General features: G+C 41.1%; 107 protein-coding genes, 1 tRNA gene and 1 pseudogene (2 of these 109 cut by a window edge). 63 read left to right on the top strand and 46 right to left on the bottom strand.

Annotated elements, in window-relative coordinates; translation table 11 throughout:
• The 3 genes in view from CDG62_RS15055 to CDG62_RS15045 are tightly spaced (at most 14 nt apart) and all read left to right on the top strand, a layout consistent with a single transcriptional unit that may run on beyond the window.
• A protein-coding gene (locus CDG62_RS15055; protein WP_087527931.1) for an alkaline phosphatase crosses the window boundary here: on the top strand, positions 1-1,043 show its 3' portion. It extends 574 nt beyond the left edge of the window; only the last 1,043 of its 1,617 coding nucleotides appear in the window; its start codon lies off the left edge, out of view; it ends in the stop codon at positions 1,041-1,043.
• Between the two features lie 14 nt (positions 1,044-1,057).
• Complete coding sequence (locus CDG62_RS15050) at positions 1,058-2,569, top strand: alkaline phosphatase (RefSeq protein WP_087527932.1); 1,512 nt, start codon at positions 1,058-1,060, stop codon at positions 2,567-2,569.
• Complete coding sequence (locus tag CDG62_RS15045) at positions 2,569-3,294, top strand: hypothetical protein (RefSeq protein ID WP_087527933.1); 726 nt, start codon at positions 2,569-2,571, stop codon at positions 3,292-3,294. The genes CDG62_RS15050 and CDG62_RS15045 overlap by 1 nt, the downstream gene beginning before the upstream one ends.
• Before the next feature lie 74 nt (positions 3,295-3,368).
• Here the strand turns inward: CDG62_RS15045 and CDG62_RS15040 are convergent, their stop codons facing one another.
• Positions 3,369-4,370, bottom strand: a complete 1,002-nt coding sequence (locus CDG62_RS15040) for a helix-turn-helix transcriptional regulator (protein WP_087527934.1) — start codon at positions 4,368-4,370, stop codon at positions 3,369-3,371.
• Entirely contained in the window at positions 4,367-5,293 is a 927-nt protein-coding gene (locus tag CDG62_RS15035) for a diguanylate cyclase domain-containing protein (protein WP_087527935.1), read from the bottom strand. The genes CDG62_RS15040 and CDG62_RS15035 overlap by 4 nt, the downstream gene beginning before the upstream one ends.
• Positions 5,294-5,617: 324 nt before the next feature.
• Between CDG62_RS15035 and CDG62_RS15030 the strand changes: the two genes are divergently transcribed.
• The 8 genes from CDG62_RS15030 (at position 5,618) to CDG62_RS14995 (ending at position 18,596) form a co-directional block, all read left to right on the top strand.
• A complete protein-coding gene (locus CDG62_RS15030) occupies positions 5,618-8,104 on the top strand; it encodes a TonB-dependent receptor (protein WP_087527936.1) in 2,487 nt (828 codons plus the stop codon).
• A 76-nt stretch (positions 8,105-8,180) separates the two neighbouring features.
• On the top strand, positions 8,181-10,160 hold the full coding sequence (locus CDG62_RS15025; protein WP_087527937.1) for a phytase: 1,980 nt from the start codon (positions 8,181-8,183) through the stop codon (positions 10,158-10,160).
• A gap of 104 nt (positions 10,161-10,264) precedes the next feature.
• The gene (gene tolQ, locus CDG62_RS15020; protein WP_087527938.1) at positions 10,265-10,963 is read left to right on the top strand and encodes a protein TolQ; all 699 of its coding nucleotides are present in this window, start codon (positions 10,265-10,267) and stop codon (positions 10,961-10,963) included.
• 12 nt (positions 10,964-10,975) lie between these two features.
• On the top strand, positions 10,976-11,422 hold the full coding sequence (locus CDG62_RS15015; protein WP_087527939.1) for an ExbD/TolR family protein: 447 nt from the start codon (positions 10,976-10,978) through the stop codon (positions 11,420-11,422).
• Positions 11,419-12,180: an energy transducer TonB gene (locus CDG62_RS15010; protein WP_171405718.1), complete on the top strand. Its 762-nt coding sequence runs from the start codon at positions 11,419-11,421 to the stop codon at positions 12,178-12,180. Before CDG62_RS15015 ends, CDG62_RS15010 begins: the two co-directional genes overlap by 4 nt.
• Before the next feature lie 491 nt (positions 12,181-12,671).
• On the top strand, positions 12,672-15,884 hold the full coding sequence (locus tag CDG62_RS15005) for a TonB-dependent receptor domain-containing protein (protein ID WP_087527940.1): 3,213 nt from the start codon (positions 12,672-12,674) through the stop codon (positions 15,882-15,884).
• Positions 15,885-16,213: 329 nt separating this feature from the next.
• Entirely contained in the window at positions 16,214-17,032 is an 819-nt protein-coding gene (locus tag CDG62_RS15000) for a Slam-dependent surface lipoprotein (protein ID WP_087527941.1), read from the top strand.
• 70 nt (positions 17,033-17,102) lie between these two features.
• The gene (locus tag CDG62_RS14995; protein WP_087527942.1) at positions 17,103-18,596 is read left to right on the top strand and encodes a porin family protein; all 1,494 of its coding nucleotides are present in this window, start codon (positions 17,103-17,105) and stop codon (positions 18,594-18,596) included.
• A 1-nt stretch (position 18,597) separates the two neighbouring features.
• Here CDG62_RS14995 and CDG62_RS14990 read toward each other — a convergent pair whose 3' ends face one another.
• The gene (locus CDG62_RS14990) at positions 18,598-19,596 is read right to left on the bottom strand and encodes a FecR family protein (protein WP_162904039.1); all 999 of its coding nucleotides are present in this window, start codon (positions 19,594-19,596) and stop codon (positions 18,598-18,600) included.
• On the bottom strand, positions 19,593-20,138 hold the full coding sequence (locus CDG62_RS14985) for an RNA polymerase sigma factor (RefSeq protein WP_086208621.1): 546 nt from the start codon (positions 20,136-20,138) through the stop codon (positions 19,593-19,595). The genes CDG62_RS14990 and CDG62_RS14985 overlap by 4 nt, the downstream gene beginning before the upstream one ends.
• A gap of 280 nt (positions 20,139-20,418) precedes the next feature.
• Between CDG62_RS14985 and CDG62_RS19425 the strand changes: the two genes are divergently transcribed.
• Both CDG62_RS19425 and CDG62_RS19420 read left to right on the top strand, forming a co-directional pair.
• Positions 20,419-21,015, top strand: a complete 597-nt coding sequence (locus CDG62_RS19425) for a biliverdin-producing heme oxygenase (protein WP_404814602.1) — start codon at positions 20,419-20,421, stop codon at positions 21,013-21,015.
• Between the two features lie 9 nt (positions 21,016-21,024).
• Entirely contained in the window at positions 21,025-21,447 is a 423-nt protein-coding gene (locus tag CDG62_RS19420) for a YbaN family protein (RefSeq protein ID WP_087527944.1), read from the top strand.
• 167 nt (positions 21,448-21,614) lie between these two features.
• On the opposite strand, the gene CDG62_RS14975 is transcribed toward CDG62_RS19420, so the two are convergent.
• A complete protein-coding gene (locus tag CDG62_RS14975; RefSeq protein ID WP_004694700.1) occupies positions 21,615-21,809 on the bottom strand; it encodes a hypothetical protein in 195 nt (64 codons plus the stop codon).
• A 452-nt stretch (positions 21,810-22,261) separates the two neighbouring features.
• Between CDG62_RS14975 and sbmA the strand changes: the two genes are divergently transcribed.
• The 4 genes from sbmA to CDG62_RS14955 all read left to right on the top strand — a co-directional run bounded on the left by sbmA (position 22,262) and on the right by CDG62_RS14955 (position 26,201).
• Positions 22,262-23,455 carry a peptide antibiotic transporter SbmA gene (gene sbmA / locus CDG62_RS14970; protein WP_087527945.1) on the top strand — a complete coding sequence of 398 codons (1,194 nt, stop codon included), beginning with the start codon at positions 22,262-22,264 and terminating at the stop codon, positions 23,453-23,455.
• Positions 23,456-23,695: 240 nt separating this feature from the next.
• Positions 23,696-24,646, top strand: a complete 951-nt coding sequence (locus CDG62_RS14965) for a hypothetical protein (protein ID WP_087527950.1) — start codon at positions 23,696-23,698, stop codon at positions 24,644-24,646.
• Between the two features lie 59 nt (positions 24,647-24,705).
• A complete protein-coding gene (locus tag CDG62_RS14960) occupies positions 24,706-25,569 on the top strand; it encodes a hypothetical protein (RefSeq protein ID WP_087527946.1) in 864 nt (287 codons plus the stop codon).
• A 113-nt stretch (positions 25,570-25,682) separates the two neighbouring features.
• Positions 25,683-26,201, top strand: coding sequence for a hypothetical protein (locus tag CDG62_RS14955; protein WP_087527951.1), 519 nt, complete (start codon positions 25,683-25,685; stop codon positions 26,199-26,201).
• A gap of 182 nt (positions 26,202-26,383) precedes the next feature.
• Here CDG62_RS14955 and CDG62_RS14950 read toward each other — a convergent pair whose 3' ends face one another.
• Positions 26,384-26,962 (bottom strand): DJ-1/PfpI family protein, encoded by a 579-nt coding sequence (locus tag CDG62_RS14950; protein ID WP_087527947.1) that lies wholly within the window; start codon positions 26,960-26,962, stop codon positions 26,384-26,386.
• Between the two features lie 149 nt (positions 26,963-27,111).
• Here CDG62_RS14950 and CDG62_RS14945 point away from each other — a divergent pair.
• The 4 genes and pseudogenes from CDG62_RS14945 to CDG62_RS14930 form a co-directional block, all read left to right on the top strand.
• A pseudogene (locus CDG62_RS14945) lies at positions 27,112-27,366 on the top strand (hypothetical protein); the annotation flags it as partial.
• 301 nt (positions 27,367-27,667) lie between these two features.
• Entirely contained in the window at positions 27,668-28,615 is a 948-nt protein-coding gene (locus tag CDG62_RS14940; protein ID WP_119496091.1) for an IS30 family transposase, read from the top strand.
• Between the two features lie 95 nt (positions 28,616-28,710).
• Complete coding sequence (locus CDG62_RS14935) at positions 28,711-29,124, top strand: TIR domain-containing protein (protein ID WP_087527713.1); 414 nt, start codon at positions 28,711-28,713, stop codon at positions 29,122-29,124.
• Positions 29,121-30,074, top strand: a complete 954-nt coding sequence (locus CDG62_RS14930; protein ID WP_087527714.1) for a DUF4231 domain-containing protein — start codon at positions 29,121-29,123, stop codon at positions 30,072-30,074. Before CDG62_RS14935 ends, CDG62_RS14930 begins: the two co-directional genes overlap by 4 nt.
• Positions 30,075-30,121: 47 nt before the next feature.
• On the opposite strand, the gene gatB is transcribed toward CDG62_RS14930, so the two are convergent.
• Genes gatB through gatC form a run of 3 tightly spaced genes read right to left on the bottom strand, consistent with a single transcriptional unit; the run spans position 30,122 to position 33,455 of the window.
• Positions 30,122-31,609 (bottom strand): Asp-tRNA(Asn)/Glu-tRNA(Gln) amidotransferase subunit GatB, encoded by a 1,488-nt coding sequence (gatB, locus tag CDG62_RS14925; protein WP_087527715.1) that lies wholly within the window; start codon positions 31,607-31,609, stop codon positions 30,122-30,124.
• Entirely contained in the window at positions 31,609-33,087 is a 1,479-nt protein-coding gene (gene gatA, locus CDG62_RS14920; protein WP_087527716.1) for an Asp-tRNA(Asn)/Glu-tRNA(Gln) amidotransferase subunit GatA, read from the bottom strand. Before gatA ends, gatB begins: the two co-directional genes overlap by 1 nt.
• A gap of 53 nt (positions 33,088-33,140) precedes the next feature.
• Positions 33,141-33,455 (bottom strand): Asp-tRNA(Asn)/Glu-tRNA(Gln) amidotransferase subunit GatC, encoded by a 315-nt coding sequence (gatC, locus tag CDG62_RS14915; protein WP_004694671.1) that lies wholly within the window; start codon positions 33,453-33,455, stop codon positions 33,141-33,143.
• A gap of 133 nt (positions 33,456-33,588) precedes the next feature.
• Here gatC and CDG62_RS14910 point away from each other — a divergent pair, with 133 nt between their 5' ends.
• The 6 genes from CDG62_RS14910 (at position 33,589) to CDG62_RS19385 (ending at position 38,338) form a co-directional block, all read left to right on the top strand.
• Positions 33,589-34,635, top strand: coding sequence for a rod shape-determining protein (locus CDG62_RS14910; RefSeq protein ID WP_087527717.1), 1,047 nt, complete (start codon positions 33,589-33,591; stop codon positions 34,633-34,635).
• A gap of 15 nt (positions 34,636-34,650) precedes the next feature.
• Entirely contained in the window at positions 34,651-35,508 is an 858-nt protein-coding gene (gene mreC, locus CDG62_RS14905; protein WP_004694667.1) for a rod shape-determining protein MreC, read from the top strand.
• Positions 35,495-35,986, top strand: coding sequence for a rod shape-determining protein MreD (mreD, locus tag CDG62_RS14900; protein ID WP_087527718.1), 492 nt, complete (start codon positions 35,495-35,497; stop codon positions 35,984-35,986). The genes mreC and mreD overlap by 14 nt, the downstream gene beginning before the upstream one ends.
• Positions 35,974-36,540, top strand: coding sequence for a Maf family nucleotide pyrophosphatase (locus tag CDG62_RS14895; RefSeq protein WP_087527719.1), 567 nt, complete (start codon positions 35,974-35,976; stop codon positions 36,538-36,540). The genes mreD and CDG62_RS14895 overlap by 13 nt, the downstream gene beginning before the upstream one ends.
• A gap of 38 nt (positions 36,541-36,578) precedes the next feature.
• A complete protein-coding gene (rng, locus tag CDG62_RS14890; protein ID WP_004981336.1) occupies positions 36,579-38,033 on the top strand; it encodes a ribonuclease G in 1,455 nt (484 codons plus the stop codon).
• A 131-nt stretch (positions 38,034-38,164) separates the two neighbouring features.
• Entirely contained in the window at positions 38,165-38,338 is a 174-nt protein-coding gene (locus tag CDG62_RS19385) for a PA1571 family protein (RefSeq protein ID WP_004981331.1), read from the top strand.
• Positions 38,339-38,401: 63 nt separating this feature from the next.
• On the opposite strand, the gene CDG62_RS14885 is transcribed toward CDG62_RS19385, so the two are convergent.
• Complete coding sequence (locus CDG62_RS14885) at positions 38,402-39,781, bottom strand: WS/DGAT/MGAT family O-acyltransferase (protein ID WP_087527720.1); 1,380 nt, start codon at positions 39,779-39,781, stop codon at positions 38,402-38,404.
• A 161-nt stretch (positions 39,782-39,942) separates the two neighbouring features.
• A complete protein-coding gene (locus tag CDG62_RS14880; RefSeq protein ID WP_087527721.1) occupies positions 39,943-40,677 on the bottom strand; it encodes a phosphoadenylyl-sulfate reductase in 735 nt (244 codons plus the stop codon).
• Positions 40,678-40,880: 203 nt separating this feature from the next.
• Here CDG62_RS14880 and thrH point away from each other — a divergent pair, with 203 nt between their 5' ends.
• The gene (gene thrH, locus CDG62_RS14875) at positions 40,881-41,498 is read left to right on the top strand and encodes a bifunctional phosphoserine phosphatase/homoserine phosphotransferase ThrH (RefSeq protein WP_078426022.1); all 618 of its coding nucleotides are present in this window, start codon (positions 40,881-40,883) and stop codon (positions 41,496-41,498) included.
• A 78-nt stretch (positions 41,499-41,576) separates the two neighbouring features.
• Here thrH and CDG62_RS14870 read toward each other — a convergent pair whose 3' ends face one another.
• Together CDG62_RS14870 and CDG62_RS14865 are read right to left on the bottom strand one after the other, a co-directional pair.
• Positions 41,577-42,737, bottom strand: a complete 1,161-nt coding sequence (locus tag CDG62_RS14870; RefSeq protein WP_087527722.1) for an OmpP1/FadL family transporter — start codon at positions 42,735-42,737, stop codon at positions 41,577-41,579.
• A gap of 331 nt (positions 42,738-43,068) precedes the next feature.
• The gene (locus CDG62_RS14865) at positions 43,069-44,301 is read right to left on the bottom strand and encodes an OmpP1/FadL family transporter (protein WP_087527723.1); all 1,233 of its coding nucleotides are present in this window, start codon (positions 44,299-44,301) and stop codon (positions 43,069-43,071) included.
• A 730-nt stretch (positions 44,302-45,031) separates the two neighbouring features.
• Here CDG62_RS14865 and CDG62_RS14860 point away from each other — a divergent pair.
• Complete coding sequence (locus CDG62_RS14860; protein WP_228254401.1) at positions 45,032-45,553, top strand: hypothetical protein; 522 nt, start codon at positions 45,032-45,034, stop codon at positions 45,551-45,553.
• A complete protein-coding gene (locus CDG62_RS19685) occupies positions 45,522-45,830 on the top strand; it encodes a hypothetical protein (protein ID WP_228254400.1) in 309 nt (102 codons plus the stop codon). The genes CDG62_RS14860 and CDG62_RS19685 overlap by 32 nt, the downstream gene beginning before the upstream one ends.
• A gap of 99 nt (positions 45,831-45,929) precedes the next feature.
• Here the strand turns inward: CDG62_RS19685 and CDG62_RS14855 are convergent, their stop codons facing one another.
• Positions 45,930-46,949 carry an AraC family transcriptional regulator gene (locus CDG62_RS14855; protein WP_087527724.1) on the bottom strand — a complete coding sequence of 340 codons (1,020 nt, stop codon included), beginning with the start codon at positions 46,947-46,949 and terminating at the stop codon, positions 45,930-45,932.
• A gap of 153 nt (positions 46,950-47,102) precedes the next feature.
• Here CDG62_RS14855 and CDG62_RS14850 point away from each other — a divergent pair, with 153 nt between their 5' ends.
• The 8 genes from CDG62_RS14850 to CDG62_RS14810 all read left to right on the top strand — a co-directional run bounded on the left by CDG62_RS14850 (position 47,103) and on the right by CDG62_RS14810 (position 55,059).
• On the top strand, positions 47,103-48,548 hold the full coding sequence (locus CDG62_RS14850) for a coniferyl aldehyde dehydrogenase (RefSeq protein WP_087527725.1): 1,446 nt from the start codon (positions 47,103-47,105) through the stop codon (positions 48,546-48,548).
• Positions 48,549-48,661: 113 nt separating this feature from the next.
• Positions 48,662-50,380, top strand: coding sequence for a GMC oxidoreductase (locus CDG62_RS14845; protein ID WP_087527726.1), 1,719 nt, complete (start codon positions 48,662-48,664; stop codon positions 50,378-50,380).
• A 475-nt stretch (positions 50,381-50,855) separates the two neighbouring features.
• Positions 50,856-51,290: an arsenate reductase (glutaredoxin) gene (gene arsC, locus CDG62_RS14835; RefSeq protein ID WP_087527727.1), complete on the top strand. Its 435-nt coding sequence runs from the start codon at positions 50,856-50,858 to the stop codon at positions 51,288-51,290.
• A gap of 57 nt (positions 51,291-51,347) precedes the next feature.
• Complete coding sequence (locus CDG62_RS14830) at positions 51,348-51,668, top strand: metalloregulator ArsR/SmtB family transcription factor (RefSeq protein WP_087527728.1); 321 nt, start codon at positions 51,348-51,350, stop codon at positions 51,666-51,668.
• 6 nt (positions 51,669-51,674) lie between these two features.
• On the top strand, positions 51,675-52,148 hold the full coding sequence (locus CDG62_RS14825) for an arsenate reductase ArsC (RefSeq protein WP_087527729.1): 474 nt from the start codon (positions 51,675-51,677) through the stop codon (positions 52,146-52,148).
• A 7-nt stretch (positions 52,149-52,155) separates the two neighbouring features.
• Positions 52,156-53,199, top strand: coding sequence for an ACR3 family arsenite efflux transporter (gene arsB / locus CDG62_RS14820; RefSeq protein WP_087527730.1), 1,044 nt, complete (start codon positions 52,156-52,158; stop codon positions 53,197-53,199).
• 5 nt (positions 53,200-53,204) lie between these two features.
• The gene (gene arsH, locus CDG62_RS14815; protein WP_087527731.1) at positions 53,205-53,909 is read left to right on the top strand and encodes an arsenical resistance protein ArsH; all 705 of its coding nucleotides are present in this window, start codon (positions 53,205-53,207) and stop codon (positions 53,907-53,909) included.
• An 82-nt stretch (positions 53,910-53,991) separates the two neighbouring features.
• Entirely contained in the window at positions 53,992-55,059 is a 1,068-nt protein-coding gene (locus CDG62_RS14810) for an ArsO family NAD(P)H-dependent flavin-containing monooxygenase (protein ID WP_087527732.1), read from the top strand.
• Between the two features lie 266 nt (positions 55,060-55,325).
• On the opposite strand, the gene CDG62_RS14805 is transcribed toward CDG62_RS14810, so the two are convergent.
• Genes CDG62_RS14805 through fahA form a run of 3 tightly spaced genes read right to left on the bottom strand, consistent with a single transcriptional unit; the run spans position 55,326 to position 57,866 of the window.
• A complete protein-coding gene (locus CDG62_RS14805) occupies positions 55,326-55,901 on the bottom strand; it encodes a VOC family protein (protein ID WP_087527733.1) in 576 nt (191 codons plus the stop codon).
• A gap of 21 nt (positions 55,902-55,922) precedes the next feature.
• A complete protein-coding gene (maiA, locus tag CDG62_RS14800; protein ID WP_087527734.1) occupies positions 55,923-56,561 on the bottom strand; it encodes a maleylacetoacetate isomerase in 639 nt (212 codons plus the stop codon).
• Positions 56,562-56,582: 21 nt separating this feature from the next.
• On the bottom strand, positions 56,583-57,866 hold the full coding sequence (gene fahA / locus CDG62_RS14795) for a fumarylacetoacetase (protein WP_087527735.1): 1,284 nt from the start codon (positions 57,864-57,866) through the stop codon (positions 56,583-56,585).
• 185 nt (positions 57,867-58,051) lie between these two features.
• Between fahA and CDG62_RS14790 the strand changes: the two genes are divergently transcribed.
• Complete coding sequence (locus CDG62_RS14790) at positions 58,052-58,873, top strand: IclR family transcriptional regulator (RefSeq protein ID WP_087527736.1); 822 nt, start codon at positions 58,052-58,054, stop codon at positions 58,871-58,873.
• 254 nt (positions 58,874-59,127) lie between these two features.
• On the opposite strand, the gene CDG62_RS14785 is transcribed toward CDG62_RS14790, so the two are convergent.
• The 5 genes from CDG62_RS14785 to CDG62_RS14765 form a co-directional block, all read right to left on the bottom strand.
• Complete coding sequence (locus CDG62_RS14785) at positions 59,128-60,354, bottom strand: aromatic amino acid transaminase (RefSeq protein ID WP_087527737.1); 1,227 nt, start codon at positions 60,352-60,354, stop codon at positions 59,128-59,130.
• Between the two features lie 29 nt (positions 60,355-60,383).
• A complete protein-coding gene (locus CDG62_RS14780) occupies positions 60,384-61,784 on the bottom strand; it encodes an amino acid permease (RefSeq protein ID WP_087527738.1) in 1,401 nt (466 codons plus the stop codon).
• 166 nt (positions 61,785-61,950) lie between these two features.
• Positions 61,951-63,012: a 4-hydroxyphenylpyruvate dioxygenase gene (gene hppD / locus CDG62_RS14775; protein ID WP_087527739.1), complete on the bottom strand. Its 1,062-nt coding sequence runs from the start codon at positions 63,010-63,012 to the stop codon at positions 61,951-61,953.
• Between the two features lie 672 nt (positions 63,013-63,684).
• Positions 63,685-63,760 (bottom strand) — tRNA-Arg (locus tag CDG62_RS14770).
• Positions 63,761-63,839: 79 nt separating this feature from the next.
• On the bottom strand, positions 63,840-65,192 hold the full coding sequence (locus CDG62_RS14765) for an amino acid permease (protein ID WP_087527740.1): 1,353 nt from the start codon (positions 65,190-65,192) through the stop codon (positions 63,840-63,842).
• A gap of 342 nt (positions 65,193-65,534) precedes the next feature.
• Between CDG62_RS14765 and prpF the strand changes: the two genes are divergently transcribed.
• Together prpF and CDG62_RS14755 are read left to right on the top strand one after the other, a co-directional pair.
• Entirely contained in the window at positions 65,535-66,725 is a 1,191-nt protein-coding gene (prpF, locus tag CDG62_RS14760) for a 2-methylaconitate cis-trans isomerase PrpF (protein ID WP_087527741.1), read from the top strand.
• Between the two features lie 316 nt (positions 66,726-67,041).
• Positions 67,042-67,953 carry a polyprenyl synthetase family protein gene (locus tag CDG62_RS14755; RefSeq protein ID WP_087527768.1) on the top strand — a complete coding sequence of 304 codons (912 nt, stop codon included), beginning with the start codon at positions 67,042-67,044 and terminating at the stop codon, positions 67,951-67,953.
• A 138-nt stretch (positions 67,954-68,091) separates the two neighbouring features.
• Here CDG62_RS14755 and CDG62_RS14750 read toward each other — a convergent pair whose 3' ends face one another.
• From CDG62_RS14750 to CDG62_RS14735, 4 genes are all read right to left on the bottom strand, one after another.
• A complete protein-coding gene (locus CDG62_RS14750) occupies positions 68,092-68,949 on the bottom strand; it encodes an SPFH domain-containing protein (RefSeq protein ID WP_087527742.1) in 858 nt (285 codons plus the stop codon).
• Positions 68,950-68,963: 14 nt separating this feature from the next.
• The gene (locus CDG62_RS14745) at positions 68,964-69,437 is read right to left on the bottom strand and encodes an NfeD family protein (protein ID WP_087527743.1); all 474 of its coding nucleotides are present in this window, start codon (positions 69,435-69,437) and stop codon (positions 68,964-68,966) included.
• A 97-nt stretch (positions 69,438-69,534) separates the two neighbouring features.
• Positions 69,535-70,452, bottom strand: a complete 918-nt coding sequence (locus CDG62_RS14740; RefSeq protein WP_087527744.1) for a patatin-like phospholipase family protein — start codon at positions 70,450-70,452, stop codon at positions 69,535-69,537.
• Between the two features lie 65 nt (positions 70,453-70,517).
• On the bottom strand, positions 70,518-71,147 hold the full coding sequence (locus CDG62_RS14735; protein WP_087527745.1) for a 1-acyl-sn-glycerol-3-phosphate acyltransferase: 630 nt from the start codon (positions 71,145-71,147) through the stop codon (positions 70,518-70,520).
• A 134-nt stretch (positions 71,148-71,281) separates the two neighbouring features.
• Between CDG62_RS14735 and CDG62_RS14730 the strand changes: the two genes are divergently transcribed.
• From CDG62_RS14730 to CDG62_RS14710, 5 genes are all read left to right on the top strand, one after another.
• Positions 71,282-72,538 (top strand): MFS transporter, encoded by a 1,257-nt coding sequence (locus tag CDG62_RS14730; protein WP_087527746.1) that lies wholly within the window; start codon positions 71,282-71,284, stop codon positions 72,536-72,538.
• A gap of 141 nt (positions 72,539-72,679) precedes the next feature.
• The gene (locus CDG62_RS14725; protein WP_087527747.1) at positions 72,680-73,804 is read left to right on the top strand and encodes a porin; all 1,125 of its coding nucleotides are present in this window, start codon (positions 72,680-72,682) and stop codon (positions 73,802-73,804) included.
• A gap of 421 nt (positions 73,805-74,225) precedes the next feature.
• Positions 74,226-75,884, top strand: a complete 1,659-nt coding sequence (locus tag CDG62_RS14720; protein ID WP_087527748.1) for a phosphoethanolamine transferase — start codon at positions 74,226-74,228, stop codon at positions 75,882-75,884.
• A gap of 3 nt (positions 75,885-75,887) precedes the next feature.
• Positions 75,888-76,568: a response regulator transcription factor gene (locus CDG62_RS14715; RefSeq protein WP_087527749.1), complete on the top strand. Its 681-nt coding sequence runs from the start codon at positions 75,888-75,890 to the stop codon at positions 76,566-76,568.
• 2 nt (positions 76,569-76,570) lie between these two features.
• Positions 76,571-77,887: an ATP-binding protein gene (locus CDG62_RS14710; RefSeq protein WP_087527750.1), complete on the top strand. Its 1,317-nt coding sequence runs from the start codon at positions 76,571-76,573 to the stop codon at positions 77,885-77,887.
• On the opposite strand, the gene CDG62_RS14705 is transcribed toward CDG62_RS14710, so the two are convergent.
• Complete coding sequence (locus CDG62_RS14705) at positions 77,877-78,587, bottom strand: phosphatase PAP2 family protein (RefSeq protein ID WP_087527751.1); 711 nt, start codon at positions 78,585-78,587, stop codon at positions 77,877-77,879. The two genes, CDG62_RS14710 and CDG62_RS14705, sit on opposite strands and share 11 nt — an antisense overlap.
• A gap of 164 nt (positions 78,588-78,751) precedes the next feature.
• Between CDG62_RS14705 and CDG62_RS14700 the strand changes: the two genes are divergently transcribed.
• Complete coding sequence (locus CDG62_RS14700; protein ID WP_087527752.1) at positions 78,752-79,444, top strand: HAD family hydrolase; 693 nt, start codon at positions 78,752-78,754, stop codon at positions 79,442-79,444.
• Positions 79,445-79,514: 70 nt separating this feature from the next.
• Here CDG62_RS14700 and CDG62_RS14695 read toward each other — a convergent pair whose 3' ends face one another.
• Positions 79,515-80,702, bottom strand: a complete 1,188-nt coding sequence (locus tag CDG62_RS14695) for an ammonium transporter (RefSeq protein WP_087527753.1) — start codon at positions 80,700-80,702, stop codon at positions 79,515-79,517.
• 724 nt (positions 80,703-81,426) lie between these two features.
• On the opposite strand from CDG62_RS14695, the gene CDG62_RS14690 reads away from it, so the two are divergent.
• On the top strand, positions 81,427-82,149 hold the full coding sequence (locus CDG62_RS14690; protein WP_087527754.1) for a carbonic anhydrase: 723 nt from the start codon (positions 81,427-81,429) through the stop codon (positions 82,147-82,149).
• 66 nt (positions 82,150-82,215) lie between these two features.
• Here CDG62_RS14690 and CDG62_RS14685 read toward each other — a convergent pair whose 3' ends face one another.
• The 5 genes from CDG62_RS14685 to CDG62_RS14665 form a co-directional block, all read right to left on the bottom strand.
• A complete protein-coding gene (locus tag CDG62_RS14685) occupies positions 82,216-82,941 on the bottom strand; it encodes an amino acid ABC transporter ATP-binding protein (protein ID WP_171264431.1) in 726 nt (241 codons plus the stop codon).
• Positions 82,942-82,955: 14 nt separating this feature from the next.
• A complete protein-coding gene (locus CDG62_RS14680; protein ID WP_086208545.1) occupies positions 82,956-83,639 on the bottom strand; it encodes an ABC transporter permease subunit in 684 nt (227 codons plus the stop codon).
• Positions 83,639-84,382: an amino acid ABC transporter permease gene (locus tag CDG62_RS14675; protein WP_087527755.1), complete on the bottom strand. Its 744-nt coding sequence runs from the start codon at positions 84,380-84,382 to the stop codon at positions 83,639-83,641. The genes CDG62_RS14680 and CDG62_RS14675 overlap by 1 nt, the downstream gene beginning before the upstream one ends.
• Before the next feature lie 68 nt (positions 84,383-84,450).
• Complete coding sequence (locus tag CDG62_RS14670) at positions 84,451-85,395, bottom strand: transporter substrate-binding domain-containing protein (RefSeq protein ID WP_087527756.1); 945 nt, start codon at positions 85,393-85,395, stop codon at positions 84,451-84,453.
• Between the two features lie 567 nt (positions 85,396-85,962).
• Positions 85,963-86,385 (bottom strand): hypothetical protein, encoded by a 423-nt coding sequence (locus CDG62_RS14665; RefSeq protein ID WP_087527757.1) that lies wholly within the window; start codon positions 86,383-86,385, stop codon positions 85,963-85,965.
• 287 nt (positions 86,386-86,672) lie between these two features.
• On the opposite strand from CDG62_RS14665, the gene CDG62_RS14660 reads away from it, so the two are divergent.
• The 4 genes from CDG62_RS14660 (at position 86,673) to CDG62_RS19380 (ending at position 89,395) form a co-directional block, all read left to right on the top strand.
• Positions 86,673-86,951, top strand: coding sequence for a hypothetical protein (locus CDG62_RS14660; RefSeq protein ID WP_058952166.1), 279 nt, complete (start codon positions 86,673-86,675; stop codon positions 86,949-86,951).
• A 164-nt stretch (positions 86,952-87,115) separates the two neighbouring features.
• Positions 87,116-88,822 carry a mechanosensitive ion channel gene (locus CDG62_RS14655; protein ID WP_087527758.1) on the top strand — a complete coding sequence of 569 codons (1,707 nt, stop codon included), beginning with the start codon at positions 87,116-87,118 and terminating at the stop codon, positions 88,820-88,822.
• A gap of 60 nt (positions 88,823-88,882) precedes the next feature.
• On the top strand, positions 88,883-89,065 hold the full coding sequence (locus tag CDG62_RS14650; RefSeq protein WP_087527759.1) for a hypothetical protein: 183 nt from the start codon (positions 88,883-88,885) through the stop codon (positions 89,063-89,065).
• A gap of 177 nt (positions 89,066-89,242) precedes the next feature.
• The gene (locus CDG62_RS19380; protein WP_162904038.1) at positions 89,243-89,395 is read left to right on the top strand and encodes a hypothetical protein; all 153 of its coding nucleotides are present in this window, start codon (positions 89,243-89,245) and stop codon (positions 89,393-89,395) included.
• A gap of 20 nt (positions 89,396-89,415) precedes the next feature.
• Here CDG62_RS19380 and CDG62_RS14645 read toward each other — a convergent pair whose 3' ends face one another.
• The 5 genes from CDG62_RS14645 to CDG62_RS14625 form a co-directional block, all read right to left on the bottom strand.
• The gene (locus CDG62_RS14645) at positions 89,416-90,615 is read right to left on the bottom strand and encodes an NAD(P)/FAD-dependent oxidoreductase (protein ID WP_087527760.1); all 1,200 of its coding nucleotides are present in this window, start codon (positions 90,613-90,615) and stop codon (positions 89,416-89,418) included.
• 64 nt (positions 90,616-90,679) lie between these two features.
• Positions 90,680-91,549, bottom strand: a complete 870-nt coding sequence (locus CDG62_RS14640; protein ID WP_087527761.1) for a 1-aminocyclopropane-1-carboxylate deaminase/D-cysteine desulfhydrase — start codon at positions 91,547-91,549, stop codon at positions 90,680-90,682.
• A 63-nt stretch (positions 91,550-91,612) separates the two neighbouring features.
• Positions 91,613-92,686: an HlyD family secretion protein gene (locus tag CDG62_RS14635; RefSeq protein WP_228254450.1), complete on the bottom strand. Its 1,074-nt coding sequence runs from the start codon at positions 92,684-92,686 to the stop codon at positions 91,613-91,615.
• Between the two features lie 129 nt (positions 92,687-92,815).
• Positions 92,816-94,465 carry an MFS transporter gene (locus tag CDG62_RS14630; protein ID WP_087527763.1) on the bottom strand — a complete coding sequence of 550 codons (1,650 nt, stop codon included), beginning with the start codon at positions 94,463-94,465 and terminating at the stop codon, positions 92,816-92,818.
• A gap of 12 nt (positions 94,466-94,477) precedes the next feature.
• Entirely contained in the window at positions 94,478-95,026 is a 549-nt protein-coding gene (locus tag CDG62_RS14625) for a TetR/AcrR family transcriptional regulator (protein WP_087527764.1), read from the bottom strand.
• 544 nt (positions 95,027-95,570) lie between these two features.
• Here CDG62_RS14625 and CDG62_RS14620 point away from each other — a divergent pair.
• Positions 95,571-95,774: an NF038215 family lipoprotein gene (locus CDG62_RS14620; RefSeq protein ID WP_087527765.1), complete on the top strand. Its 204-nt coding sequence runs from the start codon at positions 95,571-95,573 to the stop codon at positions 95,772-95,774.
• A gap of 206 nt (positions 95,775-95,980) precedes the next feature.
• Here CDG62_RS14620 and CDG62_RS14615 read toward each other — a convergent pair whose 3' ends face one another.
• Both CDG62_RS14615 and CDG62_RS14610 read right to left on the bottom strand, forming a co-directional pair.
• Positions 95,981-96,436 carry a DIP1984 family protein gene (locus CDG62_RS14615; protein ID WP_086208533.1) on the bottom strand — a complete coding sequence of 152 codons (456 nt, stop codon included), beginning with the start codon at positions 96,434-96,436 and terminating at the stop codon, positions 95,981-95,983.
• A gap of 147 nt (positions 96,437-96,583) precedes the next feature.
• Positions 96,584-98,203, bottom strand: coding sequence for an oleate hydratase (locus tag CDG62_RS14610; protein WP_087527766.1), 1,620 nt, complete (start codon positions 98,201-98,203; stop codon positions 96,584-96,586).
• Positions 98,204-98,643: 440 nt separating this feature from the next.
• Here CDG62_RS14610 and CDG62_RS14605 point away from each other — a divergent pair, with 440 nt between their 5' ends.
• The gene (locus CDG62_RS14605) at positions 98,644-99,267 is read left to right on the top strand and encodes a LysE family translocator (RefSeq protein ID WP_086208531.1); all 624 of its coding nucleotides are present in this window, start codon (positions 98,644-98,646) and stop codon (positions 99,265-99,267) included.
• 55 nt (positions 99,268-99,322) lie between these two features.
• Here the strand turns inward: CDG62_RS14605 and CDG62_RS14600 are convergent, their stop codons facing one another.
• Positions 99,323-100,300, bottom strand: coding sequence for an MBL fold metallo-hydrolase (locus tag CDG62_RS14600; RefSeq protein WP_087527767.1), 978 nt, complete (start codon positions 100,298-100,300; stop codon positions 99,323-99,325).
• A 234-nt stretch (positions 100,301-100,534) separates the two neighbouring features.
• On the opposite strand from CDG62_RS14600, the gene CDG62_RS14595 reads away from it, so the two are divergent.
• Positions 100,535-101,467: an IS5 family transposase gene (locus tag CDG62_RS14595; protein WP_087528927.1), complete on the top strand. Its 933-nt coding sequence runs from the start codon at positions 100,535-100,537 to the stop codon at positions 101,465-101,467.
• 461 nt (positions 101,468-101,928) lie between these two features.
• Here CDG62_RS14595 and metG read toward each other — a convergent pair whose 3' ends face one another.
• Entirely contained in the window at positions 101,929-103,998 is a 2,070-nt protein-coding gene (metG, locus tag CDG62_RS14585) for a methionine--tRNA ligase (protein WP_087528487.1), read from the bottom strand.
• Between the two features lie 350 nt (positions 103,999-104,348).
• Here metG and CDG62_RS14580 point away from each other — a divergent pair, with 350 nt between their 5' ends.
• Entirely contained in the window at positions 104,349-105,149 is an 801-nt protein-coding gene (locus CDG62_RS14580) for a hypothetical protein (protein ID WP_087528489.1), read from the top strand.
• Positions 105,150-105,299: 150 nt separating this feature from the next.
• The gene (locus CDG62_RS14575; protein ID WP_087528490.1) at positions 105,300-105,764 is read left to right on the top strand and encodes a hypothetical protein; all 465 of its coding nucleotides are present in this window, start codon (positions 105,300-105,302) and stop codon (positions 105,762-105,764) included.
• A gap of 45 nt (positions 105,765-105,809) precedes the next feature.
• On the opposite strand, the gene CDG62_RS14570 is transcribed toward CDG62_RS14575, so the two are convergent.
• A complete protein-coding gene (locus CDG62_RS14570; RefSeq protein WP_087528492.1) occupies positions 105,810-106,139 on the bottom strand; it encodes a hypothetical protein in 330 nt (109 codons plus the stop codon).
• A gap of 315 nt (positions 106,140-106,454) precedes the next feature.
• Here CDG62_RS14570 and apbC point away from each other — a divergent pair, with 315 nt between their 5' ends.
• Positions 106,455-107,729 carry an iron-sulfur cluster carrier protein ApbC gene (apbC, locus tag CDG62_RS14565; protein WP_087528493.1) on the top strand — a complete coding sequence of 425 codons (1,275 nt, stop codon included), beginning with the start codon at positions 106,455-106,457 and terminating at the stop codon, positions 107,727-107,729.
• A gap of 53 nt (positions 107,730-107,782) precedes the next feature.
• Here the strand turns inward: apbC and CDG62_RS14560 are convergent, their stop codons facing one another.
• From CDG62_RS14560 to CDG62_RS14550, 3 genes are read right to left on the bottom strand one after another with little or no spacing between them, the layout of a single operon-like run.
• Complete coding sequence (locus CDG62_RS14560) at positions 107,783-109,795, bottom strand: TRAP transporter permease (RefSeq protein ID WP_087528495.1); 2,013 nt, start codon at positions 109,793-109,795, stop codon at positions 107,783-107,785.
• A complete protein-coding gene (locus CDG62_RS14555; RefSeq protein ID WP_087528497.1) occupies positions 109,792-110,265 on the bottom strand; it encodes a DUF1850 domain-containing protein in 474 nt (157 codons plus the stop codon). The genes CDG62_RS14560 and CDG62_RS14555 overlap by 4 nt, the downstream gene beginning before the upstream one ends.
• The gene (locus tag CDG62_RS14550; RefSeq protein ID WP_087528499.1) at positions 110,262-111,272 is read right to left on the bottom strand and encodes a TAXI family TRAP transporter solute-binding subunit; all 1,011 of its coding nucleotides are present in this window, start codon (positions 111,270-111,272) and stop codon (positions 110,262-110,264) included. Before CDG62_RS14550 ends, CDG62_RS14555 begins: the two co-directional genes overlap by 4 nt.
• 362 nt (positions 111,273-111,634) lie before the next feature.
• Here CDG62_RS14550 and CDG62_RS14545 point away from each other — a divergent pair, with 362 nt between their 5' ends.
• The 5 genes from CDG62_RS14545 to CDG62_RS14525 form a co-directional block, all read left to right on the top strand.
• Complete coding sequence (locus CDG62_RS14545) at positions 111,635-112,228, top strand: LysE family translocator (protein ID WP_087528500.1); 594 nt, start codon at positions 111,635-111,637, stop codon at positions 112,226-112,228.
• A gap of 113 nt (positions 112,229-112,341) precedes the next feature.
• On the top strand, positions 112,342-112,911 hold the full coding sequence (dcd, locus tag CDG62_RS14540; RefSeq protein WP_004694514.1) for a dCTP deaminase: 570 nt from the start codon (positions 112,342-112,344) through the stop codon (positions 112,909-112,911).
• A 237-nt stretch (positions 112,912-113,148) separates the two neighbouring features.
• Positions 113,149-114,591 carry a hypothetical protein gene (locus CDG62_RS14535; RefSeq protein ID WP_087528502.1) on the top strand — a complete coding sequence of 481 codons (1,443 nt, stop codon included), beginning with the start codon at positions 113,149-113,151 and terminating at the stop codon, positions 114,589-114,591.
• Between the two features lie 9 nt (positions 114,592-114,600).
• Positions 114,601-115,284 (top strand): hypothetical protein, encoded by a 684-nt coding sequence (locus tag CDG62_RS14530; RefSeq protein WP_087528503.1) that lies wholly within the window; start codon positions 114,601-114,603, stop codon positions 115,282-115,284.
• Positions 115,285-115,310: 26 nt separating this feature from the next.
• Positions 115,311-115,343: the start of a DUF6160 family protein gene (locus CDG62_RS14525; protein ID WP_087528504.1), read on the top strand. Its footprint extends 2,253 nt past the window's final position; only the first 33 of its 2,286 coding nucleotides appear in the window; its start codon is at positions 115,311-115,313; its stop codon lies beyond the right edge, outside the window.

Raw genomic sequence — 115,343 nt, 5'->3', positions numbered from 1 at the left:
GTGATGCTGAAAATGATATTGCATCACAGTTAGTCCCGAGTTCAAAAGGTGATGATTATCAACGCTATAACATCAAACTGAAAGATGGGGTCGATGTGGTTTTAGGTGGAGGTAAGCGTCAATTTTTGCCTAAAGATGCAGGTGGAGAGCGTACTGATGGGCGCAATCTAATTACCGAGATGCAAAAGGCAGGCTACAGGGTGGTTTTTGATGAAAACCAACTCTCCCAAGTGCAACTGGCGAAAAATGAAAAATTATTGGGTTTATTTAATCCCAGCCATTTAAATTACGACTTGGATCGCACCAAGAAAAACTTGGCAGAGCTGAGTCTCAAGCAAATGACGCTGTCTGCTTTAGACATCCTGACGCAAAATAAAAAAGGTTTTTTCCTGATGGTGGAGGGCGGGCGTATAGATCATGCGCTGCATGACACCAATGCCAAACGTGCTTTACAAGACACGATTGCCTTAAATGATGCTTTAGAAGCAACCATTCAAAAGCTTAAACAAAGTGATCCTGAACTTAAAAATACACTGATTGTAATCACGGCCGACCATGATCACACCTTGGTTTTAAATGGTTATGCCAAGCGCACAGGAAAATATGTCAAAGGTAAGGAAACCAGTGTGCTTGGATTGGTAAAAAACTATGATCAAGCGGGCTTTGCTCAAGATATTCATGGTCAACCTTATCCGATTATCGGTTTTGGTACGGGCAAAAAACGCCCCACTCAAAACCGTATGGATGACTTGGTACTGAACTTAAAAGACACTGATGTCTGTCATCCAGTACAAGGGCCAAAGGCACCGCAAGGTGAAAAATATAGTTTCACCTATCCTTTGGCTGAAACGGGTTGGTGTACGGGCACTGCTGCGGATGATTTCCAACAAGAAGCTGTGATTCAAACGGGCTATAAAGATAAAGAAACGCATGGCGGTGCAGATGTGTTTTTAGGTGCAATTGGTCAGGGAGCCGATCAGTTCTCAGGTAGCCTTGAAAATATTGAGGTCAATCACCTCATTCGTAAGATCACAGGCTTATAGCAGAGGGATATCACATGAAACATACTTTAAAAACCATCCCGTACATGATGCTTCTGCTTACAGCGTCGATTTCTTCAAGTGCTTTGTATGCTGCTGACACCACACTTACACCGACGAAAAGCGTTATATTCTTTTTAGGCGATGGCATGGGACCAACCACAGTGACGGCAAGTCGTATTTATGCTGTGGGGGAAAATGGCAAACTTGCCATGGACAGCATGAAGCACGCAGCACGGATTAAAACCTATTCTGAGGATGGTCAAACCACAGATAGCGCTCCCTCTATGGGTGCCTATATGACTGGGCAGAAAAATAAAAATGAAGTGATTTCCATGACAACAGGAACGGTTGCAGTCGAACCTGAAGATGGAAAATTGCCGAATGGCAAAAGCTTAGCGAAAGCCATCAATCGTTGTCCAGAACAGGGCAGTAGTATGGTCGCAGGGATGCCTGCGTTTAGTATTTTAGAACTGGCAAAAAAGAAGGGAAAAGCGGTTGGCGTAGTGACGACGACCGAACTCACCCATGCCACACCTGCAGCAACCTATGCACATATTTGTCATCGTGATGCACAATACGATATTGCGCTTCAAGCTGTTCCAAAAGGTAAAGCTTATAATCCAAACTTATTGGATGGCATTAATGTCCTTATGGGAGGCGGCTTAAATCACTGGACGCCTTATGATGCAGTCACTAACCCCAAAGGGCGCTTGGATGGTCGTGATTTATTGGCAGAATTTGAACAGCAGGGTTATCAAACCGTTTTAAGCCAAAGTGATTTGGCACAGACGGTCAATACTCAGAAAATTTTCGGCGTATTCTCCACACAGTCGCATTTAAATTTTGATTTGGACCGACTCAAGAAGAATATAAAGACTGAACCGAGTCTGGCAGTGATGACCAGTAAAGCGATTGATGCACTGCAAGCACAGAGTAATGGACAAGGCTATTTCTTGATGGTTGAGGGTGGGCGTATTGACCATGCGCTACATGCCAATAATGCCAAACGGGCATTGCAGGAAACCAAGGCATTTAATGATGCAATTCAAACTGCACTGGATAAAGTGGATTTGAGCAATACCTTGGTTATAGTGACGGCAGACCATGACCATGTGATGACGTTTAATGGTTATGCCGCACGAACGGGTCAAACGACGGAAACTAATCCAGGTATTTTGGGGCTGAGCTATGACTATAATATTGCAAAAGAGCAAAATGCTTACAGCAAAGTGCTGGCTGATGGCCAAGTACATAATCCATACCGCGATGTAAATGGGGCAACAGGAACGACGCTCGTTTTTGGAAATGGTACGGGTAAGCGTTTAGATATTCGTGACAGTATTAGTAATGAGCAAGCCTTTGCCGACGACTATAAACAAGAAGTCGGGGTACAACTGCCGAAAAGCGAAACACATGGCGGCGGAGATGTGATGCTGTTTGCTGAAGGAAAGAATTCAAATCTCTTCAAAGGCACACAAGAAAATACATGGGTATTTGAGCAATTGAAAAAGGCGTTTGGATTTTAATGGATACAAGATTAATACCGCCGTTCAAATTCAAAATGAAGTTCTTCGCATTGTCTTTCAGTTTGCTCAGTCCGTGGGTCTGGTCGGCAGATGAATATCGTATTGATTATCAGATTGAACGGTTGGATACCAATGGGGTCACGACCATTCAAAAATACAGTGAGAAAATAATTCGAGATGCGAAAAATATTTGGATTGAACGTTTAAACACTCAAATGCATGCTGACGAAGTCCATACATCTAGCAACGCTCATGTGTCTGCCAAAACAGAAACCCATGAGCATGCGAGTTTTGACAGTGCAATTCAGTGGATGCAGCGCAAAGATGCAGTCGGGCAAGCAAACGTAGCGAGTCCGTTTCAGCGTTTTTATATTTTGCCAGATGAAAAAATGCGGGTGCAATTGCAGGATGTCGATCAAGAAATGCTAGGGATGAAAAACTGTTGGCGCTGTGAATATAGTTTGATTCATCCTGACATTTTAAAGCGAGCACAATTGATTCAACGTGATCCGAAGTTAGTGCATTATCAAATACGCAGTGCTGAGCAAACATTGAATATTATATGGAATGAACAGGATCAACTGGTTCAAAAATATGAATTGCTCAAACCGACCGCAGGCTATGCCAAAACCTTTACCGTGCGCAAAATTGGCCAACATGTTGCTACACCTTGGACGCAAACAGAAAAATACAGCGAACGTGACTATGCTGACTTTAGTGATTAGCCGATGAGTTTTTGACTTTTAATTTCGGCGTTACAACAGCAATATTCGTGATTTTTTTTCGGAAAAATAATCGGTTAGGACTGTGCCGCTTGTACCGTTAAACCACTCCAACGTTTAAATGCACGTCGAAAATTAGTGGCATCGTTAATTTGTAAATACTGAGAAATCTGTTCAGTTTTAAAACCATGTACACGATATAAAATGATGGCAGTATGCAAACGACTTTGATCGAGTTGTGCCTGAAAATGGGTCTGATGCTTTTTCAGTTTACGTTTTAAGGTGGCAGAACTCATTTGAAAATAGTCAGCGGTTTGTTCGAGTTGAATATTATTTTGAATATTTTGCATGAAGTATTGATGCAAACTGAGCAAAAAACTCTGTTGAATATTTTGAGCTGTCATCTCTTTCAGCGCATGTTGATAACTGATTGCAGCTAAGGTCGAAGAGGCATTTGGGAGTTTTTCATGGACCAAGTCACGCGGCAAACTAATCATATTAATGGGGCGGTTAAACTCCAAATCACTGCCTAAGTGCGTCCAATATTGTTCAATATAATCCGGTTCAGAAAAATTAAATTCGAATTTCCATGCTAACTTGGTTTGATACAGTTGACGGCTAAATGCTTGTATTGCACTCATTGCGCTTTCGATTAAAAAGCGATTTTCAAGCTTGTTTTCATCTAACCAATAAATATGAATATGGCTTTGGCTGTACATGAGTCGAGGGCATAACCACGGTGAAACAGATGCGGAAAATGTTAAATAACGGCTAAGCGCCTCATCGAAGGTCGATGCATACAGCATGGATTTAATGGCGTCATTAAAGGGGGTGGTTAGGCTGCGTTGACCGAATAAAAAACTGATGTCCTGATTGCGAAAACACTGCTCAGCATTTGTTAAAACCTGTTGTAACTGTTGCTGGCTAATCAGCTTTTGCCCTGAAAAGATATCGTCCAAGAAAATACCACTACCACTGAGTAGGACGTGATGTTCGACCTCATGGCTGACTGCTAAATCAATTAAAATAGACAATTGATGATGCGCAGGAATGTAGCTGTAGTCGCATTCAAAGCTCATACCGTGACTCGCTTCGGTGAGTAGTATTGCTTCACATGAAGCAATTGCTGATTCAAGGCACTCAAAAGTTGCTGAGCAGTTTGGTATTGCCCGACTGAACAGCAGGTCGTGAGTGCTTTTAAAGGAATGTGCACGGACAGATCACGTTGATAATAAGCACTGACCATAAGCATGCGCTCAAGTTGAGCTGCCATTTTTTCAGCCTGTTGTAGCTTCGTCTCTGGTAACAGCATAATAAAACGATCTCCTGCGAAGCGGCAGAGCAGGTCTTGTGGTCGTAAGTTTAAGCTAATCAATTGTGAAACATGCTGCAAAATAGATGTGCCTTCATCAAAACCATGTATTTGATTAATCTGATTAAAATTATGCATATCTAACAATATGACGGACATGTCGCTGGGTTCATGCAAGTTTTGCTCAATTGCAGCTTTGAGCTGTGTTTTAAAGTAATGAGCATCGGCCAAAGGGGTGAGTGCATCGAATAAACGATGATCCCGATAAATACGTTCTCGTTTTTGCATGTGTTTAGAAATCGCCAGTTCTTCTTGATGCCAAAAATAAATCCCGATGGTAAATAGGCACAGTCCAATTGGAAAAGGAATGGACTCAAGCCATGCATCCCACATGATTTCTTTAGGTAGGCGAATAAACTCATCTAAGCTGTCCATCCACATATGGAAAAAAATAAAACACAGTCCATAAAATATATAGTTGGTTACACGGCCCAAAGGACGGCTTTTAATAATAAAGAAAATCCAAATACCAATAAAAACAGTTGCTCCCCCTTCACCTAAAATATCGACCCAGTTCCATTCAGCAAACGACTTGCTCTGTCCAAGTAAGATAAACAACCAGAGAGATAAGCTACAGGCAGTCGCTACACATAACAAAGGCCAGCGGTAGTAAGCAAAGTATTTAGGCATAGCATTTTTTGAAATGATTTATTTTCGCCCAAGCTAAACAGATTTAGATGACAGTTTGATGGCAAAGGCTAGAGTCAAAATAGATCAGGGTATTTTTGCTTTTTGAGAATAAAAATGCTGAAAAACCCTATCTTTGTGGTGAATATGCATCATTCTGTATGCTCAGAATTTTCTCTATACAGATCAAATTAGCTCACTTTTTGCTGAAAATGGCCAAAAACAAATAAAAAGGGCAGGTGGTAAAAGGCACTGTCACATCATGTTCACATTCAATTTCTATTGTGCGTTCAAACCATGCCACTTTGGCTTGAGGGGAAGAACATAATGCAAAATAATCAGAGCCGTTTCATGAAACATAAGCGTGCGGGTTTTCAGCTCAGTACACTGGTCCTGTCAATGCTGAGCATGACGCATCTACATGCCGAAGATAACACGGTGGAATATGTACAGGTCATTGGCCAAGCTGCAAGTATGGATAAAGCACTCAAAGAACAAAAACGTGCCGACCAAATCAGCAGTGTGGTACATGCCGATGGCATTGGGCAATTACCCGATGATAATGCCGCAGAAGCTTTGCAACGGATACCGGGTGTATCTACAGAGCGTGACCAAGGTGAAGGACGTTTTGTTTCGGTTCGTGGTTTAGGTGCTGACTTAAATGCAGTGACCATCAATGGTACTTTGGTTCCCGCGCCTGAAAGCGATCGCCGTGGCGTGGCATTGGATGTCTTACCATCAGAGCTGGTGCAGTCTTTGGCTGTGGTGAAAACGTTGACACCAGATATGGATGCCAACTCATTAGGCGGTACGGTGCAAGTCGAAAGTTTATCAGCCTTTGACCATGACGGTTTGTTTTATACGGGAACGGTTGAAGGTGGTTATGATGAAAAACGGGAAAAATATAGCCCTAAAGCATCGGGTGCCATCAGTAACCGTTTCAGTGTTGGTGAGGGGCAAGACAACCTTGGGGTGGCGCTGGCACTGAGTTATCAAAACCGAAAATTTGGCTCGGACAATGTTGAAACGGGTGGAGCTTGGGATGGCGATGCACTTGAAGAAACTGCAATGCGCCAATATGACATCGAGCGGGAGCGCATTGGTGCGGGGCTGAATTTTGATTACCGCCCCAATGACACAGGCGAATACTATTTAAGAACTTTATATAGTCGCTTTAAAGACACTGAATCACGTCAGGAAGTGGCGGCTGAATTTTCTGATCCACAACTTGCAGGCCAGCGAGGTGATGCGGAAGTGACTCGTTCACTGAAGAGTCGTGAAGAAACACAAGAAATACAGTCTTTTGTTTTAGGCGGCAAGCAAGGTTTTGGGACTTGGATAGTGGAAGGTCAGCTCGGTTATAGCGAAGCATCGGAGGAAAATCCGGGTGGTATTTCGGGGGCGAAATATAAAGCTGAGTTTAGCAATGTTGGCTTTAGCAGTACCCAAAAGCCAGTTGTAACAGCAGATCAAGATTTTTATGATGCTGCCAACTATGAGCTAGATTCGGTGTCGTGGGAAAAGTCTAAAACCACCGATAAAGAATACAACGGTAAATTAGACTTTTTAAAAGACTATATGTTGGGGAATTATGCTGCTGCATTGAAGTTCGGGGGCAAAATCAGTCAACGTGAGAAAACCAATAATACCGATGAGTGGAAATATAAAAACCTCAGCACGTCAAGTTCAGATTTCAATTCAAACAGTCACTATGAACTGGGACAGTTTGGTCCAAGCATCAATGAAAATGCCATTCAGGACAAAATAAATGGGCTAAACGCTGCTGACTATGTGGTTGCGGATGGCTCCATCATTAATGACTTTAAGTCAAATGAAGACATACAAGCGGCTTATATCATGAATACGATTGATTTGGATCAATTGCGTGTGATTGCTGGCTTACGTTATGAAAATACCAACTTTGAAGCACGTGGTTTTGAGTTTAATGATGATGTGATCACTGCGACCAAATATGAAAATGACTATGATCATTGGTTGCCAAGCTTACATTTGCGTTATCAATTGGCGGACAATACCTACCTGCGTGCGGCATGGACCAATAGTGTCGTGCGTCCGAACTTTGCGCAAAGTGCACCAGGTGTTTACATAGATGGTGATGAAGCTGAGTTTGGTAACCCAATGTTGAAGCCTTTGGAGTCTTCTAACTTTGATTTGGGTGTAGAAAAGTATTTTGGCAAAGCCAGTATGGTGAGTTTTTATAGTTTTTATAAAGATATCGACAATTTTATCTATAACACCAATATTGCAGGGACAGGTCAGTGGGCTGACTTTGATGAAGCTGTAACTTATAAAAATGGTCAAAGTGCCAAACTCTATGGAATGGAGTTTGCCTATTCACAAAAATTTGACCACTTAGGAGCACCATGGAACGGGTTCTTGTTGGGTTTAAATACCACCTTTAGTAAGTCAGAAGCGGATATTGATTCGATGAAAGATGGTGAACTTCTGAGTCGTCGTATTCATTTGCCAAATCAGTCGGATGTGGTGGCGAATGCGATGCTTGGCTGGGAAAATGAACGTTTTGGTGTACGACTTTCAGCAAATTATAAATCGAGTTATCTGTATGAACTCGGTGACATTGATACGCCTGAAAAAGATATTTATACCGATGACCAAATCTTCCTTGATTTTAGTAGTCATGTGAACTTATCTAAAAACTTACAGCTCAAGTTTGATGTACAAAACATCACCGATGAGCATTATTACAACTATGCAGGTTCTAAGGCTTATAACGCGCAATATGAAGAGTATGGCCCAGCTTACAAACTGGCACTGACCTATACCCATTTTTAAGTCGAATTAAATTTAGTACTCAGGTTTGCTCAACAGAAGCAGACCTGAGGTTCCTTGCCCAATTTTGAGTATCTCTATGAAATTTTCATCTTTTAAATGGTCTGCTTTAAGCAGTTGCTTGCTGTTATTGAGCGCATGCAGTCAGCACAGCGTGCCCCAAGCTCCGCAAAATAGCCAGTCGTTAAGCTCGGTTGAAATACCAATAGATCAGCCTATGGCAGCGAAGTTGCAATTACGTGAAGTCGACATGAATGGGGCGAAAACTGAGGATGTGCAATGGTTAACCTTGAGTGCATGGCCTGAAGTTGCCGCACTGTTGAGCAGTAAAAATAAAGGGCTACAAATTTTAGATGATCAACAAAATGTACTACATCAAATTCAAGGTCAGTTTGGGCGTTTTGATTATCGGATTGGTTCGGAGCGTTTATTGATTGCTGCGTCGAATTTGCAACAACAGCAAATTCAACTGATGAGCATGAACTTAAAAAATAAAGCATGGGACAAGCCTAGTTTTATTCCAAAGCGTTCATTTAAGTCTGAAGATGTTTGCCTATATACCGATGCTCAAGGGCTGAGTTTTGCTTTTTTAGTAGGTGAAGAGGGGCTTGGTGAACAATGGTTGGTGGCTCAGCATGAGAAGGCTTTAGTTCAACCACAGTTGGTACGCCGTCTCAGTTTTCCACCTGCTAGTAGTGTATGCAAAGTGAATGATGCCACAGCAGAGTTGTTTATTAATGAAGAGAATGTTGGCATTTGGGCATATCCAGCTCATTCTGAAGCAGACATGGTGCGTCAGGCGGTGGATCTCGTGCAACCCTTTGGTTCGATTCAAGGTTCACCCTCTGCAATTGCGATTGTAGATGATCATGTCGCTGTACTCGATGCAGAAAAACCTTTGCTTTATCGTTATCAAAAGCAAGATAAGCAATGGAAAGCACAGCCGCCTTTACAACTAGACACGGTGAAAGAAGCAGAGACTTTGAGTGTTCAAGGTAATTTAACTGATAAATCCTTGCTGATTTTAGATGATAAAACCGTGAAAGTGACAGATGTGGAATGGGAAACGCAGACCCAGACCAAAGCCCAAAATATCATCACTATTCCAGCAGAAGTGCAGACGGAGGGCGTGCCAAGTACAGGTGATGCGGCTGATGATCCTGCAATTTGGCATAACGCTGCACAGCCGAGTCAGTCCCGTATTTTAGCGACAGATAAACAAGGTGGTCTACAGGTTAACGACTTACAGGGCAAAACTGTGCAGTACTTGCCAGTAGGGCGATTGAATAATGTCGATGTACGCCACGGTTTTAAATGGGGCAATCAGACAGTCGATTTGGCGGTGGCATCGAACCGAGATCATAACAGCCTGCATCTCTTTGCGATTCAACCCAAAACGGGCAAGGTTTCTGTGCTTGGCGAGTTAACAACCACATTGGATGATATTTATGGCATTTGCATGTACCGCGACGCTCAAGGGGAAATTTATGCCATTCCCAACGATAAAAACGGGACTTTTGTTCAATACCACATCACGGCTGCACAGCAAAAATTAAGAGCTGAAGAAGTACAACGTTTTTCAGTTAAAACCCAACCTGAAGGCTGTGTCGTAGACGATGCCACAGGGCGTATTTTCTTGGGTGAAGAAGATGTCGCGGTGTGGGTAAAAGATCTCAACCCAAAAACTCAGCTTCCTATGCAGCAGGTGATAGGTGTAGGAGAGGTGATGCATGATGACATTGAGGGGATGGGACTTTATCACGGCAAAAACCAACGTTATTTGGTGGTTTCAAGCCAAGGCAATGACAGCTTTGTGGTGCTTGATGCTGCTGCACCTTACACGGTTCGTGGCGCATTTCGTATCGGCATCAATACCGATAAAGGCATTGACGCTGTGTCTGAAACAGATGGACTAGATGTGAGTTCCCTAAATTTTGGTGGCAAATGGAAGCGAGGTATGTTGGTGGTGCAAGACGGACGTAAACGTATGCCTGAAACCAATCAGAACTTTAAATATGTGCCTTGGGAAAAAATCGCCCAAGCGCTGCATTTGGACTAAATAGCGCTTTAGTACCTGAGTGAGTACATGGGCTGCTAAAGAATCACAGCCCATTTTAAAAATATATATGTACTGCACCATGCAGTAAAAAATTGGAGTGCGTTATGCAAGCAACGATGGATCAAATGTCAGTTTGGATGTTGATTAGCCATGCCAGTGTGTTGGTAAAAGTAGTGATGTTGATTTTGGTTTTATCCTCAGTCGTAAGTTGGTATTTAATCGTGCGTCACGGCATGTTACTTCGTGGACAAGAGCAGCTTTGGAACCGCTTTTTAAAGAATTTTAGACAGCAAAAAGATCTCAATCTTTTACAGCAAGATTACCAACAGCCTGAACAACAAAAAGGCGTAGTCAGCATTTTTCAACATGGGGTGGATGAATACCATCAATTGATCAAAGATGAGCAACTCACCACAAGTGATGTGATTGATGGGGTAGAACGTCGTTTACTCAGTAGCATCAGTGAAGAAGAAGAAAAGCTTCAGCAGAATCTGACCTTTCTCGCAACAGTTGGTTCAGTCAGCCCGTATATAGGCTTATTTGGAACGGTCTGGGGCATTATGAATGCGTTTATTGGACTGTCTGCCGTTGAACAGGCAACCCTTAATACAGTTGCACCAGGGATTGCAGAAGCGCTGATTGCGACAGCTATTGGTTTATTTGCCGCTATTCCTGCGGTCGTGGCGTATAACCGCTTTTCGGCACGTGCTGACAAGCTTTCCAGTCGTTATTACGGTTTTGCCAATGAGTTGCAAACGCGTATTTATCGTTTGTTGGGGCACACTGAGCGCACTTTGCGTTAAGGAGCAAGAACCATGATTAAGCGTCCTCAAAAATTAAAACCCAATGCTGAAATGAATGTGGTTCCTTATATTGATGTCATGTTGGTGTTGTTGGTAATTTTTATGGTGACTGCACCAATGTTGACGCAAGGCATTCAAATTGATTTGCCTAAAGTGGATGCCAATGTCATGCCCGCGTCACAACAGCAGCGTATTGTAACCTTATCTATTCAAGCCAATGGCCAGTATTACTGGAATATTGGATCAGAAGTGAATACCGAGAAAGTTACGGATCAGGCCATTGATTTAGCCACTATGCAACAAAAGCTCGTTCCGATTATTCAAAAAGATAAAAGCTTACAGTTTTATGTACGTGCCGATCAGGATGCTGATTATCAACTGGTTGCACAGGCCATAGCATCCTTGCAAAAAAGTGGGGTAATGAACTTGGGGCTAGTGACAGAGGAACCACAATCATGATGGCAACCGTTTCCAAAATTAGGTTTCGTGATCAAGGCCTAGCTCTGTCGGTCACGGCTGGATTGCATATTGCGCTAATTGCATGGTTATGTACGGTTGAGATGCATGAAACATTGGCGGAACCCAAGCCGAAAACCATTCAATTACAATTTGTGCAAATACCCCCTCCAATCAAACAACAACCTGAACCTAAAAAGCCTGAGCCGATAGTCGAAGAAAAACCCTTACATGAGCCTGTCAAAAAACAGCTTGAGAAACCTACTGAAGTCCAACCGAAAACCACGAAGAAGTTTGTAGAGTCACAGAGCAATAAAATTGTACCTACAGCGGCTAAACCGACACAGCAAGTCGTGACGGAAAAGCAAACGGCAGTAGCGGAATCTCAGAAAACAGTAGATACGCAGTCTCAAGCGGATATACCAACTCAGACGAAGACCCAGAAATCAGTAGAACCTAAAGCACAAACTCATCTTGAATCATTTGATGTTAAAAATTATCAACCTGTTGCAAAAATAGCACCAGCTTACCCTGAACAAGCTTTGGATCGTAAGCTGGAGGGGGATTGTACGGTGGTGTATAGCGTGAACGAAAAAGGGCGGGTAGAAAATCCAAAGGCACAAGGCGACTGCCATCCGATGTTTGTACGACCTTCGATTCAGGCTGCACTCACTTTTAAATATCAGCCTCGTCTCGTCGATGGCAAACCGACCAGTGTGTCGAATGTTAAAAATACCTTCCAATATCGCATCTCAAGTTAAACCGATTGTTTTGGGACTTATATTTTGTGAGAAATATCGCCATACATTTCTTTTCAGAATGGGCTGGGAGCATTGTACAGCATATATTTGATACGCCATGATGCTAAGAAGCTTGAGACAAAGCTTCTTTTTTTGATGGCATACTTGACCAATCAAAATGCCTTGTTTCCCATACATGACTATTTATACATCGTGAAATGAAGACGAAAACTACAAATGCCCAAACTAGAGCGTTTGCATTCTACATTTCATGCTGTTTCCAGATATAGAACATGAGACTTAAGACCTCATTTTCTATCACAATCTTGTTATTTTATTTTTACTAGGAGTGAAAGAAACCGTTATTTTTTATGCTTATTTCCTTTGGGGCAAAATTAAATTAATTTTTTTTGCATGTTTTTTATCCGTCACTCGTCTCTAGATATACAAACAAGGGATTTATATACGCTTGCTTGGTTAATGATTATCATTTACTTATTTTGGGTCGGGGCATGGGGCATTCATCAAAACAATTTAAACAGCAGGTGACATATTTAAGTCTCTGTATATCACTAGCCATTTCATCGACATTGGCTATGCAGTCTGTTTCAGCGGCATCACAAGTTGCTGAAATGAATTACCACATTCCACAGGGTAATTTGACCAGTGCGTTGAATTTGGTTGCGCAGAAAGCCAATGTGACTTTGTTACTCGACCCGAAAAAAACCAATCTGTTCCAAGCACCTGCTTTAAACGGAAAATACACAGCCGACGAAGCTTTCCAGCATTTATTAAAAGATACGCCTTTTAGTTTGCAAAAAAATGCGACAGGTTATTTGTTAAAAGAAGCTCCGACTACATCAAAGTCAGATACAGTACAAAATAAGGTCATTGCACAAGCATTGCCTGAGTCGCAAAGTACACAGGCTCTTGACGTGGAAAACCCAAACTCTGTTCATGTACAGCTCGAAGCCCTCAGTTTTAGTGGCGAAAAAGAACGAGATGAGCAAGGCTATGATGATGTCTATGATAAAAATATTTCGACCGTCTATGCAGGCAAAGAAGCGATTGAGCGTTTTAAAGGGACGACGCCTTCAGATTTACTGAAAGGAATGTCGAATGTGTATAGTGGCGATGCTCGTAATAGTGGGGCTTTAGATCCGAATATCCGTGGTATGCAAGGGCAGGGACGTGTACCTGTCACGATTGATGGAACAGAACAGTCGATGACGGTCTGGCGTGGCTACAACGGTGCCAATAGTCGCAGTTATATTGATCCGAATTTGCTCAGCTCGATTCAAGTAGTGAAAGGTTCAGTTTTAGATCGTGATGTGAAAACGGGCATTGCTGGTGGGGTATCGGTTAAGACTTTAGAAGCGGATGATGTTGTACGTGAAGGACAGCGCTATGGTGCTGAAATTAAAGTAGAAGGCGCGACGAATACCACCAAAGCCCAAAAAATGCATTCTTATCATGGGCAAGATTATCGGGATGTCGCAGAATCTAAAGGTTGGGATAAGCTCGGTAGCTATAATGGTGAAGACCCATTGGGTCAAGTGACTCCAAAAACCAGCAGTGACAATAAACTTACACATTTAGAAGATCAGGCACTGCGTATTGCGGTGGCGACCAAACAAGATCAATTTGATTTGCTTGCAGCTTATGCCTATCGAGACCGTGGCAACTACTTTGCAGGAAAGCATAATAGTGACTTTTTTAAGCAGGGCGATCGTAGCAACATTGATTACAATACAGGGCTGGTACCTTATATGGCAACGGTCTGGCAACCGGGCAATGAGGTCACCAATACTTCTAATCGTATGGAATCTTGGCTGTTAAAGGGGAACTGGCGACCAAACGATGATCATGCGCTACAACTGACCTATCGAGATACCAACACCATTTATGGCGAAATTATGCCTTCGCGAATTATGTGGCAGACGCAGGACAATGTTCCACAGTGGCCTGTCAGCGAAGTAAGTACGAAAGCTTATAGTTTAAAATATAGATTTAACCCTGAAAATAGCCGTTGGCTTGATTTCAGTGCAAACTTATTTCAGACCGATACAGAATCACAAACCTATTCAGCAGGTGGTTTCGTGAACTGGATTTCAAAACGGGACTATGTTTGGGAAGCCAATGTTGACCGTGATGGAGATGGTGTTCGAGATAGAAGTCCAGGTGATGGTTTTACCATTCTTGACACCGCATTTACCGATGCCAAAACCACTCATAAGGGCGTGAGTCTCAGTAACAAGTTTAACTTTATGGATGCCTTAAGTTTAATTGTTGGAGCGGATTTAACGCGTGAAAAACTGACCACCAAAGATGAATATATCAATGATAGTCAGGGCACCTCTGCTTTTCGTATGTTGCCACGAGCAGGACATCGTTCAGAAAATCAATATTGGTTTAACTTTGATTGGCAGGCGACGTCATGGCTGAACTTAACGGCAGGTGCCCGCTCGGTTTCGTATAGTTCTTTTGATGACTTTTTAAATGGCAATAAAGACAGCATTGCGGGTTTATCGGAAACCACACGGACCATTGGGCAGAAACTGTCTTATACGGAAAACGTCGATGTCTATACCCAAGAAATGTTTGATGAAATGGATCAAAATGGAGCTTTTGCTTATGATTGGGGGGGCGTTAATCTTGCGCTACGCAACCGCGCCAAACGTGCCATTGGAAAAGCCTATCAATTTAAAGGGGTACATTACTGGTATGCCGACGCAGATGGCAAGTTTCATGCAGAGAACAATCCATTCTTAAATGGAACAGTCGACTTAAGTCAAAAAGACTTGGCGCTCAATACCAATGGTCAGCCTGATGTCAGTTCTTCTGAAGTCACAGAGACTAACTCAACTGTGGTGAAAAAGAAAAAAGACCATAAAAATTGGGCACCTGCTGTTTCGGCAGCCATTACATTGAATCCGAACAACCGTTTTTATATTAACTATACTGAAGCCTATCGCATGCCGAGCATGTTTGAAACGACTTTAGGGTTTTCGGCATCACAGTCAGGTTATGATCTAAAACCCGAGCATGCCCACAATTTTGAACTGGCTTATGTATATAACATGAAGGATTTGTTTAACTTACAAAAAGGGCATGCAGACATCAAACTGGCATATTTTCATAATAAAACAGAAGATGTAATTGAACGTAATAACCAACTGAAATTTAGCAATATTGATAAACAGACAGTCGAAGGTTATGAGTTTTCAGGGCGTTTTGACAATGGTAAATACTTTACCGATTTATCCTTGGTTTATAACTCAAAAAATGAAGTCTGCGATGAAAGTTCAGGTCTGCTTGCCAGTCTAGACGCCATGACTATGTCGGGTGTAGCAAAAACCTGTATCAATTATGGTTTCCCAACAGGTTATTTGGTCAATATGGCCTTACCAGAATACCAAGCGAACCTAACCCTCGGCACACGGTTATTGGATAACAAATTAGAGCTAGGCACACGTCTGAATTATTTTGAAGGCTATGACCATCCTTATATTGGAACTGAATTGGTGGCTTGGTTTAACGCACCTCTGCAATGGGATGACACGCTAACCGTTGATGCCTATGCACACTACCAACACAGTGAGCATTTAGGTCTGGATCTAATTGGTACCAACTTAACCAATCAATACTACTTGGATCCTTTAACCCGTTCTGCGGTTGCGGCTCCAGGTCGTGCCTTTAAATTAGCATTGAGCTATAAGTTTTAACTTGAAATAGAAGGTTATTACCTTGATTAATATATGAATATTCTAAAGCTAAATGTTTTGAAATATTCAAAGTAATACCGAAGGTTGGGCACTCTATATAGGCTGAACCTTCAGTAGCAAGTCCATGTATTCACATGTGGATATATGGAAAATAACAAAACTGTATTCGTACAGTTTAATTGACAATTTACATAGCCCGATCTTTTTTATGCTTTACATCTAGAGAATTGAATCAAGCATAAATACAATCCAAATATGTAAATAATAATCATTAAGATTATCATTTAATTATTGATGATCTTAAATTCTAAATAAAAGGAAATGAACAAATGAAAGTTAAGCAACTTACACTGGCAATGATTGCTTCATTGGGCGTAATGGGTTCTGCACAAGCAGCCTTGGTTTATGGTCAATCGGACACGACCAATTTGTTATTGGGCTCAGCGTATAACCTTTCTGGCACAGCAGCAGGTGGAGTACAAGGTCAGTTATTGAACTTAAAAGCATCATTTGAAGATCATCTGGTTAGCTTTATTAATAATCCAAATTATGGCGGTACTTATGATCCTGCAACAGGCATCTATGGGTTGGCTGCAGGGATTGATTTGGCCAGTATTCCATTTCCACATACAGGTCTCGGTGTTTGGAAGTTCAAGAATGTAAGCCCCGCTGCAAGCAATGATGTTTGGTTTGGCGAATGGGCCAAAGAGGTGAAAGACAGTGCTGGAAACTATACAGGTGCTGCTGATGCAGCAACCCGTACAGTTTTCTATATTGGCAACAATACTGGCGCATCAGTACCGAATGCAGGTACTGCAACTTATAGCGTGAGTGGCATTAACAATGGAAACAACTTGACTGCCACAGGTGCCAATACCTTTACAGCAAACTTCAATAATGCAACTTTGACGGGCCAATTAACAGGTACAGGAACGGTAAGCAGCCTACAAGTGAATGCTGATATTGATGCAAGCTCAGCAAGCTTCTATGGAACTGCGACTGCAAACGGTTCAATCGCAGGTGATGCATCGGGTCACTTCTTTGGTAACCAAGCGACCAATACTGGTTCTTTAGCGGGTATTGCCCAGTTTGATGACCGTAATTTAGATACAGCCTTTGGTGGTGTTCAGACTTCATATACTCCCTAATTGAAAGGCGTGAAAGACTTACTTCGGTAGGTCTTTCATATTTCTATGTTTTATCTTTTGAGTGTGAGTAATGAAAAAAAAATGGTTAATTGGCATATTCTTTTTAAGTCAACAACATATATATGCAGCAGATGACGACACTCAGTTGCGTTTAAACCAAGAATTACAACAACAGCAATTACAAATAGAACAACAGTTCAAACAGCAACAAAACATAGATGCTCATCCATTACCGACGATGGTGATTGATGGGGAGGCCGTCCAAGTTCAGCCAAATGTGGAGGAGGTTGGACGTGCTTTATACATTGCAGTCATGCAAAAACAGTGGCAGGCTGCTCAGATTTACTTAAATCGCTATTTAAATTTTAAAGATCATGACCTGTCTTTGGCTTATTTTGCGCAAGCCTCACTGGCAAGAGTACAAGGTCAGGCGCAACAAGCTGAGCACCTATTTCAGCAGGCCTTAGAATTGCAGCCTGAAAATATGATGATTCGTTTGGAATTGGCAAGATTATGGACAGAACAACAAAAAAATAAAGAAGCCAAACAGTTGTTTGAACAAGTGAAACAGCATTTAGCGGGGGCAAATGATCAAATCAGTCACAATATTAATCACAGCATCGACGCATATTTAAAAACTTTAGATCAACGTGATACATGGCAAGGCAATGTAGCTTTGGGGATACGTCATGCAACCAATATTAATAATTCTTCCGAGCGCTATACACTGGTACCCACCATTGTCGGGGTGGATGCAAATGGTGAATATATTATTCGTGACTTAAAGCAAGGTACTCCAGATCCGATTGATGCAAGTGCATTCGACTATGAAACAGTCATCAGTAAACGCTGGTCACTTGTAGGGCAGCATGGATTTGCATTCAAGGCGTTGGGTTATGGAAAAAGTTATCAAAAGCAAAGTGACTATAATGAAGCTACCCTCAATTTTAATGCAGGCTATAGTTTTCAAAACCCACGTAATCAAATTTTAGTTGCACCTGTGTTTGAACATCGACGCTATGCCAATGATACTTTGTCAAATGCTTATGGTATGCGGGCAGAATGGATGCGTTTTATTGGGCAGGATAAAGCCTTAAAACTGGAAGCAGAAATTGAAGATGTCGATCATATCTTATATGAAAAACAGAGTGGCATTGAAAAGTCGATATTTGTGACCTTTTGGAAAGTTCTACCACAGCAGTGGACGTTGTTTTCAGGATTAGACTATGTCGATCACAATACCGAGGAACAGTATTTTGCAGCCTATGAACAACAAGGTGTTCGCTTTGGGTTGAGTAAACCGATCCTAGATGGAATCAACTTGACTGTGTTTAGCTCTTTACGTTGGAGACAGTACGATCAATATGTCAATGGTTTTGGCTTTGATACCCGACGTCATGATTTTGAACAGAATTATACAGCGGTACTGCAAATGCCCAAATTCACACTATACGGTCTGACCCCCAATTTAACCTACAACTATAACCAAAATAAAAGCAATGTAGACTGGCTATATAGCAATGATAAGCAAAGTTTAAGCTTAAAGTTTGAGTACAAATTTTAAATTAAGAGGCTTTCATTTTGACGTAGGTCACATAGTTTCCGATTTGAAAAAACTCAAGCTGAGGGTACTGTAACTGGATCAATTGCAGTGTTCCAAGCAAGTCTTGTTGAGGGTTAATAATCCCCGTCACTTTAATTTGGCTGAGTTCTTTTTCATTAAAAATCATGTAGCCACTATGGTAAGCATTTAAGCGATTGAGAAGATCAGGTAAAGCCAGTTGATTGGCCTGAATTTGTTGCATTTGCCATGAAGTTTTGAACATTTGTGTATCAAAGACTTCGATTTTTCCAAGGCCATGAGCGTCAACTTGTATCCGTTGACCTTCTGAAACAATTAAAGGCTTAGCCTGAGCAGTCAGATTAGCACGGGCTTGAACACGTGAATGCAACATATTCAGTGCACTTGTATCGGTATATTGGTTGACAATAAAACGTGTTCCAAGTGCTTGATAGTCAGCTTGTTTTGTATGGACGATAAAAGGGCGAGCAGGGTTCTTAGCGACATCAACATAGATATCACCTTGGATTAATTCGATTCTTCTTTGCCCAGTGGTGTAATCCACTTTTATCGCTGATTTAGGCGCGAGGGTCAGCATTGAGCCATCATCGAGTACAATATTCTTCACTTCACTGGTTGCAGTTTTATAGTCTGCAAAATAATAAGAAAAGGGAATATAAGTAAAACTCAAATAACCAAGACAACTGATGGCCATCAGTGAGAAAACAGCCTGATTAAACAATGAGATAACTTTTTGCTGTTCATGCTCAATGGCTTGAAAGGTTTGTTCGACAGTTTCACCATGTAGGTTTTGCTGGCGTGATAGGTTCTGCATTTCAAGATCAAAGTCTCGGAATTCTTCAAAATAGGGCAGATATTGCGGATGATTTCTTTGCCAAGCCTGAAACTCTTGCTGAACTTGTGCACGCTCAGTTGGGTTGTCACAGTTGAGTCGAATCACCCAAAGGGCAATTTCTTTACGAATATGCCGAGCGTCTTTCATTCTTCGCATTCTGCATGCATTTTATGGCGTAGCTCATAACAGAGACTGAGTCCATCGGCTAAATAGCCTTGTATGCTACGTAGTGATTTTCCTGTTAATTCAGCAATCTCGGTTTGGCTATAGCCTTCAATATAATAAAGAATAAAGGACTGGCGCACTTTAGCGGTGGTTTTACCTAAGGCAACCGATAGAAAATCCAGAATTTGTATGGTGTCTTCAATAGTGTTGTCTTGAATTAGCTCTTGTCCTAATTGAGCTTCATCGTAGAGATTTTTTAAGTAATTGGTTTCAATTACATTTCTACGATGCTGATCAATCAAAACGTGTTTTGCAATATTGATGAGATAGGCTTTGGGTTCTTGGATCGAAGCCAACTTATGTTTGGCTTGGATTAAACGCACAAAAGTATCTTGCACAATATCGGCAGCATTAAAGGGATGCCGAATCCGATATCTCAGCCACTGAATTAACCAGTCATGATGCTGAAGATAAAGTTCACCAATTAACTGTTGCTGTGCTTTGGAAGAGGTGGAAGGAGACATAATACTTCCCCAAGGGTTTAAATGATATTGATTATCATTTATGATGTGTCCAAATGCAATAGTGCGTAAAGTAAAAAAGACGATTTTTCAGTACAGAGAAGAAAGTTAAATTATTTTTGCGTATTTTGAACTTTTTGTTCGTCTATATGTATAAGTCCAGTTTTACAGTTTAGAAAAATCATCAATCTCAAGAGATCCGAAAGCGTGATTCGAGTTGTTGGGAAATTCTGAAAAGAACAAACGTGGAAATCAGTACAAACAGGAACCATAGGATTTAAACGTGACCACCAGTATGAACCAGCAGCTAGAAACAAGTTTATCTCAGCGTCTAAAAACGGAAACTTCGACAGAACATGATCGAATGGAACAGTTAATGGCACAAGCAAAAGTCTTTGAAAACCAAAGTAACTATGCGCGCTTTACTTTATCTCAATATTATTTCCAGAAAGATGTTGAACACTTATATGCACACCCTGAAGTGGTACGTATTATCCCAGACTTAGATGTGCGTGGTCGTTCAGATGCTGCGCTGTTGGACTTAAAAGATCTAGGGTTAGCACCTCAATCCAGTAGCATTGCAACAGATCATGTTAGCTTTCCTCAAGCTTTGGGCTGGATCTATGTGTCTGAAGGTTCGACTTTAGGTGCAGCATTTTTATTTAAAGCAGCACAGAGCCAGTTTGGTTTTAGCGCTGACTTTGCTGCGCGTAATTTAGCTGCTTATCCAGAGGGGCGTGCTGTGGTCTGGAAACGTTTTAAGCAGGCTATGGATGATGCCAACTTCAGTCAAGAGCAGCAAGATCAGGTTATTGAGGGCGCGATGCAAGGCTTTTCTCGCTTTGGTCAATTGTTAGCAGACTTAGAACAATTGAAGTAAGAGGCAGACATGCAAAATACCGAGTTAAGTTCAATATCCAAACATAAGGATGACTCAGATTCGAATCTTGCAAAATCAATTTGGGTACGTTGGGTGTGTATTGGGCTTGCTTGGGTCTGTTTGGCTATAGGCACATTAGGAATCATTATTCCTGGTTTACCTACTTTTGATTTTTATTTTTTAGCCACTATTTTTGCTGCTAAAGGTTCGGCGCGTTTACATCGTTGGATTGTACAGAATCGGGTTATTGGTCCCCTTTTACAACAATGGAAAGAACATAAAACCTTACCGACAAAAGCGAAAATACTTTCTTTGTTGAGTATGAGCCTTGCTGCTGGACTTATGCTTTGGAAAGTACCACATCCTTATTTTGTCGGTATTGCAATTATTATTATGATCACTGTGCAAATTTGGATTTGGTGGAAAAAATAATCATAAAATCAATAAGTGTAGAAAACTCTCAGCACGGCTTCGTTTGCTGATTCGGTATAAAAAACTCAATTTTAATAAAAACAATCAGTTTTAAATCAATAAAAAAAGATAGATTTTTATTTTTATCTTATTGAATAGACTATTCTTTTATTAAAGTGTGCTACAAATTACAGCTTCTGCCATACTTGATTTTCATCATCAAAAGACACCGTAAAATTAAAACGAGAGTCCGCTGTGACCAAGTAACCAGTAGGTGTTTTCATTAGAACTTTGAGCACAGTGCCTTCTTCAAAGTTAATAGGTGGAAAATCTTCTTTTGTTAGGGTGAGTGGTTTGATCAGTTCAAGTACTAGGGTTTCCATGTTATAGATCCAATAGTTTTTAATGAAAAGATAGTAGCATGAAGTTATTTTAAAATATGCAAGTTTCATTCTTTTATACATAAAATCAACAAGTAATCGTATACTCGCTTTGGCGAAATTCCATCTGTGTATTCGCTTTAAATCCTCAATAATTTTTCAGTTTTGAAATCTAAAAATTGTAAGCAATAAAATATTATTATAAATCTGAGCTAAAGTCCGTTTTTGTTTTCATAAGTTGTTGAAATGGTTTATTTTGATTGTGATGTGACTGATCAAGTCGGAAAATAATATCTTGAGCTCTTGTGAAGGGGTATACAAATCAAATAACGTATAACCCAATAAGGATAAGTAAAGTGTACAAACTTGCTGTAATGCGATTGTACTAAATTAAGAAATAAGGATTAGTATGCACGGATTGCATACCTGAAATATAAAAGGGATATAGATCGTTCATGTTTAAGTCATTTTTCCCAAACCCTAGATGGTTTTTCATTTCGGTATTACTTTGGTCGGTGATCAATGTCGGACTGTGGTATTCAGGGGGGAATACATGGGGAAGCGCCATAGGTTGGCCGCAAGGATATGCAACGGCTGAACTGCCTATTGGGGTCAGCCGTTTTTGGTCTCCATCTTTTCTGTGGTTTTATCTCTGGTTTTTTATAGCAACAACTCTTTTTGGCTTATTTTGGCGTTTTGTCTCAGACAATAAATGGCAAAGATGGTCGATTTGGGGCTCCGCATTTATTCTGTTTAACATCTGGTTTGGTGTACAGGTTAGTGTTGCGATCAATGCTTGGTATGGTCCTTTTTGGGACATGATCCAGAGCATGCTTGGCAAAGGGGGCAACATTAAAGATTTGTATATGGGAACTTTAACCTTCTTGTATATTGCGATGGTTGCGGTCACTTTTGCTGTGATCAATGCTTTTTTTACCAGTCACTATGTGTTCCGTTGGCGTACAGCTATGAATGAATATTACACAGAGCATTGGGAAAAATTACGTCATATTGAAGGGGCAGCTCAACGTGTGCAGGAAGATACCATGCGTTTTGCTACGATCATGGAAGATTTAGGTGTCGAGTTGATTAATTCGGTTATGCTTTTAGTTGCATTTTTACCGATCTTATTTGAATTGTCCAAACATGTGCCTGAGTTGCCTGTCGTGGGGGAAATAAAGCACTCCTTGGTTTGGGCAGCTATTATTTGGGCTGTTTTTGGCACGGTCTTGTTAATGGTGGTGGGAAGTAAATTACCAGGTTTAGAGTTTAACAATCAGAAGGTTGAAGCAGCTTACCGTAAAGAGTTGGTGTATGGCGAAGACCATGCAGACCGCGCTCAACCTGCTACGTTGACTGAACTATTTAGTCGAGTGCGTAAAAATTATTTCCGACTGTATTTTCACTATGCTTATTTCAATTTAGTGGCAACATGGTATCGACAGTTAGACATTTTATATAATTTGGTGGTGTTATTCCCTGCAATTGCTTCAGGGAAAATGACCCTCGGTTTAATCAACCAAATTGGTAATGTTTTTGGCAAAGTTCGTGAATCATTTCAGTATTTAATTATGTCGTGGAAAACCATTATCGAACTTTTGTCAATCTATAAGCGTTTGAAGGCTTTCGAATCAGTTTTAGATAAATAAATGATTATTTTAAACCTGCCTTTCATGGCAGGTTTTTTATGTGCTCAACCATCATTTTGTCTGTAACTTTTGTTGTATGGTTCAAACTAAATTAATGAAACATTGTTAAGGTTATCAAAAAAAGAAGAAGAATGATGTGTGCATCAAACTTAAATAAATAATAAAAACAGTTGTTTAAGTTTGTTATTTTATGAGCTTTCCGCTAATGTTTTTATGCGGGTGTTTAAGAGTAAAGTCGTAGTGAATTATAAAATTTTATGTGTATTTGGGGTTTTGGGGAGTGTGTTACAGGGCTGTACTAGTCTGGGAAATATAGCACAAGCACCTTTTACAAATATTGCATCGCCAGAAGAACTAATCGTAGAACGAAAAATTAATGAGACAGATAAAACCAGTAAAGAATACGTGTATCACACGGTAGGTGTAAAAAATGAAAAAGATATTGAGGTGTTATATCCACGCAGCATGTTCAGTCAGTATTGCCAAGCCCATGGTGGACGTTTTACTCAGACACAAAAAAGTAGTTTTAGCTTAGTGAAAGATCCGTGGGCGAAAAAGTTACTTCGCACCTATAACAGTTTAAAACAGGGCACGGGTACTTTTCGTTGCCAGCTCAATAATGGTGAACAGTGGTGGGTGAGTATTGAGGCATTGTCTGAACGCAAACTGCCCAATTCAAATGATATTCGTGTGGTGAGTCTACAAACCAAAGTATTGGCTGAGCCAACACCACGCAGTATGACAGCTATTACACCAAGCAAAAAAGCGGTGACGAAGGCATCTGCGACCAAGGCAGAAGTGAAGAAAGAGGAAGAAAGCAAAAAAGAAGTAGAGCCTAAAAAAGAAAACAAAGTTGAAGCGCCACCTAAATCCGCCAAAGCTGCAGAAACGCCACAGCAGCAGCAGGCCAAACTATATGTGGCTGCACGTCGTGACATTAACAGTGGACGTAACCAAGTCGCTGCCTGTAACAGCGCACAACGCGCATACAACTATGGTCGTTTGCCAGGGTCGGATGCTTCAAATGTTTATACCGAATCGGGCATATTAGTTGCACGTTGTTTAACGGGTATTCCAAGTTATAGCAGTCGTTTTTCCAACCCTAAAGGGCAGGCAAAATATGTTTTGCAGAATTTAGCCAAAAACCATAACCACACAGGTGCTAAAAATATGCTCAAGCAAATGAAGTAAGGCTTTCGGCTGTTTACGGCAGAACTTCATGTGAGCACCTCAACCAAAGGAATAACATCATGAGTAATGTCCAAACACCAACCACCTATTTTACTGCGCCTTTGCTGGATCAGACCGTGCAAGAAATAGACGTTGATATTTCAGCTCAGCCTTATTTTTATAACAATGCTGGAACGCCTGAGTATTTAGCCGATGTGCCAGATGGTATTGAACTCATTACTGCATCATCGACCAATGCCAGTATGAGTATGGGGCATGTATATGCTGTGCCTGAAAAGATTGAAACGATCCAAACCCATTGGGGAGAGCAGACTCAGTTAGCGTTCGCAGGAAACTCTTTTGAGTTTATGGCTTTAAAAGCCACGCCAGAAACGGCTGCAGCATTTGGTATGACTTTGGTGAAAGCTGGACAGGCGATAGAGGTGCAGGCTACACGGAAAAAGTTGTCTCAAATTAAATATCAGTATGGCATGTTAGCGGGTCATTTTTTCCCTTATGATCCAACTCAAATCAATCTAGCAGCGAAAACATTATATCCTTTTGTCGTCACAGACCTAGAGCATCACGACTTTCCACATGTATTTGCTTCGACCGATCCAAATAAACTACCTTTAGTGATTTCAGCAGGACGTTATTTTCCGAAAGACCGAAAAATTTACTTGGCTGACTTGTGGGTGGAACATGGCGATGCACTTTATATTCCCGAAATGCCGAAGCAAGTTGCTCCTGAATTTATCGATTTACATAATAACCGTAATGCGGCTTTAGCGTGTTGGAAGGGCGAAAGTAGTCAGTCTACGATTCATATGCATACATTGCTTGATCCAGAAGGTTATTTTTATTGGTTTTGGAATGCATGTCCGACCATACACCCACAGCTTACTGCACTTGAAACTGCTGAGTTGGATAGGGAAATCGCTTGAATGAAGCGGCTTTACTTTTTGCTTCAATTACATGGTAATTTTACAGTTCCATAACAGGCTGATTGACGGGCTTTATGATACAAAGAATGCAATTGTTGATTGGAGTTGAGTTTATGTCACAGCCTGTTTTAAGCATTTTACGTGGTCGGTCTTCTGCTATTTTTCGTCATGCTGTTTTGGCAGTAGCATTGTGTGGTTCAGTCCAAGTTGCAACGGCCAGTACTACAGTCGATCAACTGAGTAATTGTTTGGTGAAGTCAACGACAGCAACAGATAAAACCACTGTGTTACAGTGGACGTTTGCGGCACTGGCTGCACATCCAGATCTGAAGGTGTATAGCAATGTTACCGATGCACAGCGTACACAGCTAGATAAAAACCTCGCGCAGGTTTTACAGCGCATTTTGGTAGAGCAATGTTCAGTGCAGACCAAAGCCGTGATTCAAGCTGAAGGCTTACAAGCGGTTGGAGACAGTTTTCAGGAACTTGGGCAGATTACGGGTGAGGAAATTTTAAAGAACCCAGAAGTGAAAGGGCAGTTACAAGGTGTGCTGCGCTATGTGGATCTGAATAAATTGGTGACGGCTTTTTTAACCCCAGAAATTTGGAATAAGTTGGGTGTGACAAGGTAGTTAAGCCGTTTAAAATATTTGAAAATTATGAATAGTAAGAGCTGTTTATAAACTGAATCGAAAGCATTAATGTTGTAAGAGTTTCCATTAAAAAAGCTCCTTGAATCGAAGGAGCTTTTTTATTTTTGAATCTAAAAAGATGATAGGGCATATCATAAAATATTCATTTAGGAACAAGGCAATTAAATCGTCACAGTCGCCCCTAAAGCTTGAATAAATTGCGCCATCCAAGCAGGGTGTGCAGGCCAACCAGGTGCTGTGATCAAGTGCCCATCGGTTACAGCTTCTGTCACTTCAATGTCCGCATAAGTCCCGCCTGCTAGTTTCACCTCGGCTGCGCACGCAGGGTAAGCTGAACACGTACGACCTTTGAGTACATCGGCTGCCGCAAGAATTTGAGCACCATGACAAACCGCTGCAATTGGCTTTTTCGCAGTATCAAACTCACGTACGATTTCAAGGATACGTTCATTCATACGTAAGTATTCGGGTGCACGACCACCGGGAATCACTAAACCGACATAGTCCGCAGTGTGTACCGCTTCAAAGTTGTAATTAATGGCAAAGTTATGACCGCGTTTTTCACTATAGGTCTGCTCACCTTCAAAGTCATGAATAGCTGTAGCGATGCTTTCGCCTTCATTTTTATCGGGGCAGACCGCGTGTACGGTATAACCGAGACCTGTTAAAAACTGAAAAGGTACCATGGTTTCATAGTCTTCAGCATAGTCACCCACGAGCATTAAAATTTGTTTTGACATGCTATTTTCCTCGGTCTTTTTATGTTTTGATGATTTAAAATTAACTTAGCATAGTCAGATGACAGGGTTAAGTGATGGTTTGTTGTCTTTAGTCGTAAATTTTTTTGTTTGAAATGGAATACTGGAAAATGCGACTAGGTATTAGATAAAACGTGGCGCAAGTGTTGCAGCGCATTTTAGTTGAGCAATGTTCGGCACAGACCAAAGCGGTGATTCAGGCAGATGGTATTCAAGCGGTAGGTGAAAGTTTTCAGCAGTTGGGACGCATTACAGGCGAAGAAATTGTGAAGAATACCGAAGTGAAGCAGCAGTTGAATGGTTTGTTACGTTATGTGGATTTAAATAAAATGGTGACGACGTTTTTGACGCCTGAGATTTGGAATAAGTTGGGTGTGGTGAGGTAGTTATCCTCTACCTTTCCTATTGGATGAGGGAACTTCGTATATCAAATTAATCACATGACAAAGTCTCCCTTTTTTAAAGGTGAGAAGCGAAGTTTCGCAAGGAGAGATTCAGAAATCACGTATAAAAACGGACGTTGAAAGTTGGGAGTGTATGAAGTCTTTAAGTTTGGCGATAGAGGATACTTTTTTGATGTTCATGTTTCTTAGATTCTCAAATGAAGTGCAACAGAGATTAAATTATTGGAAAGAAGCAAGATGAGCTAGCATTTTGCTTCCGACCGACCAAAGTCAAAGTTGCATCATGAACTATACTCATCTTACCCAAGAAGAACGATATCAGATTTATACATTGTTACGTGAAGGTTTTTCTAAACGTTATATCGCTTGGAGACTGAATCGTTCACCTTCAACCATTTCTAGAGAAATCAAACGTAATCGAGCTAGAAATGGCTATTTCGCTAAACATGCCAATAAAGTAGCTCGAAGACGACATTGTCCTAATCCTAAAAGAATCCCTTGTGAAATGTGGGCACATGTCATCTCTTATCTTGATCTTCAATGGAGTCCTGAACAGATTGCTTCTCATGTTCCAGTCAGTTTGCATTCAATTTATCGCTTTATACGACAGGATAAAAACAATGGCGGTACACTCTTTCATCACCTACGTTTCAGAAATCAAAGAAAGAGGAAATACGGCTCTCCTGAAACCCGTGGTCAGCTGAGTAATCGTAAAAGCATTCATGACAGACCTATCGAGATTGAGCGGCGGAATCGCTTTGGTGATCTGGAAATAGATACGATTGTTGGTAAGAACCATCAGCAATCATTGGTCTCTATTGTGGATCGGAAGACAGGTTATTTATGGCTGAAAAAGTGTAGCTCACGCAAGGCAGAGGAAATTTGCCAAACAACCATCAGCCTTCTTAAGCCAATCAAAGATCAGCTAAAGACTATTACCGCAGATAATGGTAAGGAGTTCAGTCTGCATAAGTATGTTGCTCAAGAATTAGAACTAGACTGGTATTTTGCTGATCCTTATAGCGCTTGGCAACGAGGCACGAATGAAAATACAAATGGTTTAATCAGACAATACATTAAAAAAGGCAGTAATTTAAATGCCTATACGGATGAATATATCTCAGAAATCACTCAACGTTTAAATCATCGCCCAAGAAAAAGACTCAGCTTTAAAAGTCCGAGTCAGGTATTATGGCAACAACATGGTGTTGCACTTCAAATGCTAATCTAAGTTTTTAAAATATTAAGTTACAAGGTGGGTTGTTGAAATACAAAAAATAATCACAATTTAGTATTTGTACAACAAAATTATAGGACTTTATAACAATGTCACACCGTTTATTCATAAGCCACTCTTGGAAATATAGTGAAAAATACTGCCGAGCTGTAAAATTTTTAGATGATACTCCTAATTTTGAGTGGTCTAATAGCTCTGTTCCTGAAGATGATGCATTTGAAGATATGAGTATTGATGACCTAAAAAAGCAACTTACTCGACAAATTTCTTATGCTCAGTGTGTTGTCATTTTGGCAGGTATGTATACTAATCACAGCTTCTGGATTCAGTATGAAATTGACGAAGCCATTCGGATGGGTAAACCTATAGTTGCTCTTGTTCCATGGGGAGCTGAAAGAACACCAGTTAAAGTGATTCTAGCAGCAGATAAAGTTGTTGGTTGGAATGGTAAAAGTGTTACATCAGCAATTAATGAATTGATTGAACAAAGGAAGTCTGCGTGAAGGTTTTCTTTGCTAAGTTTTTCTGTCGTAAGCAGTCTTCGGATGAGCCAGAGAATTTCAAGTTAAAATTTCCTGGCTTATACGAATGTGCAAGTGATGTTTCAGAAAAAGAACAAAAAATATATCTGCGTATGATAAAAGCAGAATATTTATTGTTGTTTATTACTTCAGTTACTGCTTTATTAAAGTTTGAAACTAAATTTCTTATAGCTACAGTGGTCTTGGTATTTGGTTTACTTGCTTGCCAATTATTCCGAAGTTTTAAAAAACCAGAGCAAACTTGGTATCGTGCAAGAGCTTTGGCTGAGTCTGTTAAAACCATTACATGGCGGTATGTAATGGGGTCTGCACCGTTTAATGATATTTCGATTAAAAACGATGAAAAGATATCCACAAGAGAGTTCTTACAAAGGCTGGAAGAGATCAAAAAGGTGAATGATTTTGACTCGATCGCACCTATAGCGAATTCTAATTTGGTTCATTCAGATGCCATAACAGATTCAATGAAAATTGTCCGTACTTATTCATTAGATGAAAAGAAAAAGTTTTATAGAGAACATCGTATTCAAAATCAGAGGATATGGTATGCAACAAAAGCTGAAAGTAATAAAAAGGCAAATCGTAATTGGTTGGTATGTATTGTAGTGCTAATAGTAGTGTATTTGATTGCTATGTTTTTAGTGGCATCAAACCATATACAAAAAGATGATTGGTTTAGTAATGTTGAACCTATATTGATTGTAATAACAGCTTTAATAGGTTGGGTGCAAATTAAAAAACATGGTGAGCTAGCGAGTTCATATATTTTAACAGCACATGAAATACAAAAGTTGATACAAGAACTTTCATTACTCGGGGATAATCCTGAAGAGTTTGAGCAGTTTGTGGATTCAGCAGAACAAGCATTTTCTAGAGAACATACACAATGGGTTGCTCGGAAAAAATTTTAAAATAAAAACCCGCTCTAAAGCGGGTTTTCTTTTGAAACTAGATCAAATCAACCAATCAACTTCTTCATTAATTCATTTACTTGTGCAGGGTTAGCTTTGCCTTTTGCAGCTTTCATCACTTGACCCACAAGACCGTTAAAGGCTTTCTCTTTACCAGACTTGTACTCTTCAACCATCTTCTCGTTGGCTGCAAGCACATCTTTAATAATCGCTTCAATCGCACCAGTGTCAGTTTCTTGCTTCAAGCCTTTTTCAGCAATAATGGCATCGGCAGTTTTGCCTTCTTCCCACATAAAGCCAAACACTTGCTTCGCAATCTTACCGTTAATGGTGTTGTCCACAATACGTGCAATCATGCCACCCAACTGTTCAGCCGAAACAGGGGAATCTGCCAACTCTAAGCCTGCTTTATTTAAAGCACCTGAGAATTCACCCATGACCCAGTTTGCAGACACTTTACCTTGTGCAGCACCGCCAGCAGCTTGAACTACGGCTTCATAAAACTCAGACATTTCACGGGTCAGTGTTAACACGTGCGCATCGTACTCAGTTATGCCAAAGTCCGCCACAAAACGCTCACGACGTGCCGCAGGTAACTCAGGCAATGCCGCACGCGCTGCTTCAATTTGCGCATCTGGAATAATCACAGGCAACAAGTCAGGGTCTGGGAAGTAGCGGTAATCGTTCGCTTCTTCTTTCGAACGCATTGAACGCGTTTCCATTTTCACAGGGTCGAACAAACGAGTTTCTTGGTCGACCGTGCCATCCCATTCCAAAATTTCCATTTGGCGTTCAATTTCAACATTGATCGCTTGCTCAATGAAACGGAATGAGTTGAGGTTTTTCAATTCACAACGCGTACCAAACGGCTGACCCGGACGACGTAAAGACACGTTACAGTCGGCACGGAACGAACCTTCTGCCATGTTACCGTCAGAAATACCCAACCAGCGCACCAAGGTATGAATCGCTTTAATGTAGGCAACCGCTTCTTCTACCGAACGCATGTCTGGCTCAGACACGATTTCTAATAAAGGTGTACCTGCACGGTTCAAGTCGATGCCCGACATACCATCAAACTGGTCATGAATGGATTTACCCGCATCTTCTTCAAGATGGGCACGGGTCACACCAATGCGTTTCACTGTACCGTCATCCAGTTGAATGTCGATATGACCCAAGCCCACAATCGGGTTGTCCATCTGGCTAATTTGGTAGCCTTTTGGTGAGTCTGGGTAGAAGTAATTTTTACGTGCAAATACAGACGCTTGGTCGATGTAGGCATCAATGCCTAAACCGAAACGAATCGCTAAATCCACCACTTGTTTATTTAACACAGGCAGAACACCCGGCATGGCTAAATCAACCAAGCTGGCTTGTGTGTTCGGGTCTTGACCAAATTCAGTCGAAGAACCTGAGAAAATTTTAGAATTGGTCGCAAGTTGAGTGTGAATCTCAATCCCGATGACCACTTCCCAACCATCAATCAAGTTTGATTTTGCTGATTTTGGGGATTGTTTTTGAGCTTGTGCCATTATGCATTCTCCTCAGCAATCGCCGCACGTTGGGTGTGGAAGTCAGTGTTTTGTTGGTATTGATGCACAATCGATAACAATTGTGATTCAGACCAGTAGTTGCCAATCAACTGTAAACCAACTGGCAAGTTGTCTTGGTCAAAACCAACAGGAGCATTAATTGCAGGTAAACCTGCCAAGTTCACTGCGATGGTATAAATGTCACCCAAGTACATTTCAACTGGAGACAGGTTCGCGCCAATTTTATAAGCCGTGGTTGGTGCAGCAGGCGCAGCAATCACATCCACCGATTCAAAAGCTTTTAAGAAGTCTTGTTGAATCAGACGACGGACTTTTTGTGCTTTCACATAGTACGCATCGTAATAACCCGCAGACAACGCATACGTACCAATCAAGATACGACGCTGTACTTCTGCACCAAAACCTTCAGAGCGTGAACGTTTGTATAAGTCCATCAGGTCAACTGGGTTCTCAGCACGGTAGCCATAGCGTACGCCATCATAACGAGACAAGTTCGATGACGCTTCAGCAGGTGCAATCAAGTAATAGGTCGGCACATAAGCTTCGGTCATGTTGAGATCAATCTCAACCAAGATCGCGCCCATCTCTTCCAATTTTTTCAATGATTCTTCAACACGTGCTTTCACGTCTGCATCTAAACCAGCGACATTGAAGTATTGCTTTGGAATACCAATACGTAAGCCTTTAACCGCAGTGCCGTTTAGGTTCGCCACATAATCATCAACGTCTTTTTCTACAGAAGTTGAATCTTTAGCATCGTGACCTGCCATGACATTCATCAGGTAAGCACAGTCTTCTGCCGAACGCGCCATTGGACCGCCTTGATCCAGTGATGATGCATAAGCAATCATCCCGAAACGCGATACGCGACCATACGTTGGTTTTAAACCAGTTAAACCACAGAACGATGCAGGTTGGCGAATTGAACCACCTGTATCTGTACCTGTGGCAAATGGAGCAAGATCTGCTGCAACCGCTGCCGCAGAACCGCCTGAAGAACCACCTGGTACATGACCTAAGTTCCAAGGGTTAGCTGTAGCGCCATAGAATGAGTTCTCAGAGGTTGAACCCATGGCAAATTCGTCCATGTTCACTTTACCTAAAGTGACCAGACCAGCAGCTTTGCCTTTCGCTACAACAGTGGCGTCGTAAGGAGAGATAAAGTTATCCAACATTTTTGAACCGGCAGTGGTTTTAATGCCTTGGGTACAAAAAATGTCTTTGTGTGCAATGGGCACACCTGTCAATGCGGTTGCTGTGCCTGCTTTAATTGCGGCATCGGCAGCATCGGCTTGTGCAAGCGCTTGTTCTGCAGTCACGGTTACATAAGATTTAACTTGTGTATCTAGCTTTGCAATGCGCTTTAAATAATGTTCAGTCAGTTCGCGAGATGAAAATTTAGCCCCAGCTAAACCCTCAGAGAGTTCACGAATCGATAAGCGATGTAAATCTGTCATGAGAAATGTCTTTACGTTAATTTTTACAAAATAATGGTTTAACTGAATAGAAATTATTCAATCACGCGAGGAACAAGGTACAAACCGTCTTGCACTTGCGGTGCAATGGCTTGATATTCATCACGATGATTGGTTTCTGAAACCACATCTTCACGTAAGGGTTGTGGATGATCAAATGGGCTTTTAAGCGGCTCAACACCATCGGTGTCGATGCCTTTTAAGGTTTCCATCATGCCTAAAATTTTATTTAGACTTTGAGCATATTCAGCAGATTGCGTATCATCTAGCGACAATCGAGCAAGATTGGCGATTGCTGAAACTGTTTGTGCATTTAAATCTGCAGAATGCTGTGCATCCGATGTAGACATAACATCACCTGAGTCAGTATTAAAAAATTTCAAAATATCGTGCGTTATAATAAGCGATTGACTTGTTCAAATCATCACATTTAGTTAAAGTTGCCACCTTGCGTCCACATAAAGTTTAATCGAGAACGTCTCCGTGATTCTAAAAAGACTAATTGGCTTGTTTTCGCCCGATCTAGCCATTGATTTAGGTACAGCAAATACACTTATTTATGCACCAGGACGAGGCATTATATTAAATGAACCGACAGTTGTGGCAATTCGTCACAGTGGTTCACAAAAAATCGTTGCCGCAGTAGGTCTTGATGCAAAGCAAATGCTAGGCCGTACCCCTGCGAATATCTCTGCCATTCGTCCGATGAAGGATGGTGTGATTGCCGATTTTGAAGTGACTGAAACCATGCTGAACCAATTTATTGGTAAAGTACATGAAAAACGTCTGTTCCCACCCGCACCGCGTGTTGTGGTGTGTGTGCCTTGCAAATCAACTTTGGTTGAACGTCGTGCGATTCGTGAAGCTGTATTTAATGCAGGCGCACGTGATGTTCGTTTGATTGAAGAACCAATGGCAGCTGCAATTGGTGCGGGTATGCCCGTTGAACAAGCATGCGGTTCAATGGTGGTGGATGTTGGTGGTGGTACAACTGAAATTGCGATTATTTCGCTGCAAGGTTGTGTCTATGCTGACTCACTACGTATTGGTGGTGATGTATTTGATGAGCAAATCATTAACTACGTACGTAAAGCACATGGTTGCGTGATTGGTGAAACCACTGCTGAAATTATCAAGAAAGAAGTGGGTATGGCTTTACCAGAACCTGATTCTAAAACACTTGAAATTGAAGTTCGCGGTCGTAACCTTGCTGAAGGTGTGCCACGTGCGATCACTGTGACTTCGGACGAAATCACGCAAGCGATTTCTGATCCATTACAAAGTATTGTTTCAGCTGTGAAATCCGCACTTGAGCAAACGCCTCCTGAGCTGTCTTCAGACATCGCGGAGCGCGGTATCGTATTGACAGGTGGTGGGGCATTACTGCGTAACCTCGATAAACTTCTTGCACAAGAAACAGGCTTACCTGTGGTGGTTGCAGAAGATCCTCTAACTTGTGTCACTCGTGGTGGCGGTAAAGTTTTAGAATTCTTCGATAATCCAAATCACGACATGTTATTTGTAGGCTAATAAAGGAATCGGCGGGTGCAAACAAATCTGTTTTCCAGACAACCGCCATCTTTTCGCTCATTTATCATTGCAGTGATCACATGCTTGGTCGTGCTGTTTTTTAACTGGCGCATGCCGCATGTGATTCAACCTGCAAGAGATGTCTTGTACGCCGCTTATAATCCAATTTATGCCGTAGCAAGTTATCCCGTGTTATCGCGAGAGTGGCTGAATCAACAAACCAAGTCTGAAGCTCAATTGCGTCGCGAAAATACCGCGATGCAAGCCGAGTTATTGCAGGCGCAGGTGCGTTTACAAAAATTATCTGAGTTATCTGCGGAAAATACGCGTTTACGCGGTCTGTTAGATACCCCGTTGATCATTGATGGTCGTATGGAAATTGCAGAAGTCATTGGGACAGATGCCGATCCACTGCGCCATATTATTGTGGTCAACCGTGGTGCCAATAGTCAGCTAAAAGTCGGGCAAACCGTGCTCGATGACAAAGGGATTATGGGACAGATTATCAATGTCTATCCGCATAGTAGTCGTGTCATGTTACTTTCAGATAAAGAACATTCTCTTTCGGTTCGCTTAGAGCGATCTGGAATGCGTGCCATTGTTTCAGGGACCGGAGATTTGGGTCACTTGAAAATGGAATACGTGCCGACCAGTGCCGAAATCAAAGTAGGTGAAAAAGTGTATAGCTCTGGTTTAGGTGAGCATTTTCCAGCAGGTTATCTGGTGGGCACCATTTCAAAAATCAGTCGTCATAATTCAGGTGAGTTCGCTCAAATCGATGTTGTTCCTGCTGCGCAGTTAGCGGGTGGGCATCATGTCGTTGTTTTATTTTCCGATTCTTTAGCGATGGAGCAACCACATGCCGATCGCTAAACTTCGAGCTGCTAAACAGCGTGATCCTTTATTTCCGATCATATTTTCGGTGATCATTGCTTCAGTATTGATGGTCTATCCCTTGTCTTACGCGCTTTCTGGTTGGCGTCCATTATTTATGATGATGGTGATGCTGTTTTGGGTGCTGTGCCAGCCGACATGGAGTGGGATTTGGTTTGCCTTTGCAGTCGGTATTTTCACCGATTTACTACTCGATACACCTTTGGGCTTAAACGCGCTTAGTTTTGTTTTGATTACTTTTGTGTCCCGTTTTTTAACGCGTGAACGTCGCATTATGACCTTTGCCAATATTTGGGTCATCACGACCTTGGCTGTGGTCGCGCATTTGTTTATTACGTGGATCGCGCAAATTATGATTGGGGCACAGTTTTCCCTTGCGCGTCATTGGCAACCACTGTTGAGTAGTGTGCTGACTTTCCCGATTGTCTATTTCATCTTGAAAAAATGGCGCGTTTAATTTTAGCGTCTAGTTCGCCCCGTCGTCGCGAGCTGCTTGAGCAGCTCGGTCTTGTCTTTGATATTTATAGTCCAGATATTGATGAATCTGTACAAGTAGGCGAGCCAGTAGCTCATTATGTGGAGCGATTGGCATGCGCAAAAGCAGAGGCTGTACAGCATCAATATCCTGATGCAATTGTGATAGCTGCCGATACCAGTTTAGGGGTGGATCAAGAAATTTTAGGTAAACCTGAATCTAAGCAGCATGCATTTGAAATGTGGGAAAAAATTTCGGGACGTAAGCATGATGTTTATACAGGTGTTTGTGTTCGTACAAATGCACAAATTTCAAGTATAGTAGTTCGTACTGAAGTTGAATTTCAGCACTTAAGCCCTGAAGATATGGAAGCATATTGGGCTACATCTGAACCCATTGGTAAGGCGGGAGCCTACGCCATACAAGGCATTGCAGCACGTTATATTCCACGCATAGAGGGAAGCTATAGCAATGTCGTGGGGCTACCGTTGCATGAAACGGTACAGTTATTACAGGCAGTTAAGGCACTAAATTAACTGTCTCAAAAGATTTTTTATAATGTTTTGAGTTTGTTATGTCTGACGAGTTATTAATTAACGTCACGCCTATGGAATGTCGCGTCGCGTTAATTGAAAACGGCACGGTCAATGAATTATTTATTGAGCGTACGGTGAAACGTGGTTTAGTGGGCAATATTTATAAAGGTAAAGTTGTGCGTGTTCTTCCAGGAATGCAGGCTGCGTTTGTTGATATTGGACTGTCACGAACTGCTTTTTTACATATTAACGATATGGTTTGGTCACGTAATCAACCCACTCCGAATGTTTTTGAGCTCTTACAGCCGGGACAAATTCTTACTGTTCAAGTCATGAAAGACATGCTGGGCACCAAAGGGGCTCGGCTTTCAACAGATCTTTCCATTCCTTCGCGCTACTTAGTAATGATGCCTTATGGCAATCATACGGGTGTTTCTCAACGCATTGAATCTGAAGCTGAACGTGATCGTTTACGTTCTATGATTGAGCGAATTCAAGCAGAACATAAGCTTCCAGGTTCTGTGATTGTTCGTACCGCCGCTGATGGGATTGCGGAAGCTGCTATTGCACAAGACATGGCTTATTTAGCGAAACTTTGGGAATTCATTCAGCGCAAGCAGATCAGTATTGCAGTGCCATCGTTAATTTTTGAAGAGCTTCCTTTACCCCAACGCATTATTCGCGATCTTGCGAGTGAAAAGACCGCTAAAATTTCAGTCGACTCACGTGAAATTCATGGCAAGCTCCAAGAGTTCGTAGAAGAATTTGTCCCGAATATTAAAGAACGCCTCATTCATTATCCGGGTGAGCGCCCAATTTTTGACTTGTATAATGTCGAAGAAGACATTCAAAGAGCGCTGCAGACGCGTGTTGCGCTGAAGTCTGGTGGTTATTTGATGATTGATCAGACTGAAGCTATGACCACGATTGATGTCAATACAGGGTCATATGTGGGGGGGCGCTCTTTAGAAGACACTGTGTTTAAAACCAATATGGAAGCGACACAGGTCATTGCACGTCAGCTGAGACTACGCAATTTAGGTGGTATTATTATTATCGACTTTATTGATATGCAAGAGCAGGAGCATCGAACTGAGGTTATGACTCAGTTTGAACGGATGCTTGAGCAAGACCATGCAAAAACCAAAATTACCCAAGTTTCTGAGCTTGGTTTGGTCGAAATGACACGTAAACGTACGCGTGAATCATTAGAACACTTATTATGTGAATCTTGCCCGACCTGTCAGGGGCGTGGTTATGTGAAAACAGCAGAGTCGGTATGTTACGAAATCTTTCGAGAAATCATGCGTTATACACGCGCCTATCAGTCTCAGACTGGCTTTACTGTCGTTGCGCATCCATCAGTGATTGACCGTTTGTTAACTGCAGAAGCCCCAGCAGTCGCGGATTTAGAGCATTTCATTGGTCGTGTGATTAAATTTCAGGTGGAAAATTTATATACGCAAGAGCAATACGATATCATTCTGAGCTGAAATTGTAACAATATATGGTTAAATAGTTGTTACAACTGAAATTTTACTTTCGACCTTAGATTTTTAATACTAGAAACACGGAAATAGCCAAAGCTTATTCTCCCAAATAGGTTTAGCAAATGAGGTGTGATATGGGTGTTAGAGAAGCAATTATTCAACCTAGTTTGAAACATTTATTAGATACGAAAGTAACGCATAATGCGTATATCGTGGATGATCAGGGTAAAGAAGTTCAAATTACAACTGCCATGATTCGTACTGCGTGTCATCAATTATTAAAACAATGTCGTAGCATTAAAAACTAAGGGGCTTATCGAAGCCCCTTAGTTTTATTGATTATTCTTGTATTTTTGATTCGTTTTGCGGCATCAACTAACCGCTTGCAACTTTGGGTCTTCGACCCCCACAATTGCTTCAAAGCGTTGAATCTCTTCCTCTAAGTGTGTGAGTAGATTTTGCATCTTCGGAAGTGCATTGCGACAAGCTGTCAAACCAACTTCAAGTTTATCTAAATAACTGGTCATGGTGATGTTGAGTGCTTGACCATCCAAAATGATTGAGGCAGGGTATAGTGCATCGAGTCGTGCCCCATTCCAATACAATGGTTCACGTGGGCCAGGGACATTTGAAATCACCAGATTAAACGCTTGGCGCTTAGGCATTAAGCCTGAGGCAATGTTGAGTCCAGCAGCACTATAAACGAACGCACTATAGTTTAGGATTTGGTTTGAGTTCATGCGTTTGAACTTTTCTTTGGCATTTTGCACACTACGACGAACAATTGCGAGGCGCTCTAAAGGATCTTCTTTATGCGTGCCTAAATTTGCCAAAATCATAGTGATACGATTCGACATAGACGAATCATCATCGCGAACAGAGGCAGGCACCATGGCTATTAAAGGCTTTTTAGGAAGTGCGTCTTGCGACAATAAATATTCACGCAAGGCACCTGAACAAATTGCCAGTACGATGTCATTAATCGTAACACCCAAACTTTTAGAAATATGACGTAAACGGTCAAACTCAAAAGACTGTGCTGCAAAACGACGAGAGGAGCTAACTCTCTGGTTAAGAATAGAGCTAGGTGCTTGGAAGCTCGAAACATAATCAGGATTACGTCCCATATCTTTCATGATGGTTTGAGACAGTTCATACATGACACGTGGGGTAGATTCAAGCTGTCCAACCACACCATTCATAATCTTTTTAAATCGACTAGCTTTATCCTCTTTCAAGCGTTTAGCGCGTGGTCCTTCAACACACCAAGGCGGTACGATGCTTTTGATGTTTGGATCATGTGATAAGGATTTCTCAACCAACCGCATACCTGCAATTCCATCCACCATTGCATGGTGAATTTTGAAATACATGGCAAAACGGTTACCCTCAATTCCTTCAATGATATGGCAGGTCCATAATGGTTTTGCACGGTCGATCAAACTGCTGTGTTCTTGCGAAATATAAGTCAGGAGTTCGCGGATACGACCAGGTTTGGGAAGTGCGATATGACGAAAATGGTGATCAAGATCAAACTCTTCATCTTCATCCCAAAACAAACCATTGAGTTTGTTGTTAAATGGAGGAATAGGAATAGATTTTGAATTGCGAATATCTGCAACTAAATTTTGAATGAAGCTGGCAGGTGCATTTTCAGGGATTTGGAATAAGAATAATCCACCGACATGCATGGGCTGTTGGCGTTTTTCAAGCGATAAAAAAATAAAGTCAATCGGATGTAATGGACGCATAGTCTGGATTGCCTCACTGCAATATCTGACCGCTCCTATGTGAGCAATCTTGTTAGAATTATAGAACTTAAAGCTAGTATATCGATTTTTTTTAACAATGGGAGCGCTTTGTGTGTATCCATTGGTTGCGAAAAACCACTGCGAAGCAGTGGTTTTGGTCTTTACTTTTTCAAATTACCTACATGCAGGCCACATTCTTTGTGTGTCGCTTCTTCCCACCACCAACGTCCTTCACGTTCATGTTGGTTGGGTAACACTGGACGTGTACATGGTTCACAGCCGATAGAAATAAAACCGCGTTCATGTAATGGGTTATAAGGCACTTCCATCATGCGGATGTAGCTCCACACATCGGCACTGGACCAGTTGGCAAGGGGATTGTATTTAATCAACTGTTTGCCTTCACCTGAAAAGCCCGCATCTGCTTGAACAACTGGAATCTCAGTTCGTGTGCCAGGACTTTGGTCTTTACGTTGACCCGTAATCCAACCATCTAAAGTCGCTAATTTTTTACGTAAAGGCTGAACTTTACGGATACCACAACACTCTTTATGATCATCTTGATAAAAGCTGAATAAACCTTTTTCATTGACTAGTTGTTGAACGGCATCTGCTTCTGGGAAACAGATTTCGATATTAATGTTGTAGTGTTTACGCACAGTTTCAATAAACTGATAGGTTTCTGCGTGTAAACGTCCTGTATCTAAACTAAAGACACGGAAAGGTTTACCTAAGTTAGCAGCCATATCAATAAGTACGACATCTTCTGCACCTGAAAACGAGATGGCAATTTCGCCCGTTTGATTTAGTGCAAGTGCTAAAATTTCACTTGGCGCTTTGTCCGCATATTCAGCCGCAAGAGCATCAACAAGATCAATAGTTGGAATGGTTGTCATGAGTATCCTGGCAATAGGCTTGGAATCTAACAAGACCTATATTACGTTATTTGCTGCGTATTTTAATAGAGTTGAAATAAGCTACTTATCACTAAAAAATAAATGCTTATGAAAAAAATAGATTTAAAAAACAGCAGTGCATTAGACAAATATTAAGCTATGATAGTTCAAAATTTTTCCACGTAAATAAAAAGGGAGTATTCATGGAAGTTGTTTGCCTTGATCTAGAAGGGGTGTTAGTTCCAGAGATTTGGATTAACTTTGCTAAAAAAACAGGCATTAAAGCGCTTGAAGCAACCACACGTGATATTCCTGATTATGATGTGCTCATGACACAGCGTTTGAATATATTAAAAGAACATGGTTTAGGTTTAAATGATATTCAAGAAGTGATTGCTGAAATGGGCCCATTTCCTGGAGCAAAAGAATTTGTTGAATGGTTACGTACACACTTTCAGTTGATTATTTTATCAGACACTTTTTATGAGTTTGCGCATCCTTTAATGAAGCAACTGGGCTGGCCAACGATTTTTTGCCATAAGTTAGAAACTGATGAAAAGGGTATGATTACAGCCTATAAGCTGCGCCAACCTGACCAAAAACGTGAAGCAGTTAAAGGATTGCATGGACTAAATTACCGTGTGATTGCCGCAGGTGATTCTTATAATGACACCACTATGCTGGGTGAGGCGGATAAAGGCTTTTTGTTTGATGCACCAGAAAATGTGATTAAAGAATTCCCACAATTCCCTGCAATTCATGGTTATGAAGCTTTAAAAGAGGCAATTCGTAATGCTTCAGTTCGTGATATTCCGGCTTAAAACAAACAAGCCATATTTTCGAAAATAAAAAGGCGCATCTCAATAGATGCGCCTTTTTATTGGATCTGATGCTACGGTTTAGAATTTATAACCAAATTTTAAACCATAAGCGATAGCATCATTATCGCTAAAGTCGCCAGCAACTGTACCGCCAGTTTGAGCTTTTGCATCACCTAACCAGAAGTATTTTACACCTGCTTGTACGAAGTAGTTTTCGGCTGGGCTGTATTGACCGCCTAAACCTACGCTCCAGAAGCCTTCAACAGGGCCTAAAGTGGTTACAGGGTTACCTGCGCCAGAATCCCAACCTACAGATGCAGAACCAGACCATTTGCTAGTAAATTTATGACCTACACCAACTGTTGCAGAAATTTGATCATCTGAGTAGTCAATTAAATTTTGAGCTTTACCTTTAGCGAGTTTACTAGCACTTGCTAAAGCTGCTGGGCTTACGGCAAACTGATCCCAATGTACCCAACGTACATTAGCAAAAGCTAAAGTATCTTTTGCAATACCTGTTTGGAAATCAAGGTTCACAGATTGTGGTGTAACCACTTCTGTTTGGCTTGTCACAGAGCGTAGATCAATACCGTATGATGGAATATAGATATTTGATGTTTCAGTTGTATCTAATTCATGTTTAATTTCAGAACGGTAAGTAACAGCAGCTTTTAGTGCAATTTCAGGGATTTGGTAAGCTGCACCAGCTAACCAACCAAATGCATTGTCTTCTTTTAGGTCAATGTTGTAGCCAGAAAGTAAAGAGTAGGCTGTACCGCGTAAAGATACATTACCTTTAACTGTTTGGTAAACAGGACCTGCGTAGATGTTCCAGCTTTCGGTTGGTTGGTAACCTACAATTAATGAAAGATTATTGGTGCGTACTTTTACACTTGTTCCTTCAGTACCATCACCAAAAGCGCCTAGATCTGATGAATATTGTGAGTCAGCACCATAAGGTTGGTCATAAAGTAAACCGAAAGAAAAATGGTCGGTTGCTTGAACTTTAAGTGCAGCAGATGGGAAATAATAGTCATCCGCCATGTCAGTAACAGTTGAGCCGTTATTGCTTTTGCCACTTACACTTGGGTCGAGCACACTAATCGATGCTTCTGCATAATTTCCAGATTGTAGAAATGGCAGAATAGATTGACCTGAGCGATCAAGACCTGCAGCAAATACTGAAGTTGTTGGGATTAAGCTGAGCAAAATAGCCGAGCGAAGAGCTGTAAGCTTCATAGGGAACATTCCTTGTTGTAGCTTTATGTAAGTGATTGGCACGAAAAGTAACATAAATACAAAAAGAGTAAATGCTCAACTATGGTTGTAAAATGAACTGAAAAGTTAAAAATTGTACTTGTGTAGAGTAAAAACACTAAAAAAAAATATTAATTTTATGATTTATAAAGATTTATTTTTTGTATTAAATGATTGATTAAATTTTATGTGAAATATTTAAGTGTTGCTTTGTTGGCCAAATGAATCACAGTTGTATAGCAATAACAAAAGATTCCATTTTAAGAAAAGAAAAAAAACCATCTGTGCAGATGGTTTTTTTCAGTATTAATAATTAGAACTTGTAACCGATTTTTAAGCCATAAGCTAAAGCATCATTGTCATTAAATTCCGCAACGTAGTTTGCAGTATCGAATTGAGCACCAGACTGAGCTTTAGCATCGCCTAACCAGAAGTATTTTACACCACCAGCGATAAAGGTTGCAGGTGTTGGGCTATATTGAACGCCTAGACCAACGTTCCAGTAACCTTCAGTTGGGCCTAGTGTAGTTACAGGGTTACCTGCACCGGAGTCCCATCCCACAGAAACGTTACCAGCCCATTGTTCATTTAATTTACGACCTACACCTACATTTGCTGACCATTGGTCATCTGTGTATGCAACAAGGTCAAAACCATCTGGTTTGCCAACTGCAGGTCCTGCGAGCTTAGATGCTACACCGAATGCATAAGGGCGGATTGAGAAATCTTTCCAATTCACCCAACGTACATTAGCAAATGCTACAGTATTTGCCATGATCCCTGTTTGAAAGTCTAAATTTACAGATTGGGGTGTTGTAATATCAGTTGAACCAAGACCTGCATTTGCATTAATAATTCCTGGAATCGGTGCTTGAGGAACATTAAGACCATTTGATGATTCATCAACAATTGTTGAGTGCTCGATTTCTGAACGATAAGTAATTGCTGCTTTTAAAGCAATCTCTGGGATTTGATATGCAAAACCTGCCAACCAGCCCGCAGCGCTATCTTCTTTGATCTTGGCTTTATAGCCGGCAAAGCCTGTTGTTGGTAAAGGAGAACCACTGTATGCACGTCCCTGAAGTTCTACGTCACCTTTAATTGTTTGATACACGCCACCTGCGTAAAAATTCCAGTTATCAGTTGGTTGAAAACCAAAAATCATAGATAAGTTTTGCGTATCTACTTCTACGTTTGTATCACCATTTGGACTTGTGAAGGCTGCCGAAGATGTATATTCAGCATCGGCACCAAAAGGTTGGTCATAAATTAAACCAAAAGAAAAATGATCAGTCAGTTGTAATTTTAGAGCAGCACTTGGGAAATAGTAATCACCAGCCATATCGCCAGTTTTTTCCCCACCATATGTTGTGTTTGTTTTACCAGACACATCTGGATCTAATACAGAAATACCTGCTTCAAAATAGTTACCAGGTTGCAAGAATGCAGAGATTGACTGACCTGAACGATCTAGAGCAGCGGCAAATGCCCCCGTCATTGGTACAGTTGCTAAAATCATTGCTGTCGTTAATGTCTTTAATTTCATTCTACGTCTTTCCTTGAGGTGCAAATGCAAATGTTTGTTGCTCATTTTGTGTTTATGTTTTTTGGCTTTTGGAGAAGTCGGTTAACCGAAATCATTTGTTACTCCGTGTCACAAAAATAGCACAATTAAAATAAGAGTAAATGCTCTATAGATAACTAATCAGTTCAAAAAGTAATCATAATAGAGTTTTTATACTAAAAAAACACACATTTAAAACTTAAGTTTATGAAAAATATAAATATATAATTTGAAATATAAAATTTATTTTTTGGTTAAAAAACGCTCAATTGAGTGTAATAATAAATCCTTTTTGTGATTTTTATCACTATTTTTCTTTGCTGTTTTATAATACAAAACCATATTTTGTAGATCATTTATCGATTTTTTTCTTTAGAAGACCAAGTTATTGTTTTTTTAAATGATTAATATTGTCTACTGCAATAATGATAATTGTTGTGGTTATATTGTGTTGTGTTATAAAAAACATATAAATTTGAATCAAATGTTAAGAACAAAAATCTTTAGTTTTAGATATAGATGAATGAAGGCAGATGGTCATTAAGCGGTGTAATCAGTGCTCAATCTTGACTTAAATTAAGTTGTATTCTTGTTATACCGTTAAAAGCATAATTTATTAAAAAGTTAGAGTTTTAGTTCGCTATCGCTCTACTGTAAACCATAAATGATGATAAGCATGCAATGAATATATGAATAATTTTAGTCTCAAACATTGACCAATAAAAAGCTTACTTTTTCTGAACATTTTGGGTTTTTAAGTATATCTCAGGCTTATGCAGATGATGGCGCTGATTTGGCTCAACAGTTATCCAATCCTGTCGCGAACTTGGTCAGTGTGCCATTTCAATTAAATGATGATGAAAACATTGGTGCGGCTGAAAGTATAGAACGTTATCAACTCAATATTCAGCCTATCCCGATTGAATTAAATGAAAATTGGAATCTGATCTCTCGTACTGTATTACCCGGAAATTATCAAATTTATAATGATGGTGGACGTGATGACGATTGGGGCGTGGGTGATATTGTACAAAGCTTATTCTTTTCTCCCTTAAAAACATCGGACAGTGGTATTGCATGGGGCGTAGTTCCTGCCTTTCTATTTCCAATCGCTTCTGAAAAGGTCTTGGGTGCGGATCAATACGGTGCTGGCCCAACTTTTGTCGTTTTGAAGCAAAGTCAGGGGTGGACATTTGGGGGTATTGGCAAACCATATTTGGGGAGTAGAACATGAAGATGATGCTGAGGCGATAAGTAGTACCTTTGTGCAACCTTTTATTAGTTGCACTTATCCAGATAGTACGACGGTGGCATTGAATACAGAAACGACATATGACTGGAATGCAGAAAAAGCCATAGTTCCTGTCAACTGGACTGTGACTAAAGTGATTCGCCTAAATGGTCAGGCGATTAGTGTGGGTGGTTGTGCTCAATATTGGATTGATGATACTGACGGCAGCCCGAAAGGTTGGGGAGCACGCTTGGTTGCATCTTTTGTTTTCCCGAAATAATCAATTGAGTATGTATTAAATAGAGCGAAATTCAATGGATTTAAACTATATGCTTGATTCCGTTGGTACTTTTTATTTAAAAAGTAGCAAAACCAGAAGTCAGACAATATGGCTTCTACTTTTGTCTTTTAACTCGGTTGGGGGAACGCCAAACCAACTTTTAAAGTTGCGACTAAAAATAGATAACTCTGCATAGCCCAACTGTAAAGCTATATCCGTCAAACTCACATTATCTGTATCAAGCATACGAAGGGCTTCTTTTTTTCGGACATTTTCAAGTATATCTCGGTATGTTGTTCCTTGCATTTTTAAAACGCGCTGAAGCTTTTTTGGATGCATACCCATACAGAGTGCGATATTTTCAATGCTGCAGTCTCCTGTTGCCATCAGCATTCGTACCGAACTCTCTATCAGTGCCGTATTATCTTCAGTTTTGGTACTGCTTTGTGTTTCAAGCTGTTGTACGATCAGTTGATTGATGGCATCTTCATTAAAATTATAGGGTTTATAGTTTAAAAAGCTTGCAGGGAAATAAAGCGCATCTTCATCAGTTTCAAATTCTACTGGACATGAAAAGTGATCCTGGAAAGTTTGAGCCCCATTTTTTGGTGTTTTTTGCTTGAAGCAAATTTTTTCTGCATGCCACTGGGGGCCAATCAAATCTTTTAAAATATTTGCAACAAGGCAAATGGCCAGTTGTGATTTTTGTGGTACATCGGTGTTGTATTCACTTAATCGAACAAAGTTCAGCTTACAGAGCAGAGCATTATGCTGCGAGACATGGAAGACAATGCCTTCAGCATGTAAATAGACATATTTTTGTGCCACGCTTAAGGCTTCAAGTATGGTTGTTTGTCGGGACATATAGACGCCAATCAAGCCGATTGTGCTAATATTTTGGAGTGCACCGAGTTTTAAACCGAAGCAATTATCCTGACAGGCTAAGGCCGCTTTTTCCAATAAATTTAAATAATGATCATAATGAATAAATGAATCTGGATCACGGAGTAAAGCAGGTAAAATCCCGATCTCTTTCAAGATTTCTATAGGGTTTATACCATAGCTACGGACTAAGTCTTCAAACCCGCCGAGGCTGGCTGCACGAATATAACTTCCCATTATAACATTCCATGTTGTCCTAAAAGATCAATTTAGTGTCCTAAAAAGTCAAGCATAATTCAAGCCATTTGTTAAAGTAGGATAAGAGATTATCTCAACCAACATAGAAAAGAAGTATTAAATCACCATTTTTAGCCGTGAAAGGAAAAGCATATGCAACTTACGGTTCAGCCTCAAATCGAGCAAACAGTGATAGAACAGACATTACATGATTGTTTTCAATTACAGCGTAAAAGCTTTCATCAACAAGACATTGAAACGATTGCACAACGTAAGCAACATTTACTGAATTTAAAAGCGCTGATTAACAATCACCGTGAAGCAATTATTGAAGCCCTGAATCGTGATTATGGCAATCGTTCACGCCATGAAACCTTACTGGCAGAAATTATTACGGTCACAGATGATATTAACAGCAGCATCAAACACTTAAAACAGTGGACTAAGGTACAAAAGCGTCATGTCGATCATAGCTTGTATTTTGGTGCGAAGAACCGTGTAATTCCTCAGCCACTCGGGGTGATTGGCATTATTGTGCCATGGAACTTCCCCATCAATTTGATGTTTTCACAGTTGTCGGCCGTGTTTGCTGCGGGAAATACCGCTATGGTTAAAATGTCTGAAAATTCAAGACATTTGGCTGAATTGCTGATTGAGTTAAGTCCCAAATACTTTAAAGCGGAAAAATTACAGATTTTTGATGAGACTGGGGAGGTGGGCATCGCATTTTCAAAACTGCCGTTTGATCACCTGATGTTTACAGGCTCTGGTGCAACGGGTCGAAAAGTCATGGCCGCGGCAGCGCAGAACTTAACCCCTGTGACTCTGGAGCTAGGCGGAAAATCTCCTGCTGTGATAGACCCTGAGTATCCAATGGACAAAGCCGTAGAACGGATTATGTTTGTGAAGCAATTCAATGCTGGGCAAATCTGTACCAATGTCGATTATCTCTTTGTGCATGAGTCGAAGTTACAAGCGTTTATTCAAGCGGCATCAGTGTGGGTGCAGGAACATGTGCCTGATATTCATAGCACAGATTATACTTCTGTAATTGATGAGCGTGCATTTCAGCGCTTAGTAAATAGCTTGGCAGATGCTGAAGCCAAAGGGGCAAGTTTGATCAATTTAAATCAGCAAGAGCCTGATGCGGCGACACGGAAATTTCCACTGACTTTAGTGTTGAATAGTAATGATGAGATGGAAATTGATACGCGTGAAACCTTTGGCCCGATCTTGATGGTCAAAACCTACCAAAAGCCTGAAGATGTGGTTGATTATATTGTTCAGCGTGATCGTCCATTGGCCTTTTATCCATTTAGCAATAACAAAAGCTTAGTTGAATTTTATATCAGCCGAGTTATGTCTGGTGGGGTTTCGGTCAATGATGCCTTATTTCATGTTGGGCAGCATGACTTACCCTTTGGTGGGGTCGGTCCCAGTGGCATGGGGCACTATCACGGTTATGAAGGCTTTTTGACTTTTTCTAAAATGCGCCCTGTATTTTATCAGGCGGGTTTTTCGAGTTTGAAGTTTCTCGCGCCACCGTATGGGAAATTTGCCAATTGGTTGCTGAATTTATTGATTAGGATGAAGTCATAAGTGCTTAAAATTTAAAACCTCAAAATCACCTTTCACTTCAAGATGGATATTTTGAAGAGAGGGGGTTGGTGTATTTAAAAATGAAAAATAAAACTATTAAAGGAGTTAATAGAATGAATAATAAAGATTTTGATTATGATCAAATTGTGATTGGCTCAGGGTTTGGTGGATCGGTCAGTGCTTTACGCTTAAGTGAAAAAGGCTATACAGTCCTAATTTTGGAGAAGGGTTTACGTCGTGAAGACAAGGATTTTCCCACCACCAATTTAGACACAAAAAACTATTTGTGGCGGCCTGAACTGGGATTCAGAGGCACAATGCAATTTACCTTCACCAGTAAAACCACCATTTTGCATGGAGTAGGCGTTGGTGGGGGCTCACAAATTTATGCCAATGTGCACTTAATTCCACCTGATGAGGTTTTTGAGTCCGAGGCATGGACGAAAATTCGTAAAGATTGGAAAGACACCTTAAAGCCTTTTTACGGTCTCGCTCAGCGTATGTTAGGTACGGCGAATAATAGCTATACCAATATTGCAGACGACACGTTAAAAGAAGTAGCAAGTGACATTGGATATGCAAACTCCTTTAAAACGGTCAACACAGGGGTATTTTTTTCGCAAGCAGTTGGTCAAGAAGGTAAATTAGCAAAAGATCCATATTTCAATGGAGATGGACCAGAACGTAACTCTTGTATTTATTGTGGTGCTTGTATGTTGGGGTGCCGCAGCAATGCAAAAAATACTTTGATGAAAAATTACTTGTATTTTGCTGAGCGTAATGGCGTTGAAATTCGTCCAAGTTGCGAAGTGGTGAAAATCACACCACTGAATGAAGATGGCAGTGCAGGTTACGAAGTGATAGTCAAAGAAACTATCGGGAAACAAGTTCGTCAGTATAGTTTGCGCAGTCGTGGGGTGGTGTTATCTGCAGGGGTGATGGGTACTGTGCCGATGCTATTAAAAATGCGGGATCAGCATAAAACTTTACCTAATATTTCTTCTTTGCTGGGGCAGGAAGTTCGGACGAATTCGGAAACCCTGACTACAGTGAACAATACGGGTAAAAAACTGGATGATGGTGTGGCAATCAGCTCCTTTATTTCGGTTGACGAAGATACCAATATTGAAGTCACGCGTTTTCCTGAAGGTGCAGATGCTTCATGGATTTATATTCCATATGTGCCTATGGTGACTGGTCAGGGCTTTATGCGCTTTATGAAGTTTGTGTTCAATACACTGTTGCATCCCTTAAAAACCTTTAAAGTACTGCGTTATAAGGGGAAAGCCAAAGATTCGATCATTTTATTGGTAATGCAAAAATCTGAAGCATTTATTCATTTTGAGTGGCGTAGAAAGTGGTATCGCCTATTCAAAAATAGTATCACTGCCGTGCAAAAAGAAGGAGACACGCCACTTACGGTGTCATTTCCTGCGGCTGAGGAAGCCACTAAACTGATTGCACAAAAATTGGGTGGAGAGCCAGGTTCTGCACTCACCGAAATTTTACTGGGAACGCCAACGACAGCGCATATTATGAGTGGTGTCCCGATGGGCAATGACGCGTCGAATGGCGTTGTAGACTTTACGGGTCAAGTCTTTGGTTATCAAAATTTACGTGTATTAGATGGTTCGATTGTGCCAGGTAATCTAGGCGTGAACCCATCTTTAACCATCACGGCATTGTCTGAATTTGCGATGAGCCAAATTCCAGTGTTTTCTGAAGAAAAAGCCTCAAAGATTAAGCGTATTCAGTTTAGTCAGCCTTTGGGTGGGCAGGTATCTGACTTGATGGGTAGTGGAGATTTAGCCAGTGCGTTAATTAATACTTAAAAGGGTAGATATGGTTTGGGCTAGTGAGAGTGCTTAATACGGTAAATTATACAGACGAAGCAATGCAATATTTAGATCATTATCCTTTCGACACTGTTTTACAAGGTTAAATAATAGTGTTGATTTGATGGGTTATGATTCATTAATTTTTAAGGTAAGAGGGTGATAAGTTCTCTTACTTTTTTATCGATCAATGGTTTTGGTTATTTTGGATTCTATCTATAAACTGAAAAGCTATAGTTTATTTTTTCTTTTTATAAAATATGACAAGTAAAATCAAAATAATAACTAAGATCAACGTAATCATAACTGTTTCCATAGCTTGACCTCTAAATCTTGGACATATTTAACTTTAACATGCTCATTAGATCACGATATATCCTGAAAGTATCTTTAAATACACTTACATATGAAATTGCATATATATACATATTCATATATAAGTGTATTTAAAGATGCCATTGAGTTTGAGCAAATGACAGCTACTCCACAAATTAAGATTTACCACAATCCAGATTGTGGTACATCACGCAATACATTGGCGTTAATTCGTAATGCCAATATTGAACCAGAAATCATTGAATATCTTGTAAATCCTCCATCTAAAAGTCAGCTCACTCAGCTGATTGCGGATGCGGGTTTAACAGTGAGAGAGGCAATTCGTAAGAATGTTGCCCCTTATTGTGATTTAGAGCTGGACCGCGAGGATTGGACGGATGAGCAACTGCTTCACTTTATGCTTCAATATCCAATTTTGATTAATCGTCCATTTGTAGCCACTGAGTTCGGCACGCGATTATGTCGTCCGTCAGAATTGATTTTAGAAATTTTGCCACTTCCGCAAAAGGGTGCTTTCTCTAAAGAAGACGGTGAGCGTGTACTGGATGAAAATGGGCAGCGATTGAAATAAAAATTTCATGGATATACTTGAGTATTGATATATCCATATGGTCGAGTGAGTAAAAATATGGATCAAATCAATTTCTTTAAATGTTTGGCTGATGAAACGCGATTCAATATCGTCATGTTGGTTGTGGTTAATCATGAGCTGTGTGTCTGTGATTTGACTGAAAAACTAAAACTTAGTCAGCCTAAGATATCGCGGCACTTAGCTTTACTGCGTTCTTCTGGTCTTTTGCAAGATCGACGTCAGGGGCAATGGGTTTATTACAGTCTCAATCCCAATTTACCGACTTGGTGCACAGACGTTTTAAATACCCTCAAAAATGCCGATTTACAGCCAATACTTGCCCCATCATTTCAGCAAATCAATAGTTGTTGCGAGTAGAACAATATGAAATTCCTTTTTTTGTGCACTGGAAATAGTTGCCGTAGCATCCTGTCAGAAGTTCTTTTTAACAACGGTGCACCTGAAGGGTGGAAAGCATACAGTGCGGGCAGTAAGCCATCAGGGCAAGTACATCCATTGACCATAGAAACTTTAGAAAATCTAGGTCTTTCAACAGATGGTTTGTGGAGCAAAACCATTGATGACTGTGAACAATACCAACCAGATGTGGTCGTTACAGTTTGTGATTCAGCAGCTCAGGAAGCTTGCCCACTTTATTTAGATGGTGCAATCAAAGCACATTGGGGTTTAGTAGATCCTTCGCATCTAGATTTATCGAAAGAAGAAAAACTCAAAGCATTCCAAGTTACCGTTGATCATATCAACCGTCGCTTAGATGCATTATTGGCTCTGGATACAGCGCATATGTCTCATCTTGAATTGATTGCTGCAATCAATCACATCTCAGATATTGAATGAGAATATCATGGCTCAACAAAGACTGTCATTTTTAGATCGTAACCTCACGCTATGGATTTTCATTGCGATGGGATTGGGAATAGCGATCGGTGTGTTCTTTCCGCAAGCCTCAGTGGCTTTGGATAAAATGAGTGTGGATTCCGTCAATATTCCAATTGCGATTGGTTTGATTCTGATGATGTATCCGCCATTAGCCAAAGTGGATTACGCAGCTTTACCACAGGTATTCAATGATAAGAAAACACTGACGTTATCCTTAGTGCAAAACTGGCTCATCGCACCTGTTCTGATGTTTGCATTAGCCATTATTTTTCTACATAGCTATCCAGAGTATATGACTGGCTTAATCCTGATAGGACTGGCTCGTTGTATTGCGATGGTCTTGGTGTGGAATGGTTTGGCCTGTGGGGATAACCAATATGTTGCTGCATTGGTGGCTTTTAACAGTATCTTCCAGATTTTATTTTTCAGTACCTATGCTTGGTTGTTCCTGACTTTCCTACCACCCTATTTCGGTATTGCAGGACAAGTGATCAACGTTGATTTCTGGACGATTACTCATGCGGTACTGGTGTATTTAGGAATTCCATTTTTACTTGGCTTTATGACCCGATTTATTTTGGTTCGTACTAAAGGTTTGGCTTGGTATCTAGATACCTTTTTACCCAAGATTAGTCCGCTGAGTTTACTGGCTTTATTGTTCACGATTGTGGCGATGTTTAGCCTTAAAGGAAACGATGTAGTGAGCTTACCGATGGATGTCTTGCGTATCGCCATTCCATTGACGATTTACTTTATTGTGATGTTTTTCATTAGCTTCTTTATGAGCAAATGGATGGGGAATGACTATCCTAAAACCACAGCAATTTCCTTTACTGCTGCGGGAAATAACTTTGAACTGGCTTTAGCTGTCGCGATTGCGACTTTTGGTTTAGCTTCACCCGTGGCGTTTACTACTGTAATTGGCCCACTGGTTGAAGTCCCAGTATTGATTGCTTTGGTGAGCGTGTCTTTGTGGCTTAGAAAAAAGTTTTTTAAAGCAGAGGTGTAATTTATATGACTCTCCCAAATGTAGATATGAATCTGCTCGATCAACCGACTTTAGAAAAAGTACAGGTCAAAGCGCTAGATCACTCACCACGTATTTTGCTGCTCTATGGCTCTAACCGTGAGCGTTCATACAGCCGATTGGCGGTGATGGAAGCTGGTCGTATCTTGGAGCAGTTTGGTGCTGAAGTAAAAATCTTTCATCCTAAAGGGCTACCTTTACCTGAAGATGCAGATATGGAACATCCAAAGGTAAAAGAACTACATGAGCTTTTGGCATGGTCGGAAGGCATGGTGTGGTGTTCACCTGAACGTCATGGCTCCATGAGTTCAATTTTTAAATCGCAAATTGACTGGATTCCTTTAGCAGGGGGTGCGATTCGAGCAACACAAGGCAAGACTTTGGCCTTGATGCAGGTGAGTGGCGGTTCGCAGTCTTTTAATAGTGTCAATCAAATGCGTATTTTAGGCCGCTGGATGCGTATGATCACCATTCCAAACCAGTCCTCTATTCCTAAAGCTTTTTTAGAGTTTGAAGAAGATGGACGGATGAAACCTTCATCCTTCTATGATCGAATTGTTGATGTCATGGAAGAGTTGTATAAATTCACTCTGCTGACGCGTGGGCAGAGTCAGTACCTCACCAATCGTTATTCAGAACGAAAAGAGTCAGCGGAAGAATTGTCTAAGCGTGTTAATCAGCGCAGCTTATAAATTTTAGATGATCAAAGCCCAGTCTTTTGAGTAGACTGGGCGTTAAATTCTGATTATGACAATAAAGAATAGGAGCAATACTTTGGCTCAATTACAAACGGAAGTCGATGTAGTTATTATTGGTGGTGGTCAGGCAGCCCTTGCTTCAGCGTATTTCCTCAAACGTAAGAAAATTCCATTTGTTATTTTGGACGACCAAGTTCAGGCGGGTGGTGCATGGCTGCATGCTTGGCAGTCACTACGTCTTTTTTCTCCTAATACTTGGAGTTCGTTGTCGGGTTGGATGATGCCTACAACTGAGCAAACTTACCCAACGCGAAAAGAAGTGATTGACTACTTATCTGCATACGAGCAACGCTATCAATTTCCGATCATTCGTCCTGTACATGTGGATCATATTGAACAAAAAGATGGCTATTTAGATGTGTATGCAGGTGATCAATATTGGCGAGCAAAAGCGGTGGTCAGTGCTACTGGAACATGGAGTCAACCTTATATTCCACATTATGAAGGGCATGAGCGATTTGAAGGGATACAAATACATTCAGCTCATTACTTAAATCCAGAGCCTTTTATCAATAAAAAAGTGATCGTGGTTGGGGGCGGTAACTCTGGGGCACAAATTTTTGCCGAAGTCTCAAAATTTGCAGATACCACTTGGGTCACAGTAACACCACCTCAATTTTTATCGGATGATGTTGATGGGCGTGTTTTATTTCTTCGGGCAACTGAACGTTTAAAAGCCCAACAGGAAAGTCGTGTGATTGATCAACCCGTTGGTGGTCTGGGTGATATTGTCATGATTGACAGTGTCAAAGAGGCGAGAACACGAGGGGTATTACACAGTCGAGAGCCTTTTGTAGCATTTGCTAAGCATTCAGTTGTTTGGGCTGATGGTTCAACTCAAGCGGTAGATGCTGTGATTTGGTGTACAGGATTTAACCCTGCACTTAATCATTTAAGAGGTCTTGGTGTGGTAGAGCTTGATCAGACGGTTGCTGTGAATGATGGACGCTCAATAAAAGTAAATAACCTTTGGTTGGTTGGCTATGGGGAATGGACTGGCATGGCATCCGCAACACTTATTGGGGTTTCTAGAACAGCAAGAGCTGCTGCTGATGAAATTTCGGCCTATTTAACTGATGTTTAAACCTATAAGTTTAAAGGTATGCATATACAGGTTTCATGCATGAACAATTTGATTTAGATGAGGATGGAGATAGGATTCGCCGTGAAGTAAAAGGACAGTGATTATTGATGACTGGCGGTAGAATTAAGATACTTTTAGTGTCTAATTAACATAAGAATAGCTGTCTATTTCAATCAGAAAAAGCAGCCGAAGCTGCTTTGAGTTTTTAAAAAGTATCGTTGAAGTTGCCTCTAAGACATTCACTATCAGCACAACTTTCGCCAGACTTAAGCGTCTACTTTGGCGGTACGAGAGTTATGGCTTAATTCATCTGCATGTAGGAAATGCGTATGCTGCGGCGCGCGTTTGGTTTTGCTCCATTCTTCCAGCATGTCATATTTCATTTGTTCAGTAATCATGGCAATTTTTTGTGGCGCTTTTTCATCGTCATAGGCCAGTTCCAAACGATGGCCATTTGGATCAAAGAAATAAATTGAGTGGAAAATACCATGATTGGTAATGCCCAAGACCTCTATACCATTGGCTTCTAGGTGTTCTTTAGCATCAATCAGTGCCTCACGGTCTTTGACTTTAAGTGCAATGTGTTGCACCCATTTTGGAGTATTTTCATCGCGGCCCATTTCAGGCTGGGTTGGCAGTTCAAAGAAAGCCAGAACATTGCCGTTACCTGCATCTAGGAAGAGGTGCATATAGGGATCAAAGGCTTTGGTTGAAGGGACATGGTCTTCAGCAAAGGCGAGAATGAAATCCATGTTTAGATTTTTTTTGTACCATTCCACGGTTTCTTTAGCATCTTTACAACGGTAGGCCACATGATGGATTTTTTCAATTTGAATGGTCATTTTTATATCCTTATAAAAAACTTAGGTAGCTTCAGGTTGCATTTCAGGTGCAGCGTGTTGAAAGGCTTCTAAAGTGTTGCAATGGGCGTAGATCGAACAAATTTTTGGATAGTCCGATAAATCAAAATCAAAACGTAGCGCGTTATAAACCTGTGGAATTAGGCAGCAATCTGCGAGGGTCGGCTGATTGCCAAAACAGAATTTGCCATTTGGCTGTTCCAGTTGTGCTTCAAGGGCTTTAAAACCCGTTAAAACCCAGTGTTTATACCAAGCTGTTTTCTGCGCATCACTTATTTCCAATGTACCTGTTAGGTACTGAAGTACCCGTAGGTTGTTAAGTGGATGGATGTCGCAGGCAATACTTAAACTAAATGCACGGATCAAAGCACGCTGCTGCAAGTCTTGAGGGAGCAGGGCTGTGTCTGGGAATTTTTCTTCCAAATATTCAAGAATGCTTAGCGATTGAGTCAGAACAAAGTCTTGCTCTGCCCATGTGGGCACGAGCCCACTCGCATTGATCTCACGATAGCTTTCACTATGTTGTTCACCGCCATTATTGACTAAGTGCACAGGTACATGTTCAGCAGTCAGACCTTTTAAATTCAAGGCAATACGAACTCGGTAAGCCGCAGAACTACGAAAATAGGTATACAATTTCATCGGCAAGATCCTAGGCTGCAATTATTGGCTAAAACCAAAATCTACTGCTGGCAGAATTTTGCCGCTGACTTCACCAAAGCCAATCCGTAAATCATCTTTTTCGCAGTAGCCTTTCATAATGACGGTATCGCCGTCTTGGATAAAGTTACGCTGTTCACCATTTGATAGCATTAAAGGTTTGGTGGCATTCCATGTGATTTCGAGCAATGAACCATAAGCATCTGGGGTTGGTCCTGAAATGGTCCCTGAACCCATCAAATCACCGACCTGCAAGTTACAGCCCGCAATCGTATGATGAGTTAACTGCTGAGCCATGGACCAGTACATATATTTAAAGTTGGTTGTGCAGATTACATCGCTCTGGTTGTTATTTTCGGGCTGAATTTCAACCGAAAGATGAATGTCATAACTATTGCTGCTGTTGTCTTCACGCAGATAAGCCAAAGGTTTCGGCTCTTGTTCAGGTGAACTGGTTTTAAATGGCTCAAGTGCTTCCAGCGTCACAATCCAAGGTGAAATAGACGACGCAAAAGTTTTGGCGTTAAACGGGCCAAGTGGTACATATTCCCATTGTTGCAAGTCACGTGCAGACCAGTCATTAAATAGCACCATACCGAAAATATGATCCCAAGCGTTTTCAATTGGAACAGGTTGACCCAGCTGACTTGACTTGCCTACGATAAATCCAGTTTCCAGTTCAAAGTCGAGTTTACGACAAGCAGAAAATACAGGGCGTTCTGAATCTGGCAGTTTGATTTGTCCTGATGGGCGGACAATGTCTGTACCACTCACAATGACCGAACTGGCACGACCGTTATAACCAACTGGGAGTTCTGACCAGTTGGGCAGCAGCGCATTTTTCGGGTCACGGAACATGCAACCGACATTGGTGGCATGTTCTTTAGATGAATAGAAATCGGTATAGCCTGGGATGTGTACAGGCATATGCATTTTGACGTCTGATTGTTTGAAGAAAACCTGATCACGTAGAGCCTGATTGTCACGAAGTTCAGGATTATCTGCAGACAACAAAGCTTGTAATTCTGCGCGGACCTTAGACCAATTGGTTTGACCTGATTCAATAAACATATTCAGTGTCGGTTGATTAAAGACCAGTTTGCCATCTGCCAATTTGCAATAACCATGTGCTTCCAGTACCGCTAGATCAACTACCCATTCTCCCAGTGCTACACCTGCACGAGGCAGGGAATTTTGTTTTTCACTAAAAATGCCATAAGGCAGATTTTCTAGCGGGAAATCTGAATGTGCAGCAATTTCAATAAATGACTTCAAGCGTTTGCTCATGGATATTGATCCTTTCCGTGGAAAATTTAAGTTATAGATAGAATCATACGTATATTTTTAAATTACGCAATAAATAATTTATTTATGAATAATGTAAATTGTTGAGCTATACTACTCTGAATGAGAGAGTCAGCTTTAAATGGCTCACATTTTTGATTTAAGTAGTACAATTCACTAATGGAGTTATGACAACTAATGCAGCTATGCAGGGTAAAGCGATGAGTGTTGAGGAAGAAAAAATACAGGGAGGGGTTCAGTCTCTGGAAGTTGGATTAACTGTATTAGATGCATTAACCGCACATAATGCACCGATGATGTTAAAAGAGCTGTCTGAAGTTTTATCCATGCATCCGGCCAAAGTACACCGTTATGTGGTGAGCTTGATTCGTAAAGGTTATGCTCAGCAATTAACGGATGGGCGTTATAGCTTAGGTGAGCGTGCACATGCTTTTGGGGTGAATGCACTCAAACGAACAGATATGTTGGAATTAAGCCAGCGTTATATTCAAGATATTCAGCAACATCTGAATTGCAGTATTCATGTCAGTAAATGGTTCGCCGATGGCGCGGTCGTGGTTCAGTCTCTAGAATCCAATCATGTCTTTAATATTATTACCCGAGTCGGTTCACGCATGCCACTGCTGAAATCTGCTACAGGGCGCTTGCATGCCTGCTTCCAACCTGAGCACATCATCAAGCCATTATTGGAAAAAGAATGGGAAAGTAGCGTTAAACCAGAGCAGTATCCTGCAAATTGGGAAGATTTTTTAGAGCTGAAAGCGAAAATCCTGAGCCAAGGCTATGCTTCAGTCACAGGAGATATGATGGCAGGGATCAATGCGATTAGTATTCCAGTCTTTAATTTCACACAGCAACTGGATCATGTCATTACTTGTATTGGCACAGAAGATCAGTTACCCGAAGGACAAATGCAGCAAGCAATTGATTATGTACTTGGCGTACAGCGTCAGATTGATGCTTTATTTCGTCCAGCTGCTGCCATATAAAAGCGTCGATGATACTGAAAAGATGAAATAAGTTTTAAATCCACCAGAGGGTGGATTTTTTATGGGATGCGGCCGTGCTAGACAGTATCAATATTTCATTTTCTGATACCTTGTCTAAAGGAAAAGGGGAAATTAGGAACTAGATAGCTAAGCTGAAACCTGTAGACGTAGGTTGCTTTGATTCAAATTCTGAAAAATAACGATAAAAAGGCTTCTAACCCTAGAGTGAGAAGCCTAAGTGAACATGATATATTTTAAGCAAGCACAGACTCAGCGGAACTTGCAGCTTTAAGCACAGTTGCCATCGACTCGGCCACATAATCAATATTGTTTAAATTCAGGCCAGCAGTACACATACGGCCACTGCGGACTAAATAGATACCATAATCTTGTTTCAGCAAATCGACCTGTTCTGCACTTAAGCCCGTATAACTAAACATGCCTTGTTGCTGGGTGAGATAGCTAAAGTCCATATCTGGTAGTGCTTGACTAAGTTTGTCTTCAAGTAAGCGACGCATTAGTAAAATACGCTGACGCATTTCTTCTAATTCAGACTGCCATAGTTGAGACAACGCTGTGTCATTTAATACCTGACTCACCAATAACGCACCGTTAACTGCTGGGCTAGAATAAATGCGGCGGACTGTCGCTTTAAGCTGACCCAATACATTTTGGGCAATGTTTGCGTCATCGCAGACAATGCTCAAGCTACCTACGCGTTCGCCATATAAGGAAAAGATCTTGGAAAAAGAATGGCTGACAATAAAGTTCATACCAGACCGATCTAGCGCGTGTATCGCATAAGCATCTTGTTCCAAGCCTTGACCAAAACCTTGATAGGCCATGTCCAAGAAAGGAATCAAGTCATTTGCTTTTAGAACCTCAATCACTTGATCCCATTCATGAGGTGCTAAATCTGCACCTGTTGGGTTATGACAGCAAGGATGTAGTAGTACGATACTTTGAGCAGGCAGTTGCTTTAGGGTATCTAGCATCGCAGTTAGATTTACGGCATGGGTGTCCGCATCGTAATAAGGGTAGAAATGGGGTTGAACACCAGCGCCATTAAAGATTGCAATATGGTTTTCCCATGTCGGCTGACTGACCCAGATCTCAGACTTCGGGAAATATTTGTTTAAGAAGTCTGCGCCTACTTTGAGTGCACCAGAACCACCCAAAGTCTGAATGGTGACGACACGCCCTTGCTGACGGGCAGCGCTAGTCTGACCGAAAATGAGTTCTTGCGCAGCTAGATTAAAGCTCTTGAGCCCATCCATAGGCAAATAGACTCGGACTTTGTCATAGTCAGGAATTAAATGTGTATAGGCTTTTTGAACCGACTGTAGCTGCGGCACGATATTATCTTCATTATAATAAAGTCCGATACTGAGATTGACCTTATTCTGGCGTGCATCTTTGCTGAATTCCTCCATCAGAGAAAGAATCGGGTCACCTGCATAGGCATCAATATGTTGAAACATGAATACATCCTAATATGATAAATACGATATTACGCTTCTGGTAAGGAAGTGATTTTACTTTTTTCAAGTAACGCAACATGATCTTCTTTCTTCCGTTTAAAGAGATAAGCCGTCAGTAAAATCGCGATCCAGATTGGAATCATGAGAACTGCGATTTGCATATCTGGGCTACGACTCATAATAAGTAGAATACTCGCCATGAAGGCAATACATAAATAATTGGTAAATGGATAGGCCACACTTGGAAAATGGGTTTTTACCTGCATACGGTTCATGGCTTTTTTAAACTTTAAATGTGTATAAGAAATCACAACCCAGTTAATCACAATAGCCGCTACGACCAGCATCATGAGTAGGTTAAATGCTTTTTCAGGAAATAAATAGTTAATCAGAACACATATTAAAGTAAAGAAAGCTGAAACCATAATGGCATTTACAGGAATACCACGCGGATTAATTTTGCTTAAAAATTTTGGGGCATTGCCTTGTTGTGCCAGACCAAGCAGCATGCGGCTGGTACAGTAATTGGTGCTGTTATAGACAGAAACTGCCGCAGTCAAAACCACAAAATTCAAAACAGCGGCCACGGTTTGGCTGCCCAAAGAGTCGAAAATCAATACAAAAGGACTGCCACCTTGAGCCATCATATTCCATGGATAAAGTGACAAAATCACGACTAGACTTAAGATATAAAACAACAAGACACGGTAAACAATTTGATTGACGGCTTTTGGGAGAGTTTTTTGCGGATTATCGGTCTCTGCTGCTGCAATACCCACCAGTTCAATTCCACCGAAAGCAAACATAATCATGGCCATAGCCATCACTAAACCTGTAATACCATTGGGGAAGAAGCCACCGAGCTGCCATAAATTTTGTAAGCTAGACTGGCTATGACCACTACCGCTGGCCAGCAAGTAACTACCAAAAGCAATCATGGCAATAATGGCCACGACTTTAATGATGGCTAACCAAAACTCCATTTCACCAAATAATTTTACGTGTAATAGATTAATGACATTAATGAAAATAAAGAAACCCAAAGCAGAAACCCAAGTTGGAATATCAGGCCACCAGTAATGGATATAGAGACCGACAGCACTGAGTTCAGCCATACACACTAAAATATTCAGTACCCAATAATTCCAGCCAGACATAAAGCCCGCAAATTTGCCCCAGTATTTATAAGCAAAATGACTAAAAGAACCACTCACGGGTTCATGTACAATCATTTCACCAAGCTGGCGCATCATGAGAAAGGCAATAAGACCTGCGATGGCATAGCCTAAAATAACAGAAGGTCCTGCAAGTTTGATGGTTTGTGAAATACCAAGGAATAGACCCGTGCCGATGGAACCACCGAGGGCGATGAGTTGAATATGACGATTACTTAAACCTTTTTTCAGGTTTCCTTGTTCAATATGCTGCATTTTTATTCTTCATCCATGTGAGATAAAGCCTTGAACCATGATGATGTGCGTACTTATTTTTATATTGTCATCGAAGCAGGCTTTAATTTTGCGAGTATAATTTTTGCGCAAAAGTTAAATTTCCCTGTACATAAACCTATATGTACAGGGAAATTCTAGAAGTCATTTAAGCTTTAGATACATCTAAAACGCCACGTTTAATTTGATCGCGTTCAATCGACTCAAATAGTGCTTTAAAGTTGCCTTCACCAAAACCGTCGTCATCTTTACGTTGAATAAATTCAAAGAAGACAGGGCCTAGCATATTTTGGGAGAAAATTTGCAAGAGGAGACGTTTATTGTTGTCTTTAGTATTGCCATCCAGCAAGATGCCCCGTTTTTGTAGTTCATCAGCAGGTTCACCGTGGTTAGGCAAACGCTCATCTAGCATTTCATAGTAGGTATTGGGTGGAGGTGTCATGAACTTGGCACCTAAAGCTTTTAATTTGTCCCAAGTGCTGATTAGATCATCACAAATGAAGGCAATATGCTGAATGCCTTCACCGTTAAACTCATTCAGGAATTCGGCAATCTGACCATTTCCTTTATCCGAATCTTCATTGAGCGGAATACGGATTTTGCCATCTGGTGCTGTGAGTGCCTTGGAGGTTAGGCCAGTATATTCACCTTTAATATCGAAGTAGCGAATTTCTTGGAAGTTGAAAATCTTTTCATAGAAATCAGCCCAATACTGCATACGTCCTTTATACACATTATGGGTCAAATGGTCGATTTCATATAAACCTGTACCGACAGGATGTGAGGGCACATCATCAAAGAAGATGAAGTCATTTTGGTAAATGTCACAATCGACAAGGAAAATAGGAGAGCCGCCAATCCCTTTAATTGCTGGGATATTCAGCTCCATTGGGCCAACTTGGTTGTAAATTGGTTCTGCACCAATTTCTATTGCCTTTTTAAATGCCTTTGCCGCGTTCTTTGTGCGAAAACCCATTGCGCAGGCAGAAGGGCCATGTTCTTTATAGAAATAGGCTGCATACGATTCAGGCTGATAATTTAGAATGATATTAATTTTGCCCTGACGCCATAAATACGCATTTTTAGACTTATGCTTTGCCACTTTGCTAAACCCAATGGTTTCAAACACCGCATCTAGTTGACCATCTTCAGAAACAAATTCAATAAATTCGAATCCACACAGTTCTAATGGGTTGGCTAATTCATTCATACAACGTCCTCATTTCTTTTTTAAGCAATCCTATTGCTTATCTTTTTACGATTCCTTTCAGAGCCAACGGACTGGTCGCTACAATTCTAGAGAGACAAATCCGTTTGTCTGAAATAGCCACCTGTTCAGCAGCATTCTTAATGTTGAGTGAACAAGTGCAGAAGTTTTAATTCATCATACTTGATCTGAATTATTATTCAATACGTAATTTAATTACGTAATAAATAAAATTGGTAAATGATTGACCTATAAATTAAATTAATATTATTCATAAAAATATTTTTTAAAATAGGGGCGCTTTGTTATACCAAGATTTCAGTATGAAATCTGTGCTATAGGACTAAAATAGAAGGGAAAAATTGGGTATGAAATTTGGCTCATTTAGTGCATCTATTGAGAATAGCTATTTGAAAATGAAAAAGCCAAACAACTGATTTGAGAACGAAAATTAATTGTAAAATATCAAGAACAGTTGAACTTACTAAAACCTGATTTGAAAACACATATGTAGGTTTCTCAACGAATAGGCTTCTCCACACTGCATTTTTTCATCAGCGTGAGCCATTATTGAGTCAGCGTCCGAGTTTGAGTATAGGATTAGTATCTGGGCGAGAGGAGTCGAATTATTAGTGTTTATGATTAGGCTTAGAGAGGATGAAAATAGCCATAAAATGGTGCGCTCTGCGGGACTCGAACCCACGTCGGTCGCTTAGGAGGCAACTGCTCTATCCAGTTAAGCTAAGAGCGCAAAAGTGCGATTAATGTAGCTGATTTTAATCAAAAAAAATAGTTATTGCCGAAACAATAACTATTTAAAAATGAATATTTTATGCTTTTCTATACAGAATTTTGTATAGAACGAACATTAATACAATCCAGATTGGAATCATAATCACAGCACCGCTTAAACCTTGTGTCCACATGATGTAAAGCACTACAGCAATAAATCCAAGCACAAGGTAGTTACTGAAAGGCGACCAAAGTGCAGGAAATAATGGCTTTTTCGCTTCGCTTTTCATGGTCTTCATAAATTGAAGATGAGTTAAGCTGATCATGGCCCAGTTCAATACCAAAGCACCAACAACAATATAAATTAAGTTGCTGAGAGCATCTTCTGGCGCAAAATAATTCAACAGTACACAACCGAAAATAAGCAATGCAGAGAACAGGACTGCTGGAATTGGTACACCTTGCTTATTGGTTTTACTGAATATTTTAGGTGCATTGCCTTGCTGTGCTAAACCAAACAGCATACGGCTGTTCGCATACATACCACTGTTATATACAGAAAGTGCTGCAGTCAAGATAATAAAATTCAGTAAATGTGCAGCCCAACCAATACCTAATTGGCTGAAAATCATGACAAATGGGCTCTTATCTAAGCCGCCTAGTTGCAACTCATTCCAAGGTACAAGCGATAATAAAATGGTCAATGAACCCACATAGAAAATGAGGATACGGAATACCACTTGGTTGATCGCTTTAGGAATTGATTTTTGTGGATTATCAGCTTCTGCTGCAGCCATACCAATCAATTCAATACCGCCAAAGGCAAACATGAGGAAGGCAAGCATATAGAATAAACCTTCAACGCCATGTGGGAAGAAACCATCATGTGACCAAAGGTTACTGAATGAAGCTGTAGAATCTGCGCCTGCTGTGGCCAAAAGATAAAGACCAAATACAATCATGGCGACGACGGCCGTGACTTTGATGATAGCTAGCCAGAACTCTGATTCACCATAAAACTTCACATTACCTAAATTGATTAATGTAATGATCACAAAGAAGGTGAGAACAGATGCCCACGCAGGAATGTGGGGCCACCAGTAGTTGATATACTTCGCAACAGCGGTCAGCTCGGTCATGGCCACTAGAACATATAGAATCCAGTAGTTCCAGCCTGCAAGAAAACCTGCAAATTTGCCCCAGTATTTGTTTGCAAAATGACTAAAAGAACCAGCTACAGGTTCTTCGACGATCATTTCCCCGAGTTGACGCATGATTAGAAATGCAATTAAACCGCCAATTGCATAACCCAAAATAATAGATGGGCCAGCAGATTCAATCACATGTGCGGAACCTAAAAATAAGCCAGTACCAATTGCGCCGCCCATGGCAATCAATTGAATATGACGGTTCTTTAAGCCACGCTGAAGTTGAGACGACTCTTTATTCAAGTTATTTCAGCCCGACAATGGTTAAGTGTTTCCGATTGTAATAGATCGTGAAGAAATCGCATAGTAGCTCAAAATTCATGAAAAAAAGTTATTATTCATATGAAAAATAATGTGTAATAAAATGTAAATAAAAAACATATGAATCAATATATTAATTTTATTTAAATTAAAAAATCGGGAATTTTATTTGGAAACTGGACGTTCACAAATGGTTTTTTTTTATACTTACTTAGACTAAAGTCCTGTACGTTACGCATGGATATTGAAAAAAGGTATTATGAACCAAAGTTAAATCAGCATGCTTGACTTAACACAATGATAAATATGAAGGATTCAATAAAAATGAGTTTTGCACCGCAAATCAAAATTCCAGCAACCTATATGCGTGGAGGGACCAGTAAGGGTGTATTCTTTAAATTAGGTGACCTCCCAGAAGCCGCGCAACAGGCTGGGCGTGTTCGAGATCAATTATTGCTCCGCGTAATTGGCAGCCCCGATCCTTATGCAAAGCAGATTGATGGTATGGGTGGTGCAACGTCGAGTACCAGTAAAACGGTGATTTTAGCGAAGAGCCAACAGCCTGAACATGATGTCGACTATTTATTTGGGCAGGTATCGATTGATCGGCCGTTTGTCGACTGGAGTGGGAACTGCGGTAACTTAACCGCTGCGGTGGGTTCATTTGCGATTTCAAATGGTTTGGTCGATGCTGAACGTATTCCAGAAAATGGCATCTGTACAGTTCGCATTTGGCAGGTGAATATTCAAAAAACCATTATTGCACATGTACCTATTACGCACGGACAAGTTCAAGAAACAGGTGATTTCGAACTTGATGGTGTGACGTTCCCTGCTGCAGAAGTGCAAATTGAATTTTTAGATCCGGCCGATGATGGTGAAGAAGGTGGTGCCATGTTCCCAACAGGGAATTTGGTCGACACTTTAGAGGTTCCTGAGGTTGGTCGTTTCCAAGCAACATTTATCAATGCAGGCATTCCGACCATTTTCTTAAATGCAGAAGACATTGGCTACACGGGGAGCGAATTACAAGACGCAATTAATGGCGATGCCAAAGCTTTAGCGCGTTTTGAAACCATTCGTGCCCATGGTGCAAAAAAGATGGGGCTGATTCAAGACATTTCTGAAGCTGCCAGTCGTCAGCACACGCCTAAAATTGCTTTTGTTTCTAAGCCAAAACAATATGTTTCATCGAGTGGTAAAACCATTACAGAGCAAGACACCGATTTATTGGTTCGTGCACTTTCTATGGGTAAACTCCATCATGCCATGATGGGGACAGCAGCTGTTGCCATTGGTACTGCAGCAGCGATACCAGGAACCTTGGTCAATTTGGCCGCGGGAGGTGGAGCACGTGAAGCCGTTCGTTTTGGTCATCCTTCAGGGACCTTACGTGTGGGTGCGCAGGCGATACAAGAAAATGGTCAGTGGGTAGTGAAAAAAGCGGTCATGAGTCGTAGTGCTCGCGTATTGATGGAAGGTTGGGTGCGTATTCCCGCTGAAAGTTTGGATTAACACGATGTAAAAGCCTCTCTTTGCAGAGGCTTTTTTATGTCAACTCTAGGTCTGCGATAATAAAGTCTAAAGATAACCAAGAGTATGAGCTGTGAATTTTAGAGCTTGATTGCTTGTGTAATGGCTACTTGAAATAGTAGAAAAGTCATTCCTATCATCTAGTCTGCAAAAATTAATAGAATACTGTGCCTTGTTTGTAGTTTCGGCATAGAGAAAGCGGGCAGAAAGCAGTATCATGCCAACAGATCATTTCAAATGATCGGCTCAGTCAAATTGAGCACCAGATTAATTTATCCTATTGTTATTCGAGGCGAATGTGTCAGCACTAACCGACGTATCAGCAAATGCACTCCAACAGGCTCAACAACGTATTCACGATGATTTATTGACGGCACTTGATGCTTTTTCAATTCCGGAACCGTTAAAGAGCGCCGTGCATCATGCGGTCATGTTAGGTGGCAAACGTGTACGTCCTGCACTGTGCTATGCCACGGCACATTTAAATCCAAACAATAATGTCGCTGCCGTGCGTCGCGCCGCTGTGGCTGTGGAACTGATTCATTGTTATTCCTTGGCACATGATGATTTGCCGTGTATGGACAATGATCTTTTGCGCCGTGGTCAGCCGACCTGCCATGTGGCTTATGGTGAAGATACAGCTTTGCTTGCGGGTGATATCTTGCAATCCATGGCATTTGAAATTTTAGGTAGCCGACTGTTTGATGCTGGCCCAGTGGTTGATCAGAGTATTGTACTGAAGCAGATGCAAATTTTAGCGACAGCAAGTTCTAAAATGGTGTGTGGCCAAGTCCTTGACCTACAAGCCGAAGGTAAACGTGTCGATCAGACTGCACTTGAAAATATCCATCGGAATAAAACGGGTGCATTGATTTCTGCTGCGGTCATGATGGCCGCGGTGACTGTATTTGACGGATGCGATCAAGCGATTCCAAAGTTACGCGAATATGCACAGGCAATTGGTTTGGCTTTTCAGGTGCAAGACGATATTTTAGATATCATTTCAAATACAGATGTACTGGGTAAAACAGCAGGGAAGGATGAGCAAGTTGAAAAATCGACTTATCCAGCCTTGATGGGGCTAGGCGCTGCACAAGAGTATGCCAAAACTTTGCATGATCAAGCCTTTGCTGCCCTGGCTTATTTCCCAACTGATGCGGCAGCAGAACTTAATCAGATTTCACAGTTTTTATTGGCTCGTCAAAGCTAAGTTTCAGTGTTTAGATTTAAAAAGAGGACATAGCGTGTCCTCTTTTTAATGTTTGTTCCTTAGAGGCTTAGGTTTTTTCTCAACCACAATAAAAAGACAGCTCGAAAGCTGCCCTCATTCAATCAAACCAAGCATCAGTTAGATGTCTTTACGTCCCATAACACCACGAATGGTACTTAAAATATCGGCTGGCAACACCACTGTTTTAGCATTGTTCGATTTAGACATGTCTTGCATTGCTTTGACATATTGTTCGCCCAACAAGTAAGCCACTGGAATTTCCTTGTCACCCACAGCCGAAGTGACCATTTCGATGGCGCGTTGAGAAGACTCAGCTAAGACCACTTGTGCTTCTGCGTCACGACGAGACGCCTCTAAACGACCATCTGCCTCTAAAATCGCTGCTTGTTTTTCACCATCCGCTTTGGTCACGGTCGCACGACGTTGGCGTTCAGCAGCCGCTTGAGCTTCCATCGCAGCTTGCATGGTTGAAGACGGTTGAATATCTTGAATTTCAACGGTTTTTAGAGTAATGCCCCAGTCGGAGATATCATCAGAAATGGCTGCCTTAAGTTTAGCCTTAATGTGATCACGAGACGATAGTGCATCATCAAGATCCATTTCACCAACGATTGAACGCAGTGAAGTTTGCACTAAGTTTTGAATGGCCCATGTATAGTTTTCAATCCCATAGACGGCATTCACAGGCGTGGTGATGTTGATATAGGCCACTGCATTCATCAGCAAAACAGCATTATCGCGGGTAATCACTTCTTGAGAGGGAATGTCCAATACAATGTCTTTGGTTGTAACTTTATAAGCCACTTCATCGACATAAGGAATAACAAAGTTTAGACCTGGGCTCAAAGTATTATGATATTTACCCAAACGTTGCACGATCCATTTATAACCTTGAGGTACAATGCGGACCCCTTTAAAGATGGTCACTGCGGCAAAAGCTAAAAGAGCTAAAACAATAATAAATCCACCAGACATGGTTTCACTCACTTTTATATATTTTCATGGGTTGAGAGGTGTGGTTTGACCATCAAGTCATTGCCAAGAATTTCAACGACACGAACACGGTCGCCAACATGGACTGTATCTAAAGTACGACAGTTCCATTCATCTGAACCAAGCACTGGGATGGGAAAACGAACACGAATGTGTTCACTCTCTGGCGTTGCTTGAATCACCATCCCAATTTGACCAATGGTTGCTTCGCGAGAAAGTCCAGCTTTGGTCTTATCTGTAGAAAGCGGTTTAATAAACTTAAACCAAAGTAAAGTGCATAGAATAGACAGAACAATCCACGTCACAAACTGCGTGGTAACGCCCATCATTGGGAACATCCAATACAGAATACCGACCATAATGGCCGCAATACCGAACCACAATGCAGCAAAAGCAGGCAGAATGAGCTCTGATAACATTAACAGAACGCCCAATACAAACCAGTGCCAAGGCTCAAAAGCAAATTCCATACATCTACTCATATATTCGTTATAGGGATATAGATGCAGAAGCATCTATATCAATTTAGCAGATGAATAAGTCTTTGAATATTAAAAATCAAATTTTTTAGAATTTGGCTTTAGGAGCAGGTTTAAAAGCAGCAGGAGTCTTTTTAAAATCGACAATAGCTTTTTCGATCGATTTAATTTTGAGTTGTGCGGCTTTTTCACCTTCTAAAATAGATTGATTGCTGGCTTTTAAGTCCAAAGTGCCCAAATGTCCGACTTTGGGCTGAATCACCACAGTCGCTTGGCTCAATTCCTCATTGATGCTTTGTTGCCCCATAATATTAATGGTCTGGTCGAGCAAACCCCACATATTGAGGGGTTTGTTGCCGACAGGGCGGGCTGAAATATCAACCGCAATTACAATATCCGCACCCATATCTTTGGCAGTTTTCACTGGAATTGGGCTGACAAGACCGCCATCAACATACTTGGTTCCGCCAATCACCGCAGGGACAAAAACATTCGGAATACTGCATGAAGCACGTACGGCTTGGCCCGCATTGCCTTTGATAAAGTCAGCTTTACGTCCAGTGTCGAGACGGGTTGCTACCGCTGCAAAGCGGATAGGGAACTGTTGAATCGGTTTATTGCCGACATGTTTGTTGACATAGTCTTGTAGCTTTTGACCTTGAACAAACCCCTGGGAGTTGAGGGTTAAGTCTCGAATGTCCGATTCTTTTAAGGTCAACGCAATTTGTTGAAGTTGGAATGGAGTTTTACCACTGGCATAGATACTACCTACAAAACTTCCCGCACTTGTTCCCGTGACAATTTTAGGTTTAATACCATGCGACTCTAAAACTTTAAGTACCCCAATATGTGCAAAACCCTTAGCACCGCCGCCGCCGAGTGCAATCGCAATCACAGGTTCGCGGGCTTGAATGGGAGTTGTTGGAGGTGTTTTCTTTGATGCAAGATCACATCCTGCCATAGTCAGTGTGAGTGTACCAATCAGAGATAAACGAGCAAAATTCATGGTCAAAAGTACTAAAACGTAAAACAAATAATGGTGCACATCTCAGCAGATTCGACCTTGATTTACTAGCTATTTTTTAAGCGTTTTTGTAAAGGCTTGGCCAACCATTTGGGGTTCTTGGCTGAAAATTTGCCGATATACAGGTCTAAAATATGCTCTAGGTCTTGCTCAAAATTTCCAGTAGGATGAAATACACCCAAGCAGTGGATGGTTTTTTGCGCATAGTCAAAGGAAAACATCACAATCGGAATCTGTGCACCATACGCAATGCGATAAAAGCCACTACGGATGGATTCGGCGTGTTTACGTGTACCTTCAGGTGCCATCCCGACCCAAATTTTTTCTTTGCTGTTAATAATCGCGATAATGTCTTGGGTTAAACCTTGGGCATGGGTACGATTGACAGGAATGACACCAACCCACTCAAGTAGCGGTTTCAGCGGGGTATGAAACAAACTGTTCTTACCAAAAATAGTGATTTGCAGGCCTAAGCCTAATAGAGCCGTAAAGCCATGCCATGCATCGATATTGGAGGTATGTGGTGAGATAATTGCTACCGCTTTAGGCAGGTTGGGAAATTCACCAACAAAGCGCCAACCTTGCGCCAAATAAAGCTGCTTAAAAATAGTGCGAGTGAATGCAGATGAGTTACGACTTGGGACTTGATCTGGTAGCTCTGGAAAATATTGGTTCATTGTTATTATACTCAATCGACCAAGATGTATATGATCTCATCATAAGCACTGATCGGCTTGAATTCATTGGCAAAAAAAGTAAACGGATACCGATCTCAGATGAACATTTTGACCAATCTATATATAGGAACAGCATGCTACAGACTCGCAATGTATATATTTTGCTGTTTTCATTGTATTGGGCGCAGGGCTTACCTGTTGGGTTTATGACCCATGCCTTGCCTGTCATTTTAAGAGCACAGGGTGTGTCATTGGCACAGATTGGGGGCTTCGGACTGCTGATGTTGCCGTGGTCGATTAAAGTGTTTTGGGCACCAGTGTTAGATCGTTTTGGGATCACCCATTTCGGCCACTATCGGAGTTGGATTATTCCATTACAGTTTCTTACTGTACTGGTGCTGATCGGACTATCTTTCCTCCCGATTGATGGATTAAATCAACCTATTTATTTATGGGCTTTCTTTGTGGGCCTACTCAGTATGAATTTGCTAGGGGCAACGCAAGATATTGCAACCGATGGGTTGGCGGTCAATATTTTAAAAGGGGAGCAACAGCACTGGGGTAATACCTTTCAGGTGATTGGATCGCGTCTTGGTTTTATAGTTGGTGGCGGGGCAATCTTGTGGGCACTGGATTGGCTGAGTTGGCAATTTACTTTTTTGATTTTGGCGGCAATTGTTTTTATAAATACAGTGCCTATTTTAGTTTACTCAGAGCCACAGCATAGAAAGGTTTCAGAAACGCAAACCGTATCTTTCAATTTTCAACAGATCAAAAACTATTTAGCTTATTTTGTCCAAAGTCCTGTACTCGCGGCATGGTTAGCAGTACTTTTGAGTTTTAAAGTAGCGGATGGTTTAGCAGGGCCACTATTGAAGCCTTTAATGGTTGATTTAGGCTTAAGTTTTTCCCAGATTGGTCTATATGTGACCATGCTGGGGGCCTGTGCCGCTTTAATGGGTGCTGGACTTGCTGGCTATAGTTTGAAATTTATTCGCCGTGTCACGGCTTTAGTACTGTATTCGGTACTAAAAATATTCAGTCTGGCGGCTTATACATGGTTAGCCTTTCAATATGAAAATCAGCACAGTATTCAGCCGTGGCTGATTTATCTAATTAATGCCTTTGAAGATATGACTTCATCGATGCTGTTGGTGGTCATGCTCACCCTAGTAATGCAGTACAGTCGCAAACATTTGGCAGGTACGGACTTTACTTTTCAAGTGGCATTGATGGCCACTGTCAGTGGTGGCTTGTATAGTGTGAGCGGTCTGCTGGGAGATTGGCTCGGCTATTTTAATTATCTGTGTATGATTGTGGTCATTGCGATGTTGAGCCTGTGGTTTATCTTCAAATGGCGTGGCATTGCGATGCATTCAGACCTTTCATAATTCATTCATAAATAAATCATAAAAAGTGCTAAATAGTGATGTAAACAATTAAAAAATATAACTAAATATTTTTTTAATTGTTCTGTCACATATGTCTGAACGGTAATATTTGTAACAAATTTACCGTAGGATATTTTGATAGTGAAAACACAAATTGCAGCCGCAATCGCTTTAAGTTTAGTGGCAGGGGTAACATTCGCAGCACCTACTTTTTATGGTGAAATTGATGTCACGGCCGATTATTTACCTGAAGACAATGCCTCGCCAAATAAAGATCGCGATGTGGTCGAGTTGAACTCAAACAACTCCTTTTTGGGGTTAAAAGGCGAAGAAAAACTCACAGATCGTTTAAATGCATTATATCAAGCAGAATTTACCTTCTATGTGGACAATGGGGGGAGCACAGATACTTTTGTTCCACGTAATTTACTTGTTGGCTTACAAGACCAGAGATTGGGCACATTGAAAGTTGGTAAAATTGATACCCCAGTTAAACAACTGTCTTCAGTGGTAGATACCTTTAATAACTATGTGGCCAACAAAGCCGATGTGGCGGGGATTTTCACGGGTGAAAACCGAGTCGATAACGTGTTGGTCTATGAAACGCCAGCTTGGGGGCTTGGCACAGGAAAACTGAAAGCTACTGCTCTGTTAGCCACTGGTGAAGCTGGGGGGATTGAAAAGTCTAAAGGCGGAGCAAAAGTTGCAGGGCGTGGTCTGGGCGATGCATGGTCAGCATCAGTAGTGTATGACAGTAAAAATTTTGTTGCAGGTATTGGTTATGATAAGGCCATTCCGTCAACTTTTGCAGGACGTGGCATTTTAAATGCATCAGCGCCTGAGGTAACGGGCGGGGTGGCAGGCAGTGCCTTTGCAGCAGCAGATACCTTGCGTGCCATTGGTCGAGTAAATCTGAATAATGGTTTGGCACTGAAAGCCTTATATCAAACTTCTGAAGTCGCGGATGTACAAGGCAACGATGCTGCCGCAGCTACTATAGACGACGCACAAGGCTGGTTGGTTGGGGCTGAATATAATTTACCGACAGCCAAAGCTTGGACAGTGAAAGCTCAATACAGCCAAAACTCAACCAGCTTTAAAACGACTAAAGATGACTTTGATGCGCAGCAGTTTATTGCAGGTGCTGACTATGCCTTTACCAAGCAAGTTAAAGCTTATGGCTACGCAGGAATTTTGACACTTGAACAAGCATCATTTGAAACCAAACAACCTGTAGTCGGCACAGGGATCGAATACAAATTTTAATGTTTAAGTGATAGAAAAGGGCAAGGCTTATACAGATTAATACTGATCAGTTAAGGAGTTTTATAGAGACTCCTTAACTTTTTGTCGTTCATGATGGAATCTTCGTATTTTAAAATTCAATATTTGGAGCTCGTCCATTCTTTTGTTGAGCCAAAAAAACCAAAAACATTTGTCATCCACAAAACCTTTTTCTTTTCTACATTTAAATGATCATTTTGCAAAAACATACCTTTTAAATGGACATGCAGGTTGCGGATGACGCTTCCGCATATCAAAAATATTGGCGGCTCAAAAAGAGCGTCTGATTGCTTAACTGATCGGTAAGATTTTATATATTCAACCACAGCGCCTTTTCTATTTAAGCGAGTTTTAAGTTTAGAAAACTACATTGGGGCATCCGCTCAGCAAGACATGATTTAAAATGTTCAATTTGCAGTCTATTTTTAAAGAAGTTTCACTTTCGCGCTTCAACGTATATTTGGCGCTGTGGTTAGCCGTGGTTTTAAACGTGATGTTCTACAAGCAAGTTCAGTTGCTTACGCCGTATCACGGTTTCAAAGCTTATGCCTTTATCGGTGCTACCGTTTTGGTGGTGCTGGCTTTTTATCATTTGGTTTTTCAACTGTTACAGTGGCGACCGATGGCTAAAGGGTTGGCTGCGCTATTGATTGTCATTGGTGGAATGAGTGCGTATTTTGTCAACAGCTTAGGCGTTTCGATCACACCAGATCAGATCCAAAACATGATGCAAACCGATGGTAATGAAGTGCGTGACTTGTTGTCATGGCGTCTTGTACTGTGGATTGGGGCGATGGTGGTGCTACCTTTGGTGATTTTATTTAAGGTCAAAATCCGCCGTGATCCTTTCAAAACCGTTTTATTGCACAAATTTTTCGGTAGTATAGTTTCTATTGCGCTGATTGCAGGCATGTTGTTTATTTTCTTTGTTGATTATGCCGCGATTTTCCGTGAGCATCGTGATCTCAAAGGGATGATTTCACCGCAAAATGCGATCAGTTCAACCCTGTCGTATTATAAAAAGAATAGACCACAGCAGCATTTACCGTTAGTGACTTATGGTGAAGATGCCCATTTGGTAGAGCAAGTCGGACGGCAAAACTTGCCGAAATTGATGGTTTTGGTGGTCGGTGAAACGGCACGTGCAGAAAGTTTTTCTTTAAATGGTTATGCGAAAAAGACCAACCCTGAGCTGGAAAAACTCAATGTCATCAACTTTAATCAAGTCAGTTCTTGTGGGACAGCCACTGCGGTTTCAGTACCGTGTATGTTTTCAGGCATGCCTCGTGAAAACTACGATGCCCAATTGGCTTCACACCGTGAGGGTTTATTAGACCTTGCTCAGCGAGCTGGTTATAAAGTGACGTGGATTGACAATAACTCTGGGTGTAAAGGCGTTTGTGATCGGGTTGAGCAGTATACAATTCCTGAGCCGATACAGAAAAAATGGTGTTCAGCCGATGGTGAATGTACCGATGAAATTTTGGTGGATAGCTTAAAATCCTATATGGCAACTATTGCGACAGATGATAAAACGCCACGTTTAATTGTGTTACACCAAATGGGCAGTCATGGTCCAGCGTACTATAAACGTTCAACGCCTAAGTTTCACCCCTTCCAACCGATGTGTGAAACCAACGCCATTCAAGCCTGTACATCTGAACAGCTGAAAAATAGTTATGACAACTCTATTGTTTATACTGACCATGTGTTGAGTCAACTGATTGGTGTATTAAAGCAAAATCAAAGCTTTGAAACCGGTTTTTGGTATTTATCTGACCATGGTGAGTCGACTGGTGAGCACGGACTATATCTACATGGTTCACCTTATGCTATTGCACCGAGTCAACAGACCCACGTACCGATGCTGATGTGGTTTTCAGAAACATGGCAAAAGCAGAATCCGCAACAAATCGCTTGCTTAGGACAACAAAAAAGCCAAGAATTAAGCCAAGATCATTTGTTCCCAAGCTTACTGAGTTTACTTGGGGTAAAAAGTACGGTGATTGATTCAAAAAATAATATGTTAGAACACTGTACTGCGACCAAAGCGAGCGCTTAGACTATGTCAAAAATATTGATTATTGAAGATGATTTTATGATTGCGGAGTCCACACAAACGCTGCTACGTTATCAGCAGTTTGATGTGGTATGGGTCAATAATGGTTTTGATGGTTTAAAGCAATTACAACAACATCCATTTGATGTGGTTTTGTTGGATTTGGGCCTACCGATGATGGATGGAATGCAGGTCCTTAAAAATATTCGCTCACTTTACCCAACTCTGCCTGTGCTGATTATTTCAGCGAGAGATCAGTTACAAAATCGTGTTGATGGTTTAAACCAAGGTGCTGATGATTACTTAATTAAGCCTTATGAGTTTGATGAGTTACTTGCACGTATTCATGCACTATTACGTCGTAGTGGCACGTTAAAACAGCAAAAGCAAAGCCAGATTTTGAGTTATGCAGGTCTAGAATTAGATGAAGATTTGCACTTAGCCAAGTACAAAGGGCAGACCATTGATTTATCGAACCGTGAATGGGCTATTTTAATTCCTCTGGTCAGTCATCCCAATAAAATTTTTTCCAAAACCAATTTGGAAGAAAAGCTCTATGACCTTGATTCGGAAATTAATAGCAATACCATTGAAGTTTATATTCACCATTTGCGTGCCAAACTTGGAAAAGATTTTATCCGTACCATTCGAGGTTTAGGCTATCGTTTGGGGCAGGTTGAAGCATAACGATGGCGAAGTCGACCCCTGTTTCGTTAAAGCGTCAACTGATTACTTATACCTCTTTATTTAGTATTGTGATGGGTTGTTTGTTGGTGATTGCAGCGTATCGCATTGCACTTGAAGAGACCAATGAAATCCTCGATGCACAAATGCGTAATTTGGCAGAGCGTGTTGCAGCGCATGATCCCGCTCCAATTAAGAGTGAATTTGAGGCGGACAGACACTATCACGAAGAAGATTTATTTGTAGATGTCTGGTCGTATGGACTGCCTGAACAACGGCAACATGAGTTTGACTTATTAATACAACCTGTCAAAAAAGCAGGATTTTATACCCACCATACAGCACAAGGTTTATGGAATACCTATGTGCTGCCAACAGAAAAGTATCAAATTCAAGTCAGTCAGCAGCGCAGTGTAAGACAAAAGCTGGCTTTAGAGCTGGCGGCTAATATGTTGATTCCATATTTACTGTTTATGCCTTTGGCTTTATGGGGGCTGAGTTGGATTATTGGACGTAGTCTAAAACCCTTAGACGAGTTTAAAGCGGAACTTGCACAGCGTGAACCACATGAACTGAGTGAGATTCAACCCGATGGTTATCCATTGGAAATTCTTCCGACCATCAATGAAATGAACCGCTTATTTGAACGAATTTCACTGTCGCAACAAGAACAAAAGCAATTCATTGCTGATGCAGCTCATGAACTCAGAACCCCAATTACAGCACTGAATTTGCAAATGAAAATTTTGCTGCACGAATTTCCAGAACACCAAGCCTTAAAAAACCTAAGTTTAGGCTTAATTCGGATTCAACATTTGGTATCACAATTGCTGAATTTGGCAAAACAGGATGCATCTATAACGAGTTTAGAACCGACACAAAGACTAGGACTAAGTGATGTGGCAGTTGAATGTATAGAGCAACTGATGGAATTAGCGCTGGCTAAAAACATTGATTTAGGCTTGGAACAGCACGAAGCACTTTGGATAGAAGCTCAAAGTTCAGCCTTACATTCCATTGTCTATAACCTCTTGGATAATGCGATTAAATATACGCCTGAACAGGGCGTGATTAATGTCTCTATTTATCAGCAAGATCAGCAAGCCATTGTTCAAATTGAAGACAGTGGGCCAGGCATTGCGCCAGAACTTTATGATCATATCTTAAAGCGATTCTATCGTGTACACCATCATCTGGAAGTTGGCAGCGGACTGGGCTTATCCATTGTCGATAAAGCCGCAGAAAAAATTGGTGCCAAACTGCACTTTGGACAAAGTACAGGATTGGGTGGTTTACAGGTCCAAGTAACCTTTAAACTGTAGTTTCGACTTGATTTGGGCTGGACGGTGTAAACTGTTTATAAAACAGCGCATATGCCAGTACATTGACCAGCCAAATCACCCATGCCGTCCATAAATTGTGACTGAGGAAATGTGCACCCCGCATCATTTGCGCCCAACCCATGACAAAGCCTAAAATCAGGGCAGCAAGCAAATAAAACCACGCGCGTTTGGGCTCATTTAGACGGTATACGAAATATCCTACAAAGAGTGAAAAACCTGTCGCGGCATGTCCTCCAGGGAAACAATGTCCTGCGCTGGCAGATAAGTCCCAAAAGAAATCATGTGTTGTGGCTAGAGTCATGTCCCATGGACAGGCATGCGCAGATTGTGATTTTAAAATCCCAATGAGGCTGGTACTGATGAGAACCAAGCCAATGAAATAGCCATTTTGCCAACGCTGTGCTTTGAATGCAGCCCATTTATACGAAGCGAGCCATTTCAGCAAATAAATCACATACACTGCGATGATGATGTCTTTGACATAACGGTGATTGAGTTCCGCTAAGGCCCAATCACGTTTTAACGGGAAATGACCAGTTTGATCCATGAAGGGGTGAATCAGTTGTAAGTCGATGGTACCCGCCACAGGGAATAGTAGCCACAATATGGCAAAACCCAACGTCAAAATAAAAAACTGAAGGATGAAAAAACGTTGCTGATCCGACACAAATGAGGCCATGTTTTGAAAATAAGTGCTATTCCAACAGCGCTAGCTTAAACGAGGCTTAACATAAATGTTGTTTCATCGGCTTTAGCATAATCTGTACTTTGGTTATCGCTTTAAGGTGAATACGAAGTGCAAGTACAGTGTTACATTTGCTCTCAAATACATGAGGTTAAAACATGTCGATACGTGCTGTTCTATTTGATTTGGATAATACTTTGACGCATCGTGGACGAAGTGTTGCGGTTTTTAGTCAAGGTCTTGCTGACTATTATCAAAGCCAACTTAACTGTGTTGATGTGGAGCAGATTGAGTCGCTTGTGAATCGAATTGACAATGGAGGGTATCCGTCAAAAGAGTATTTAACCCATCCCAGTATCGGTGCTTCAGTGGCTTATGCGTTGCTACTAGAGTTAAACTGGCAGATACCTCCGCATTTAGAAGAATTAAGCAATTTTTGGTTTGAACAGTTTGGTCGCAGTGCTGTGGCAATGCCTGAGGCTGAGCAAACACTGATTCGTCTAAAGCAAGCAGGATATAAACTTGCGATTATTTCAAATGGCGGTCATGCCACACGGCTGTCTATATTAAATGGCTTGGGCTTTCAGCATTATTTTGATGTGATCAATAGCTCTGGATTGTTTGGTCAAGCCAAACCCCAAGCCGATATTTTTATAGATACCGCACGGCAATTGGCTGTCAATGTGGAGCAGTGCTTATTTATCGGTGATCATCCTATTAACGATATACAAGGTGCACAGCAGGCAGGAATGCAAGCACTGTGGCTATCTGGCTTTCATGTACCCTCGGCACAGATGGTTGCTCCGAGTATTACAGCATTGTCCGAGATTTTCGATTATTTAGAGCGCTAAAAGCCTCTTATAATGTTTAATACGAATAAAAAAAGCGGCCCATGTGAGCCGCACTAAAATGAAAATGCGCTTAGAACATGCTGTCATCAGAGTTGGCAGAGATTTTATGAATGGATAAATCTGCACCGCGGAATTCATCTTCTTGGCTTAAACGGATGCCCATCGTGGCTTTTAATGCACCATAGACCACCAATCCGCCAACGACAGCTACACTAATAGCCAATAGCGTACCAATCAGCTGTGACATCATCGCAACACCGCCTAAACCACCGAGCCATTTTTGACCAAAGATCCCGACTGCAAGCCCACCAAAGGCACCACATACACCGTGCAAAGGCCACACACCGAGCACATCATCGACTTTTAGCTTGTTTTGGGTGTAGGTGAAAAGTTTGACAAAAATCAGTCCAGCAATAGCACCAATCACTAATGCCCCGATCGGATGTACGACATCTGAACCTGCACAAATTGCCACGAGACCCGCTAAAGGCCCATTATGTAAGAAGCCCGGGTCATTTTTTCCTGCGAAGTTGGCTGCCAATGTACCGCCAACCATGGCCATAAGTGAGTTAATCGCGACCAGTCCTGAAATTGCATCTAAACGCTGTGCACTCATCACGTTAAAGCCGAACCAACCTACGATCAAAATCCATGAACCTAAAGCTAAGAAGGGAATAGAGGAAGGAGGATGCGCACTGACTCGACCATCTTTCTTATAGCGACCATTACGTGCACCGAGTAGCACTACCGCAATCAGAGCGATCCAACCTCCGATAGCATGTACGACCACTGAACCTGCGAAGTCATGGAAACTTGCACCGAAAGTATCTTGTAACCACTGCTGTAAACCAAAGTTACCATTCCATGCGATCCCTTCAAAAAAAGGATAGACCAATGCCACCAATAAAACGGTTGCAATCGCTTGTGAGCGCATTTTGGCACGCTCAGCAATACCACCTGAAATAATTGCTGGAATTGCGGCCGCAAAAGTAAGCAGGAAAAAACAGCGCATCAGGTTATAGCCATGATCCGCTGCTAAAGTATCCCCAATATGGAAAAAATGGTGTCCATAGGAAATATAGTAACCTACAAAGAAGTAGGCGATTGCAGAAAGTGAAAAGTCCGTTAAAATTTTGCTTAAAGCATTGACTTGGTTTTTATGACGAACTGTCCCTAGTTCTAAAAAAGCAAAGCCTGCATGCATGGCAAGGACTAAAACCGCACCAAGAAGAAGAAAAAGTAAGTCAATATTTTGCATGTTTGGGTTCCATTTGAGTGCAAAATTTTGCAAAAAGAAACCCAGTATACTGATGCTTGTAATTTCGTGAAGATTTCAACAAAAAGGAAATATTGATTAAGTTTTGCTTAAAAATAATAAGACTCGATATAAAGCAAAACTGTGCACCATGATGGTGTTTGTGCATTGCAGTGGTGCATGGTTTAAAATATAAGTTAATATTAAGTTTTTGAATATATTATGTTTATCTAAGTTTTTATGTTTTAAATATACAGATGTATATTATTTCTCTTGAGCCAAGTCAAAAAAGTAGTCATTCAAAAAATGATAAAAAAAATCGCTCAGCTGCTATTTTTCATTTGAGTCTCTGTTACTTTGTTCTTTTTTTGAACGCTCATGTTATGAATTGTGCATGCTGATTGTGCATGAGTAAAATTTTTTAAGTATCGTTGTGTTTGTCTATTTTTATTTTAATTTATTACAGATAAAAGGTGAAAAATCATATAAATATATGTAATTAATTGTAGTTTTTGTCATATATGATCAGTCCTATTTTCATTGTTTTACATTTGATACAGGACAAAATATCAGAGATACATTGGCTTTTTGTGTGAAAGTCATGATTACAGAGCTTGCACAAAAATAAAGATAAGCTGGCAGAATTGTCATCTTAAGTTTTGCTGCCTGCACGTGATTTCTTAGAGGATATGGGGGTGTTTCAAACCGATATTTTTGATGGATCATGATGAATAAAAAACTAATAGCAACATTGTTTGGACTCCCATGTGTGGTGGCTTGGGCCAGTGGTGAAGTAACTTCAGATTGGGGTTATCAATCACAAACAGCACCGCAGTATTGGAGTCAGCTCAACAGCAAATACCAAACTTGTGCAGGGCATAATCAATCACCTATTAACATTGAGCGTGTGATTTCAGCAGACCTTACGCCGCTTGATTTTAACTATAAAACTGCTGTAACGAGTATCGTAAAGCTTCCCCATACCTTGCAAGCCAATTTTCATCAAGGCAGTTATTTAAGTTTAGAGGGAGAACGATTTCAATTATTGCAAATGCATTTACATAGTCCTTCAGAAAATACGATCCAAGGCCAAAGCTTTCCGATGGAATTACATTTGGTTCATGCTTCTGAAAAAGGAGAGCTGGCTGTGGTTGCAGTGATGTATGAACAAGGGAAAATGAATCAAGCACTTGAAGGATTATGGCAGCAGTATAGGCAACCTCAGAAAGGACACAATTTGAAAGCAGATCAATTTTTGCCGATACATCGTGATTATTACCGCTTTAATGGTTCGCTGACGACGCCACCATGCACTGAGGGTGTACGTTGGGTGGTTTTAAAAGATATACAGCAGGCATCAGCACAGCAAATCGCAAACTTCGCTACATTGATGGGTTCTCCGAATAACCGTCCCGTTCAAGCCACCAATGCACGTTTGGTTTTAGACTAGAGCGTAAATTAAAAAAAGCAGATCGTATGACCTGCTTTTTTTAAGGTGGGATAACACGTCTCTATGCTAGTGCAAGATCTTGTCTAAGAACTGTTGAGCACGATCCCCACGTTTAGTATTAAAGAACTCATCTTTACTACAGTCTTCGACAATTTTACCTTGATCCATAAACAGCACACGATTGGCCACTTGGCGGGCAAAACCCATTTCATGGGTGACACACATCATGGTCATGCCTTCATGTGCCAGTTCGACCATCACATCAAGAACTTCATTAATCATTTCAGGGTCAAGCGCAGATGTCGGCTCATCAAACAGCATGGCAATCGGGTCCATACTAAGTGCACGGGCGATAGCGACACGTTGTTGTTGTCCACCTGAAAGTTGTGCTGGAAATTTATGAGCATGTGCACTCAGCCCGACACGTTCTAAATAGCCTAAACCTTTCTTTTTAGCTTCAGTTTCAGAGCGGCCCAATACTTTAATTTGGGCAATGGTCAAATTTTCCGTAATGCTTAAGTGTGGAAACAGTTCAAAGTGCTGAAACACCATACCCACGCGACTACGTAATTTGGTTAAGTCTGTTTTTGGGTCGTTAATAGGAATACCGTCAACTGTGATTTGACCTTGTTGGAAGGCTTCCAGACCATTGACCGTTTTAATCAGGGTTGATTTGCCTGAGCCTGACGGACCACAGACTACCACTACTTCACCTTGGCAAATTTGTGTGGTGCAATCGGTTAAAACTTGAAAATCGCCATACCATTTACTGACATTTTGGAGGTCAATCATTACTTTTTGGTCGCTCATACGCTTAACCTCCTTTGTAATCGTTTTACTGCATACGTGGCTAACATACTGATGGTGAAATACACCAAGCCTGCAAATAAAATATATTGGGTTAATAGAGACATTAAATCGCCCCGCACATAGTTGGTGCGGAAGAAGTCGAGTAAGCCAATGGCATACACCATGGTCGAATCTTGGAACAAGATAATGGTTTGTTGTAACAGTAACGGTGTCATTTTACGAAAGGCTTGTGGCAGGATAATTAAGCGCATAGATTGGCCATAGGTCATCCCTAGGGCATAAGCTGCGGCAGATTGCCCTCTAGGAATGGACTGAATCCCTGCACGGACAATTTCCGAGAAATAAGCCGCTTCAAATAACATGAATGCCACAATACTGGAGACCAAAGCGGTATCAATGGTCAGATAATTTCCTGTGACTGTGGTGTAGATGAACGGTACAGCAAAGTAGAACCACATTAATACCAACAGGAGTGGAATCGAGCGGAATAAATTGACATAACCTTGGGCAATTAAATTTAGGATACGGATAGAAGACAAACGCATCAGTGCCAACAGCGTGCCAATGAAAATACCGCCAATAGTGGCGATGATGACCACTTTTAAAGTGATGCTTAAACCATGCCATAGGGCAGGTGCAGATAACTGCAAATCATGGGTAAATGCGGTGAGCCATTCCATTATTTAGCTCCTGCAATTAAACCTGGGACACGTAAACGTTTTTCAAGCAGCGTCATTAAGGCAATTAAGCACACATTGATAACGATGAAAATAATCGTGACATAGGTATAGATTTCGATAGTGTTCTGCGTATATTCGCTGATGGTTTTCATCTGAGAAATAATCTCAGAAACCCCAACTAAAGAAGCCACAGAAGTATTTTTGACGCAGTTGGTCAGCTCTGAACTCAAAGGCGGCAAAATCGTACGGAAGGACTGCGGTAAAATGACATAGCGGTATAGTTGTGCGGTACTAAAACCCATGGCATAACCTGCATTGACCTGTCCTGTAGGTAAGGCTTCAATACCTGTACGGACTTGTTCGCAGACACGTGCTGCAGTAAACAGTCCAAGGCCGATACTGGCTGAAATCAGTGCGGTTGTTCCTGCACTTAAATCGTTAATCCACCATGACTTGATCGGGCCAGGTAAGAAATTCGGCACCACATAAAACCAAATAAATAATTGGATCAAGAGTGGTACATTACGAAAAATGGTGACATAAGCTGTGCCGATGGCACGAGCAGTTTTATTCGGAAGCGTTCGCATAATGCCGAGAATGCTTCCAAGCACCATGGCAATGCTCCAAGCCACAATGGCAATAACAAACAGCCAGCCTAAACCAATTAAAATCCAACTGAGATAGGTGCTATCTCCGACGCCTGTGGATTGCCAAAGGACGCCCCAGTTCCAGGTATAATTCATGACAATCCCCTAAAATAGGTCAGGCAAAGAAACTTTGCCTGAGTGAACATTAATCTTTCCTTTATCGTTTACTGATCACGGTCATGTGGGTTTGCAATTAAGGCTTTAAGTTGGTCTGACATAGCAAAGTTCAGGTTAATGTTTTTCGGTGGAATTGGTTGTTCAAACCATTTGTTGTACATTTTGTTAATTTCACCTGAGCTATATGTGGCTTTAATTGCATCATCAACCACTTGCTTAAAGCCAGTATCGCCTTTACGTAACATACAGCCATAAACTTCTTGAATTGGTGCTGTACCTACAATGTGCCACTTGTTTGGATCTTTAGCTTTCGATTTTTCTCCAGCGAGTAAAATGTCATCCATCATAAACGCAGCAGCACGACCACTTTGGAGCATTAAGAATGATTCGGCATGGTCTTTAGCGGAAATCACTTCACCAATACCCAGTTCTTTTTCATGCTGACGGATATAGCGTTCAGAAGTTGTTCCTGCTGTCGTTACTAATTTTTTGCCTTTTAAATCAGCAAAATCCTTCACACCTGAATCTGTAGCAGTAAGCAAACGTGAACCCACTTCAAAGAAGCCTACAGAAAAGTCAACCTGCTGCTGGCGTTCTTTGTTGTTTGTGGTTGAACCACATTCAAGATCGACTGTGCCATTTGAAACCAAAGGAATACGGTTTTGGCTGGTGACTAAGTTATAGCGAATTTTTAAATCAGGCATATTCAGCTTTTGTTTAACAGCTTCAACCACTTTGAGCTGTAAATCATGCGCATAACCGACAGGTTGATTTGGGTTATCTGCGATATAGGAGAATGGAATAGAGGAATCACGGTAACCTAAAACAATGGTTCCTGATTTTTTAATCTTATCTAAAGTGCCTGACTGCGAAGCATCTGCGCCGGAGCTAGCCGCATCCGTTGCAGGTGCTTTGTTATCGCTGCATGCGCTGAGGCTCAGTGCAAGTGCACTTGCACAAAATAGGGCAGAAAGATTACGTTGCATGGTCATGTACAAACTCCTTTTGTTTGCAGCATCAATTGCATTGTTTTTATCAAAAACGTCAGAATTGAGTTAAAGCTTTATTCTGTGCAAAAGATGTTCTTTTTATGGTGTTTTTTTACAGCTTAGTCTGCATCTTAATCGAGATTGCTTTTGCTGCTCAAGTGGGATTTTTAATATTTTGTGAATAATGCATGAGATGAGTGCATAGTTATATTTCTCTGATATTAAAAAGAAAAATTATGCATAATACATGCCATTTCAAGTTTTATAGTTCATTTTATTAGGCTAATGTCTAATGCGACAGTTTTAGCTATGCGTTTTGCTATGGATGCATGACAGAATGGATTTTGCCTGTGTAGAACATTCTAAAACAGCAATCAAAAAGAAAAGTTCTTTATTTTGAAGATGATCCGTTTTATGACGCAGCACATAAAGATTAGTTTGATTCGTTTTACTACCTTGCATTTTCTGCAGAGAACTAAAAAATAAATGCGACTGTACGTTATGAACAAATGACGGAGGGCACAATCGCAAGGGGGGGGAGGAGCTGAGTAAGCGTGTATCAAGAAGTGCTTAGTGCACAAACATATCCATATATTCACGGATTTCAGAAATAGCCGTTTCAATATCCGTTGTCAGCCATGTTGGCTCAAACAGTCCAATATAGTGATCTAAACGGTCTTGGGGTACAACTAAACGCACAGGACATTCTTCTTCCAGTAAGCGCCAAGGAATAATTGGTGTTTCATTGTCTAAAAAGGCTTGCACATTTCGAATATCAATAATCATGGCATTGATACATTCAGGAAAAGGCATCACTGAAAACTCTTCAGTACGACGGCGAAAAAACTCCAGATCGCCCCATTTTAGAATATAACCGGGCTTAGAAAATTCAATAATACCAATAAGATGTTGGTCTCGCGTGTAGTGCAAATGACATTGGTGCGTAACATCAGTGTCTAAATCAAGCGTTACACTTTGTTGACGATATGCCATAAAGTCCAAAAACAGCTAAAACAAGGTGCATAATTATAGCGCAAATTCAGTTGAAGAGCGCTGTTAGCTAGACTCTTTTTGTCTATGCCTATCTGGAATACTTTTTATATGACTTTTAACATTGAATTGACAAATGAATGAGTATTTTTAAATTCTTATAAAATAATAATTTATCTTAAAATAAAGCGTTTGTTTACTATCTCACTATGCTTTGAAACACAATGCTACACAAGCAGTTGTTAGTATAAAAATTCGACAACTTGATAATAGAAAATTGAGGGGGAGCTATGACACATGATTTCAATAAACCGCCCCATGTACAAACGCCAGAGGAGCGGCAAAAGAAAAAACGCGTGCCTGTGTATATGTTGGCATTGGTCGGAATTTTCTTAATCGCATTATTACTTTATATGTTTGCAGATACCAAGCCAAATCCGAATGAGGCGCCTCCAGGACATCCGAATCCGAGTGCAGAGCCTGCAACACCGAATAATAGCACCACTGCAACAGCAGGTGACGAAGCGGTAGCCACCGATAGCAATACGGCGACTGCAACTGACCGCTAAATGAGACTAAAGCCCTTGTAATGTACAGGGGTTTTTTCTTTAGCAGTCATCAAAAAGGTATTCCATTTCTCATTCATATTTCATGGCAGACAATCACTTCAAAACTAGAGTCTGTATTTGAGCAAAGGTCGCTGTGATGTAGACATAACAAGAGGGAGAACAAAATGAATGATTATGTAGGGCATCAGGCTAGATTTGATGCGATGTATTATTGGGACCAGTTTCACCCGATCTTATCCGCAATCGCCATCCTGATCATTGGTTGGATTATTGCATTATTGATTGCTGGTGCTGTGAAAAAGGTTTTAACAAAACTTGGGACCAACCAAAAACTTTCCAGTGCCACTGGTCATCGCTCAAATATTGAAAATATTATCTCTCGAGTTGTGTTTTGGCTTATTTTGATCATTGCGGTGATTGGTGCACTCAATGTCCTCAATCTCACCAGTGTGAGTGGACCATTTAGTAATATGGTTCAACAGTTCTTATTGTTTATTCCACAATTGTTGGCTGCTGTTGCTGTAGGTTTTATTGGTTGGATTGTAGCAAATTTGGTCAAAGTGGGTTTACAAAAAGGACTTGATCGGACTCAGCTAGATGAAAAACTCAGTCAGGATGTTGGAGTTAGTACGCTGAGTCAAAACATCAGTGAAATTGTCTATTGGCTGATTTTATTGCTATTTTTACCGATTGTTTTGTCGATACTTGGTCTGACGGGGCTGCTCTTTCCGATCCAAAATATGGTCAATGAAGCCGTATTGTATCTGCCAAATATCTTTATTGCGGGTGTGATTATTTTTGCTGGTTATATTCTGGCAAAAATTGTACGGGGCATTATTGAGGGTTTATTGAGAAGTCTAGATGTACAAAAACAGGTTGAAAAAATAGGACTGTTTAAAAACTCAGATTTGGCCAAAGTGCTCGGATCTTTTGTTTTTGCAATCGTCATTATCACGGCTCTGATTATTGCGTTTGAAGCTTTAGGGATTGATGCAATTTCTCAACCTGCGACCGCCATGCTGTATGAAATTATGAATGCGATTCCGCACATCATTGCGGCGGCATTAATTTTAATCTTGGCCTATGTGGTGTCACGTTTTGTTGCAAACCTTGTGGTTGAAGTCTTGTCGGGAACTGGTGTAGATGATATTCCGAGTAAAGTTGGCTTACAACGATTCTTGGGAAATACCAAAGCGTCTTGCATCGTGGGTTATTTCATCGTGTTCTTTACCATGTTATTTGCAGTCTCTGAGGCGGCAAATCGACTCGGTTTTGAACAGATCAGTGGACTGATTGCGATGTTTATCCAATTTGGTGCAAACATCCTATTGGGCGCAGTCATTTTGGGCGTGGGCTTCTGGCTGGCGAACTTGGTTGCACAGGTGATTGAGCGTGGTGAATATAACAGTTCTCGTTGGGTGGCGAACATTGTACGTGTCTTGATCATTGGCTTAGTATTGGCGATGGGCTTGCGCGCAATGGGTATTGCAGACTCTATTGTGAACTTGGCCTTTGGTTTAACGCTGGGTGCGGTTGCCATTGCTTTTGCACTGGCTTTTGGTTTAGGTGGGCGTCAACCTGCGGAACGAGTTTTGACCGATTTGTTAGATAAAGCCAAAAAAGAAGGTACGCAGCCTAATCCACTGTATCAGGCTAAAACTGAAAGCACACAATCAGCACAAGGCAAAGAAGAACATGCCTCACTGAAAGAGCAAATGGATACACCAACAGTTGCAGAGGAATATCAACATGCAGATGATATTCCAACTACAGCAGAGGTCGATCCTGCGCATAAACCTTTAAATAAACCTTTTGGTTCAACGGGTGAAGCTGAACAAGATATTGATGTTCACCGCAAAGATCCAGACTAAATTAATCATACTAAACACCAACCGCTAATAGGGGTTGGTGTTTTTTATTGGAGTAAACTGATGTCAAAAAAAGCCCCAAATAAATATTTTGCCCCAATCATCATTGCAGGTATTACGGTTGGATTTTTCGTAAGTGCTTATAAATTTGTCTTTGCTAAGCCGAAAGCAGAAGCTACGCAACCGACAACATCGGAGACGTCCCCAGAGCAATCTTCTGAGCGAGCAGTGACTGAAAAGAAATGATGAAAAATAATACAAAAGTATATAGTGTTGAATCGTATTTATTTTGGTATGTTTAATGCATGTGGAATATGGATATTTCATAAATTAGAAATACTTACATGCCTATACTTTTGTGATAGCTGCATGGAAATTTCACAATTTATTTTTATAAATTGCAGTTTAAAAAGGAAAAAACAGATGATTCAAATATTAAAAAAAACTTTGATGGCGAAACGTTCAGTGATCCAGCCGAGCCATGTCCATATTGCCATTGCGAAAATGGACTTAGCACTTGCCCGTCAGCAAAAGCAAAAGCAAGGCATCCTGCTACGCACTGACTATTTGGAATAATATGACGTTAAACATGTAGCTTAAACATACTCTGATGCGGCATGTGCGGATGACCATGCCCATTGGAAGTTGAAACCACCCAAATGTCCTGTGACATCCAGTATTTCACCCACAAAGTACAAGCCTTTTTGCTTTTTACTCTCCATGGTTTTCGAGGACACTTCAGTGGTGTCTACGCCACCTAAAGTCACCTCAGCGGTACGGTAACCTTCGGTTCCTGATGGCTTGACTTCAAATGCATGTAAGCGCGTGGCAATGTACTCCAGTTTTTCATCCGACAGTTGGCCAATCGCTGTTTCAGCCAGTTCAGACCAAATGAGGTTTTGTAGTTCAACCACCACACTTTTCGGGAAATGTTCACCCAGTAAAGTGCGAAGTAGGGCTTTGGGTTGACTGTGCTTTTTGGCTTTTAAGTAGTCTTGCAGATCCACACTTGGCAAGAAGTCAATTTTGAAGCTTTGCCCTACATCCCAATAATTCGATAGTTGTAGCGAGCTTGGCCCACTGAGTCCACGATGGGTAAATAAAAGGGCTTCGGTGAAAGCGTTTAAGTCATTCGATAAAGTTGCATCGACCGCGTTGCCACTTAAGCGCGTGGTTACTTCTTTAAAACTATCTGAAAAGGTGAAAGGTACTAAACCTGCGCGAGTCGGATAAACATGGTGACCAAATTGCTTTGCAATTTCATAGCCAATGCCAGAGCCGCCTAAGGTCGGTATAGATAACCCCCCCGAAGCAATGACTACTGATTCAGCTTCAAAATAACCCAGTGTCGTGGCAATCTGAAAACCTTGCTCATCGAGTGCGGTGATGGCTTTCACTTCACAGTTGGTTTTAATCTCGACCAAACCTGTCTTTTCACACTCGCTCAACAGCATGGCTAAAATTTCTTTGGCACCTTTTAGAGTGAACAGCTGACCGTGTTTACGCTCTTCATATTCAATCCCGTACTCACAGACCATGCCTATAAAGTCCCAATTGGTATAACGAGTGAGAGCTGAAATCACAAAGTGTGGATTATGCGAAATAAAGTTACTTGGTTCGACATAGAGGTTGGTAAAGTTACATTTACCACCACCCGACATGAGAATTTTTTTGCCGACTTTATTGGCTTTTTCTACCACCACCACTTTACGTCCACGTTGAGCTGCCATATAGGCTGTCATTAAGCCAGATGCACCTGCACCTAAAACTAAGACATCATATTGATTTGTGGACATGACACACTCACGGGAGAATAAAGCAGGGCATTATAGACCATCTTTTTTGCTTTTTCAGGACTATCTAAAGTGCAGCTGAACGACCTTGCAGTCCACCTGAATGAATCACCAAAATACGATGGTCTCGTGGAAATGCACCTTGTTGAATTAAATCGTTTAAACCCAACAGCATTTTGCCTGTGTAAATTTGTTCCAGTGGAATGCCATATTGCTGTTCAAAGTCTTGAATAAATTGCAGTAGTTCAGGCGTGGTTTTGGCATAACCGCCACAGCAATATTGATCGGTAATTTGCCAATTCCGTTTTGGGGTGAGTTGCTCGACTTCGGTACTCAAAAAATCACCTTTGAGTGCAGAGAAGCCCAAAACTTGCTGCTGCGAATGACTGGCTTCAATCAGACCTGCAATGGTGCCACCTGTACCCACGGCACAGCAAATTAGATCGAAATTTTGTCGATCCGCATCAGAGAGAATTTCTGTACATCCTTGAATAGCAAGGGGATTAGTGCCCCCTTCAGGAATCACATAATAGTCAGGGTAGTCCTGTTGTAACTGTGCTAAGTAGGCTGAGCTTTGCTTTTGCCGATAGGCTTCTCGCGTCACAAATTGCAACTGCATGCCGAATTGCTGTGCTGTACTTAAAGTTGCATTCAAAGCTTTACTAGCCAGCTCTTCACCTCGAATAATGCCCAGACTTTCAAAACCCAATAAATGTGCTGCATAGGCCGTCGCGGCAATATGATTGGAATAGGCACCACCAAAAGTCAGCAGTTTTTTATAGCCTTGTTGCTGTGCCATCAACAGGTTGTATTTCAGTTTAAAAAATTTATTGCCTGAAATTTGTGGATGAACCAAATCCAAACGTTTGATGCTGATATTGATCCCGCCAACACTGATGTGCTGATAGGGAATGGACTGCGCAATCTGTTCAAACATAGGGCTTTAATCAATCAGGTTGAGTACATAGTGTAAGTGAAAAGTCTTGGTTTCTGCACAGGATTAATGCTGTGCAGATCGGGTATCGACCGAACTAATTACGGACATGCCTGGACGTAGGTTTTCAATTCCTGTCTGATTCTGATCAATTGCAATTCGTACAGCAATGCGTTGCACCACTTTGGTAAAGTTGCCTGTCGCATTATCTGCTTTAAGCACACTGAACTCTGAACCCGCCGCTGGGGAAATTTGTTCGACATGACCTGTAAATTTCTGATGATTAAGGGCATCCACCGTGAACCATGCTTTTTGTCCAATTTTCATATTGGCAATTTGAGTCTCTTTGAAGTTGGCTGTGACCCACGTTTGCTGTGGAATCAGATAGAGCAACTGTGTGCCTGCGGCCACGTATTGTCCCACACGTGGATTGACTTCACCCAGTTGCCCGCCCATCGGGGCGATAATACTGCTGTAGTTTTTGGTGGTTTTGGCTTGATCCAGTTGGGCCGCGGCATTGGTCACTTGTGCTTTGAGTCCAGTTTCCGCCACTTGTGCGGTTTTGAGTGCTTCTTTTGCTACCAATACATTGGCTTGTGCTTGTTGCAGTAGAGCTAAATTATTTTGGGTATCGGCAAAGGCTTTGTCTTGTTCCGATTTAGACGCTGCACCAGAGTCGCCCAACTGTTGATAGCGCTGCTGTTGCGTTAAAGACAGTTGATAGCTTGCACGTGCCTGTTCCACTTTGGCTTCAGCCGCCACAATATCGGCTTTACGCTGTGCAATATTTTGGCTTTGATTCGATAGGTTATTTTGCGCTTGATCCACCCCAGCTTCTGCTTGAGTGACTTTTTGGTCATAAGTCGTGGCATCAATATGCATCAACACCTGTCCTTTTTTGACGTGATCAAAATCACTGACCAACACATCTTTGACATAGCCATTAATTTGAGAAGAAAGTACTGTGGTTTTGCCTTTGACATAGCTGTTGTCTGTTGACTCAACAGCACTGTCAAATGGCCCAATTTTCCATGCCCATAAAATGATGCCGATCCCGATGATGAGTACTAAAAACATCAAAATCAGCGTACGTTTCGCTGTTGGAATCAATTTACTCGAAGGTGGCGTAATGGGCGTCATCGGTTTTGTTGCTGTCACGGGCTGTTCAGGCTGAGCGGTATTTTCAGTCGTTGCAGTGGTTTCAGCGGGTGCTACTGGTTTTTGATCTTCAGACATAACTATTTCTCAAATAAATAGGGAGCGGTGGCATTAGGCAGGACCGATTTTTGCCTGTTGTCGCTGTTGGTATTGATTCCGAGCTATCAGGAATGTCCCCCACAGCAATAGCAGCATGGCTACGATGCCATTGAAGCTAATCACGTCGTTATAGGCACGTACTTGGGCTTCTCGAGTCACCACTTGATTTAAATTTTTTAAGGCTTGTTGTTGCTCTAACTGCTGATCGAGCGTGTAACTATGTGAACTTTGTTGATACGCTAAAAGACGCTGTGCAATCAATGGATTGGTTTCGGGGAGTTGTTGAATCATTTCAGCACGATAGTTCTGGGTTCGGACTTGTTGATAGGTGGAGTAAAACGATGAACCGACTAAGCCACCAAATGTTTGAGTCGCTGAAAATAAAACAATGAAGGTGACAATATGGGTAGGACCTTTTTGCATGGCACTTAAGATACCCGTGATTAAGAGTGGACCAATAAATACACCACTGGCAAAGCCTACCAAAAACTGACTGCCATAGAAGTTGGAAGGGCGAATATCGCTGGTGAGGTGAAAATCTAGCCCGCAAGCAATTAATACCAAAGCTTCTGCTAACAGTAGGTGCCAAATAATCCGTTCACGTGAAAAAGTGATGGCACTAAATAAGGTTCCAGACACAATGCCGAAAAAGATCACCACATAGAGCGGGACAAATTGATCGGGGCCCATACCCATCGTTTTGAGAAAACTCACGGCAGCATAACTTTGCTCCGACATTAAGAAGCGAATTGCAAAGGCACCGATAATAAAACGAAGCGTAGATGATGTCCCCAGCCAACGTGTCATGATCAGTGGATTGACCCGATAATGCTCGTAGACCAAACCAATGACAATTAGGCTGAACCCTGCAATTAAAAGGTATGCCAACCATTTCACTTCAAACCACCACAAGATTGGCCCTTGGGTCAGTACAATACACAAAAAGGCAAAACCGGGCGCAAGCAAGGCAAAGGTGAAAAAGTCCTGCTTTTCAAAAACAGCAATTCTTAAACTGCGGGGTAATTTAAGCGACACCACCATTGCAAAACAGCACAGGGCTAAACCAATTTCAAAGGTATATAGGACATTCCAGTTATTGACATCAATAAGGTACGGAGAAATGATCCATGCTAAGGGAATACCAAGCTGCTGGAAGCCTAAAGCCAAATAGATACTTCGACCAAAATTTTCTCTCTTAAAAGCCTGCATAATGTAATACATGCCTAAAGAGCTGAGCGGTGCTGCAACCATGCCACTAATAAAACGCACCAGTACAGCCATTTCAAAGGTATGTACAAAGAGGTGTAAAACTAAAACTACAATAAAAATCAGTAGGCCTATTTCAGAAAATAGACGCAGACCGTATTGTTGGCGGGCTTTAAACAGAATTAGGTTCGCACTGACATTGGCCATGACATAAGCTGCAGGAATCCATGCCACCTCAGAGGGTGTGAGTCCATATTCACCCTGAATTAAGGGCAAATTTGCGGTAATAAAACCGTTACTGAGACTGGCAGACAGTGCGACAAATAAGCCAATAAAAAAATATATGAAGCGCTTAGGTGTGGAGTGCGCGATCACGGCAGGAGAGCCGGGCAGGGTTGGTTTTTCTTCGGCTGTCCAGTTTGGCGCAGGTTCGAGTAAACGTGGTGGCTGTGTCATGAGTGGTGACCTTTATGCCCGAATACCGTTGAGTAAGAGCTCAATCGCGCGTTGTGCAAGTTGTTGTTGCTCTAGATTGGTCAGCCCTTGAAATGAAGTCCTTAAAATTGCTGTAATCATGGCGTAATCTTGGGTAGTCAAATCGGGGCGGCATACGCCGTGCTGTATGGCTTGATCAATTAAAGGTTGTAAAATGGCATCACGGCGCGCGTAGATATCGACCATGACGGGATCATCACGCTCAATCACCCGCCAATATTCCATCAGTGCAGTTAAATAGGGCAAGTTATAAACATGGTTTTCAATTAAACGAATAAAACCATCTTCATACTGAGAAAACGCTGCCGCACGTAAAGCGAGACGTTCCAAAGCTTGTTCCATGAGTGCAATCACCAAGGCACGACGGTCATCAAAATTACGATAAAACGTCGCCCGCCCGACATTGGCTGTATCAATGATCATTTGTAAGGGAGCATTAATTCCGTGGGTGCGAAAAACTTGAACCGCAGCTTCCAGCAATTCCTCACGGTTTTGTGCAGCACGCTGTTGACGACTGGTCATGGTGATTATTTCATTTGATTTGGGAGTGCTATTATTTAACGGACAAAAATGTCCGTTGTAAATATTTAATTCTGTAAGATTTTGTAAATCAGGTGTCTTTTTCTAATTTAATCTAATTTCGATAAGAAATAGGCGACTCGGAAACGTCATCTGCAACCTGCATGGTGTAAATAAGATAATGTTTTATTCGCTATATTTGAATAAATACAAGGAATGAACAGGTTTTGCAGATGACAATGGTTTTGCCTACTTTTGTTGAAACAAAAGTAGGGCGAGCCGCAGGCTGATGAAGAAATTGAATAAAACAAGATAAGACTCCGCCAAGATAGTTTTTTCAATACGTCGGATAAATATTTAAATCGAATTTTGGTTAACTTAAATCATTTATATTATTGTTTTATAAATGAATTATTGATTTTTATTGAAATAAAAGAATACGCACAGAACTATCATGTAGATAGATAAAAGTTGTAACAAAGTCGATAGGATTGGAAAAATAAAAGTGCTATGCTGAAAGCACAATAATGATAAATGAGGGGATATGATGAAAACCTTATCTACCCTAGTATTGGTTTTATTGCTCACTCAGCTAACCGCATGTGATGCAAAAAAGGATTTGAATCAGCCCAGAACTGAGGCTCGTACCATGATTATTGGCGGTGTCCCTGTGCATGATCGTGACTATAAACTTCCATCACAAGAAATGGCTTTTAATCAGAAAACGTCTAGACAGGCTGATGCCTACTAAGATGTAAAATAGGGAGGCATATTGTCAGTACATGGTGGTGCAAGGTGCGATGTGCAGTATAAAAGATGCATTATGCTACGTCAGATTTGTGAAAATATGAAGTAGACGTCTTACTTCCTGCAAACGTTTGTTGAATTAAAGCCTTACAAACGTATAAAAGGCCTTGTACTCGCCCAATATGCCCAAACTGTTGTGGCTCAAATTGGTTAGATCAGTTCGATTTGCCAATTTGAAGCTTGAATCTCTAAGTTATTTTGCCTGAGTTGTTGGCTAATTGCATCGGCTTGTTTTTGCAAGTCTGCAACCGTAATGGTTTTAACCCAGCGAATTTCACTCGAACTATAACGACCATTTTCACGTCGTGAACTGTCGATGGCCTGTTGGATAATACGATGCTGTTGAGTGAGCAAGTCACGTGTGTTTAAAACACTAAGCATGGATTGACCCGTGCTGGTTTTCGCTTGAGCATTGGTCGCATGAATTTTTTCAATCAGATGATGTAACTCTGTATTCACACTAAAGGCCTCACCCATCAGTGCATTGGGGTCTTCACTCAGTTCATCGCCTTCTTGGATCAAAACATTATTGTTGATCCGTTGCTGTAAAGAGGCGAGCTTGGTTTGTAAATCACTACGCAATAAAAGTGCTTCGGCGAGTTTCATAGATTTATTTTTTAAAGTTTTAGATGAGTCTTATGCTGCCTCTGTGCAAGCAAAGCTGCAAGAGAGTTTTGTAATTTGAAGAAGTGACATTTTGCTCAAAAGTGATAAGAGCACAGAAGCGTGCTCTTATCACTATATATTAAAAACTTAGTGGAACACGGTTTCCAAAGCTTTCAACCCCACTTTTGGATCAAGCAGACCATTGTAAATTTCAGGGATTTCACGTTCCACCCCAAAGAATTCATAAATGGCAAGCATCGCCCCACGAACTGAATATTCCACAGTAAAGACCACGTCATCTTCAATTTCCACAAACTGTCCAAGGAAAGCAAAGTTTTGTGAGCCTTGCGGAACCACTTGTGGACGATCCCCCGGTTTACGGCAGGCAAACAGGGCAGAGGCATATGGCATCATGGCTGTGGTAACATCAGTCGTTGCCAAAACATGATCTAAAATGTCTTCAAAACCGAGTTGTTTGATCAGCTCTGTTAGAATCTCTTGCCCCGTGGCTTCAGACATTGGTTTTTTGATGTAATCGCCTATATGGTCAATTTGGAAACCGTAGCCCCATAAGGTATATAAACCTTCAGGTAAGTCGGCAAAGTGTGGCTGTGCAGGAACCACGATGGATAAATGCCAACCCGATTCGTACCAAGTCATCAGTGCACCTGTACCCGGTTCATTGCCTGTATAGTCAATAATACGTTTAAGTAGCACGTCATCTTTCATGGTCAGAGTAAATGACTCCCACTTATGTTCATCGACATTGCCATAAAAAGTCATTGGACGGCCAAAGTCTGGGGCTTTTTGAGCCAGCGTTTCCCAAAGCGTCCAGCTATGATCTTCTCGATTACGAATGAGGGCAGGTACGTCATGATTATCACCATAACGCGAGTCTGCGGTAATAGAGCCTAAAGTGAAAATGGCTAAATCATTGGCTTTCAGATTAATTTGCTCTGTGCCTTCAGGCAATTGTACATATAGGCGCGAGGCATGGCGCTCTTGGGTTTCAGCATTGGTAATGAAGTCTGCATCTGTGACATAGTGTCCAAAACGCACATCGACACCTTGTGCGACTAGCCAACGCTGTAGAGGTAGAATCATTGAATCATATTGGTTGTACTTGGTGCGTTTCACACCTGCTAAAGTATGAATACGCGGTAGTTCTTGAATAAAACGTAAGAAATAGCGTCTTAACTCTGCTGCACTGTGCCATTTTTGAAAAGCGAAAGTTGTGCGCCACATGCGCCAGAAATTGGTTTCAAAAAAGGCCTCATCAAAAAACTCATCAATGCGACGGCTGCCAATTTTTTCTTCTTTTGAAGCCAATAAGCGTAGCATTTGTGCACGATGTAGCGTATTCAGCCCAAGTTTTGCAGCATCTGCAATGACATGTTCGGCATCAATCAAACGTGCATTGGCATGGGTTTTCACTTTTTCATTAAACTCACGACACTCTTCACGTACCGAAATGTCTGGATTTTCCAAAGATGGAATACTGGAAAATAAATCCCACAGGCATAGATACGTTTCATCAGTGAGCATCCGTCCGCCACGTGTCACCCAAGCTTGTGCGGCATGCGGGGTATGTCCACCGTCCATCGAGCCACCTGAAATATCGAGTTCTTCTAAAATATGGATATTTTTGGCAGGAACTTTGGCATCACGGATTGCAAATGCAGCAGCAGCCATACCTGCGATACCACCACCAATAATCCAAAGATGGGACTGTTGAGCGTCTAATGGGGTGCGCTTCTTATTTTGCATGGTTCACCTCTAATTATGATGTTAAAAACGATGATGTAAAAAATGTGGTTTAGAAAAACCTTAAAAATAGTATGTCTTTTTATATATGAAAAATGTATGAAATGGAAAGCAATCTACTCATTTTATTTTGTAATCAAAAATAAGCTTGTGATGGCTATTTTTAATACACATTTGTCTTTTTATTAAAATTGAATATGATCTAAATATCTGATGTTATTGTTTATTATTGAGTAATTACTCTATTCTTGTTTTCACTATGCCCTATGCCAAATTTCCTTAAAAATAGGCTTTTAATTTATCATTAAAAAATATAATAGCCGTACAAGCTGCGGCTTGATCACGATATAAATGTGAAAAATAACTGATAAAGTGAATATCGTAAAAACTTTGTTTAGCGTAAAATCGTTCCTGATCAAATTCTCTCAACTTAGAGGTCACTCTTGGAATCATTATTGATTTTAGGCTCTATCACTTTGGCATTAATGTTAGGTGCTATTAGTCCTGGTCCAACATTTATTTATGTCGCCAAAAATTCAATTGCGATTTCACGTAAACATGGCTTATTTACTGCTTTAGGTACAGGCACAGGCGCTGCATTGTTTGGTTTGCTTGCAGTCATGGGGTTACAAGCAATTTTGTTGGCTGTACCGTCAGCTTATATTGCCTTGAAAGTTTTTGGCGGTTTGTACTTACTTTGGCTGGCTTATAAAATCATTAAACATGCTAAAGAACCGATGGAAGCTGTAAATGGTTCTGTAAAGACGATGAGTTATGTACAGGCTTTTCGGTTGGGGCTGATTACTCAGCTCAGTAATCCTAAAATTGCCATTATTCTTGCCAGTATTTTTACTGCACTTTTACCCAAAGAAATTCCAACTTATTTCTATGTGGTATTGCCGATGCTGTGCTTTTTTATTGATGCAGGTTGGTATTCGCTTGTGGCGGTGGCCTTGTCAGCGGAAAAGCCACGTCGTGTATATTTAAAGTTTAAGAAAGTATTTGATCGTGTTGCTGGGGCTGTGATGACAGGATTAGGTTTAAAACTTATTTTTGGAATGAAGTAACTGTTTGAGCTCAGGCGAACCCTCTCCAAAAATGAGAGGGTTTTTTTATACGTCATCAATCCTTAAAATGCACAGGAATCCATTGATAGCTTTTCCCATCTGCTGAATAGATATGCCCAATACCGGGGAATGGCAAGTGTGGTGCTGCAATGGTTTGCCCGTCTTTCGCATATTCTGCAAATTGCTTTAAGCGGGTTTGTACCGCTTTTTTCGGGTCGATATCATAATCAATTGCCGTTGTAGGTTTATCAAATTGCACGGTATGTGAGTGCACAATGTCACCAATAAAGACCACCGTTTCATCTTTGGATTTTAACTCATAGCTAAAATGTCCGGGTGTATGCCCCGCAGTATTAATCACTTTAAAGCCCTGAACTTGATCGCCCAATTGATACGTTTTGAAGCGTTGTTTGGCTTGATAGGGTGCAATGGCTTGTTTAATTTTTTCAACAGTTCCTAAGTAGCCTGCTTGTTTTTCTTTCGGGAGTTGGCTGACTTGTTTCGGGTTTAGCCAATAGTTCGCTTCATCATTCGAGACATAAACCGTTGCATTTGGAAAGTTTGCCACGCCATTTTGGCTAATACCACACACATGGTCTGGGTGTAGATGTGTTAGTAAGATGGTATCGACTTGTTCTGGTTTATAGCCTGATGCTTTTAAGTTACTTAGCACTGAACCCAAATGTGCGCCAAAACAGCTCGCAGCACCGCTATCCACTAAAACCAGCGAATGACCTGTATTCACGAGGAAGGCATTGACTGAGGTTTGTACGCCTTTGGCTTGGTCGGCAGCGTATTTCTTTAAAATTTCATGTACTTCTTTTTCTGGAATGTTTTGAAAGAGTTTAGGCGACATGAAGTTAGTGCCATCGAGCAAGGCAGTGATTTGTACATCACCCATTTGGTATTGGTAATAGCCTGAAACTTGTTTTTGTTGGTCAATCGCTGTTTGGCTTGTTGTATTTTCTGCTTGTGTAATGATTGGAGCAAAGCAGAGTAGTGATATGGATAATGTTGAAATTGTTTTTTTCATCGTATTATTTATCTTGTTGTTTAAATCGTTTACTTTTTAGCACGAATTTTGATGTTCGTGGGTTTTTTAGTTATGAAAAAAATCCGCTTGGGTAGCAAAACTTTTTATGGATAATCATTTAGATAATTATAGTGAATTTAAATTGTAAGAAAGTGTTTGACCGTTTTAGGGGTTGAGTGAGGCTTTGTTGCACAAAGCTGTTCTTAAGGGCTTCTTCAGCAATATAATTTCCAAATGAAGAAGCCTACACACAAAATCTACCGCACAACCAATTGGCCCGCATATAACCGAGCTCTCATTAATCGTGGGAATATTGCCATTTGGTTCGATCCAAAAACACAATGGTATGCAGAACCTCAAGGCAAACAAGGTCGAAGTCAAACCTACTCCGACATAGCGATTCAATGCTGTTTGATGATCAAATCTCTATTTAGACTTACTTTACGCATGGTCACTGGCTTTGTTCAAAGCTTAATTAAACTTTGTGGATTAGATTGGACAGCACCAGATTACAGTACGCTTTGTAGAAGACAAAAGCATATTGATATTGCAATTAGTTATCAGAAAAACAGTGATGGGCTTCATCTACTCGTAGACTCTACTGGCTTAAAGTTTTTGGGCGAAGGTGAATGGAAACGTAAAAAGCATCAGTCTGAATATCGTCGCCAATGGTGTAAACTTCATATTGGTATAGATGCTAGAACCCTGCAAATACGAGCCGTTCAGCTCACGACCAACAATGTAAGTGATTCACAGGTGCTTGGGGATTTACTCAATCAGATTCCATTGGATGAGCAGATTGACTCCGTATATACCGATGGCGCTTATGACACCAAGCAATGCCGACAGGTCATTGCAGATCGGCAAGCACATGCAGTGATTCCACCTAGAAAAAATGCCAAGCCTTGGAAAGATAAAAAAGTTCATTCGCTAGAGCGAAATGAATTACTTCGCACTGTTAAACGTTTAGGCAGGACACTATGGAAAAAATGGTCGGGCTACCATCAGCGAAGTCTGGTTGAAACCAAGATGCACTGCATCAAATTATTAGGCGATAAACTCAGTGCTAGGAACTTTCAAAGCCAAGTCAACGAGGTACATGCTCGTATAGCCATTTTAAATAGATTTACAGAATTAGGCCGACCTCATACCCAAGTTGTCACTTAAATTTGAGCAACTTAGGAAAGCTCTATCTTTAAGGGCTTTATGCAACAAAGCCTCGTCAACTAGAAAGAATACGAGCACTTGACCCAAATGGTAAAGATTATAAAATAGAAGTTGCTGATTTATATAAAGATAAGCAAATTATTTCTGTTAAAATTTCCAATACTACTCAAGACTTAATCTATAATATTGAACAGTCGAAAAGTTCACTTGAGTTAATTAAACAAAATAAAATTCCATTTGACGATGAATTACAGTCTGTAGCGTTATGGATTGTTTTAGAAAAATCAATTACATCTATCATCGAAATAAATTCTATACAATTTTTATTAGCACTTGATTCATGGAAAAAACGTGTAGAATTTTTTGGCTTAAAACCTCAGATATATATTTCTAAACATATTAAATCTTAAATTCTGAAAAGCCCCTACATCAGTAGAGGCTTTTTATTTAAGACTTAAACCTTAAGAAACCTTATCACCAGCTTTAGCGCCAGATTCAGGTGAAATCACCCAAACACCTGCGCCATTACCCGCTGCAAGCACCATACCATTTGAAATACCAAAACGCATTTTACGCGGTGCAAGGTTAGCGACCATCACCACTAATTTACCTTTAAGGTCTTCAGGCTGGTAGAACTCACGAATACCACTAAATACATTACGTGGCTCAGCTTCACCCACATTCAAAGTGAGTTGAAGAAGTTTGTCAGAACCTTCAACAGTTGCAGCTTCTAAAACTTCAGCGACACGTAGGTCAACTTTCATAAAGTCTTCAATACCAATCACATTGTTTTCAGAAACAGCTTCACCCACTTTAGGTTCAGGCTTTTTCTCGGCTTTCTTCTCTTTTTTCTTTTCAACTTTTACAGGTTCAGCTGCAGCAGCTAAAGAATCTTTCGATGCATCCACCATTGCCGCAACCGCTTTAGGGTCTACACGTTGCATCAATGCTTGGAACAATGCAATTTCATGATCAACCAATATCGTTGTTCGCGATGCAAAGTCGAAGCGGTCTAGTTTTAAGAACGCTTGCACTTGAGCCGCTAAAGTAGGAAGTACAGGTGCAAGGTACACAGCCAATTGACGGAACAGGTTAATACCGACAGAACACACGTCATGAACCTGTTGCTCTTCGCCTTCAACTTTTGCTAAAGCCCACGGTTTTTTCTCATCAATATATTGGTTGGCTTTATCTGCAAGTGCCATGATTTCACGAATCGCAGCAGAGAACTCACGTGCTTCGTATGCTTTCGCAATTGAATCGCCCGCATCAATAAAGCTTTGTACCAATTCAGGCTCTGCACAAGTTGCACTTAACTTATTATCAAACTTGGTATTGATGAATTTTGCACAACGACTGGCAATGTTGACTACTTTACCCACTAAGTCAGAGTTTACTTTCTGAACGAAATCATCCAAGTTTAAATCAGAGTCTTCAACTTTATCTGATAGTTTAGACGCGAAGTAGTAACGTAAGTACTCAGGGTTTAAGTGTTCTAAATAGGTTTCAGCTTTGATGAACGTCCCACGAGACTTCGACATCTTTTGACCATTCACCGTCAAGAAACCATTCACGAATAAACCCGACGGCGTACGGTAATTTGCACCTTCAAGCATTGCAGGCCAGAACAGCGCGTGGAAGTAAACGATGTCTTTACCAATGAAGTGATAGACTTCTTTGTCTGAGTCTTTTTTCCAAAAGTCGTCAAAATTTAAATCAGGACGTTTAGTCTTGATGTAGTTTTCAAAACTCGACATATAACCAATCGGCGCATCGACCCAAACATAGAAATATTTGTTTGGTGCATCTGGAATTTCAAAACCGAAATATGGTGCATCACGTGAAATATCCCAGTCTGATAAACCTGCTTCAAACCATTCATCCAGTTTGTTGGCAATTGAAACAGGTAAACGACCTTGGTCACGTGTCCATTTCTGTAGGTATTCTGAGAAATTCGGCAGTTTAAAGAAGTAATGATCTGAAGATTTCTCTACAGGCGTGGCACCACTTAAAGTCGATTTTGGGTTTAAAAGCTCAGTTGCGTTGTAAGTTGTACCGCAGACTTCGCACGCATCGCCATACTGATCTTCCGATTTACATTTCGGGCATGTGCCTTTAATGAAACGGTCAGACAGGAACATGCCTTTTTCAGGGTCAAAAAGCTGATTTACAGGACGGATGGCAATATTACCTGCTTCACGGTTTTTCACATAAATTTCAGAAGCACGAACGCGGTTTTCATCACTATGGGTTGAATCATAATGGTCGAAATGGACACCGAAACCGTCAAAGTCACGAATGTGCTCTTTTTGCACGTTGGCAATTTGATCTTCAGGCGAAATACCATTGGCTTCGGCACGTAGCATAATCGCTGTACCATGAGCATCGTCCGCACATACATATGTCACATCGTGTCCCATTGCACGCATGGCACGAACCCAAATATCTGCTTGGATATAACCGAGTAAGTGTCCCATATGGATGGGGCCATTGGCGTATGGTAGGGCGTTAGTGACTAAAATATTACGCACGGATATGACTCTCTCATTCGTATTTTATATAAGGTCAACGATTTTACCTTAGATAGCTACGACTTGCACAAGTGAATCGGTGAAAAGTTTTCAAATGAGACTAAAGCCCATATGAATTGATCAGTAGACTGAGCATTAATCACTAATTTGAGCAAGAGACTGGAAAAATCATGGGAAATGTCTTGTCTGAAGCGGCATAAAACAGTTTGTTTATCTTCTCATGAAAGATTGAATGGATTGTTCAAAACTCAAATGATGCAGCTTAAAACTAATGTGTATTTTCTCTATATTCATGCGCCAATAACAGCGATAATACGTGCATTCAGCCCGTTTTTAAGAGTATGCCGTCCATGATTGACGATGATTTTGATTTCGACCAAGCCGTGACCCGAATTCCGCAAAATCCACAAGCGACTAAACTACTGGGCAATCAACTTTTACAACAAGCGGAACACTACCTTACTTCAATGGGCAGTCGAGCACATGCACAATTGGTCGAGTCGCTCCGTCAGCTCGAGTCTGAAGATCCGTACTTTGCAGTTATGGCTGATGAGCTTGAGTATGAAAGTGATGACCCAATGGCCAATGATGTACTTAATCTGTTGTATTTTTGGAAAATGGCCAATGAAAAAGAAGCAGATATGACTGAGTTTCAATTGCCTGATTTAATCCAAACAGACTATTTCCAAATGACTTTGCTTGACGCTTATGATGCAATGGATTTAGGGGTATTCCAAGCTCAGCGCCGCAGCGTGATTGAAGAAACGTTAAAACTGTATCAACAGCAGTATTATGCAGGATGCACTACAGTTCTTTATGGTCAAATTGAAGGAATTTTGACAGATGCGCTGATTGAGCATGGTTATTTACAGCAAAATCAAACCAAGTTTGTCGATGTCTATAAAATCGTGCCAGGTTTGAAAGGCCATGAAGTTAAAAGCCTATGGCATAAAGTTAAAATTGCCAGTGAAATCAATCCGTATTTCTTGAGCCTTGAAGCATTGAAAATGGATGCGAGTTCAAGTGTTACTGCCAGCCGTCATAATATGGTACACGGTGCAGACGTGACTCATTTCACTCAAGCACGCAGTTTCATTTTGTTTATTTGGCTGTTTGCAGTCATCAGTTTTATTAGTACTTTAAAGCGCTAATCATCTCTATAAGAGCTGTATAAGATAGATTTAAAATTGATGCATCCTGTACAGCTATTGTTTCTAAATGATGCAAATGACGTCAGCACTTAAAAAGCAAGGTATAACTCTGAGTTAAGCAAAATTTTAAATACGAAAGAGGGCTGTGACATGACGAATGATAATAAACTCGATGATTTAAAAACAAAAGCGACTGAGTTAGGTGAAGACCTGAAGTTGAAAGCTGAAGCAGCAAAACTTGAAGGTGAGAAAGTGCTGGAGGATGTCAAACATCAGGCCACTGAAGCCAAGCTTGATGCTGAAAAGCAACTGACTGACTTAAAGCAAAACGCAGCAGAAAGTAAAGCCGAAGGTGAAGCAGCTTTTGAGCAAAAGTTGGAGTCTGCACAAGCCAAAGCCGAGCATGCGAAACAAGTCGCGCAGGAAAAATTGGATCATTGTAAAGTTGAAGCAGGGCATAAACTGGATGAGGCAAAACTTAAAGCCACAGAGTTAAAGCATGAGGCTGAAATTAAACTGGAAGAATTTAAGGTGCAAGCCACTGAAAAGTTTGACGAGTTGAAAAAGAAAGCTACAGAAACATTGCAAAAGTTTAAAAAAGACGACCAAGCTTAATCCGTCTGAAATGGCGAATACCGATTTTCCAGATGTTCACTAATACTATGGCGTAGACTGTGTACTGAGTGCAGGGTCTGCGTCTAAGTTAAACCACATGATGCTCTGAATTTGATTGTTTACGGTGCGAATGGTGTAACGATAGTTTGCAATTTCATATACATATACCGTCTCAAGTGGGCTATTCGGCGCACTGCTGATCGGGGTGGAAGACATAGAAATTGGCGATAAATCGATTTTTTTCTGCATGTCTTGAACTTGATCACCAATAGTCACCGTCTGGCCCGCAGGGGTTTTAAATGAATTGGTTGAGGTGTCTGCAAAACTAAAGCTAGATAGGGTACAAGCCAAAACAACTACTGCCCAAAGTTTCATTATTTTGTCCCCAAATCGTGTAAAGATAGAACATTAGAATATAGATATATTGCTATGCAATAACATCACTTTAAATGGGGAAATTGGATTTTATTTACAATTCTTTACGCTCAAATTTGACGTCATTCACCCTTTTATTTTTTTCAGTTAGCTTAAATGGCTAAACTTTGTCCTTTGATATTCAGTGTATAAAACCAACTAAAAAACTAGGAATACTCATTTTCATGGCATAATCCATCAATACTGAACTTAACCTAAGTTCGTTTTGTGGTTAAACTATAGCATTCAGCTGAATACTCGAACTTGGAGTAATATATGTCGTGGCTTTCTTCTCTTAAATCAGTTTTTTCTCCTGCGCAGGAGGTAAAGGAAGAAGAAATCCAAACAGTACTGCAAAACTATATCTTGCCCAATTCAAACCATGCGTTGAAAGACCGTATTACTCAAGTGAATGTGCAGGGTAATGTTCTGCAAATTACCATCAATACTTTTCCTGCTGAAGCCAATGATTTACAACAGATGCATGATGATTTGGCAGTTGCGCTTGAAGTATGCGGTATCAAAGAATTAAACATGCATGTGATTCAGCAAAAAACGGGACATAAAGAAAAGTCTGGCTGTGGACATCAGCATGCTGAAGGTGAGAGCTGTTCAAGCCAAGCAAAAGAGGTTGCACCGAAAAGCAATTTACCCCCAGTGATCGATGCTTCAGGCTCAGCACCTAAAGTTGCTGCACAACCCGTTGAAACTGATCCAAACAATCCACCCATCCAAAAAGCCGCTCCACAACAACGTGATGTGCCGAAGCATCCGCGTATTCAAAATGTGATTTTGGTATCCTCGGGCAAGGGGGGCGTGGGCAAATCCACCACTACGGTAAACCTTGCACTTGCTTTGCAAAAAATCGGCCTAAAAGTTGGGGTTTTAGATGCGGACATTTATGGTCCAAGTATTCCAACCATGTTGGGCAACGCAGGCAAAACGCCGATGATTGAAGCGGAAAACTTTGTACCCTTGGATGCTTATGGTCTAGCCGTGTTATCAATTGGGCATTTAACAGGTGATCATAATACTCCTGTGGCTTGGCGTGGGCCGAAAGCGACAGGGGCTTTGATGCAGCTGTTCAATCAAACCTTATGGCCTGACTTAGATGTCTTGATGATTGATATGCCACCGGGTACAGGTGATATTCAGTTGACCCTTGCGCAGCGTATTCCTGTGACAGGTGCGGTGATTGTGACTACACCTCAAAACGTGGCACTTATGGATGCGACCAAAGGCATTGAATTATTCAATCGTGTACACATTCCAGTCATGGGTGTAGTGGAAAATATGTCGACCCATATTTGCTCAAATTGTGGATTTGAAGAGCAAATTTTTGGTACGGGTGGCGGTGATCAACTGTCGGAGCAATACGCTATTCCGCTTTTGGGACGTCTGCCTTTAAATGTACAAATCCGTGAAAATGCAGATGCAGGGAAGCCTTCGGTTCTAGTTGAAGACAGTGCAGCAGATAGCTATATGCAAATTGCTGAAAAAATTGCATCAGCATTGCCGAAAGCTGAAAAAGACCAAACCCGTATTTTTTAAATTAGGCCTCAATAAAAAAAGCCCAACATGATGAGTTGGGCTTTTTTTGCTTTTTAGGACATTGAATAGGACTGATTTTGTTTTTTGGCTTGCATAATATTAATGCTGATCGCAATTACCACCATCACAATCCCGATAATATCAGTCACAGGTTCAGGGATAATCATACATAAAGCACCTACACCTAAGAAAATCCGCCAGAACCAGTTCAAACCAACTTTAAAGTAACCTTCAACTGCTGCACCCAGCGCCAAAATACCGACTACTGAGGTAAAGACAATACTCACAATAGTCGTCCAGGCAGGAAAAGCAAACTCACGTGCATTGACTGCGACATTGGTTGTATCAATCATCAGCATGGCAGGGTTATAGACGAACAGGAACGGGACAATGAAACCGGCCAAAGAGAGTTTCAAGGCTTGGAAACCTGTGCGCATTGGGTCACCCCCTGCGATTCCCGCACCTGCAAAGGCGGCTAAGGCGACAGGCGGGGTAATATTGGCAAACAGACCAAAGTAGAACACAAACATATGCGCCACTAGCGTGGGAATATCAAAGTTTGCCAAAGCGGGTGCAGCCATAGTCGCGGTAATGATATAGGCTGGAATCGAAGGAAGTCCCATGCCTAAAATCATTGACGCAATCATGGTAAAGAATAGCGTTAGAAATAGACTACCTGCACCGATGCTCATAATTGAGGAGGTCATGACAGAGCCAAAGCTGGTCAGGCTCACCACACCAATAATAATTCCCACCACAGCACAGGCGGCCATGACCGAAAGGGATTGCTTTGCACCATCGGCGAGCGCTTCTAATATTTCTTTGAAGCCCATACGGGTCGATTTTCGGAAACTCGCCACGACCACAGTTAAGACAATGGTATAGACCGCAGCATAACTAACGGGAATGGATTGGAAGAGGAAAAACACCAAAGCTACGATTGGAATAAGCAAATGTCCTCGTTCCTTTAGGACATCTTTAACTCGTGGCAAATCCGCTTTCGGGACACCTTTTAAATTGTCTTTACCAGCACGGAAATGAACTTGTGCCATTACACCCAAATAATAGAGCAAAGCGGGAAGTGTGGCTGCAAGGGCAATGGTGCCATAACTGACACCGGTGGTTTCAGCCATAATGAAGGCACTGGCTCCCATCACCGGTGGTAAAATTTGTCCACCTACAGAGGCACTGGCTTCAACAGCACCTGCAAAATTTTTGTGGTAGCCAATTTTTTTCATCAAGGGAATGGTAAATGAACCTGTACCCACGACATTGGCTACCGCTGTGCCATTAATGCTGCCCATAAATCCACTGGAAATGACGGCAACTTTTGCAGGGCCTCCTTGTTTATGTCCCGCAAGTGCCATCGCCAAATCATTAAACAGTTTGCCCATGCCTGATTTCGCCAGAAAAGCACCAAACAAAATAAACAGGAAAATAAACGTGACTGAGGCACCGATTGCGGAAGAATAAAGGCCTTCGGTTTTTAAATACATTTGCCCGAAAATATCACTAATACTATATGGACGCGTCAATAAACGATCAGGGACCCAGTCATAGTGGCTAAAAAACGGGTAAGACAGAAAAACTAAACCTAAAATAGGCAGCATCCACCCCATGACCCGCCGAGCACCTTCAACTACCAGCACCACAGCTAAAATGGCAAAAACAATATCTAAGGTGTTTGGAATACCACCACGTGTGGTCATGATCGCTTGATATTCTTTCCATAGGTATAAAAAGGTTGCTAAAGAGGCTAAGGCAAGTAACCAATCCAACCAAGGGATGCTTTGTCGTGAACTGGACTGACGCGCAGGATAAAGTAGGAAGATCAAAACCAAACCAATAGCGACATGGGCGGAACGTTGAATCAGTTCGGGTAGTGGATTAAAAGTAATGAATAAATGAAATAAGGAATATAAAATAGCAATCGCTGCTATGAACCATGCCACAGATTTGTTGCTTGGGGAACGAGTCACTGACTCACGATCAAATTTTTCTAAAATGGCTTGTTGTTGTTGCTCATCTAATTGTTCAGGGGCAACTTTTTCTTCATTTTGAGTCATCGGCATTCTCCGATCTGCCATGCTTTCCACAAGGGCTGTTGTTGTGCTGTAATTTGAACCAAGGTGTAATCTGGATATTGTTGAAAAATGGGCCAGACGCCCTGGTGAATGATGATACTGCCTTGCATATTCTTGGAAATGATCCAGTTGATTTGATCAATTCGCCGATTAACTTTCATTCTGACCATACCGTCTTTTTGAAAGATGATAGGATAGTCATTCGGCGTACCTGCACCGAAAGAAATTAGGTCGGTGTAGCGCAATATAAAGTGCTGTTGCTCCCGATGATAATTTTCAATCCAACGGGTTTTTTCAACTGAGTGTTTCCACTGCAAATTAAATTGTGTCGTTGAAATTCGGCACTGCATTTGAGCAACAGTCACTTCGGTATAGTGAATAGGCAAGAACAGCAGCCCGCATAAACCGAGTAGAAAAAGTGCAGTAAACACTGCACTTTTTTTCAGCTTCATTTTTTCGCTGCGAGTTCCTCGTAATAACGTTTAGCGCCCGGGTGTAGAGGTGCAACCACGCCTTTTTGAGCTGTTTCCAGATTAATTTCTGTCGCTGCCTGATGTGAGTTGGCCAACTGTCCTAAACTATCAAAGAAGGTTTTGGTCAGTTTATAGACATCATCTTCAGAAATATCGGAACGTACCACTAAAGCATTCATAATAGCTGCAGTTGGAATATCTTCTGCATTGCCATAAGTGCCTTTTGGAATATTTAGAGATAGGAAATAGGTTTGGTTTTTGGCGATTTGTTTCACTTTCTCAGGATCGATCCCGACCAGTTGTAAATCGAAACCTTGTTGCAATTCCATCAAGGATGAGTTGGGAATACCACTGGTTAAGAATGCAGCATCAATTTTTCCACCTTTTAACGCATCGGCGGCTTCTGCATAGCCTAGATAATCGACCTTCACATCATTATAAGTAATACCGAAACCATTTAAGAGCGTGCGTGCATTAACTTCAACCCCTGAGTTTTGGGCACCGACGGCAATACGCTTACCTTTTAAGTCTTCAAGCTTTTTAATGCCTGATTTTTTTGATGCCACAATTTGCACATAGTTGGGATAGAGTGCTGCCACTTGTTGGACATTATCAATTTTCCCACTGGCAAAACTACCTGTGCCATTCAGTGCTTCGGTTAAGCTGTCACTCATGACAAAAGCCATTTCGACTTTTTTCTGTTTGAGTAAATTAAGATTTTCTACCGATGCGCCTGTGGTTTGAGTTTTTGAATTTACACCATAGGTTTTATTATAAATTTCAGCCAAACTGGTGCCAATCACGTTATACGGGCCAGATGCACCGCCTGTCGCTATGTTGACAAATTTAGTTTGGAGTTTGTCGGATGCTTGTGCACTGGTTTCAGTTTGAGCATCGCCTGACGTTGCGGTTTTATTGTCACTTGAGCATGCTCCTAGACCTGCAAGTGCAATTGAAAGTAGCGTGAGTTGGGTCCATTTTTTCATATACTTTTCCTCATTTTATTATCTTCAAAGCCATTCACTTGGCTCTTTTAACCTTAACTTTACGCGATCAGATTGACGAATAAAAATACGCATATTTTAAAAAGTAACCGATTAAAAATCATTTGAATAGTTTTTTTTCATTAGTCATGTTTATTTGATTTATAAAATCATTGATTTGAAAAAAGAATAAACCATGTGGCGTCATCTTTAAGAAAGCTAGATTGGGTAAGGGTCTTACGCTTCATTTATGCTACTTATTGAATGAAAATTAAAAAAAACTGTTATCACGGTTCACTAAATTTGATTGCTTTCAGCAAGGCAAGTCATTACGCTTATAACTATATATATGTGGGTCTGCGAATATGGTCACTTGGTTTTTTATTGGTTTAGTGATAACCATTCTTTTAACTCCAGGACCGACCAATACCTTACTTGCCTCTTCGGGCATTCAAGTCGGTATTCGTAAATCTTTGCGTCTCATTCCAGCAGAAGCTTTTGGCTATCTCATTTCAATCACGGCATGGGGCTTCCTTATTGGAAAAGTGTCTGTACACTTACCTTTATTGCCGACTATTTTAAAACTGTTCAGCGCAAGCTATATCATTTATTTGGCCATTAAATTATGGCGTACAGCCGATGCTGAAGTGAGTTTTAATCAACCGACTATTCGGGCGCGTGAACTATTTTTGGCAACATTATTGAACCCTAAAGCATTGTTATTTGCTTCTGCCATTTTCCCAACTATTGCGTGGACAAGATTGGATTATTACTTGTCACATATGTCGCTGTTTTTGGTGTTGATTGTGCCGATAGCTTTCTTTTGGACTTTTATTGGGTCAATTTTAGCGAGCAATAAAATTCGTTGGCTGAACCAATCTAACCTGCAAAAAACAGCATCGCTGGTTTTGATGAGTTTTTCGATTCCGCTGAGCTATTCTGCGATTTTAAGCTTTTAATTTAGTAATTAAAGGCAGAAATTTTGCGAACTTAAACGCGCTTATTTTCATTGAATGCGATTTCAGTTAAAGTACAACGCAATTATTGAAATTAAGCTTTTTGGAAAGAATAAATGGCTATTAAGTCCGATCGTTGGATTCGCGAAATGAGCGAAAAACACGGCATGATCGAACCGTATGCAGAAAACCAAGTTCGTTTAGATGAAAATGGTCAAAAACTCATTTCTTATGGCGTGTCGAGCTATGGTTATGATGTACGTTGTGCACGTGAGTTTAAAGTTTTTACCAATGTTCACTCGGCAATTGTAGATCCAAAAAACTTTGATGATAAAAGTTTTATCGATATTGAAGCTGATGTTTGTATTATTCCGCCGAACTCATTTGCTTTAGCACGTACCGTTGAGTATTTCCGTATTCCGCGTAATGTGTTGACTGTGTGTTTGGGTAAATCGACCTATGCACGTTGCGGTATTATCGTAAACGTCACACCACTTGAGCCTGAGTGGGAAGGTCATGTCACTTTAGAGTTCTCGAACACAACGAATCTACCTGCACGTATTTATGCCGGTGAGGGTGTTGCACAAATGTTGTTCTTCGAATCTGACGAAGTGTGTGAAACATCGTATAAAGACCGTGGTGGCAAGTATCAAGGTCAAACAGGTGTGACTCTACCAAAGACCTAAGTTTTTGATATTTAAGAAAGCGGATCATTGATCCGCTTTTTTTATGTCAATTCATTCATCGGAAAATAAATATTATCGGACAGTTGGTTTTGCATTTGTGCCGAGTTTCAGCATAATCAATTATGAAATAGAGTGCTTTGGTTGACGCAAATAAAAATTATAGTGCGCACAGTAGAATGCCAAGCAAAGGATGCAGTACATAAAGATGCGGAGCATCAAATAATAAGGATGGTCGAGATGACGAATCGTATATATCCCGCAGGATTGAAAAAATCCTGTTTAGCTAGTCTTGTCGGACTCATGCTTGCACAGTCTACATTTGCGCTTGAGTCACTTTCCGATGAATATCTAGCGGATACTACAGGTGAAGGCATTGCTTTACTTCCTGAAAACTTCAAGATGGTGTTCCAAGGGGCCAATGACCTCTCCACGGCTTCTAGCTACAACCGTGGCGTGGCCAATCCACAACAATACGACACGGGTTTCATTCGTATTATTCCTGTTGGTGAGAACTACTCCAAATATACTGATGCTGATGATCTGACCACGAAACGAACCAAAGCGGATATCTTTATTTATGGTTTAGCGCTTTCACGGTCTGATAATAATGCCAATAGTCGTTTCAGTAATCAGGGCTTCACATGGGGAAGCGATGTTAACCCTTGGTTATTTCGCGCTGGCACAGCCACGGGGATTAAACAGTTTCATCAGTCGAATGCAAGTTCAGATGTAAGTTTTCTAGGGCTAGAAGCGCCTTTAGCAACGGTTGTAGCGAGTGATACAGATAATAATATTAAATTAGGTCTATGGTGGGATGCTTTTTCTCGCAGTTGGAACTCCTCCAATAAAGTGGACCCCATTACTGGCGCACCGACAACAACGAACGCAGCTGCAGACCCTGATTTGCGCTTAGACCAAAGAATACGTCTACAAGCGGTTGCTAACGGATTGAGTTTAAATGGCTCACAGGTGCGTATGTTTCAAACTCAAGCTTCTACCTTAGACCAGCAAAATAAAACCTTTGGGATGGCAGCCTTACTTCGGATCAATACCAATGATAATCCATCTACATTGATCTATGAAAATACAGATACGAATAAAGCGCAGTTGAATGCCAAAGTCCTTCGACTTAGCACAGCTACGACCAACGATGGCACGGCAGTCACACCCGCGTTAGATCGTTCTCTAGCTCCAATTTTTAATGCCAGTGAAGGACTTTATTTATACAGCCCAAATATTAATTTGGTTTTGGGGAATATGTATCAGCCTTTTGTTGTAGGTTCGGAAGGACGTAATATTATTCTTGAAGTCACACGTATTCCGAATGTGCCTGAGATTTATAAACAGATTTATACCTATTACCCAGATGTACAAGGTGGAAGCAGTGCTGACTATAAGGGATCAACTTGTAATGTAGCGTATTGTGGTTCGAATATTGTTCAAACGGGGACAGGAAGTACCGCTATACAGTACCAAGGAAATAATGCAACACATAGCAGTATTTCGATTGGTAGCGTGACACGAGATCCAACCACCAATACGCTCAAAGCCAATACTGCGACCAATTCTACAGGTGTGGTATTTCGTGGACCAGGAACAGCAACACCTGTGAATTTGGGTTCAGTTGCTATTGATGGTGTGTTGATTCAGCATTTTAAAATTAAGACCACAGGGCTATAGGATACTGACATGATGAAAAAATTATGTGTAACCATGTTGATGTCTGTATCCATGTTGTCCCAAGCGGGTTTGGTAGATTTGGATAATACTGAACTAGTCGGGGTGGTTGGACAGGGCGGTGCAGATTTGAGCTTAACCCTATCGATTAACCACCAATATGCCAATGACATGAGTTTAAATACGATTTCTAGAACCAATGGTGTAGATGCGAATGGTAGAGCTATTGTCACTGAAGCGTATTATCAAATGCGTGCAAATCAAGACTGCGCTTTATTAGAACTGTGCCGTATCGCCATTTCTCCAAATAATCATAAGGAAAATGGGCAAAAAAAGTGGCTGGTATTTAAGCAGTTTCAGGGCACTATGCAAATTGATAAATTTTCGCTGGAAGGCACCACGATTTTGAATAAAGAAGGTAAGCCACAAACTGCAATGCTGTTAAAATTTTTCGATGATAAACCTCTCAAAATTCGTAATTTAGGTTTTGCCAGTCTTTCAGTGGAAAGTGGTGAAAATGGATATTTCAACACCTCAACCTATAACAGTTATGGTACGAGTAAAACTGTACCAAGTTTTGATAAAGGTCAGGAACAAGGCTTTATGGGCTTAAATGTCCATGGAAACTTACATCTGGATGGAAATCTAAAAATCTTTAGCTATAACTGCTCGGGCACTGCGGGTAGTCGCTGTTAAACCCATAGTTTCAAAAGGATATTGAGATGCATAAAATAATAAAACTAAACCTTCTGACA

The sequence above is a fragment of the Acinetobacter sp. WCHA55 genome (assembly GCF_002165305.2).
Taxonomy (GTDB): Bacteria; Pseudomonadota; Gammaproteobacteria; order Pseudomonadales; family Moraxellaceae; genus Acinetobacter.
This window is presented reverse-complemented; position numbering and strand designations above follow the sequence as displayed.

Bases quoted from the DNA above. Each gene is read 5' to 3' on its own strand.
- thrH (WP_078426022.1), top strand. From the start codon at position 40,881: ATGGAAGTTGTTTGCCTTGATCTAGAAGGGGTGTTAGTTCCAGAGATT.
- CDG62_RS15040 (WP_087527934.1), bottom strand. From the start codon at position 4,370: ATGAGCTTTGAATGCGACTACAGCTACATTCCTGCGCATCATCAATTG.
- CDG62_RS14745 (WP_087527743.1), bottom strand. From the start codon at position 69,437: ATGGAATTTGCTTTTGAGCCTTGGCACTGGTTTGTATTGGGCGTTCTG.
- CDG62_RS14660 (WP_058952166.1), top strand. From the start codon at position 86,673: ATGACACATGATTTCAATAAACCGCCCCATGTACAAACGCCAGAGGAG.
- arsH (WP_087527731.1), top strand. From the start codon at position 53,205: ATGACTCTCCCAAATGTAGATATGAATCTGCTCGATCAACCGACTTTA.
- CDG62_RS14600 (WP_087527767.1), bottom strand. From the start codon at position 100,300: ATGAAAAAAACAATTTCAACATTATCCATATCACTACTCTGCTTTGCT.
- CDG62_RS14790 (WP_087527736.1), top strand. From the start codon at position 58,052: ATGACAACTAATGCAGCTATGCAGGGTAAAGCGATGAGTGTTGAGGAA.
- CDG62_RS14720 (WP_087527748.1), top strand. From the start codon at position 74,226: ATGTTCAATTTGCAGTCTATTTTTAAAGAAGTTTCACTTTCGCGCTTC.
- CDG62_RS14830 (WP_087527728.1), top strand. From the start codon at position 51,348: ATGGATCAAATCAATTTCTTTAAATGTTTGGCTGATGAAACGCGATTC.
- CDG62_RS14780 (WP_087527738.1), bottom strand. From the start codon at position 61,784: ATGCAGCATATTGAACAAGGAAACCTGAAAAAAGGTTTAAGTAATCGT.
- CDG62_RS14635 (WP_228254450.1), bottom strand. From the start codon at position 92,686: ATGACGCCCATTACGCCACCTTCGAGTAAATTGATTCCAACAGCGAAA.
- CDG62_RS15005 (WP_087527940.1), top strand. From the start codon at position 12,672: ATGGGGCATTCATCAAAACAATTTAAACAGCAGGTGACATATTTAAGT.
- apbC (WP_087528493.1), top strand. From the start codon at position 106,455: ATGTCGTGGCTTTCTTCTCTTAAATCAGTTTTTTCTCCTGCGCAGGAG.
- CDG62_RS14650 (WP_087527759.1), top strand. From the start codon at position 88,883: ATGTCAAAAAAAGCCCCAAATAAATATTTTGCCCCAATCATCATTGCA.
- CDG62_RS14595 (WP_087528927.1), top strand. From the start codon at position 100,535: ATGAAGAAGCCTACACACAAAATCTACCGCACAACCAATTGGCCCGCA.
- CDG62_RS14705 (WP_087527751.1), bottom strand. From the start codon at position 78,587: ATGGCCTCATTTGTGTCGGATCAGCAACGTTTTTTCATCCTTCAGTTT.
- CDG62_RS14690 (WP_087527754.1), top strand. From the start codon at position 81,427: ATGAATAAAAAACTAATAGCAACATTGTTTGGACTCCCATGTGTGGTG.
- CDG62_RS14735 (WP_087527745.1), bottom strand. From the start codon at position 71,147: ATGAACCAATATTTTCCAGAGCTACCAGATCAAGTCCCAAGTCGTAAC.
- CDG62_RS14685 (WP_171264431.1), bottom strand. From the start codon at position 82,941: ATGATTGACCTCCAAAATGTCAGTAAATGGTATGGCGATTTTCAAGTT.
- CDG62_RS15000 (WP_087527941.1), top strand. From the start codon at position 16,214: ATGAAAGTTAAGCAACTTACACTGGCAATGATTGCTTCATTGGGCGTA.
- prpF (WP_087527741.1), top strand. From the start codon at position 65,535: ATGAGTTTTGCACCGCAAATCAAAATTCCAGCAACCTATATGCGTGGA.
- CDG62_RS19385 (WP_004981331.1), top strand. From the start codon at position 38,165: ATGGGTGTTAGAGAAGCAATTATTCAACCTAGTTTGAAACATTTATTA.
- CDG62_RS14710 (WP_087527750.1), top strand. From the start codon at position 76,571: ATGGCGAAGTCGACCCCTGTTTCGTTAAAGCGTCAACTGATTACTTAT.
- arsC (WP_087527727.1), top strand. From the start codon at position 50,856: ATGACAGCTACTCCACAAATTAAGATTTACCACAATCCAGATTGTGGT.
- CDG62_RS15025 (WP_087527937.1), top strand. From the start codon at position 8,181: ATGAAATTTTCATCTTTTAAATGGTCTGCTTTAAGCAGTTGCTTGCTG.
- CDG62_RS14535 (WP_087528502.1), top strand. From the start codon at position 113,149: ATGACGAATCGTATATATCCCGCAGGATTGAAAAAATCCTGTTTAGCT.
- CDG62_RS14580 (WP_087528489.1), top strand. From the start codon at position 104,349: ATGATTGACGATGATTTTGATTTCGACCAAGCCGTGACCCGAATTCCG.
- fahA (WP_087527735.1), bottom strand. From the start codon at position 57,866: ATGAGCAAACGCTTGAAGTCATTTATTGAAATTGCTGCACATTCAGAT.
- gatA (WP_087527716.1), bottom strand. From the start codon at position 33,087: ATGACAGATTTACATCGCTTATCGATTCGTGAACTCTCTGAGGGTTTA.
- CDG62_RS14855 (WP_087527724.1), bottom strand. From the start codon at position 46,949: ATGGGAAGTTATATTCGTGCAGCCAGCCTCGGCGGGTTTGAAGACTTA.
- rng (WP_004981336.1), top strand. From the start codon at position 36,579: ATGTCTGACGAGTTATTAATTAACGTCACGCCTATGGAATGTCGCGTC.
- CDG62_RS14560 (WP_087528495.1), bottom strand. From the start codon at position 109,795: ATGACTCAAAATGAAGAAAAAGTTGCCCCTGAACAATTAGATGAGCAA.
- maiA (WP_087527734.1), bottom strand. From the start codon at position 56,561: ATGAAATTGTATACCTATTTTCGTAGTTCTGCGGCTTACCGAGTTCGT.
- CDG62_RS14545 (WP_087528500.1), top strand. From the start codon at position 111,635: ATGGTCACTTGGTTTTTTATTGGTTTAGTGATAACCATTCTTTTAACT.
- CDG62_RS14680 (WP_086208545.1), bottom strand. From the start codon at position 83,639: ATGGAATGGCTCACCGCATTTACCCATGATTTGCAGTTATCTGCACCT.
- CDG62_RS14895 (WP_087527719.1), top strand. From the start codon at position 35,974: ATGGCGCGTTTAATTTTAGCGTCTAGTTCGCCCCGTCGTCGCGAGCTG.
- CDG62_RS14665 (WP_087527757.1), bottom strand. From the start codon at position 86,385: ATGGCATATCGTCAACAAAGTGTAACGCTTGATTTAGACACTGATGTT.
- CDG62_RS14865 (WP_087527723.1), bottom strand. From the start codon at position 44,301: ATGAAATTAAAGACATTAACGACAGCAATGATTTTAGCAACTGTACCA.
- CDG62_RS14870 (WP_087527722.1), bottom strand. From the start codon at position 42,737: ATGAAGCTTACAGCTCTTCGCTCGGCTATTTTGCTCAGCTTAATCCCA.
- CDG62_RS14995 (WP_087527942.1), top strand. From the start codon at position 17,103: ATGAAAAAAAAATGGTTAATTGGCATATTCTTTTTAAGTCAACAACAT.
- mreD (WP_087527718.1), top strand. From the start codon at position 35,495: ATGCCGATCGCTAAACTTCGAGCTGCTAAACAGCGTGATCCTTTATTT.
- CDG62_RS15030 (WP_087527936.1), top strand. From the start codon at position 5,618: ATGCAAAATAATCAGAGCCGTTTCATGAAACATAAGCGTGCGGGTTTT.
- dcd (WP_004694514.1), top strand. From the start codon at position 112,342: ATGGCTATTAAGTCCGATCGTTGGATTCGCGAAATGAGCGAAAAACAC.
- CDG62_RS14550 (WP_087528499.1), bottom strand. From the start codon at position 111,272: ATGAAAAAATGGACCCAACTCACGCTACTTTCAATTGCACTTGCAGGT.
- CDG62_RS14620 (WP_087527765.1), top strand. From the start codon at position 95,571: ATGAAAACCTTATCTACCCTAGTATTGGTTTTATTGCTCACTCAGCTA.
- CDG62_RS14885 (WP_087527720.1), bottom strand. From the start codon at position 39,781: ATGCGTCCATTACATCCGATTGACTTTATTTTTTTATCGCTTGAAAAA.
- CDG62_RS14640 (WP_087527761.1), bottom strand. From the start codon at position 91,549: ATGTTTGAACAGATTGCGCAGTCCATTCCCTATCAGCACATCAGTGTT.
- CDG62_RS15035 (WP_087527935.1), bottom strand. From the start codon at position 5,293: ATGCCTAAATACTTTGCTTACTACCGCTGGCCTTTGTTATGTGTAGCG.
- CDG62_RS19420 (WP_087527944.1), top strand. From the start codon at position 21,025: ATGCAAAATACCGAGTTAAGTTCAATATCCAAACATAAGGATGACTCA.
- CDG62_RS14880 (WP_087527721.1), bottom strand. From the start codon at position 40,677: ATGACAACCATTCCAACTATTGATCTTGTTGATGCTCTTGCGGCTGAA.
- CDG62_RS14675 (WP_087527755.1), bottom strand. From the start codon at position 84,382: ATGAATTATACCTGGAACTGGGGCGTCCTTTGGCAATCCACAGGCGTC.
- CDG62_RS15015 (WP_087527939.1), top strand. From the start codon at position 10,976: ATGATTAAGCGTCCTCAAAAATTAAAACCCAATGCTGAAATGAATGTG.
- CDG62_RS14570 (WP_087528492.1), bottom strand. From the start codon at position 106,139: ATGAAACTTTGGGCAGTAGTTGTTTTGGCTTGTACCCTATCTAGCTTT.
- CDG62_RS14730 (WP_087527746.1), top strand. From the start codon at position 71,282: ATGCTACAGACTCGCAATGTATATATTTTGCTGTTTTCATTGTATTGG.
- CDG62_RS14825 (WP_087527729.1), top strand. From the start codon at position 51,675: ATGAAATTCCTTTTTTTGTGCACTGGAAATAGTTGCCGTAGCATCCTG.
- CDG62_RS19380 (WP_162904038.1), top strand. From the start codon at position 89,243: ATGATTCAAATATTAAAAAAAACTTTGATGGCGAAACGTTCAGTGATC.
- CDG62_RS14850 (WP_087527725.1), top strand. From the start codon at position 47,103: ATGCAACTTACGGTTCAGCCTCAAATCGAGCAAACAGTGATAGAACAG.
- CDG62_RS14695 (WP_087527753.1), bottom strand. From the start codon at position 80,702: ATGCAAAATATTGACTTACTTTTTCTTCTTCTTGGTGCGGTTTTAGTC.
- tolQ (WP_087527938.1), top strand. From the start codon at position 10,265: ATGCAAGCAACGATGGATCAAATGTCAGTTTGGATGTTGATTAGCCAT.
- CDG62_RS14805 (WP_087527733.1), bottom strand. From the start codon at position 55,901: ATGACCATTCAAATTGAAAAAATCCATCATGTGGCCTACCGTTGTAAA.
- CDG62_RS14575 (WP_087528490.1), top strand. From the start codon at position 105,300: ATGACGAATGATAATAAACTCGATGATTTAAAAACAAAAGCGACTGAG.
- CDG62_RS14655 (WP_087527758.1), top strand. From the start codon at position 87,116: ATGAATGATTATGTAGGGCATCAGGCTAGATTTGATGCGATGTATTAT.
- CDG62_RS14985 (WP_086208621.1), bottom strand. From the start codon at position 20,138: ATGTCTCCTTCCACCTCTTCCAAAGCACAGCAACAGTTAATTGGTGAA.
- hppD (WP_087527739.1), bottom strand. From the start codon at position 63,012: ATGAATGAATTAGCCAACCCATTAGAACTGTGTGGATTCGAATTTATT.
- CDG62_RS14625 (WP_087527764.1), bottom strand. From the start codon at position 95,026: ATGACCAGTCGTCAACAGCGTGCTGCACAAAACCGTGAGGAATTGCTG.
- CDG62_RS14975 (WP_004694700.1), bottom strand. From the start codon at position 21,809: ATGGAAACCCTAGTACTTGAACTGATCAAACCACTCACCCTAACAAAA.
- CDG62_RS14740 (WP_087527744.1), bottom strand. From the start codon at position 70,452: ATGAATTTTGCTCGTTTATCTCTGATTGGTACACTCACACTGACTATG.
- sbmA (WP_087527945.1), top strand. From the start codon at position 22,262: ATGTTTAAGTCATTTTTCCCAAACCCTAGATGGTTTTTCATTTCGGTA.
- CDG62_RS14645 (WP_087527760.1), bottom strand. From the start codon at position 90,615: ATGTCCACAAATCAATATGATGTCTTAGTTTTAGGTGCAGGTGCATCT.
- CDG62_RS14940 (WP_119496091.1), top strand. From the start codon at position 27,668: ATGAACTATACTCATCTTACCCAAGAAGAACGATATCAGATTTATACA.
- CDG62_RS14750 (WP_087527742.1), bottom strand. From the start codon at position 68,949: ATGTCTGGTGGATTTATTATTGTTTTAGCTCTTTTAGCTTTTGCCGCA.
- CDG62_RS14530 (WP_087528503.1), top strand. From the start codon at position 114,601: ATGATGAAAAAATTATGTGTAACCATGTTGATGTCTGTATCCATGTTG.
- CDG62_RS14960 (WP_087527946.1), top strand. From the start codon at position 24,706: ATGAGTAATGTCCAAACACCAACCACCTATTTTACTGCGCCTTTGCTG.
- CDG62_RS14990 (WP_162904039.1), bottom strand. From the start codon at position 19,596: ATGAAAGACGCTCGGCATATTCGTAAAGAAATTGCCCTTTGGGTGATT.
- CDG62_RS14670 (WP_087527756.1), bottom strand. From the start codon at position 85,395: ATGACCATGCAACGTAATCTTTCTGCCCTATTTTGTGCAAGTGCACTT.
- CDG62_RS14785 (WP_087527737.1), bottom strand. From the start codon at position 60,354: ATGTTTCAACATATTGATGCCTATGCAGGTGACCCGATTCTTTCTCTG.
- CDG62_RS14610 (WP_087527766.1), bottom strand. From the start codon at position 98,203: ATGCAAAATAAGAAGCGCACCCCATTAGACGCTCAACAGTCCCATCTT.
- CDG62_RS14615 (WP_086208533.1), bottom strand. From the start codon at position 96,436: ATGAAACTCGCCGAAGCACTTTTATTGCGTAGTGATTTACAAACCAAG.
- CDG62_RS15050 (WP_087527932.1), top strand. From the start codon at position 1,058: ATGAAACATACTTTAAAAACCATCCCGTACATGATGCTTCTGCTTACA.
- gatC (WP_004694671.1), bottom strand. From the start codon at position 33,455: ATGTCTACATCGGATGCACAGCATTCTGCAGATTTAAATGCACAAACA.
- CDG62_RS15010 (WP_171405718.1), top strand. From the start codon at position 11,419: ATGATGGCAACCGTTTCCAAAATTAGGTTTCGTGATCAAGGCCTAGCT.
- CDG62_RS14630 (WP_087527763.1), bottom strand. From the start codon at position 94,465: ATGACACAGCCACCACGTTTACTCGAACCTGCGCCAAACTGGACAGCC.
- CDG62_RS14935 (WP_087527713.1), top strand. From the start codon at position 28,711: ATGTCACACCGTTTATTCATAAGCCACTCTTGGAAATATAGTGAAAAA.
- CDG62_RS14955 (WP_087527951.1), top strand. From the start codon at position 25,683: ATGTCACAGCCTGTTTTAAGCATTTTACGTGGTCGGTCTTCTGCTATT.
- CDG62_RS14845 (WP_087527726.1), top strand. From the start codon at position 48,662: ATGAATAATAAAGATTTTGATTATGATCAAATTGTGATTGGCTCAGGG.
- CDG62_RS14555 (WP_087528497.1), bottom strand. From the start codon at position 110,265: ATGAAGCTGAAAAAAAGTGCAGTGTTTACTGCACTTTTTCTACTCGGT.
- gatB (WP_087527715.1), bottom strand. From the start codon at position 31,609: ATGGCACAAGCTCAAAAACAATCCCCAAAATCAGCAAAATCAAACTTG.
- arsB (WP_087527730.1), top strand. From the start codon at position 52,156: ATGGCTCAACAAAGACTGTCATTTTTAGATCGTAACCTCACGCTATGG.
- CDG62_RS14950 (WP_087527947.1), bottom strand. From the start codon at position 26,962: ATGTCAAAACAAATTTTAATGCTCGTGGGTGACTATGCTGAAGACTAT.
- CDG62_RS14715 (WP_087527749.1), top strand. From the start codon at position 75,888: ATGTCAAAAATATTGATTATTGAAGATGATTTTATGATTGCGGAGTCC.
- CDG62_RS14700 (WP_087527752.1), top strand. From the start codon at position 78,752: ATGTCGATACGTGCTGTTCTATTTGATTTGGATAATACTTTGACGCAT.
- CDG62_RS15045 (WP_087527933.1), top strand. From the start codon at position 2,569: ATGGATACAAGATTAATACCGCCGTTCAAATTCAAAATGAAGTTCTTC.